At 38.2% G+C, this 115,343-nt stretch carries 97 protein-coding genes and 2 riboswitches (2 of these 99 running past the window's edge); of the genes, 74 read left to right on the top strand and 23 right to left on the bottom strand.

The genetic code is table 11. The features are described 5' to 3' along the window. Positions 1–29 carry the 3' end of a HesA/MoeB/ThiF family protein gene (locus ACSBPO_RS20000; RefSeq protein WP_442596419.1) on the top strand. 985 nt of this gene lie to the left of the window's left edge, so only the last 29 of its 1,014 coding nucleotides appear in the window; the start codon falls outside the window, past its left edge; its stop codon occupies positions 27–29. Between the two features lie 423 nt (positions 30–452). Next, positions 453–2,843: an immune inhibitor A domain-containing protein gene (locus ACSBPO_RS19995; protein WP_442596417.1), complete on the top strand. Its 2,391-nt coding sequence runs from the start codon at positions 453–455 to the stop codon at positions 2,841–2,843. Between the two features lie 105 nt (positions 2,844–2,948). Here the strand turns inward: ACSBPO_RS19995 and htpX are convergent, their stop codons facing one another. Then, positions 2,949–3,827, bottom strand: a complete 879-nt coding sequence (htpX, locus tag ACSBPO_RS19990) for a protease HtpX (RefSeq protein ID WP_442596415.1) — start codon at positions 3,825–3,827, stop codon at positions 2,949–2,951. Between the two features lie 192 nt (positions 3,828–4,019). Here htpX and ACSBPO_RS19985 point away from each other — a divergent pair, with 192 nt between their 5' ends. The 3 genes from ACSBPO_RS19985 (at position 4,020) to ACSBPO_RS19975 (ending at position 6,967) form a co-directional block, all read left to right on the top strand. After that, the gene (locus ACSBPO_RS19985; RefSeq protein WP_442596413.1) at positions 4,020–4,784 is read left to right on the top strand and encodes a DUF1836 domain-containing protein; all 765 of its coding nucleotides are present in this window, start codon (positions 4,020–4,022) and stop codon (positions 4,782–4,784) included. A 387-nt stretch (positions 4,785–5,171) separates the two neighbouring features. Further along, positions 5,172–5,786, top strand: coding sequence for a 5-bromo-4-chloroindolyl phosphate hydrolysis family protein (locus ACSBPO_RS19980; protein ID WP_442596411.1), 615 nt, complete (start codon positions 5,172–5,174; stop codon positions 5,784–5,786). Between the two features lie 20 nt (positions 5,787–5,806). Beyond that, on the top strand, positions 5,807–6,967 hold the full coding sequence (locus ACSBPO_RS19975) for a toxic anion resistance protein (protein ID WP_442596409.1): 1,161 nt from the start codon (positions 5,807–5,809) through the stop codon (positions 6,965–6,967). Positions 6,968–7,073: 106 nt separating this feature from the next. Here the strand turns inward: ACSBPO_RS19975 and ACSBPO_RS19970 are convergent, their stop codons facing one another. Further along, the gene (locus ACSBPO_RS19970; RefSeq protein ID WP_442596407.1) at positions 7,074–7,205 is read right to left on the bottom strand and encodes a hypothetical protein; all 132 of its coding nucleotides are present in this window, start codon (positions 7,203–7,205) and stop codon (positions 7,074–7,076) included. Between the two features lie 281 nt (positions 7,206–7,486). On the opposite strand from ACSBPO_RS19970, the gene ACSBPO_RS19965 reads away from it, so the two are divergent. Next, on the top strand, positions 7,487–10,045 hold the full coding sequence (locus tag ACSBPO_RS19965; protein WP_442596406.1) for a bifunctional 2',3'-cyclic-nucleotide 2'-phosphodiesterase/3'-nucleotidase: 2,559 nt from the start codon (positions 7,487–7,489) through the stop codon (positions 10,043–10,045). Between the two features lie 124 nt (positions 10,046–10,169). Then, a riboswitch (cyclic di-GMP riboswitch) is annotated at positions 10,170–10,256 on the top strand. 44 nt (positions 10,257–10,300) lie between these two features. Then, positions 10,301–10,465, top strand: coding sequence for a hypothetical protein (locus tag ACSBPO_RS19960; protein ID WP_442596404.1), 165 nt, complete (start codon positions 10,301–10,303; stop codon positions 10,463–10,465). Between the two features lie 87 nt (positions 10,466–10,552). On the opposite strand, the gene ACSBPO_RS19955 is transcribed toward ACSBPO_RS19960, so the two are convergent. Beyond that, positions 10,553–11,296 (bottom strand): hypothetical protein, encoded by a 744-nt coding sequence (locus ACSBPO_RS19955; protein ID WP_442596402.1) that lies wholly within the window; start codon positions 11,294–11,296, stop codon positions 10,553–10,555. Between the two features lie 276 nt (positions 11,297–11,572). On the opposite strand from ACSBPO_RS19955, the gene ACSBPO_RS19950 reads away from it, so the two are divergent. After that, positions 11,573–13,879: an S-layer homology domain-containing protein gene (locus ACSBPO_RS19950; protein WP_442596400.1), complete on the top strand. Its 2,307-nt coding sequence runs from the start codon at positions 11,573–11,575 to the stop codon at positions 13,877–13,879. A gap of 336 nt (positions 13,880–14,215) precedes the next feature. Here ACSBPO_RS19950 and ACSBPO_RS19945 read toward each other — a convergent pair whose 3' ends face one another. Then, complete coding sequence (locus tag ACSBPO_RS19945; protein ID WP_442596398.1) at positions 14,216–15,529, bottom strand: S-layer homology domain-containing protein; 1,314 nt, start codon at positions 15,527–15,529, stop codon at positions 14,216–14,218. Positions 15,530–15,588: 59 nt separating this feature from the next. Then, the gene (locus ACSBPO_RS19940; RefSeq protein ID WP_442596396.1) at positions 15,589–17,220 is read right to left on the bottom strand and encodes a C39 family peptidase; all 1,632 of its coding nucleotides are present in this window, start codon (positions 17,218–17,220) and stop codon (positions 15,589–15,591) included. A 211-nt stretch (positions 17,221–17,431) separates the two neighbouring features. On the opposite strand from ACSBPO_RS19940, the gene ACSBPO_RS19935 reads away from it, so the two are divergent. Then, on the top strand, positions 17,432–17,962 hold the full coding sequence (locus ACSBPO_RS19935) for a L,D-transpeptidase (protein ID WP_442596394.1): 531 nt from the start codon (positions 17,432–17,434) through the stop codon (positions 17,960–17,962). Positions 17,963–18,035: 73 nt separating this feature from the next. Here ACSBPO_RS19935 and ACSBPO_RS19930 read toward each other — a convergent pair whose 3' ends face one another. Further along, positions 18,036–20,330: a S8 family peptidase gene (locus ACSBPO_RS19930; RefSeq protein ID WP_442596392.1), complete on the bottom strand. Its 2,295-nt coding sequence runs from the start codon at positions 20,328–20,330 to the stop codon at positions 18,036–18,038. Positions 20,331–20,603: 273 nt separating this feature from the next. Here ACSBPO_RS19930 and ACSBPO_RS19925 point away from each other — a divergent pair, with 273 nt between their 5' ends. The 7 genes from ACSBPO_RS19925 to ACSBPO_RS19895 all read left to right on the top strand — a co-directional run bounded on the left by ACSBPO_RS19925 (position 20,604) and on the right by ACSBPO_RS19895 (position 32,346). Beyond that, positions 20,604–22,037 carry an O-antigen ligase family protein gene (locus ACSBPO_RS19925; RefSeq protein ID WP_442596390.1) on the top strand — a complete coding sequence of 478 codons (1,434 nt, stop codon included), beginning with the start codon at positions 20,604–20,606 and terminating at the stop codon, positions 22,035–22,037. A 542-nt stretch (positions 22,038–22,579) separates the two neighbouring features. Continuing rightward, entirely contained in the window at positions 22,580–25,336 is a 2,757-nt protein-coding gene (locus tag ACSBPO_RS19920; RefSeq protein WP_442596388.1) for an S-layer homology domain-containing protein, read from the top strand. Positions 25,337–25,511: 175 nt separating this feature from the next. Continuing rightward, positions 25,512–27,227, top strand: coding sequence for an N-acetylmuramoyl-L-alanine amidase (locus ACSBPO_RS19915; protein ID WP_442596386.1), 1,716 nt, complete (start codon positions 25,512–25,514; stop codon positions 27,225–27,227). 172 nt (positions 27,228–27,399) lie between these two features. After that, the gene (locus ACSBPO_RS19910) at positions 27,400–28,551 is read left to right on the top strand and encodes a polysaccharide pyruvyl transferase family protein (RefSeq protein WP_442596384.1); all 1,152 of its coding nucleotides are present in this window, start codon (positions 27,400–27,402) and stop codon (positions 28,549–28,551) included. Between the two features lies 1 nt (position 28,552). After that, a complete protein-coding gene (locus tag ACSBPO_RS19905) occupies positions 28,553–29,629 on the top strand; it encodes a glycosyltransferase (protein ID WP_442596382.1) in 1,077 nt (358 codons plus the stop codon). Positions 29,630–29,969: 340 nt separating this feature from the next. After that, the gene (gene murJ, locus ACSBPO_RS19900; protein WP_442596380.1) at positions 29,970–31,475 is read left to right on the top strand and encodes a murein biosynthesis integral membrane protein MurJ; all 1,506 of its coding nucleotides are present in this window, start codon (positions 29,970–29,972) and stop codon (positions 31,473–31,475) included. 118 nt (positions 31,476–31,593) lie between these two features. Continuing rightward, a complete protein-coding gene (locus ACSBPO_RS19895; protein WP_442596378.1) occupies positions 31,594–32,346 on the top strand; it encodes an S-layer homology domain-containing protein in 753 nt (250 codons plus the stop codon). 462 nt (positions 32,347–32,808) lie between these two features. Here the strand turns inward: ACSBPO_RS19895 and ACSBPO_RS19890 are convergent, their stop codons facing one another. The 3 genes from ACSBPO_RS19890 to ACSBPO_RS19880 all read right to left on the bottom strand — a co-directional run bounded on the left by ACSBPO_RS19890 (position 32,809) and on the right by ACSBPO_RS19880 (position 37,334). After that, entirely contained in the window at positions 32,809–35,562 is a 2,754-nt protein-coding gene (locus ACSBPO_RS19890; RefSeq protein ID WP_442596376.1) for an S-layer homology domain-containing protein, read from the bottom strand. Positions 35,563–35,694: 132 nt separating this feature from the next. Continuing rightward, positions 35,695–37,092 (bottom strand): SpoIID/LytB domain-containing protein, encoded by a 1,398-nt coding sequence (locus ACSBPO_RS19885; RefSeq protein ID WP_442596374.1) that lies wholly within the window; start codon positions 37,090–37,092, stop codon positions 35,695–35,697. 14 nt (positions 37,093–37,106) lie between these two features. Then, on the bottom strand, positions 37,107–37,334 hold the full coding sequence (locus ACSBPO_RS19880; protein ID WP_442596372.1) for a hypothetical protein: 228 nt from the start codon (positions 37,332–37,334) through the stop codon (positions 37,107–37,109). A 366-nt stretch (positions 37,335–37,700) separates the two neighbouring features. Between ACSBPO_RS19880 and ACSBPO_RS19875 the strand changes: the two genes are divergently transcribed. Beyond that, positions 37,701–38,762 (top strand): glycosyltransferase family 4 protein, encoded by a 1,062-nt coding sequence (locus ACSBPO_RS19875; protein ID WP_442596370.1) that lies wholly within the window; start codon positions 37,701–37,703, stop codon positions 38,760–38,762. 83 nt (positions 38,763–38,845) lie between these two features. Here ACSBPO_RS19875 and ACSBPO_RS19870 read toward each other — a convergent pair whose 3' ends face one another. Continuing rightward, on the bottom strand, positions 38,846–39,715 hold the full coding sequence (locus tag ACSBPO_RS19870; protein WP_442596368.1) for a helix-turn-helix domain-containing protein: 870 nt from the start codon (positions 39,713–39,715) through the stop codon (positions 38,846–38,848). 180 nt (positions 39,716–39,895) lie between these two features. On the opposite strand from ACSBPO_RS19870, the gene ACSBPO_RS19865 reads away from it, so the two are divergent. Continuing rightward, positions 39,896–40,573 (top strand): hypothetical protein, encoded by a 678-nt coding sequence (locus ACSBPO_RS19865; RefSeq protein WP_442596366.1) that lies wholly within the window; start codon positions 39,896–39,898, stop codon positions 40,571–40,573. Positions 40,574–41,063: 490 nt separating this feature from the next. Further along, positions 41,064–41,363, top strand: coding sequence for a hypothetical protein (locus tag ACSBPO_RS19860; protein ID WP_442596364.1), 300 nt, complete (start codon positions 41,064–41,066; stop codon positions 41,361–41,363). 24 nt (positions 41,364–41,387) lie between these two features. Here the strand turns inward: ACSBPO_RS19860 and ACSBPO_RS19855 are convergent, their stop codons facing one another. Both ACSBPO_RS19855 and ACSBPO_RS19850 read right to left on the bottom strand, forming a co-directional pair. Continuing rightward, positions 41,388–42,434 (bottom strand): LCP family protein, encoded by a 1,047-nt coding sequence (locus tag ACSBPO_RS19855; RefSeq protein WP_442596362.1) that lies wholly within the window; start codon positions 42,432–42,434, stop codon positions 41,388–41,390. 137 nt (positions 42,435–42,571) lie between these two features. Further along, positions 42,572–43,213: a YigZ family protein gene (locus tag ACSBPO_RS19850; protein ID WP_442596360.1), complete on the bottom strand. Its 642-nt coding sequence runs from the start codon at positions 43,211–43,213 to the stop codon at positions 42,572–42,574. Positions 43,214–43,563: 350 nt separating this feature from the next. Here ACSBPO_RS19850 and ACSBPO_RS19845 point away from each other — a divergent pair, with 350 nt between their 5' ends. The 16 genes from ACSBPO_RS19845 to ACSBPO_RS19770 all read left to right on the top strand — a co-directional run bounded on the left by ACSBPO_RS19845 (position 43,564) and on the right by ACSBPO_RS19770 (position 59,129). After that, positions 43,564–44,724 carry a sensor histidine kinase gene (locus tag ACSBPO_RS19845; protein ID WP_442596358.1) on the top strand — a complete coding sequence of 387 codons (1,161 nt, stop codon included), beginning with the start codon at positions 43,564–43,566 and terminating at the stop codon, positions 44,722–44,724. A gap of 55 nt (positions 44,725–44,779) precedes the next feature. After that, the gene (locus tag ACSBPO_RS19840) at positions 44,780–45,469 is read left to right on the top strand and encodes a response regulator (protein ID WP_442596356.1); all 690 of its coding nucleotides are present in this window, start codon (positions 44,780–44,782) and stop codon (positions 45,467–45,469) included. Positions 45,470–45,805: 336 nt separating this feature from the next. Beyond that, complete coding sequence (locus ACSBPO_RS19835) at positions 45,806–47,788, top strand: methyl-accepting chemotaxis protein (RefSeq protein WP_442596354.1); 1,983 nt, start codon at positions 45,806–45,808, stop codon at positions 47,786–47,788. Between the two features lie 599 nt (positions 47,789–48,387). Continuing rightward, the gene (locus ACSBPO_RS19830; RefSeq protein ID WP_442596352.1) at positions 48,388–48,549 is read left to right on the top strand and encodes a hypothetical protein; all 162 of its coding nucleotides are present in this window, start codon (positions 48,388–48,390) and stop codon (positions 48,547–48,549) included. 110 nt (positions 48,550–48,659) lie between these two features. Then, entirely contained in the window at positions 48,660–49,499 is an 840-nt protein-coding gene (locus ACSBPO_RS19825) for a DegV family protein (RefSeq protein ID WP_442596350.1), read from the top strand. Between the two features lie 225 nt (positions 49,500–49,724). Then, positions 49,725–51,128 (top strand): DEAD/DEAH box helicase, encoded by a 1,404-nt coding sequence (locus ACSBPO_RS19820; RefSeq protein WP_442596348.1) that lies wholly within the window; start codon positions 49,725–49,727, stop codon positions 51,126–51,128. 85 nt (positions 51,129–51,213) lie between these two features. Next, on the top strand, positions 51,214–51,930 hold the full coding sequence (locus ACSBPO_RS19815) for a ComF family protein (protein WP_442596346.1): 717 nt from the start codon (positions 51,214–51,216) through the stop codon (positions 51,928–51,930). A 78-nt stretch (positions 51,931–52,008) separates the two neighbouring features. Beyond that, positions 52,009–52,422 (top strand): TIGR03826 family flagellar region protein, encoded by a 414-nt coding sequence (locus ACSBPO_RS19810; RefSeq protein WP_442596344.1) that lies wholly within the window; start codon positions 52,009–52,011, stop codon positions 52,420–52,422. A 98-nt stretch (positions 52,423–52,520) separates the two neighbouring features. Then, on the top strand, positions 52,521–52,787 hold the full coding sequence (gene flgM / locus ACSBPO_RS19805; RefSeq protein ID WP_442596342.1) for a flagellar biosynthesis anti-sigma factor FlgM: 267 nt from the start codon (positions 52,521–52,523) through the stop codon (positions 52,785–52,787). 16 nt (positions 52,788–52,803) lie between these two features. Continuing rightward, entirely contained in the window at positions 52,804–53,289 is a 486-nt protein-coding gene (locus ACSBPO_RS19800; protein WP_442596340.1) for a flagellar protein FlgN, read from the top strand. Positions 53,290–53,314: 25 nt separating this feature from the next. Next, positions 53,315–54,859 (top strand): flagellar hook-associated protein FlgK, encoded by a 1,545-nt coding sequence (flgK, locus tag ACSBPO_RS19795; RefSeq protein ID WP_442596338.1) that lies wholly within the window; start codon positions 53,315–53,317, stop codon positions 54,857–54,859. A gap of 15 nt (positions 54,860–54,874) precedes the next feature. After that, entirely contained in the window at positions 54,875–55,750 is an 876-nt protein-coding gene (flgL, locus tag ACSBPO_RS19790; protein ID WP_442596336.1) for a flagellar hook-associated protein FlgL, read from the top strand. Between the two features lie 45 nt (positions 55,751–55,795). Further along, a complete protein-coding gene (locus tag ACSBPO_RS19785; protein ID WP_442596334.1) occupies positions 55,796–56,386 on the top strand; it encodes a DUF6470 family protein in 591 nt (196 codons plus the stop codon). 14 nt (positions 56,387–56,400) lie between these two features. Then, positions 56,401–56,838, top strand: coding sequence for a flagellar assembly protein FliW (fliW, locus tag ACSBPO_RS19780; RefSeq protein ID WP_442596332.1), 438 nt, complete (start codon positions 56,401–56,403; stop codon positions 56,836–56,838). 6 nt (positions 56,839–56,844) lie between these two features. Continuing rightward, positions 56,845–57,069 carry a carbon storage regulator CsrA gene (gene csrA / locus ACSBPO_RS19775; RefSeq protein ID WP_442596330.1) on the top strand — a complete coding sequence of 75 codons (225 nt, stop codon included), beginning with the start codon at positions 56,845–56,847 and terminating at the stop codon, positions 57,067–57,069. A gap of 146 nt (positions 57,070–57,215) precedes the next feature. After that, positions 57,216–59,129, top strand: coding sequence for a flagellin N-terminal helical domain-containing protein (locus ACSBPO_RS19770; RefSeq protein WP_442596328.1), 1,914 nt, complete (start codon positions 57,216–57,218; stop codon positions 59,127–59,129). 399 nt (positions 59,130–59,528) lie between these two features. On the opposite strand, the gene ACSBPO_RS19765 is transcribed toward ACSBPO_RS19770, so the two are convergent. Together ACSBPO_RS19765 and ACSBPO_RS19760 are read right to left on the bottom strand one after the other, a co-directional pair. Further along, the gene (locus tag ACSBPO_RS19765) at positions 59,529–60,113 is read right to left on the bottom strand and encodes a hypothetical protein (RefSeq protein ID WP_442600441.1); all 585 of its coding nucleotides are present in this window, start codon (positions 60,111–60,113) and stop codon (positions 59,529–59,531) included. Then, entirely contained in the window at positions 60,037–60,387 is a 351-nt protein-coding gene (locus tag ACSBPO_RS19760; RefSeq protein WP_442596326.1) for a hypothetical protein, read from the bottom strand. The genes ACSBPO_RS19765 and ACSBPO_RS19760 overlap by 77 nt, the downstream gene beginning before the upstream one ends. Positions 60,388–60,547: 160 nt before the next feature. On the opposite strand from ACSBPO_RS19760, the gene flaG reads away from it, so the two are divergent. From flaG to prfB, 19 genes are all read left to right on the top strand, one after another. Continuing rightward, complete coding sequence (flaG, locus tag ACSBPO_RS19755; protein ID WP_442596324.1) at positions 60,548–60,916, top strand: flagellar protein FlaG; 369 nt, start codon at positions 60,548–60,550, stop codon at positions 60,914–60,916. A gap of 13 nt (positions 60,917–60,929) precedes the next feature. Continuing rightward, on the top strand, positions 60,930–62,465 hold the full coding sequence (locus ACSBPO_RS19750; protein WP_442596322.1) for a flagellar hook-associated protein 2: 1,536 nt from the start codon (positions 60,930–60,932) through the stop codon (positions 62,463–62,465). Positions 62,466–62,515: 50 nt separating this feature from the next. Next, a complete protein-coding gene (gene fliS / locus ACSBPO_RS19745; RefSeq protein ID WP_442596320.1) occupies positions 62,516–62,917 on the top strand; it encodes a flagellar export chaperone FliS in 402 nt (133 codons plus the stop codon). Positions 62,918–62,922: 5 nt separating this feature from the next. After that, positions 62,923–63,258 (top strand): flagellar protein FliT, encoded by a 336-nt coding sequence (locus ACSBPO_RS19740; protein WP_442600416.1) that lies wholly within the window; start codon positions 62,923–62,925, stop codon positions 63,256–63,258. An 8-nt stretch (positions 63,259–63,266) separates the two neighbouring features. Continuing rightward, entirely contained in the window at positions 63,267–63,635 is a 369-nt protein-coding gene (locus ACSBPO_RS19735) for a hypothetical protein (RefSeq protein ID WP_442596318.1), read from the top strand. A gap of 266 nt (positions 63,636–63,901) precedes the next feature. Next, on the top strand, positions 63,902–64,450 hold the full coding sequence (gene hpf / locus ACSBPO_RS19730) for a ribosome hibernation-promoting factor, HPF/YfiA family (RefSeq protein WP_442596316.1): 549 nt from the start codon (positions 63,902–63,904) through the stop codon (positions 64,448–64,450). A gap of 647 nt (positions 64,451–65,097) precedes the next feature. Next, the gene (locus ACSBPO_RS19725; RefSeq protein ID WP_442596314.1) at positions 65,098–66,348 is read left to right on the top strand and encodes an S-layer homology domain-containing protein; all 1,251 of its coding nucleotides are present in this window, start codon (positions 65,098–65,100) and stop codon (positions 66,346–66,348) included. A gap of 33 nt (positions 66,349–66,381) precedes the next feature. Then, entirely contained in the window at positions 66,382–68,013 is a 1,632-nt protein-coding gene (locus tag ACSBPO_RS19720; protein WP_442596312.1) for an ABC transporter substrate-binding protein, read from the top strand. A 198-nt stretch (positions 68,014–68,211) separates the two neighbouring features. Further along, positions 68,212–69,174 (top strand): ABC transporter permease, encoded by a 963-nt coding sequence (locus ACSBPO_RS19715; protein ID WP_442596310.1) that lies wholly within the window; start codon positions 68,212–68,214, stop codon positions 69,172–69,174. Positions 69,175–69,189: 15 nt separating this feature from the next. Next, on the top strand, positions 69,190–70,113 hold the full coding sequence (gene opp4C, locus ACSBPO_RS19710) for an oligopeptide ABC transporter permease (protein ID WP_442596308.1): 924 nt from the start codon (positions 69,190–69,192) through the stop codon (positions 70,111–70,113). A gap of 11 nt (positions 70,114–70,124) precedes the next feature. Continuing rightward, positions 70,125–71,126: an ABC transporter ATP-binding protein gene (locus ACSBPO_RS19705; protein ID WP_442596306.1), complete on the top strand. Its 1,002-nt coding sequence runs from the start codon at positions 70,125–70,127 to the stop codon at positions 71,124–71,126. An 89-nt stretch (positions 71,127–71,215) separates the two neighbouring features. Continuing rightward, positions 71,216–72,154, top strand: coding sequence for an ABC transporter ATP-binding protein (locus tag ACSBPO_RS19700; RefSeq protein WP_442600415.1), 939 nt, complete (start codon positions 71,216–71,218; stop codon positions 72,152–72,154). Between the two features lie 126 nt (positions 72,155–72,280). Next, entirely contained in the window at positions 72,281–73,003 is a 723-nt protein-coding gene (locus tag ACSBPO_RS19695) for a response regulator transcription factor (RefSeq protein WP_442596304.1), read from the top strand. A 136-nt stretch (positions 73,004–73,139) separates the two neighbouring features. Further along, a complete protein-coding gene (locus ACSBPO_RS19690) occupies positions 73,140–73,973 on the top strand; it encodes a DUF1028 domain-containing protein (protein ID WP_442596302.1) in 834 nt (277 codons plus the stop codon). 226 nt (positions 73,974–74,199) lie between these two features. Beyond that, entirely contained in the window at positions 74,200–74,370 is a 171-nt protein-coding gene (gene sda, locus ACSBPO_RS19685) for a sporulation histidine kinase inhibitor Sda (protein WP_442596300.1), read from the top strand. Between the two features lie 22 nt (positions 74,371–74,392). Further along, a complete protein-coding gene (locus ACSBPO_RS19680) occupies positions 74,393–75,370 on the top strand; it encodes a methyl-accepting chemotaxis protein (RefSeq protein ID WP_442596298.1) in 978 nt (325 codons plus the stop codon). Positions 75,371–75,796: 426 nt separating this feature from the next. Then, on the top strand, positions 75,797–77,803 hold the full coding sequence (locus ACSBPO_RS19675) for an SEC-C metal-binding domain-containing protein (RefSeq protein WP_442596296.1): 2,007 nt from the start codon (positions 75,797–75,799) through the stop codon (positions 77,801–77,803). A 615-nt stretch (positions 77,804–78,418) separates the two neighbouring features. Further along, the gene (gene secA, locus ACSBPO_RS19670; protein ID WP_442596293.1) at positions 78,419–80,935 is read left to right on the top strand and encodes a preprotein translocase subunit SecA; all 2,517 of its coding nucleotides are present in this window, start codon (positions 78,419–78,421) and stop codon (positions 80,933–80,935) included. Positions 80,936–81,207: 272 nt separating this feature from the next. Next, positions 81,208–82,309, top strand: a protein-coding gene (gene prfB / locus ACSBPO_RS19665) for a peptide chain release factor 2 (RefSeq protein ID WP_442596291.1) whose coding sequence is annotated in 2 segments (ribosomal slippage) — positions 81,208–81,279 and positions 81,281–82,309 — 1,101 coding nt in all. Because the reading frame shifts where the segments join, the coding sequence is not laid out codon by codon here. A gap of 92 nt (positions 82,310–82,401) precedes the next feature. On the opposite strand, the gene ACSBPO_RS19660 is transcribed toward prfB, so the two are convergent. Continuing rightward, positions 82,402–82,977: a tropomyosin gene (locus tag ACSBPO_RS19660; RefSeq protein ID WP_442596289.1), complete on the bottom strand. Its 576-nt coding sequence runs from the start codon at positions 82,975–82,977 to the stop codon at positions 82,402–82,404. Positions 82,978–83,276: 299 nt separating this feature from the next. On the opposite strand from ACSBPO_RS19660, the gene ACSBPO_RS19655 reads away from it, so the two are divergent. The 5 genes from ACSBPO_RS19655 to ACSBPO_RS19635 all read left to right on the top strand — a co-directional run bounded on the left by ACSBPO_RS19655 (position 83,277) and on the right by ACSBPO_RS19635 (position 87,926). Then, complete coding sequence (locus ACSBPO_RS19655) at positions 83,277–84,149, top strand: YitT family protein (RefSeq protein ID WP_442596287.1); 873 nt, start codon at positions 83,277–83,279, stop codon at positions 84,147–84,149. A gap of 55 nt (positions 84,150–84,204) precedes the next feature. Further along, a complete protein-coding gene (locus ACSBPO_RS19650; protein ID WP_442596285.1) occupies positions 84,205–84,528 on the top strand; it encodes a c-type cytochrome in 324 nt (107 codons plus the stop codon). Between the two features lie 426 nt (positions 84,529–84,954). Next, entirely contained in the window at positions 84,955–85,641 is a 687-nt protein-coding gene (gene ftsE / locus ACSBPO_RS19645) for a cell division ATP-binding protein FtsE (RefSeq protein ID WP_442596282.1), read from the top strand. Further along, complete coding sequence (gene ftsX / locus ACSBPO_RS19640) at positions 85,631–86,524, top strand: permease-like cell division protein FtsX (protein WP_442596280.1); 894 nt, start codon at positions 85,631–85,633, stop codon at positions 86,522–86,524. Before ftsE ends, ftsX begins: the two co-directional genes overlap by 11 nt. A gap of 154 nt (positions 86,525–86,678) precedes the next feature. Continuing rightward, positions 86,679–87,926: a PcsB-like coiled-coil domain-containing protein gene (locus ACSBPO_RS19635; RefSeq protein ID WP_442596278.1), complete on the top strand. Its 1,248-nt coding sequence runs from the start codon at positions 86,679–86,681 to the stop codon at positions 87,924–87,926. Between the two features lie 241 nt (positions 87,927–88,167). On the opposite strand, the gene ACSBPO_RS19630 is transcribed toward ACSBPO_RS19635, so the two are convergent. The 3 genes from ACSBPO_RS19630 to ACSBPO_RS19620 form a co-directional block, all read right to left on the bottom strand. Then, a complete protein-coding gene (locus ACSBPO_RS19630) occupies positions 88,168–89,025 on the bottom strand; it encodes a DUF421 domain-containing protein (RefSeq protein ID WP_442596276.1) in 858 nt (285 codons plus the stop codon). A 21-nt stretch (positions 89,026–89,046) separates the two neighbouring features. Beyond that, positions 89,047–89,253, bottom strand: coding sequence for a DUF1657 domain-containing protein (locus tag ACSBPO_RS19625; RefSeq protein ID WP_442596274.1), 207 nt, complete (start codon positions 89,251–89,253; stop codon positions 89,047–89,049). Between the two features lie 66 nt (positions 89,254–89,319). After that, positions 89,320–89,523, bottom strand: a complete 204-nt coding sequence (locus ACSBPO_RS19620; protein ID WP_442596272.1) for a DUF1657 domain-containing protein — start codon at positions 89,521–89,523, stop codon at positions 89,320–89,322. Positions 89,524–89,805: 282 nt separating this feature from the next. Between ACSBPO_RS19620 and ACSBPO_RS19615 the strand changes: the two genes are divergently transcribed. Together ACSBPO_RS19615 and ACSBPO_RS19610 are read left to right on the top strand one after the other, a co-directional pair. Then, the gene (locus ACSBPO_RS19615; protein WP_442596270.1) at positions 89,806–91,263 is read left to right on the top strand and encodes a S41 family peptidase; all 1,458 of its coding nucleotides are present in this window, start codon (positions 89,806–89,808) and stop codon (positions 91,261–91,263) included. Positions 91,264–91,584: 321 nt separating this feature from the next. Continuing rightward, positions 91,585–92,778, top strand: a complete 1,194-nt coding sequence (locus tag ACSBPO_RS19610) for a PDZ domain-containing protein (RefSeq protein WP_442596268.1) — start codon at positions 91,585–91,587, stop codon at positions 92,776–92,778. A gap of 79 nt (positions 92,779–92,857) precedes the next feature. Here ACSBPO_RS19610 and ACSBPO_RS19605 read toward each other — a convergent pair whose 3' ends face one another. The 3 genes from ACSBPO_RS19605 to ACSBPO_RS19595 form a co-directional block, all read right to left on the bottom strand. Further along, complete coding sequence (locus ACSBPO_RS19605) at positions 92,858–94,681, bottom strand: bifunctional diguanylate cyclase/phosphohydrolase (protein ID WP_442596266.1); 1,824 nt, start codon at positions 94,679–94,681, stop codon at positions 92,858–92,860. A 9-nt stretch (positions 94,682–94,690) separates the two neighbouring features. Next, positions 94,691–95,221: a DUF5317 domain-containing protein gene (locus ACSBPO_RS19600; protein ID WP_442596264.1), complete on the bottom strand. Its 531-nt coding sequence runs from the start codon at positions 95,219–95,221 to the stop codon at positions 94,691–94,693. A gap of 326 nt (positions 95,222–95,547) precedes the next feature. Beyond that, a riboswitch (cyclic di-GMP riboswitch) is annotated at positions 95,548–95,639 on the bottom strand. Between the two features lie 245 nt (positions 95,640–95,884). Then, positions 95,885–96,868, bottom strand: a complete 984-nt coding sequence (locus ACSBPO_RS19595; protein WP_442596262.1) for an ABC transporter permease — start codon at positions 96,866–96,868, stop codon at positions 95,885–95,887. Between the two features lie 370 nt (positions 96,869–97,238). Between ACSBPO_RS19595 and ACSBPO_RS19590 the strand changes: the two genes are divergently transcribed. Next, positions 97,239–98,885: an EAL domain-containing protein gene (locus ACSBPO_RS19590; RefSeq protein ID WP_442596260.1), complete on the top strand. Its 1,647-nt coding sequence runs from the start codon at positions 97,239–97,241 to the stop codon at positions 98,883–98,885. Between the two features lie 120 nt (positions 98,886–99,005). Here ACSBPO_RS19590 and ACSBPO_RS19585 read toward each other — a convergent pair whose 3' ends face one another. Then, positions 99,006–100,580, bottom strand: coding sequence for an ATP-binding protein (locus ACSBPO_RS19585; protein ID WP_442596258.1), 1,575 nt, complete (start codon positions 100,578–100,580; stop codon positions 99,006–99,008). Positions 100,581–100,753: 173 nt separating this feature from the next. Between ACSBPO_RS19585 and ACSBPO_RS19580 the strand changes: the two genes are divergently transcribed. From ACSBPO_RS19580 to ACSBPO_RS19535, 10 genes are all read left to right on the top strand, one after another. Then, positions 100,754–101,125, top strand: a complete 372-nt coding sequence (locus ACSBPO_RS19580) for an ArsR/SmtB family transcription factor (RefSeq protein ID WP_442596256.1) — start codon at positions 100,754–100,756, stop codon at positions 101,123–101,125. Then, a complete protein-coding gene (locus ACSBPO_RS19575; protein WP_442596254.1) occupies positions 101,118–103,304 on the top strand; it encodes a heavy metal translocating P-type ATPase in 2,187 nt (728 codons plus the stop codon). The genes ACSBPO_RS19580 and ACSBPO_RS19575 overlap by 8 nt, the downstream gene beginning before the upstream one ends. Positions 103,305–103,420: 116 nt before the next feature. Beyond that, on the top strand, positions 103,421–104,050 hold the full coding sequence (locus ACSBPO_RS19570) for a class I SAM-dependent methyltransferase (RefSeq protein WP_442596252.1): 630 nt from the start codon (positions 103,421–103,423) through the stop codon (positions 104,048–104,050). 28 nt (positions 104,051–104,078) lie between these two features. Continuing rightward, positions 104,079–105,047, top strand: coding sequence for a cation diffusion facilitator family transporter (locus ACSBPO_RS19565; protein ID WP_442596250.1), 969 nt, complete (start codon positions 104,079–104,081; stop codon positions 105,045–105,047). A 66-nt stretch (positions 105,048–105,113) separates the two neighbouring features. Beyond that, positions 105,114–105,356, top strand: coding sequence for a DUF2198 family protein (locus tag ACSBPO_RS19560; RefSeq protein ID WP_442596248.1), 243 nt, complete (start codon positions 105,114–105,116; stop codon positions 105,354–105,356). A gap of 721 nt (positions 105,357–106,077) precedes the next feature. After that, complete coding sequence (gene uvrB, locus ACSBPO_RS19555; RefSeq protein WP_442596246.1) at positions 106,078–108,054, top strand: excinuclease ABC subunit UvrB; 1,977 nt, start codon at positions 106,078–106,080, stop codon at positions 108,052–108,054. A 35-nt stretch (positions 108,055–108,089) separates the two neighbouring features. Then, positions 108,090–110,969 carry an excinuclease ABC subunit UvrA gene (gene uvrA / locus ACSBPO_RS19550; protein ID WP_442596244.1) on the top strand — a complete coding sequence of 960 codons (2,880 nt, stop codon included), beginning with the start codon at positions 108,090–108,092 and terminating at the stop codon, positions 110,967–110,969. 108 nt (positions 110,970–111,077) lie between these two features. After that, positions 111,078–111,395 (top strand): DUF4870 domain-containing protein, encoded by a 318-nt coding sequence (locus tag ACSBPO_RS19545; RefSeq protein WP_442596242.1) that lies wholly within the window; start codon positions 111,078–111,080, stop codon positions 111,393–111,395. Positions 111,396–111,434: 39 nt separating this feature from the next. Then, positions 111,435–112,541 (top strand): DUF4097 family beta strand repeat-containing protein, encoded by a 1,107-nt coding sequence (locus tag ACSBPO_RS19540; RefSeq protein WP_442596240.1) that lies wholly within the window; start codon positions 111,435–111,437, stop codon positions 112,539–112,541. Positions 112,542–112,580: 39 nt separating this feature from the next. Further along, positions 112,581–112,940: a phage holin family protein gene (locus ACSBPO_RS19535; RefSeq protein WP_442596238.1), complete on the top strand. Its 360-nt coding sequence runs from the start codon at positions 112,581–112,583 to the stop codon at positions 112,938–112,940. Between the two features lie 110 nt (positions 112,941–113,050). Here ACSBPO_RS19535 and ACSBPO_RS19530 read toward each other — a convergent pair whose 3' ends face one another. Continuing rightward, the gene (locus ACSBPO_RS19530) at positions 113,051–113,782 is read right to left on the bottom strand and encodes an N-acetylmuramoyl-L-alanine amidase (RefSeq protein WP_442596236.1); all 732 of its coding nucleotides are present in this window, start codon (positions 113,780–113,782) and stop codon (positions 113,051–113,053) included. A gap of 211 nt (positions 113,783–113,993) precedes the next feature. On the opposite strand from ACSBPO_RS19530, the gene nagA reads away from it, so the two are divergent. Together nagA and nagB are read left to right on the top strand one after the other, a co-directional pair. Then, entirely contained in the window at positions 113,994–115,190 is a 1,197-nt protein-coding gene (gene nagA / locus ACSBPO_RS19525; RefSeq protein ID WP_442596234.1) for an N-acetylglucosamine-6-phosphate deacetylase, read from the top strand. Next, on the top strand, positions 115,187–115,343 hold the 5' portion of the coding sequence (gene nagB / locus ACSBPO_RS19520) for a glucosamine-6-phosphate deaminase (RefSeq protein ID WP_442596232.1). 599 nt of this gene lie beyond the right edge of the window; the window shows 157 of its 756 coding nt (coding positions 1–157); its start codon is at positions 115,187–115,189; its stop codon lies off the right edge, out of view. The genes nagA and nagB overlap by 4 nt, the downstream gene beginning before the upstream one ends.

Here is a 115,343-nt window from a genome sequence, read left to right as displayed (position 1 = left end):
TCGCCAATATTCGAAAGGCTGTGGATTGACATGGCCCATCCCAATATCAAAAGAGTCAGAAACCAGATCCAGCAAGAAAAAATCAAAGGGCAAAAAGCTAGACAGCGCAAAACGAGATTAAAAGTGATCCTACTCATGACAGCTATGTTTCTTTTTTATCTATTCATCCTCAACCAAGACATCATTTTTACCCCTACCAAACACATCTTAGAAAACCTACTAAATCAAAGATTCTAACAATAAACGAGTAATAACTATTATCTATTCTATTAGAATAATGATTATGATTTTTATCCTATTACCTTAGTGCTAATTCTCTTACACTATCTACTAAAATATCCTATTATTCGCATGAGATTGTCAGTAATTGAGGAACGAAACTGCTTGTTTGGGCCTAATATTCGGAATATTATGTAAGTGCGGCCGCAATAACCCATAAAGGAGATTTGCATTTGAATAAGTTTATTAAAACTAGTCTATCATCTGTTATGATTGCAGGTACTTTATTTGCCGGATTCCCAGGCTCTTATACTTCTTATAAAGACGGTGATTTATTACATAAACCGGAATCTGTTGCAAAAGCAACTCATTCAAATAGTTCACTAGATTTGGCAATCGTGAACGATGAAAAGTTAATAGAATCCTTCATTAAACGTGGTCTTCTTTCTGCGGATGCTTCAGATGCAGAAAAGCAAACCTTCCTTAAAAATTATCTTGCAGTTAAGGGACAACAGACAAAGGCAACAGAGTCTGATCCATTAGCGGCTAAGGTGAAGGCTGCTGAGGCGAAGAAACAGAAGAAATTTAAAGACTTTAATAATGGTCTTTTAAATGGTAAAGGTGAGAAGAATGGGCATTTGAAGGGTAATCCGGATCCTGTAAAGGAAGGAACTTCACCTGGGGTTCAGAAAGAGGGTAAACTACTGACTCTAATGGTTGAATACTCTGATTTTGTTCACAATCAGTTAACACCTGAGGACACAGATAATTATTATCCGGATTATACTCCTGAACACTTTGAGGATATGATTTTCGGTGATAAAGGTGAATTTAAAGGGCCTAATGGTGAAGATTTAGTTTCTCAAAAGCAATTCTATGAAGAACAATCAGGTGGTACTTACACCATTGATGGAAAAGCATATGGATGGCTAAAAGTACCTGGAACAGCGAAATTCTACGGAGCGGATAGTTCAAATGGTCATGATAATGTTGCACCAGGTGGATCCAAACAATTAGTTAAAGATGCTTTAGTTGCTGCAAAGGCTGCTGGGGTTCCTTTACAAGATTATGATTTGGAAGATCCGCATGATTTAAATGGTAATGGAAACTTTTGGGAGCCAGATGGTTTAGTTGACCATCTGCAAATTATCCACTCTGGAATGGGTCAAGAAGCAGGTGGTGGAACACTAGGAGACGATGCTATTTGGTCTCATCGTTCTGCTGTTTTCTATGATCCAGATGGATTAGGAAAAGGCCTTCCAGGATTCTATGACTATACAGTAATGCCTGAAGATGGGGCTACTGGAGTATTCGCTCATGAATATGGTCATGATTTAGGTTTACCTGATGAGTATGATACACAGTATTCTGGAACAGGTGAAGCAATCGGTTACTGGTCTATCATGGCAAGTGGTTCATGGGCTGGTAAAATTCCTGGTGCTGAACCAACAGGCTTTTCACCATTTGCTAAACAGTATTTCCAATCTACACTTGGTGGAAAATGGACAGCTCCAACAGTTGTAAACTGGGAAGATATTTCAACAAAAGGGACACAATTTTTATTAGACCAAGCGAATTCACCACTTGGTAAAAACAATCAAGCGATTAGAGTAAACCTTCCGCAAAAGAAAAAGCCATTACTTGCTCCACTTACAGGAAATTACTCCTTCTGGGGAGGAACAGGCGATGAATCTGATCATAGCATGGTAACAAGCGTTGACCTGACAGGTAAAACTTCAGCCACTCTTGATTTTGATGCATGGTATAAAATTGAAGAACAGTGGGATTTTGCGTTCGTTCAAGTATCTGAAGATAATGGTGCGACTTGGAAGTCATTAGCTAACGATAATACTAGATCAGATACAGTGAGTGGTGTTTACCCAACTATTCCTGCAAACCTACCTGGTTTCACTGGTGATTCAAACGGATGGACTAAGCAATCCTTTGATTTATCTGCCTATGCTGGTAAGAAGGTCCAATTAAAATTCCGTTATATAACGGACTGGGGTTACAATGATGACGGATTTTTTGTTGATAATGTAAAGGTTACTGCTGATGGAGCGACTGTTCTAGAAGAAGGTGGAGAAGGTGAAACAACAGTGTTTACACATAACGGATTTAATAAATTCGATGGTAATGTTTATGCTGATCACTATTACCTACTAGAATGGCGTAGTCACAATGGTGTGGACCAAGGTCTTGCACACATTGCCCGTGGTAATTCTTTAATGAGTTATGATGGTGGTTTAGTCGTTTGGTACGTAGATGATAGCTATACAGATAACTGGACTGGTATCCACCCTGGGGATGGATTCTTGGGAGTTGTCGATGCACATGTTGGAACTAACTTAATGTGGAGTACTGGTGCTAATGCGAGCACGCGCTACCACATCGCTGACGCTGCATTTGGGTTAGACCCTACATCTGGTTTAGCGTTAGATTACGGGTACATGCAATTGAATTTAGATTCTCAAGAAAGAGTTTCTTTATTCGATGACAGCAACTCATTTATGAACACATTCATGCCAGACGCTGGACGTAATTTAGGCAACTACGGACTAAAAGTTCGCGTAAACGGCCAATCAACAGACAAATCTGTAGGTTCAATCGTAATCTACAAATAATAATCCTTTACCACACTAACGCACTGGGGGTCTGACCCCCGATGCTTTAAAGTGTAAAAGCAGGAGTCCCCCCGGTCTCCTGCTTTTTTTATACAACTTATTTAATTACGCTTGGTTTAGACGTTTGATACGTTCGTCTAGGTCAGGGTGTGTGGAGAAAAGTGACTTTCCACGTTTACCACTGATTTTTAAGGTTGAGATGGCTGTGTTGTCGCCACCTTGAATACGTTGTGAATAAGCTTTTAACGATTGTAAGGCATGTGTCATTTTGTCTCTGCCTGCTAAGTCCGCGCCACCGCGGTCAGCATGGAATTCACGATGTCTTGAATACGCAAATACAACTAAGCTTCCTAAAATAGAAAACGCAATTTGGAATACGATAATCGCAATGAAATGAACGATTGGTGCTAAATCTTCTTTTACAAAACGAGAAGCCACCCAAGCAGCAATACGAGCAAGGAACACCACAAATGTGTTTACTACCCCTTGTAATAATGTCATGGTTACCATATCACCGTTCGCAATGTGTGCAACCTCATGAGCAATAACTCCCTCAATCGCATCATCATCCATTTCACTCAATAAGCCAGTGGAAACAGCCACTAATGAACGCTTTTTAGAAGGACCCGTAGCAAAGGCGTTTACTTCAGGTGAGTTATAAATACCCACTTCAGGCATATGAGTTAAACCAGCCGCTCTAGAAAGGCGGTAAACTTTTTCTAATACGTCTCTTTCATGAATGCTTTGTGGTGCATCAGGATTAATGACCTTTACACCCATCATCATTTTCGCCATCCAACGTGACATCGCCAATGAAATGAACGATCCAGTGAAACCAACTACAGCACTAAATACTAATAGTGCAACTAAATCTATGCCATTAGCCGTGATGTACCCTCCACCACCAAGTAGGGATAGAACAATACTAATCGTGACTAATACTAAAACATTTGTCAGTAAAAAATAGAAAATACGTTTTCCCATCTTCTCACCCTTTTAATTGAAATTTCAAGTTCATATGAACTTAAATAATATGATATGATTATACTATGTCTCGGAGAGCTTGGCAATATATTAAACTTGTAAACCTACAGACACAGACGCCAATTGACTATATAATAGGAAAGATTTAGGATGAAGAAAGATTAAGAACAAATGCTAAAAAGGGTGATTCTGTTGGAAAGATTCCAGCTTTCAAGAAAGAACATGGCTGACTTTTTATTGTCTTTAAAGGGAGAAGGGGACAAGAGACCTTTAACCATCATACAAAATGCGTGGATAAAGAATAAACAAGAGACAGAACAAGGTTCACTTCTTTCTTTTATCCAAACAGAAATGCCACCTATCTTTGAAAAAATAATTAAAGCGGATGGACGACAAACGATCGGCTTTTCAATCAACGATATTGTTTCCTTAGGGAACCAAATAGAATTTACTAACCTTTCATCGACAACGATACAAAATTGGGTAAAGCGAGATTTAAAAGGTCTCATCGGTTCCCCGAGGCTTGGAAAAAAGTACACGGTCGAACAAGCAGCCACGCTGTTTATCGTAGAGGATTTAAAGACGTCCCTAGACTTTGTGTCGATTCGCAACGTACTCGAACTCATTTTTAATAACCCAGATGACCAATCAGATGATATTGTCGATCCCATTCGTTTTTATATGGCCTATGCCTCCGTTTTTGAAAAAATACATTATCTAAGGTCCATGACGCAAACTTCAACTGTATCTTTAAACCAACAACTGGAACAAATGATTTATAACGAGACACTTGTTGAATTAGAAACTTTTTATGAATTAGATGTAGAACATAAGGAAACCGTATTTAAAGTATTAGTCGTGGCTTCCCTAACGGTTCTATCAGCGTACTACCAAACACGATCGAAAAAGCAATTATCGCATTTGTTTATGTTAAAAGAAGGGTTCAACAGGGAGTAAGCTTATTAATCAAACGTTTGATTAAAAGTGCTGGACCCAGTATTACTAGAGGTTTTTTTGGAAAAGTAGCTCACCTATAGATTTAATTTTATAAAATATGGAAAAACTGAATCCTATCTATCATAAACTTGAACATAACGCAAAAGGTCAGATGAAACCAACATCTGGCCTTTGATTTTGACTGAAAAATACGTCTCAAGACCTAGAAACATTTACAGTCGCAGTCTAATAGCTTGCAGGAGAAACTTTGTGTATTCTTGAAATAAGAGGAAGTCTAGATCTTAATAAAAATTTTCCTCTTAGCTGCGAAACATTCGTTCCACTAAATCGTAATAAGATGTAAGTGGAAATATATTATTTCCTAATCAAGTCAGGAGTAGATGGAATATGAATTCTTTTCTTTCATTTATTATTCGAACATCGATAGCAGCCCCCACAGCTGTCATTGTTTGGCCAATAAGCTTTTTTGGTTTCGGCCAGACGTTTTTACTATCATCAGCAATCTCAATAGGCGGTGGACTAGTAGCTTACTGGACTACTTCCGTCATTACGAATTCTCGTTTCTTAAAAAAACATCAGTTATCCAGAAAAGAATATCTATATATAAAGAAAAATTTAGAAGAAGCGAAGCCAAAAATTAATCGCTTAAACAAGGCACTTTTTAAAATCCGTCATGTCCCTTCCTTAAAGGAAAGGGTGGATGTACTGCGTATAACAAGAAAAATATACAGATTAACCAAGCTTGAGCCGAAGCGATTTTACAAAGCGGAGCCGTTTTATTTTTCCCATTTGGATTCACTAGTGGAATTAACAGAGAAATACGCGTTTTTATCGTCACAGCCTAAAAAGAACCTTGAGCTTGACCGATCTTTGTATGAAACGCGTCAAACCTTATCAGAATTGGCGCAGCTTTTAGAAGAAGATTTATATAAAGTGATTTCAGATGATATTGACCATTTAAATTTTGAAATTGATGTCGCGAAAAAATCGATTAAAAAGTAAATGTCCAGGAGGTTTCTATAATGAGTGAAAATCATGCAGCCAACTCAGGTAATTTATTAGATGATATATTGGCCAATCCGTTTGGGGATAATAATGAGTTAACTATTCCACAGACAATAGAGGAGAAGCCTGTTAAATTAATTGATGTGATTCCAGAGGAAAACCGCCAAAAGGCGTATCAGATTGCTCAACAAATCGACCCTAAAAATCATCAGTCGATGATTCTATATGGTACACAAGCCCAAAGTAAATTATTGTCGTTTTCCCATTCCATGCTTGAACACGTTCAGAAAAAGGATGTAGGTGAAGTAGGGGAAATCATTAGTGACTTAATGAAGCATTTAAACGAGGTCAGCCCCGATGAACTAACGACAGAGAAGCGATCTTTGATTGGCCGTATGTTTGGAAAAATTTCAGGGTCCGTGCAAGAAGTGCTATCTAAGTATCAAAAAACAGGAGCTCAAATTGACCGAATTACAGTGAAACTAGAGCGTAACAAAAACTCGCTCATGTCCGACGTGATGATGCTAGAGAAGCTATATGAGACGAATAAAGAATACTTCCATGCTTTAAACGTCTATATCGCAGCGGGTGAATTGAAGCTTGAGGAATTGAATGAAAAGACAATCCCAGCACTGAAACAAGAAGCAGCCACAACCAATGACCAAATGAAGTTCCAAGAAGTCAATGATATGATCCAGTTTGCCGATCGGTTAGATAAACGTCTCCATGATTTAAAGCTAAGCCGTGAAATGACAATCCAAAGTGCACCGCAGATTCGCTTAATTCAAAATACAAACCAAGTATTAGTCGAAAAAATCCAATCATCCATCGTAACAGCGATTCCGTTATGGAAAAACCAAGTAGCGATAGCCTTAACTTTACTAAGGCAGCGCCATGCAGTGGAAGCTCAAAAGCAAGTATCCAAAACAACGAATGAGCTGTTGCTTAAAAACGCAGAATTACTTAAAACAAACACAATCGAAACGGCTAGAGAAAATGAACGCGGGCTCGTCGATATCGAAACATTAAAGAAAACACAGGAAAGCCTAGTTTCAACGCTTGAAGAAACATTAAGAATCCAAGAAGAAGGCCGCAACAAACGCCGCCAAGCCGAACACGAACTATCCATGATGGAAAACCAGCTAAGAGTAAAACTTCTCGAAATCAAAGGAGAATAAAAAGAATGGCCTTGGTTACCAAGGTCATCCTTTTACACTTTAAAGCGCCGGGGGTCAGACCCCCGGCGCTTTAAAGTGGTAAAATATGTTTACTGTTACATGAATATTATGAAGTAAAAATTCTTCTGCGAGGTTTATTTCCATATTTAATGTAGATAAAGCCATCGGAGTCTTTAAAGTATTTGATTCCCAATAGTCTTAAAGGAGTAAAGATTTCTTTCATATGTATTAATGGCATCGATAAAACCTCCAACAAGATTTCATAGTTTTATCATACCTTAATAGAGAACGATATAACATAAAGTGTTCTCGATAAATAACGACAATATTCTTAATAATAGATGAATGGTATAAAACACATGAATATTGACCTAAAAAACAACAAAATATTAACAGGGATTTACATATTATTTACAAAATACTATTAAATTTTACAATATTCCCAAATAAAATTATTTTACTTAAATTCATAGTATGCTACTATTGTAATGTACTAAATTTCCGATAGGGGGAACAAAGTTGAAAAAAATCTCTAATAAAAAGAAAGCGGTTGCAAGTGCGGCGTTAGCGTTTGGTTTAATTATTCCACAGGCTATTCCAGCAATTACTCATGTAGAAGCGGCAGATAATGATGTAGTGAAATTACGTATCATGGAAACTAGTGATGTCCATACTAATTTAATAAGCTACGACTATTATAAAGGCTCCGCATCTGACAAGTTTGGGTTAGCAAAAACATATCAATTAGTGAAACAAGCACGTGCAGAACAGAAAAATAATGTTTTAATCGATAATGGTGACACGATTCAAGGAACTCCATTAGCTACTTTTATGGCAAAAATTGATCCTTTACAAGCTAATCAAGTTCACCCAGTTATTAAAATGATGAATGCTATGGGTTATGACATGGCTAACCTTGGTAACCACGAGTTTAACTATGGATTAGATTTCCTAAATGAAACATATAATGATGCCAAATTTGGCTTTGTTAATGCAAACGTTTATGTTGATGATAAGGATAACAATCCTGACAATGATGTAAATAATTTTACTCCATACGAAATTGTTGAAAAAATAGTTGTGGATGAAAATGGTGCAGAGCAAAAAGTGAAAATTGGTTATTTAGGTTTAGTTCCTCCGCAAATTATGGATTGGGATAGACAAAACTTAGATGGAAAAGTCATTGCAAAAGACATGGTTGAAACAGCGAAAAAATTCGTACCTAAGATGAAGGCAGAAGGTGCAGATGTTGTCATTATTATGGCTCACTCTGGATATGACCCTAATGCTGAAGGTAGCGACCTTCCAGAAAACGCAATCGTTCCATTAAGTAAAATACCAGATGTTGACGTTGTAACAATGGCACATACTCATAAAATTTTCCCTGCTGATAGTGAAAAAGCACTAGATCCTTTATTTAAGGATAAAGATGGTAATGTACAACCAGATGTAAACAATGCTAAGGGAACAATCAATGGAGTAGCATCCATCCAATCAGGATTTGGTGGAGAAAGACTAGGGGTTATTGACTTAACTCTTACTAAAGATGCTAATGGAAAATGGCAAGTAACTGATTCGTTATCTTCTACTAGAGCGATCTATGATGCTGTAGCGAAAAAACCTCTTGTTGATGCAGATCAAGAATTAGTTGACCTAGTAAAAGAAGATACAGATGCTACGGTTGAATATACAATGGGTAAATTAGGTACTACAACTGCACCTATTCACAGCTATTTCGGTTTAGTTCAAGATGACCCATCTGTCCAAGTCGTAACGAATGCACAAAAATGGTATGTAGAAAAATATATCAAAGCAAATCTTCCAGAATATAAAGACACACCGATTCTATCTGTAGGTGCTCCTTTCAAGGCTGGGCGTAATGGTGTAGACGAGTACACTGAAATTGAAAAAGGTGACTTAACAATCCGTTCAGCTGGTGACTTATACCTATATGACAATACTTTAAAGGCGATTCTTGTCAAAGGTTCTGTTGTAAAAGAATGGATGGAAATGTCTGCAGGTAAGTTTAATCAAATTAATCCTAGAAGTAGTAAAGAACAAGCATTATTAAATCCTGCATTTGCTGTTTATAATTTTGATATTATTGATGGAGTAACATTCCAAATTGATGTTACAAAGCCTGCAAAATATAAGACAGATGGAACAATTAATAATGCATTATCAAGTCGTGTTGTAAACATCCAATTCAACGGTAAGCCTTTAGATATGAATCAAGACTTTATCGTTGTTACTAATAACTACCGTGCTAGCGGTGGCGGTAACTTCCCAGGAGTGAAGGGAAGCAAATATATCATTGATTCTCCAGATGAAAACCGTGCAATTTTAATGGATTATATTACTGAAACAGGTGAAGTTAATCCAACTGTAGATAACAACTGGTCTATCGCACCAATCAAAGGGAATCCAAATGTGACATTCATTTCGAACCCTATTGCAGATAAATATGCGAAGTTAACAGATAACATCTCTTATACTGGTAAGACAGATCAAAATAACTTTGGTATCTTCAAGATGGAATTAGGCGACGGTACAGCAACTACAGTACCAACACCTGAATTTACAGATGTAACAGAAAATCATTGGGCTAAGACTTTCATCAATTCATTAGCTGATTTAGGTCTTGTAAATGGTAAATCTGAAACAACTTTTGCTCCAAGTGAAAAATTAACTCGTGGTCAATTCGTTGCTATGGTCGTTCGTGCACTTGGATTAAGCGATGGTACTCAAGGTCTTGATAAAGAAGTAGCAATTGCTTACGAATATGGAATCACAACTCTTTCTCCTGATAAATTTGAAGGGGATAAAGAAATCACTCGTGAGCAAATGGCTGCAATGGTCGTTCGTGCTTATGGCAAGAAAAAAGGTAAAGACTACACTGCAACTACAACTGCAACATTCAAAGATGCAGACAAAGTTGGTAAAGTGTTCAAAGATGTAGTAAATGCTGCAAATGAGTTAGGCTTTATGACAGGAAATGAAGATGGAAACTTCACTCCGTTAAATACTGCAACTCGTGCCCAAGCAGCAAAAGTTATCTACAACTTCTTAAATAAGTAATCATCATATAAAATGACTCTCCTTCAAGGAGAGTCATTTTTTTAATATTCGCGTTAAATATAGGACCAAGGTCTCTTTAATAAGTAGGTAAACTTTTCATATAATTGAAGAAATACACATAAATCGTACGAATCGGCAAAATCATTGAAAAATGATGACGCAAAACTACAGGGGCTAAAGTTTATATAAGCCAAGCCAGCCAGTTCCCGAATACGAGAACTCCACGATTTATGTAAATTAGATGGAGGGTTAATCGTGTTGAAGAACTTAATGAAACTAAAATATTACTGGCATTCCTTTCGTTACCGGTATCATGGTCTATTATTAGATGGATGTTTATGTCATGATCTTCGGTCACAAATAAAACGTAAAGTTGATTATCATGAACGTAAGGCAGTGTCTTTATTAGTGAAGATGTAGATGTGTAATCCCTTTATCATTGGATAAGGGGATTTTTAATTGTAAAAAAATAGCCTGACAGTAGCTGTCAGACTGATAGGATAAGCTCTATAGTGCCTCTTTGGCTTTATTAAGTAAGGCGGTTTCCCTAGCCTTTTTAGCTGCTTGGTATTGCTCCATAAAATCTTTTGCGTGTGTAGGGCTGAATCCGTTCTTTTTAAGGTCATCTTCTAATGCCTTATAAACGTATTGGAAAACCTCATCAGTTTTGCCTTCAAGCTCTTTTCCGGCTGAAGAATACTTTTGATAAAAATAGGAAAATGAGATAGATTCTCCGTTCGCTTTCTTTTCTTTATACTCACCAAATGCTCTTGAAACAAGCGAGTCAATTTTTCCGTTCGCCTGTGATTCCAAAGATTCAAAAACTGGTCGGTATTTATCTTTAATCGATGCAACCGTTACTTCATTTACTTCAGTTGTTTTAGTAGAAGTGGATTTAGTGTTTGTTTGATTTTGGTTAGAACTTTTTGACTGATTATTGTCAGCTGAACTAGAATTTTCTGTAGTATTATTGCTAGTTTCAGTATTAGAATCAGAATCGGTCGAATCAGAACTTTCTGTAGTAGTTTCTTCGTTAGTATCCTCAGATACTTTATCTTCACTATTAGTTTCAGTCGTAACTTCAGCTGTTTCTCCAGGAAGTGCAATCTTGTATTCTGTATTGATAATTTCTTTTATTTCCTCATCGGCTGTTTCGTACGTTTTAATATTTAAAAAATAATATATAGTACCTACTGAACCAAGAATGATCACTAGTAAAATGGAGAGAATATATTTCCATATCTTTTTCATTTTTTGAAAAAATCCCCTTTCGACAATTAACTATTAAATTCTATCATAAAACAAAATATTGGGAATCGATTTTTGTAAATTATATTAAAATTCTATTAAAATATGACATATAACTAGTTACTATTGGAATAATTGTATAAATTTTCCCATATTTTATTGAACAAATTGTCGAAATAAAGTAAGATAGACCTATTGATATTATGAATCTAGCTATAAAAGTAACAAACTTACATAATACTAACAAAATCTAATAAAATCTTAAGAGGTGAATGGAAATTGACGAAATATCCTTTTAGCAAAAAAGCGTTAAAAGCCATGTTGGCTGCAACGATTGCATTGAGTCCTGTTGTAACAACTGGTGTGGTTTTTCAGCCTAGTAAGGTAGAGGCTTCTCTTAATGTTGATCAAGAGATTGATACACTAGCAGAAAGATTTTTTGTATTTTATCAATATGCTGGTACTTATGGTTTCACAGGTGCTCCAGAAACTATAGATAGCCTTGACTTTGGTAATATTTCAGCTACTGCTGAGGCAAATCATATTTCTTTAAATGTCCCTTCAGAAAAGCAGACTCAGTTTGCTCAATTGATGCAAAACACGGCAACATTGATTTATACAAAATACAACTCTGCTTCTGACCTTGCTTCAGCAATTAAATTATTCAAGGCTAATAACACAACTATTTTTAACTCTTTATTTGAAGAAAATGGTGATTTAGCAGCTGATCAGTTCATTTATTTTGTAATGGACCTTGAAGGTAAACTTGAAATGGCGATAGCTGATGTTGCACTGTCAGGTAATCCTACATATGCAAATGTTATAAAAACTGCAGTAAATAACACTATGGCGACTGGGGAAAACAAAGATCAGTACCAAAACCTAGATGGCAAATTATCAAATATTGGTTTGTCAGTAGAAAGCTTCTTTTTATTACAAGATAAATTAAATAACGGTATAGTTGATACTACTAAATCTATCAGATCTGCTATGATGCAAAGTGCGTTCCAAGCAAAAGGTGCAGATATATCTCGAGATGATAATACTTTATATTTAAATGTTCCAGTTAGTTTCTTAAATGGAACTAGAATTCAACTTGGTAGCAGTGTAACTTGGGAATCAAGTAATTCTAGTGTTGCAACTATTTCTGGAAATACACTGACACCTGTATCTACCGGACAAGTTACAGTATATGCCAAATTAGATGGCATTAAGTTAGCTTCGAAAAGTATAAGTGTTACAGTTGATGGATCAACACCACCACCGGTAGTAACACCACCGGTAATAACTCCACCGCCAGTGGTAACACCACCAGTACAAGGTGACAACGTGATTTCTCTACCAGAAGGTGCAGCTGAAGTGGTGAAGGTGAAAAATCCTTCAGGCAAGGTTGAAGTTGTGACAAAGGTAAATAAAGAAAAGGTAGCTGACATCGTTAACCTACTAGACGAAAAGAAAAATATCGTTTCAGTTGTATTGGAAAAGTTAACTGAAGATGAAGCTGCAAAGGCACAAGTTCCGTCAACATTATTTACAGAAGCTCTAAAGAAAAATGCAAAGGCGATTGTAGCGGTACAAACGGACGGTGCAAGCTACCAACTTCCAGCATCTCAATTAGATTTTGCTAAATTATCTAAAGATCTTGGAGGCAATGTTGATGATCTCCAAGTCAATGTTTCCGTAAACGTTGTGGATTCGGCAGACCTAGAGTCCAAATTAATCAAAACTAAATCAAAACTCGCTTCAAAAGTAATAGATTTTACAGTTAATGTTTCTTCTGGTGAGAGCAATGTAGATATTACAAGGTTTTCCACATATGTGAATCGTAATTTTTATCTAAATGAAAATATTAACTTTAATAAATCTGTAGGTGTTATCGTCAATGCGGATGGAACCCTTTCTCCGGTACCTACTGAATTCGTTACAGTTGAAGGTAAGAAAATTGCTGTCCTTAAGTCTTTAAGAAACTCTAAATATACCATTGTTGAAAATGATGTAACATTCGCCGATGTTGATAATAAGAACTGGGCTCAAGATTACATCGAAACACTTGCTTCAAAGTTCATTATTAAAGGTAAAGAAGATGGCAAATTTGCTCCAAGTGAACAGATGACTCGTGCTCAATTTACTGTTCTTTTAGTAAGAGCTTTAGGATTACCATCTGAGTCATATACTGGAATCTTTAGTGATGTTAAAGAAAATGATTGGTATAATGCAAACGGTGAGTTAGCCGCTGCTCTAAAGAGTGGGATCATTCAAGGAAAACCAGATGGCAGCTTTGCCCCTAACGAAAAAATCACTCGTACTCAAGCTGCTATTATGATCAGCCGTGCAATGAATCTTGATTTTATCAATTTCGATCAAACACAACTAGATACAACGAAAAAAGTGACTGATTTCTCTGATTCTAGCAAGATTGCTGACTACGCTAAGAGTGCTATTGAAGCTGTTTATCAAGCAGGAATCATGTCTGGTAAAGAAGATGCTACTTTCGATCCAAAAGGATCTACAAAACGTGACCAAATGTCAAAAATTCTAGCAGAATTCTTAATATCTGCGAAGTTAATGAATGATATTAAAGAATAATGTATGAAAAAGGGGTGCTAGTTTAAAACTAGTGCCCCTTTTTTTATTAGATAGACTGAAAAAAGCACTGTAAAATGTTCAACGATTAGTTCATCCACCTTTTTATTCAATGAGAAGTGCTATAGATTGAATTTATCAGACACATTTTTAAGTTTAAAGGACACTTAATGAGCATTTATTGCAGACACTTATTTTCTTTTATCGGACACTTATTAACACTTAATGGACAATCCAAATATTTATCCACCTTTCAATTGAAAGAACGAACCACATCAAACGTTGAATACCAAACAAAAAAAGGAAACTCACCAGTTTGATGAGTTTCCAGATTCCTACCTACTTATTTAACCCAGCTGCTCTTACTAAGAACACGGCAAAATGGGCTCTCGATGTTTCAAGGTTTGGTTTAAATGTGTTATCTGGATAACCTGTGGTTACTTTTGCAGAAAGCATTGCATCCACATAGGTTTTTGCCCAACTAGAGCCTGTAACATCCGTAAAAGTAGACGATTGTATTGCTTTTAATTTAAAAGCAAGGGTGAAAATTTTAGCCATTTGTGCTCTCGTTAATGAAGCATCTGGGTTGAATTTTTCTGCTTTTGTGAATACACCGGCTGCTGTTAGCTTTGCGATAGCCATGTAAGCAGGGTGAGATGTTGGAACATCTGTGAATCCAGGGTCTTCTGGAATGGATTTGTCAAACGGTAAAATATTGAATAGTGCCTGTGCTGCATCCGCGCGCGTAATGGCTTGGCCTGGGCCAAAGGCTTTTTCCGAAAGGCTTGTCATGACTTTCTGTTGGACTAATAATTGAATTTCTTTATAAGCAAAGTGGTTTTCGGAAACATCATCAAATTCAACGGTTTTTGGTTGGCTATTGAAAGCCGTGATAAAGGATTGTGCCATCACATTATATCCTAGTATGGATGGGTGAATATCTAATGGATTTGGTAAAAATGCTTTTGGATCGGTATCAAATATTCCTATCATTGGAACAAAAATGGCGTTATTGTTCTCAGCAGATGTTTTAATCCCGCTATTTAACATGCCAATCAACTTCAATATTTGTGTTTCTTGCTCTTCATCTAAGTAAGGAAATGCGTTGTAATAGCCTGAAACATATACTTCTGCTTTTGGGTTCAGTGTTTGAATTGCTTTTATCGTGTTCACTAAATTTAATTGTAATTTTAGAACGGTTTTTAAAGCTACTTGAGGCTCAATGGTAATCGTACCTTTTTCGACGTTAATATCTGCTTCGTGTAAAAGATCATTTGCCCCAGCGGTAATTGTCACGATGTCAGCTGTCTTTAATGCATCTTGAATTTTTTGTCCTTCGACCTCTTTGTTAGCCTGGATGTCGAGTAAAACATTTTCGGTTGTATATCCAGATTTAGCGAACTTGTTTGTGTAGCTTCCAAGTAAACCTTGCTCCTCGAGATATTCGGAAAATATCCCACTATAACCTTTATCGAAGGTTGCTTTTCCATCTTCCGTTTTGAACGGCAATTGACCAGCCGCTAGAGAATCGCCAAGGGCCACATAACTAATTTTGGCAGCTGCTGCCTGGCTTTGAAGAGGGGTGAAAATCCCTAATAGGAAAACAAAGGCTACTAAACCACGGATGAAACTACTTTTCTTAAAAAAATTCAATGAGTGCATCTCCTTTTTAATTAATATTTTACTTATTTATTAGATTCTATCATAACCCATTATATTCCTGTTTTGCTATCAATCTTGTCTCTTGCGATTAATAGTTTTGCTAAAAGAGATGCAAATTGAGCTCTCGTCACGGGTTTTTCAGGATTAAATTGACTTCCGGCTGAAATCATTCGAGTGCCACTTAATGCTTGTATGTAATCATAAAATTCGGATGAAGGAGAGACATCTTCAAAAGTTTGTGGTGTTTCTGGACTGTTTAATTGGAAGCTGGTTGCAAGCAGCTGGGCCATTTCTTTTTTCATTAATGGTTTAGTTGGTTCCGTGGCTGTGTTCTCATTCCAATATCCAAGTTGAACCATCTTAGTAATGGATGAGGCGCTCCCATCCGATTTTTTAGCATTCGTTGAATCTAACTGTAAAGCACGGTCTAAAATAACCGCTGCTTGAGCTCTTGTGATGGGTTCATTGGGTCCAAACGTTGTTGGAGAGTTTCCTTTCACAATTCCGTTGCGCTTAAGGTAAGATATCTCATCTCGGGCCCAGTGGTTTAACGTATCTTCGTACCAAAACATGTTGATGGCTTTCGTTAAAATCGAAGCTAATTCTCCCTTTGTAACAGGTCGATTTGGTTTAAAGGAACCATCTTGGTTAATAGGAATGATTTTTGAATCGGAAACAGCTTGAATATAAGGGAAGTCCTTATGATTATTAGGTACATCCGTAATGGATGGCTCGGACGTTGATGACTCTATATCTAAATCAAACGTTTCAACTTGTAATCTACTTAAATCAGATTTCGTGAGGTTTCCTTTATCGGAAAAAGCAGCTCCTGATTTATTTGATTGAGATCCTTCGTCCGAAATCTTAGAAAACAGTTTTTTTGTTTCCAGCCGACTTATGATTTTATCCGGTTGGTAAAAACCGTTTTCTAATGAGCTTTCAAACCCTAATTTGCTTAATTGTTGGATTTCCTTCGTGTAAGGATGTTTGAATGTATCAATATACCAGTTTGTATTTTTGGGATAGTAGCTAATGGCTTGCTTGCCCATCTGATTCCATGAATCAATAAAGTCTTGTTTTTTCACGGCACGATTGGCTTTCGGGTATAACGGGTCATTAATATAGATATATTTGCTATCGTATCCCGTCACAAGAACGCTATGCTCGCGATAAGTGATTCTTAAAGGCCCTGTGCTCGTTTGCCAAGTGATAAATTGAGAAGAGGGAAGTCTTTTAAACCATGAGTTTGTAATTACCCATACTGGTTGTCCTTGATCTAACATTTGGTAAACATAAGAAAAATCATGTCCTGTTAAATTAACCACCCGATTCTGCAGATACTTTTCAGCTAAATCCTGAATAGGACCGTGGTAGACTCCAAGACCAGGGGCATTGAACGTATACATATTTCCGATAAACCCATCATAAGGGTTCCCGTATAAACCATTCTTTTTATAAGGAACCTTTTGCACCTCTTTGGCTAACTGCATTTTATTCACTTTTATCCCTCCGTGCTCAAGCATCATGGCTAAGCTTGTGACCTCACAGCCTCTTGGTAATTCAGGCATTTGTTTAATATGAGGTGCTTTAATGGGAGATATCGCATAGCTATGGTTGGAAAAAATACTTAGGAAAAAAACTAGGAAAATAGGTAAGATGCTTATTCTTAGAATCTTTGACATGAAAACCTCCAAAACTACAAAAATATTTCTACGATTATACAAAAAATGCACAAATAGTATTATACAATATATAATTGTGGTGTATAGAAGAAATATCCAATTTTATACGTAAATGGTAATGGGTATTGGAGACTATGGAGCTAAAAATGGAATCTGTACCTAAAAGGGTGCTGTCCATCACATTTTTTTAGAAATATTTAGAGGTGAATACATGTTAAAACGAATCGTTATTTTTTTAATCATCTTTAGTTTTGGAGTTTTAAATGCTCCTGTACCTTCAGAAGGAGCTGTTGTTAAGGACCAGCTTATTATTATTAACAAAAAAACCAATCAGCTTGCTTTTTTTGAAAATGGGAAGTTGATCAAAACATACTCTGTTGCGACGGGTAAAACATCAAAACTTACTCCGGAAGGTAGCTTTTATATTCGGGAGAAAATAAAGAATCGTCCCTATTATAAATTGGGTATAAAAGGGGGAGACCCTAAAAATCCGCTAGGCGATCGTTGGCTAGGATTGAGCGTGAAGGAAAAAGGCGCTTATCCGTATGCAATCCATGGAAATAATAATGAGAACTCAATTGGTAAATATGTCTCAGCTGGGTGTATTCGTATGCACAATAAGGATGTTCGGAATCTTTATGAAAAAATTCAAACGAAAACAAAAGTAGTTATTACTTCATCAAAAGAATCGTTTGCCGTATTAGCTCAACCTCATTTGAAAAAGGTAGTAGCAAAAAAGTAACCCTTTAACACATTAACGCACCGGGGGTCAGTCCCCCACCGCTTTAAAGCGGTGGGGGACTGACCCCCTTTTTTCATTTATTCATAAATTCCATCGTTCTTGTTAACATTGCCGCAAATTGTGCTCTTGTGATGAGAGCGTTAGGATGAAAGTATTCCTGCTTTGAGATGATTCCTTTTGCTGCTAACTGTTGTACAGCTTGTTCGTATTCAGCATCTTTTGGAATGTCTTTAAAAGGATACCTATTCGTTACACTACCTTCATCAATTCCTAGAGCTCTTGCCAATATTAACGCAACTTGGCTCCGCGTAATTTTTTTCTCCGGGTTAAAATGGCCATTGGTCCCTTTAATCATGCCATTTTCACTTCCGATTAGAATCGGCAATATTCCAGGAGTTGTGAATGAAACATCTTGGAATGGGATATTCATGGACACTGGAAGCTTTTCTGGAAATAAACGACTTAACATCATCATCGTATGACGTCTCCCGATATTTTCAGATGGCTTAAAGGTTCCATCGGAATATCCATTAATGAGCTTTTCTTGATAGGCTTTTGTGATTTCTTTATAAGCCCAAAAATCGTTCGGAATATCGGTGAAAGCGCCTGTTTTGATCACGCTTTTTGTATTTACAACGGATAGGCTAGACATATCCAATATTTGATTTTTATCATTTACAACAACGGCGGTTAAAGGCGTATCGTGCTGAGTGAAAAGTTCCGGATTGATATAAATCGTTTCGATCATCTTTTCGACTTTTTTGGTTAAAAGGAACTTTTCATCTTTAAAAACTAAAAGAGTAGAGCCTAATAACGTTTCTGAAAAACCTATTACGATTTGCTGTTTATCATCGATTGGCTGTCCATCTTTTAAATTTAACCAATCCATCTGTTCCTTTTCTTCCATAGAATTAGATAGTTGAAGTAATCCTGCACCAGTATAAATGTCATACCCCTTTGCGCCTATGTCCAGAGCGGAATTCGCCAACATTCTTCTGATTTGAATAAAATCAAGATCAGGGTGTAAGCTTTTATAATAGGCAACAGCACTTGTTACGTACGGTGCCGCCATCGAAGTCCCTGTTAACTCCTTGTAGGAAGGTGACAGGTACGTGCTTAAAATATTGATGCCGGGTGCGCTGATATCCACTTCCCAACCGAAATTCGACCTTTTGACTTTACCGTTGTTCTGGTCAATTCCCGCAACGGTAATCACTCCTGGAAATTTGGCGGGGTAGACATCAGAAGTATCTTCATTACCATTACCGGCAGCGGCTACAACGGCTATGCCTTTTTGTAAAGCTTCCATGACCGTATCTTCAAAAAATTCCGTCGTTCCTTTTCCAGCAATGCTTAGGTTAATGACATCGACATCATAATCAATGGCTTCCTGGACGGCTCTACTTAAGGTATAGTCATCCGTTAATCCATCCTTATTCAGTGCTTTTAAGGGAATGACATCTACTAATGCGCCTCCAATAGCACCACTTATGCCAATGCCATTTTGACTGCAAGCAGCAATGATCCCAGTCACATGGGTACCATGGCCGTTTGTATCTATCGGTTGACTCATTCCTTCGCGAAAATCCTTCCCTAAACTATAAAGGATATTATCGCAAAAATCCTCATGTTCAATGACTCCGGAATCAATCACTGCCACGATTGCCGAATAAACACCTGTAAGCTTTTTGATGATGGGATTCTCGCTCCAGCCCTCTGTCTTTATTAAAGAAATAGATAATGACGTATCAGGTAGATTTTTTGGCAATAGTAAATCGATTTTTTTATAAAGGGAAGTGTTTTGAGTAATTAATTGGTTTTGTTTATCTCTAACTTCTACTTTCCAGTTCCCCTGTGGATTTGCTAATTCAACGGATAGTCGTCTTATGTGCTCAGATTCTAAATTGATTATGAAATGGGTACCTGAAAAAGGCTTCTCTTCGTATAAAAACGAATCATTTCCCATTGTGATGGTTTTTCCGATTAATTGATTTAGTGAAGATTGATTGGCTAGTCCAGAACCATCATAAGCAATTTTCTTTAATGCCCACTGCTCTGGATAATAAGGATCATCTTTACCGATATAGCCGGTTAACGCTTTTTGAAGATTTTCTTCTACTTTTACTATTTCGGGATGAGTATGCAGGATTTCATCTAGCTTTTTTTCAGTAAAAGTTGCCTCTATAACCGATTCGGATCGAGATAGGACTTGCTCGTTGAAATCATGTTGAAATTGAGATGCTTTATGTATGGTGTTAAAATATAATATCCATTCTTTGCTGATAAGATTTTTTTCTTGTGCATGAATGGAAGAGGCTGGAATCACAAGGAGAATACATAATAACAGGGTCCCTATGCGCTTTAACATCGTTGCTACTCCCTTTCTTTTGTCGAAATCATTCTTTATTTTTATTTCGACAAACGGAAGGAAAAGTTAAGGGGAAAGTACCAATGACTCATAACCTTTTCTTTTTAATGGAATACTAATGGGAACATTTTACTTCATTTTAATGATAAAACTTTTTTTCCACCTTAATTAGACATCTGCCAGTAAATTGCTTTTGACGAATGAGGAAAAACTAAGGTATATTTGAAAAGGATATGTCAATTTATAAGAGCAAACATTGGAGAGAATAAAACGATGGAATTGAATTTACGATCGTATAGTTTTTTATTTGCAAGTTTTTTCCTATTATTAATAGGGATGTTTTTACCAAAGATGATTTCACTTGTATTGGTTACAGGAGCCTTTGCTGCATTTTCCTTTTTTAAACCAAAGCAAGCCGTACTGCTTCTCTTTTTATATGTACCAATTCGCCCCATCTTAATCGAGATGAATTCGGGATTAAAGCTGATAGGGGATGTCGTAACGTTTATTGTTTTATTAAAAGTTTTATACGACACTCGAAAAGATTGGAAATCGTGGTTTTGTTTTCAACCTTTTGAATGGGGATTCTTTGTTTTCTTACTGATTGGTTCCTTTGTGGGATTAATGATGGGAGTTTCTCCTGGAGCTGTTATCTTTCAATTACGAACTTTCCTGATCATGTATTTGTTATATTTCATTGTTTCGAGAATGAACATTGAGAAAAAAGATTATATCGATTTCGCTTGGGTGACCATTTTTGGCGGTGTCATCGTAAGTATTCATGGCATCATCGAAAAGCTTACTTTAAGACAATGGTTATTACCAGAAGCATGGAGCCAAAAGGTATTATCCGCTACAAATATCGTCCGAATTTACGGGATGCCAGGGAATCCGAATTCCTTAGCGATTTTTATAGGATTTGCCATTGTTTCTGTACTTTATCTGATGTATGAAGCAAAAGTGGGAAAAAGAAAGTTACTATACTTCCTGCTTGTTCTTTTTACTGGGATATTACTTCTATCTTATTCTCGCGGTACTTGGATCGCCTTAGTAGTAGGTCTTGTCTTCTATCTTCTTTTATCAAAGAAATGGGCTCTCATTAAACCGATTGTCATATCAGGAATATTAGGATTCATCCTTGTCTTTTTACCAGTCAATTATGGAGTTCAACTAATTCAAACCTATGGCCTACAAGGACCTGGTGGTGGAGCAGGTGGAATTTCAGACCGTTTAAAAGGGACGTTTGATGAAGATAATTTAGACTTGATGGTTGAAAGTGGCCGCATTTATTATATTAAAAAAGGCTTTGAGGTTTTTAAGGATTACCCTGTATTAGGGTCAGGTTTTGCGACCTTTGGTGACTCAGCGACCTTATCTTATGGGTCTCCGATTTACCCGCATTATGGAATACGTTCCGATATCTATGGAGGTAAGTACTTCTACTCTGATAACCAATATATTCAAGTTATCGCAGAAACAGGAGTATTCGGGGTCATCGCATTTGCTGTCTTCCTACTAGGATTACTATTCTTATTCTGGAAGCGACGCAAAGACGACGATCACTTCTCAGATTTCATGATTGCCCTATGGTTCTCAACCGGCATAATGGGAATGTATTACAATATTTGGGAATTGAAACTGTTTACCCTTTACTACTTTGTGATTCTAGGTGCATATGCATTTAGACATAAACTTTATAAAAAATAACATTTAGACTCCTGCCCAACATGGGTAGGGGTCTTTTTGTTCTTTATTTTTAGCTGGTATAAAAAACGTTTAATAGAAAAGGACACACGTTCCGCTATTTCATGAAAATGTCTGTTTTTAGAGGATTATCGGACTATGGTTCCGTTATTACCCCAAAAGTAAGCTTTTTTCTATTGAAATATAGTGAATAACGGAACCAGTGTCCGCAAACCTATGAAAATACGTTTATTTTACGTGAATAGCGGATTCAGTGTCCGATAATAAAACAAAAATATCACCACTATCGTTTTGCGTATTCAATTGAGTGAAAAAGCAATTTACAAAGCAAACTTTTTTGTAACCATCTCCCAACAAATTTCGTCAAAATAGTGGATTAACTAGTATCTATGTCTATAAAACTTAGGAAAAAAAGTCGTATTTTGCCAGATTAGGAGAAAGGTTTGATAGAGTTTTACGACAATTTTTGCTAAGATGGGTAAGGTATAGAATTATTTTTCCAAATAATTAACAAATAGATAAGAAACACCTTAGGGGGAGTAGAAGTGAAAAAATTATTGCAGATGGCTGTTATTGCTGCTTTAATGATCAGTTTTGTCCCTGGAAAGTCAACACAAGCAGCAAGTACGCTTCCAGGAACAATAAAGGAGCAATTCCAAGTGTCATCAGGTGTCACGTATTCTAATGCGGCCTATCAAAACGCTGGTGGCAATCAATCTATTAATATATTAGATATTAATACGACTGATCCATATACGAAACTTGAAGTCGGGATACCAAACCCGATTAATAAGCTCATGACGACAACATCAAGAGCTAATTTACCAAGAACAGATGGAAATCGTGTTGTTGGTGCAGTCAATGGTTCTTTTTTTGAAAATCGGGTGCCTATGTATCTCATCGCAAAAGATAATGCCCTTTATAATGCGGGGATTGTATCAGACGGTACGGATAAGTATGTCAATGAACCGATTACCTTTGGGGTGTTAGCGGATGGAACACCAGAAATAGATTATTATAATTTAAATATGAGAGTTCAATATAAAGATAAAAACTATCCATTATCAGGGATGAATCGTATCCGAAATAATGATGAGTTAATTCTTTATACCCCTTCAAATGATGATGGTTATACCAATACCAATTCAACCGGTACCGAATTCGTTATTGTAACGGATCAGGAAAAATTAAATGAACCGCTTAAATTCGGTGATCAATTAACAGGGAAAATCCAACAGATACGTCCATATGGAGATACCACAAATACAAAAATTCCAGCTAACGGCTTCGTGCTTTCTTTTAAAGGGAAGATGTGGAATGACCGTTTACAAAGCTTAACTATCGGAGATCAAATTTCCGTTTCCTTAGCCATTGATTCCAAATGGATGAATGCTCAATACATGCTAGCAAGTGGTCCGATGTTAGTAAAGGATGGCAGTGTGTTTATTACCATGGACGAAAACAGCTCTCGTGCAAGAGAACGTGCACCTCGTACCGCAGTTGCTATTGACCAGTCTAAAAAACGAGTGTTCCTTGTAACCGTAGATGGCCGTAATCCAGGGATTAGCTCAGGTATGACAATTAGAGAGTTTGCGGAATACCTCGTGAAACTTGGAGCAGACCGCGCGATTAATTTAGACGGTGGTGGGTCTACAACCCTTTCTGCTCGTCAATATGGACAAAATCAAGTTAGCTTAATGAATCGCCCTTCTGATGGATTCGAAAGAGGAATTGCGACCGTCCTTCAAGCAGTGAGTACGTCTCCGATTGGTGAGCCGACTCAACTAAAAGCGGTTAAAAAACAAGAAGGAAAGCTTTTAGTAGGCTCAAGTCTTGATATCGGAGTCGATTATGTCCTAGATCAATATTTTAATAGCTTACCTTTTACTACATCTGATGTAAAAATTTCATTAACCTCTGATATGGCAACAGTATCTGGAATGAAGATCACTGGTGCGAAAAAAGGCGATGGGAAAATCATTGTACAAGTTGGCAATGCCACTCAAGAGCTTTCCTTGTCAGTAGTCGATTCAATTGATCGTTTCACATTAAATGAAGTAAATTCAGTGTTGACGATTGGACAAGCCCATAAATTTACCGCATCCGCATTGGATGCATCTGGGCAACCGCTTATTTATGATCAAAAACTAGTTGAATGGTCTGTTTCAAACGATATTGGAACGATTACAAAAGATGGAGTATTTACAGCGACGAAAAAAGGCTCTGCTGTAGTGACAGCGAAATATGGTAATTCGATTGTGTCAGCGAATGTTAACGTAACCGATGAGCCGATTGTGTTAGATGATTTTGAGGATGTTTCAAACTGGACAACTTCCGTGGCAAGAGCAAGTGCTACAATCAATACGGTTCAAAGTCCAGAACCAGTTAAAAATGGTCTATCCTCTTTGAAGCTTGATTATGATTTTTCTACTGGCGAAGCAGGGACAGCGGCTGCCTATGTGATTCCAAAAAATAAATTGTCTGTGGATGGACTTCCAGTAAAACTTGGATTATGGGTGTACGGTGATGGCAAAAATCACTGGCTGCGCGGAAAAATTCAAGATAATGCAGGTCAGTCATACACCATTAACTTCACAGATGAAGGTAAATTGAATTGGAAGGGTTGGAAGTATGTTGAAGCAGCAGTTCCGACGAATGTAACGACTCCAATCTCTATTCAACAAATATATCTCGCGGAAGCATTAGCAGAAAAACAAGGAAGTGGCACGATTTATTTTGATAAGCTACAAGCTGTCTATCTTCCAGATTATAAAGAACCTATGTTCAATGATGTAAAAGCAAACTATTGGGCTAAGACAGAAATTGAATATTTAGCATCAACGGAGATTATCAGTGGTTATCCTAACGGAAACTTCCAACCAGAGGCTAAGCTTTCACGTGCACATGCAGCTGTTTTATTAGCAAGAGCTTTAAAGCTTGATTTGAAAAATGTAGCAACTCTTCCTTTCAGTGATGTACCTACCACACATCCGTATTACAAAGAAATTGCAGCCGTCGTAAATAGTAAAGTGATGGGTGGAAAAGGAAACAACATTTTTGACCCGGAAGGTAATCTAACAAGAGCACAAATGGCAGCTATTTTAGTCAATGCCTACAAATTAAGTGGAACTTATGATCAAGGATTTACAGATGTATCAGATACCTATTGGGCGAAAAATCAAATTCATGCTTTAGCAGCCAACAATGTGACCACTGGTTACCCAGACGGAACCTTCAAGCCAGGAAACACTGTTACCAGAGCACAATACAGTGCCTTCTTATACCGAATTTTAACGAAGTAAATTTACGAAGAAAAATTACCTAGTATTTTTCAACAGAAAAATTACCGAGTATTTTTCAACAGAAAAATTACCAAGTATTTTACGAAAGTAAAATTACCAATATTCATCTATTTAACTGATATCAAGCATTTGATATGCTACATGCATGTTGAAATTGTACAAGGAGTGACGAGATATGCAGAGAAAGGTTCGACTATTGTTTGCTTCATTGTGTTTCTTGCTTATCTTTTCACCAATAACACAACAATGGGTTCAAGCAGAAGAAACTGGAACACCAGTAGACGACACCGTTGAATTTGAAGGCACTGTTTTAGGGCCAGTAGAAACCTCTCCCGAGAATGCCGATGCTCAAGTAGATAACAGTACCATCCAAGCAACGTCAGATTCTGAACAAGTGACGGAAGAAACAGCTACCCAAACCCAAACAGATTGTCCGGCTGAGGAAAACGTGGATAGCTCACAGGTAGATTCAACGGTTTGTCCACCTGAGGAAATGGCGGAGGAATCATCCGATACCGTACAATCAACGGCTGATACAATTACTAGTGAACCGATTCCATTTGTGGATGTCCCTACTACGTATTGGGCCTATCAAAATATTCAGCATCTATCATCCTTAAAGGTCATTAACGGTTATGATAATGGGGATGGAACGTTTTCGTTTCACCCTGATGATAAGGTGACAAGAGCTCAGGCGGCAAAAATGATTATTGAAGCCATTGGGGAAAAGGAAGCTCCTGTAACTACGCAAATTTTCACAGATGTACCTGTCAACAACTGGGCGGCAGGATATATTCAGAGAGCTTACGAACTTGGTATTTTTAAAGGTTATAATGATGGTAGATTTGGAGCAGCTGATACGTTGAAACGTTCGCAAATGGCAAAAGTCATTGTAGAAGCTTATCATTTCGATTACAACGGATACACGCCTACTACCTCTGTGTTTTTTGATATTCGTCCTACCTATTGGGCTTACGATTACATTCAAAGATTACATTACAATGGAATCTCCAATGGAAGTAACTATCAATTTATGCCAGAGGATTTGATTTCAAGAGCGCAATTTTCCGCCTTTTTATCTAGGGCAAGTGACACTGGATTTAGACTGAAAGTAACTGGTCCGGTTTTGACACAAGGGAAAGTGACTTCAAAAACACCCCTAAATATTCGTGAATCCGCTTCAGGTACTGCAACCATTTTAGGAAGTTTGCCAACAGGTACGATGGTAAATATCATGGAAATGGACGGATTTTGGGCAATGGTTAACTATAATGGAATCACTGGATATGTATATAAATCGTATTTGAAGCTTTATTCACCTGATCCAAGCACCCCATTATTAGGGCGGATTATTGTCGTGGATGCCGGTCATGGTTACCAGGACCCTGGTACGAATCATAATGGCATTTATGAAAAAAATATTGTCCTAAGTGTCGCAAAGAAAGTGGCAGAAAAATTACGTGCTGCTGGAGCAAATGTTGTAATGACTCGTGATACGGATTCGTTCTTGTCGCTTCAAGAGCGGGTTGACGTAGCGGAAGAATCATACGCTGAGATTTTTGTCAGCATCCATGTCAACTCTGTGGAAAGTGCACCAACGGCAAAAGGAACAGAAACGTATTACAATACTTCAAACAATGAAAATGGGGCGGAAAGCCAATCGCTTGCTTATGAAATTCAAAAGCAAATTGTTTCTGAAGTAGACATGAACGATAGAGGAACGAAAGATAGCGGATTTTATGTGATTAAATATAACCAAATTCCTGCGGTGTTAGTGGAACTTGGTTTCCTTTCCAACACAGATGATCGCAATAAATTGACTTCTGAAGTTTTTCAAAGTATGTATGCCGATGCGATCTACAAAGGAATCGAAAATTATTACTCAAAATAAGAATGATGTAAAAGAGAGAGAATTCATCGCGATTCTCTCTTTTATTCTGGTTTAGAGCTCATTAAATCTTCAATGGCTTTTCCTTTTAGATTGTTTTTTCGTCTTTTCGACATAATATGTTATAATTACCATTGCATTTGCAGTATGAACATTAAGTAAAGGAAGTTATCTAATGAAAATTGGAATTGTCGGTAACTATGGAAATAATAATAATGGCGATGAAGCTATTTTATTGGGAATCATTACACAATTAACCACTCATTTTGAGGTTCAATCTAGTGATATAACCGTTTTTAGTAATAATCCAGATCAAACTAAAGAACGTTATGGGGTAGATTCTTACCCTCTATATTATAAAAAAGGATCAGCTGCTAAAACGTTTTTAGAAACGGTAAGGCAAAGCCGAAAGATCCTAAAGAATCTTGATTTGGTTATCGTCGGTGGCGGCGGCATCCTAATGGACTTATATAAACGTGAAGCACCACTGTATGGTACTTATGGAATTTTAGGAAAAATGCTCGGAGCCAAAGTAGTCGTTTATGGTTGTGGGGCAGGTCCGTTAACCTCTTCGATTGGAAAGTTTTTCATCAAAAGATTGGCTACTGCGGCTGATTCCATTTCCGTACGTGACCCTGAATCTAAAGCATTATTAGAATCGGTTGGTGTAACGAAGGATGTTCAAATTATTGGAGATCCGGCCTTCACCCTTACGACTGAAAAGAAACATCAAATGTCATCAAAAATTGAAAAGATTGGGGTAACGGCCGTTCCTTACTTCAATATTAAATATTGGCCAGAAGCAGACGAGGAAAAGTATCAAGCCTATGTCCAAGGGATGGCCAAAAATCTAGATGAATTAATCGAAAAGAAAAATGTGGAGGTAACATTCTTCTCTACGAAATACCCGCAAGATGTTTGGGTGACAAAAGATATTTATGAAGCTATGAAGCAGAAAGATCGTGCTGTGGTCAATGAAGAACATCTTTCACCCGCACAATTGATTGATTTCTGCGGTCAAATGGACGTGGTTATCGGTACGCGTCTTCATTCGATTATCTTATCGTTAGATGCTGAAACACCAGTCATCGGAGTAGGTTACCATCATAAAGTTGAACATTTCATGCAAATGGTTGGAAAAGCCGATCAATGTTTATCGATGTCGGATATTTCCGTATCTAATCAACAATTCCTATCTGTTATTGAAAAAATGGACAGCAACTGGGAAGAGACGCAAAAGGAAGCAACCCGTATTTCTGCCGGTTTAAAGGAAAAGGCGGCAAAAGGCTTACAACAATTTTCCATGCTGCCTAAAAAGGGTCGTTAATATGAAAATTCTTGTGCTCAGTAATATGTATCCATCCCCTGCACATAAAACATTTGGGATCTTTGTCAAAAACCAAGTGGAAGCTTTGAAAGAAGCTGGCCATGAAGTAGAAGTAATTGGAATTACCAATCCACTTACTGGAAAGAAAAATGTCATAAGTAAATACTTACGTTGGATAACCGAAACGAAAATGAAACTGATTTTTTCAGGAAGAAAATATGATGTCATCCATGCGCACTATGTGTTTCCGACAGGCTTACTGGCATTACTTTTTAAAAAAATTACCGGGAAGCCGTTTGTAGTAACTGCACACGGTGGTGATATTGACCGTATGGCAAAAAAGAATCCTAAAATCCGCCAATGGACGGAAAAGATTCTTCAAGAGGCTAGCCATGTTGTAGCGGTTGGAGAAGCGTTGTACCAGGAAATTAATGAGGATTATCAAATAAGTAAAGACAAGCTTTCGATTATTAATATGGGTGTGAACCGAGACGTTTTTAAAGCCTATCCGAAGAAAAAAATTCGCCGAGAGCTTCAGATTCCGGATGGAGTGGAGCCGGTTGTTTTTGTCGGAAACATCATTCGTGAAAAGGGACTTTCTGAATTAGTAGAGGCTTTTAAAACGGTAAAAGAGAAGCGTCCACAAGTGGAACTTTATTTAATCGGGGCAAGCAGGAACCAAGCTTATCGAGAAGAATTAAACCAACTAATGGGCACGGGAGTTCATTTTATTGAACCGTTACCGCAAAAAGAGTTGGCTAAGTGGATGTCAGCCGCCGAGGTATTTGTGCTGCCTTCTCATATCGAGGGGTTTGGCCTTGTCGCGGTGGAGGCAATGTCCTGTCATACACCTGTGATTGGTACAGAGGTAGGGGGACTGCGATATTTACTGCGTGATGGCAGTGGAGTATTAGTTCCTGCTCAACAATCAGCCCGATTAGCAGAAGCCATCATAACAGTCCTTGAAAATGATGACCTCAAGCAACAGTTAATCGAAAAAGGGGAGCAAAAAGCTTCTGAAAATGACGAAAAAAAGATGATTGCCAAGCTAGAGAGAATTTATCAACAAATAAGTTAACATAGGAGTTGACTAAGTCAGCTCTTTTTCAATTTGGCTCTGTTAAAGAGCAGTGTTGATTTTTAACAAAGTTGATTGGAGCGGAAGGTACGAGACTCCTGCGGGAGCAGCGGGACAGGTGAGACCTAGGTAAAATGATCCTCCATGAGGGATCATTTCTACCCCGCAGGAGCGATAGCGACGAGGAGGCTCACCGTACGCCCCAAGGAAGAATTTGGTTTTTGAAAAAGCCGGCAGTAGGGCTTTTTCATAATTCTTCCCGCGGAAAGCGAGTGCCTGCAGCGGAAATCAACATTCTTGTTTAACAGAGCTTTCAATTTAAAAAAGAGGATGGAACTCGATGAAGGGTAAAATGATCAAATTAATTGGTGCCATTGCGGTGATTAATATTTTATCACGCCTCCTAGGTTTTGTAAGAGAAATGGTGATTGGCTATCAATATGGTACTTCCTTATTAGCAGACAGTATTATTACTGCCTATACAATCCCAAATTTCATTTATATAGTCATTGGTGGGGCGATAACAACGGCCTTTATTTCTGTTTATAGTAAGCTAGCAGATGGGGAAGAGAAGCAGAAGTTTCTTTCATCCACTTTTTCGTATATTTTATTAATCGTTGGAGTATTGACGATCCTCCTAGTTGTATTTGCAGAACCAATTCTTAAGTTATCCTTCAGCGGGTTATCTGGTGAAGAATTAGAGATTACGAAGCGTTTATTTTATTGGATGGCACCCTCGACGTTCTTCTTGGTTTTCTCGATGTGGCAAAGTGGGATCTTAAATGTTCATCAACGATTCCAGCTTTCAACGTTTGCGACTTTCGTGTATAACCTTGCCTTCCTCGTGTTGGCTGTTATCTTTACTCCATTATTAAAAGTAGATTCATACGGTCTTGGTGCCCTTTTAGGTGCAGCTATTATGGTTTTGATGCTTTTTTACGGATTGAAAAAAGATTTTACTCCGCACTTCCGTTTTCATTTTAAACATACGAATGAATTAAAACGACTATGGATGATCGCCCTACCGATTATGTTGGGTGGAGCTTCCTTACAGTTTTATTTCTTTATTCAACGAGCATTTGCGTCCAATCTTTCCGACGGCTATATCGCCGCGTTAAATTACGCTTCCAAACTGACTCAGTTTCCACAGGCAGTGTTAATGACCGCGGTAACAACGGTTATTTATCCGTTGTTGGCTAAAAAAGTCGGGGCGAAGGAAACAGAGGGTGTATCTGAACTATATCAAAGAGGGATGAATCTTTTAGGATTGTTATTAATCCCGATTACCTTTTTTGTGTTTTTCTACTCAAAGGAAATCGTTACGATCATTTTTGAATATGGAAACTTTAACGCCGATTCCACCCGTATGACGACGCCGCTTTTACAAATATTCTCGTTATCGATGTTTGCATTAGCTGGAAATGTGTATATCTCTCGATTCTTTTATGCGATGGAAAAATCGTATTTGACAGTGTTGATTAGTTTACTTTGTGTGTTTGGTGTAAATGTACTTGTAACCTTACTCATGATTGATCAATACGGTGCGGTGGCGATTGCTTGGGGAACCTCGATTAGCTCAATTGTTAATTTAATCCTGTTGATGCTATTAGCTAAATATATGTTAAAATTAACGGTGAAGTCGAATTTACAACAAACTGGGAAATCAATTATTCTGTACGGTTTTTTAATTGTCTTATTATACATGTCCTCTAGCTACATACACACAGGCTGGATTATAGGGGACCTTTTAATAGGTGGAGTTATTTTCTTAATCGTTTTATTAGGTGGAATGAAAGTACTTCGATTCAAAGAGCTTCAATTTTTCCTTCGAAAAAGAGGAGTATAGTATGGATATGGACAAGCTAAATTTCCAAATTTAGGGCTTTTTATACTTTTTTCGACAAAAAGACTGTGTTACGATAAATAAAATAGAGAGAGCTAGCAAACAGGGGGAAATAGAATCAATGAAAAAAAAGTTCTTACTTCTTATTGTAGCTTTATTGGCTATAGCAACCACGGCATGTTCGAAAAAGGAAGTAGAAGCTGGCATTGTCACAGAAGCGGCCGGTGTTGATTGGACTCAAGGGGAAATTAACAAGGTAGATTCAAGAGTGGAGAGTATCGATTCGAGAATGGATCGATTACAGGATGAAATCAATGAGTTGCTCAATGGGGAAACGCCTATTTATCTACAGGTATTCAATGACGTAACAACGGATTATTGGGCTTTTAAAGAAATTATGACTTTATATAATAAGCAATTAATCTCTGGATATACCGCTGAAAAATTATTTAAGCCAGAACAATCGATAACACGTGCACAAGCTGCAACGATGTTAGTTAAAGCCTTAAAATTACCTTTAAGTGACTCACCTTCGACCTTTACAGATATTAAAGACGATATGTGGGCACGTAAGGCGATCATGACGGTAGCAGAAAGAGGATATTTTAAAGGAAGTAATGGAAAGTTTATGCCAAATGACCCGATGAAGCGGAAGCATATGGCTGTAGTTTTACAAAGAGCTTACCAGCTTCAGCCTATCTCTGGACCATTCCAAGATTATAAAGATGTTCCGGCAACAGATGATGGGTACATTGCCATCAAAGCCGTCACCCAAAACGAAATTGCCACAGGCAGCAATGGGAACTTCATGCCATATGAATCAACAAAGCGTTCCCAGTTTTCTGTATTTCTATATAGAGCGATGTTGAAATAGTAGTGATTAAAGCTGATTACCTTTTGGTGTTGGCTTTTTTATATTGGCTCTGTTAAAACTGAGTGTTGATTTAAATGTGTTGGAAAAATAAACGGAGAAATTCCGTTTATTTTGGGAAATAACCATATTTCCTTAAAAATAAGGGTGGTTTTTCCGGTTATCCCAACCAAACCTTTGGGTTTCTGTCGTATTTAGAGCCGTTAATCGGAAATTCTCCGCTTATATCTATTTCTTTAGCTTCCTCTACATACATTAGCCGGAATTTCTCCGCCTATTAATTCTCATACCTACAAGGAAATTAAAAATGAATAATAACAGAGCTTTTAAGTTACGGATGAAGAACAAAACGCAGGGAGAAAGCCCGAAAAAAGTATTTCATTAACCCTGTGAAAAAGCCAAGAATGAAAAGTCCCAAGTGTTTTAAACGTCACTTGGGACTTGAATATAACTAAATTAAAAACCTTATGGTGCAGGTGTTACAGGAGCAGCCGGTGTATCTGCAACTGTCCAAGTACCTGCGGTTGCATCTAAAGTAGCTGTGTAGTCCTTACTGTTACCTAATGAATCTGTCACAGTAAAGGATACGGTAGGTGTTTCTGCAGGAACAGTTAATGTTGCTGTCTTTTTACCAGCCACATCTTGTGTTCCTGTTACCGTGTCAGGAGTAGCGGTCAATGTTTTTACATTTTCATTAAAGTTTAACTTCAATGATGTTGCCGTACTAGCTGTATCCACCACAGCTACTGGTGCTGCTTTATCCACCACTAAATCAAATACTTTGGTAGATCCGCCAAGTGCCACGACTAAGCTTGCTTTTGCCCCATTATCCCCTGTAACAGTTAAAGATCCATCCTCATTAATAGTAAAGACTTTTTCATCTGTAGAATACATCTTCACATCTTGTGCTGATAAATCATAAGGATTGCCGTACTGGTCGATAGCTGTAAAGTAACCAAGGCGTACTAAGTCAGCAAAGGTATGTGTACCGTTCACTTTTACCGCAGAAACTCCCTCAGCTAGGTTATAGGATACCAGTTCAGAAGGGGCTGGTGTTGTATTTTTAACCGTAATGGTTTGAGTAGCACGAGTAATATTACCTTCTTTAACCGTTAGAGTGACATCTTTTCCTGCAGCTGTCGCTTTATCTGTAGCCGTAACGGTTACTTTCCCACCCTCAAATCCAAGTGTAGCCTCTGGATTAGTCGCATCGACACCTGTAAGTGTAACCGTATATGTCTTTCCATTCGCTGTAATTGTTTTAGCGGTACCGTCAGACGCTGATGAAACTTCTGCCACCAGGCCTTTGTCATCTAAACCAACGAATTCGTAGCTTGCAGAATTGTCTACTGCACGATTATTCGTTCCATCCATGTAGTAATCAAGAACATTGTCGGCTGCAGTTGTTCTTAACACATAAGAAGTCGCTGCACCTGCTTGTTGATAATTAACAGTTACTGTACCGATCGTTTTGTCGCCAGATTTAATGTTATAAGTTGCTTGAGTATCCTTCGTTACAAGGCTTGTATTTGCTGTAACTGTAATCGTGCCTTTATCGTCATCACTCATGGTGATGCCTGCTACCGGTGCTGCAGCGTCTGTGGGTTCAATCGTAATCGCGTTGCTGAAATTAGCACCATGTTGATCCTTAACCTGGTACGTAAAGGTTCTAGTGTTATCAGCTGTGGTTAAGTCAAATGTTGTTCCGCCGTTGATATCAATTGAGTTAACTACCGGAGCTGCTTTCACTTCTACAGGATAAGTGTAGGTTTTATCATTCCACTTAACAAGAATATTGGCCGTTCCTTCTTTAATGGTGGTAATCGTTCCGTCATCGGTCACAACCATAACCGTTGGATCGGAAGAAGATAAGTCTGCGCCAGTAAACGTACCTAAACCGATTGTTTCTCCTTCTTCATCACCAATGACATCATTGTTGTACTTAATCGCTTTTGTAATATCAAAGGCAAAGCTTGAGCCGAGTGTTGCATATTGAACGGTTGTACCAGCAGTATTTTTTACCACACCATCTAGGATTGTACTATAAGCATTACCGTCAACTACATCAACCGTAAATTCACCCATTTTAGCATTGGTTTCACTGTTTGTAATTTGGATGGTTACTTTGCCGGTAGTTGTTAATCCATTATCTTTATAAGCCGCAGCCAACGAACCATCATCATTAAAGAAGCCTCGATTATCATACACTTTATATTTAGAGTAGTCCGTTGTATCGACAACATTGCCATCTTTATCTAAGAAATTCACCACATCAAATGCTTTAATGTTTTTATTAGCTGTAGCAAAGAATGCATTTGGTGCTGCATTTACACTTGCCACTTCAACAGCTGCAGGTACTTCAGGAGTTGGAGGTGTCTCAACTTCACCACCTGCTTTTGATTCAATCGTTCTTTGTAAAAGCATCGCAAACTGTTCGCGTTTTACATTATCATTTGGAGCAAAGGTAGTAGCCGTTGTCCCCTTTGTTAAGCCTAAATTATACATAACACCGATGGCATCATCGTGTCCGCTTCCGGTTTGATCTGTAAATGGAGTTGTTTTATCTCCATCTAAATCGTAGGCACGTACAATAACAGAAGCTGATTGGCCTCTTGTAAAGTTAGCGGTTGGATTAAAACTCTCGCCTTTTTGGAATAACCCAGCTGCTGTTGCAGCCGCAATTTCACGATAGTACTGGTGTGTTTTTGGAACATCCTTAAATCCAGGATCTGTTACATTTTCTAAGTCTAATTTTAGTGCTCTTGCAAACATAACCGCTGCATGTTGGCGAGTGATTTCAGCTCGAGGCTTAAATGTTCCATCTGGATAACCAGTAATAACGCCTGCATCAACTAATGCATTAATAGCAGTGGCGCTTTCACGGTCAGCTGCTACATCAGTAAATCTTTGTTGTTGTGCTTGATCAAGCTCGGCCGCATAGGCACGGTGTTCCTTTCCTTTAAACATTCCTGCCACTGCAGGAGTGAAGGCAAATGAAGTTACTAACATGGAACCAACCATGATTTTAACCGTTGCTTGCTTCAGGTTAGGTATTTTATTTTGAATATAGCTATTCACACTTGTATTTAAATCAGCATTTTTTTCCTTATCTACATGACCTAATTCCTTTGCGAACTCCGTTAGGCTAGGGTCAAGATATAATGTTAGGATCGTTTCATTTCCTTGTGTTTTCAATTCATGGCGTAAGATTTTAACCAAATTGAATCCATCCTCTCTGAATAAAATGATTCTCTTAAAGAATGTCCAAATGAAAAGATAATATTTATGTTTTATAAAAAAATGTAGGAATACAAAAAAAGAACCAAACATTATTGTTTGGCTCTTCATTCGTTATAATTCCATTTTTTTAATTTCAATCCCCGTATAATAATGCTTCAGGATTTGGTCATAGGTCATTCCTGCTTCCGCCATACCGCGGGCTCCCCATTGGCTCATTCCTAAAAGATGGCCCCACCCATCGCCGACAAACGAGAATGTTGAAGGTGCGGTCTTTACTGATGTAGAAGCATCTAAAGTTCTTACAGGCAAATTAATATCTTCTATATAAGAAGTGTTTCCATCCGCTGTTTTCATTTGATAACCCACTAGATGATCTGATTTCATTTCCGATCCGTTGGCTAATTTAATTTTAACAGTGCTATCTGCAGAAACATTAAATTTAATACTTTTTAAAGAAATTCCAAAGAATGAACGTAAGCTATCTGGTGATGATACATATTTTGGAAGAATGGCCAGATCTGTTTTTTCTTTTGTAGTTTTATCATAAATCGTCGCATTGATTTGCTGAGCGGCACCGCTTGGCCCACGTTCGACCACTTTTACTCCAGCTAATACTTGATTGGATGAAAGTTTTAATTTTTGGGATAATACAGATGCTTGGCTAATCGATTCCCACCCATAATGATAATTACCAGGATGTTTATCATATGGGTCTTCAACTGCTTTTAAATAAGGAACTTCACTCGTCCAAACGTTTTCACTATTTTCCGTATATCCACCGGAACTTGAATGGAAAAAGGCATGGATGGGTTTGTTATCATATACAGCATACAAAGAATCAGTTGCCTTCACGGCTTGATTTCCAGACGCAGTTTCTTTTGTTTTACCGCCATATACTTGGCTGGCAACCGTCATTTCAAGATAGCCGCCGTTCGCTTTACTATACAAAATCTGTGTGTAGGCATAACTTCTTGCGGCAATGGCTTGTGCCTTTAAAGCTTCGGTATGCCAGCTTGATGGCATTTCACTAGTGACAACGCCTTTTAAGTAATTTTCAATCCCTAATCGGTTGAATAATAAAGGGCCATTTGCACTTGGTAAAATTTCAAAGGATCCGCGGTAACGAACATCATTTACACCATAAGCGGTTAATATTTTTGAAATCGTCACTTCATTCGTTTCCGTATCGGTCACTTCATTAATTTTGAAACCTTTAGCTGAAGTTGTTAACGTACCATTAGAATCTACGATGACTTTTCCATTGGCAGTGGAGAACTTAACAGATGAACTGAAAGGTATTAATGTATTATCGTCGATATTCACAATTTCGTAGGTACCATTTAAGGTGGCTGTAAAACTGCTTGAAGCTGGTAACAATTTAACCTTTATTTCCGTCTTATAAGTGATTGGTTGTGAAGGAGTACTTCCTCCAGAGGCAAAACCGTTTGTTGTACATACTAATAAGGAAAAAAGAATGATTATAGTAAGGAATGCAGGTGTTTTTTTCATTTTTAAACTCCTCACTATTTATTTAATTGTTCTTTTAGTTGTTGTACTTGTGCTTCCAGTTCCGTCACTCTTTGCTCAAGATTATCTACTTTTTTACTAAGTGGATTAATAACAGACAGCACCCAGTCTACACTGGCGATTACGGTCTCAGAATTGGCAGCTAAAGCTGTCGTTCCAACGCTAAAGAATAAGGCAGAACCTAAAATGACAGGTAAGGCTTTTCTTTTCATGTAATTTTTCAATTGATTTACCCCCATTAATTCTATTACTCTTTCGTAATGTTATTATAGCAGAGATTACAAAAATTGCAGTTTACTAATTTAGGAAATTAACGAATTTAGTTATTTTGTAGGAGAAAAAGTCGAAAAATATCGGTTGTTTCAATCATGTAAAATCTATTCCCAACTCTAGAAGTCTATGATATAATTCGTTGTGGTCATGTAATCAGTAGCTAAGATTTTATGAGATTACACGATACGGATGGTAGATAGTGGAAAAAGTAATTCTTGAAAAAACTGTCGTAAATTGAAATTTCTTTCTTAAACTTTTGAAAAAAACTAGTGTTGAGAACATTTATATTGGGTAAGATAATTTTAAGGAGGGTCTACATGTTCTATTTGACCTTGGTTATTTGCTTATTAGCATCAATTGTGATCACTCCGATTGTAAAGAAGCTTGCATTTAAAATCGGTGCAACAGATAAACCAAATCAACGAAAAGTCCATCAAAAAATTATGCCACGTCTTGGCGGTTTAGCGATATATTTAAGTTTTATCATCGGATTCTTGATTTTAAGACCAGAAGATCCGTATGCATTACCGATTATTCTTGGAAGTGTCATCATTATCATTACTGGAATTCTGGATGATATGATTGAATTATCTGCTAAGATTAAACTGTTTGGTCAAATTGCAGCAGCTTTAGTTGTTGTGGTTTGGGGCGGAGTTCATGTTGAATTCATCAACCTTCCTTTCGGTGGTCAAGTTGAATTCGGGTATTTAAGTATTCCGTTAACTATCATTTGGATTGTAGGTGTAACAAACGCAATCAACCTAATTGACGGTTTAGATGGTTTAGCAGCAGGTGTTTCATCCATTGCTTTAATCACCATCGCTGGTATGGCCGTGATTATGGGAGATGGATTTGTTGTTGCCGTTGCGTCGATTGTATTAGCATCTACATTAGGTTTCTTAATATACAACTTCCACCCGGCAAAAATCTTTATGGGTGATACAGGAGCATTATTCCTTGGTTACATCATTTCCGTTTTATCCTTACTTGGATTTAAAAATGTAACCCTCATATCATTCATTGTTCCTGTCATTATCCTTGGTGTTCCGATTTCTGATACATTCTTTGCGATTATCCGAAGAATTGTCAATAAGAAGCCATTATCGGCTCCAGATAAATCACATTTACACCATTGCTTATTACGTTTAGGGTATACACACCGACAAACGGTATTAATTATTTATGCAATGGCAGCGTTCTTTGGTTTAACAGCGGTGATTTTCTCTCAAGCAAAAATTTGGGGATCATTTGTGGTAATAGCTGTATTATTGCTCATGATTGAAGTCTTTGCTGAAAAAATTGGTTTAATGGGACACAACCATCGACCGTTACTAAAATTCTTTAGAGACATTCGTTTTTCAACGATAAAAGACAGATAATAAAAAACGGATCTTCCTTTTATAGGAGGATCCGTTTTTTTTATTAATTTTTTGTATTGCATGCTACATTAAATTGCCACTATTTATGCTAAGGACTTTAGTTTACTTTCGATAAACACAAAGTATTTTTTATCATTCTGGAGGTCAAAGACGGTTAAGGCTTTCTCCATATATTTTATCGCTAACTGATTATTTTTTATTAATTCATAGTTATAACCAATATGATAGTGGAGTTCACCAAGGATAAATAAATTATCTTTTTCGATACACCAATGGATTGCCTCTTTGCAAATGGCAATGGATTGTTCATATTGCTCTAAACGAGTCAAAGTTCTTGCTGTATTATAATACAATCGGCTTATAATGGTTTCATCTTGAAGGTGAGGGAGCAGCCTTAAATGTTCTTTGGCTGGATTATAAATCGACAGTGCTTCCTCTAATCGACCTTCTTCAAAAAGAATAACTCCTTTACTTAAAAGAATCTCGATTTCCCGTTCGGTAAAATGTTTGGAATGGGTAAGAGTAATCGCTTCATCTAATAAGCAAAAAGCTTTTTCGATATTATGATTTAGTTCATATTCATATATTCCTTTGTGCCATAATAGCAATTGTAGATTTTTTCGATTTTGTGTGAACAATGGATTTTGTTCTTCATTTTCGACCAATTGCTTCATTTCTTCATAATTAAAATTCCGTCTAGTTATATTGAGTTGGCGGCCAACTTCCTTTACATAATCTAATCTTGGTGTCGAACCAATATCAAAGAAATAATTAACATCTACTCCCAAACGTTGAGAAATTTGATATAATGTAGAACCATAAGGATCAACATCTCCATTTTCAATCTTACTAATTTGCGCCTGGGTGCAAATCCCTGCTGCGACATCTTTTTGGGTTAAGCCCAACAACTTTCGAAGCTCTCTAATCTTTTCTCCAATTGCCAAAAGATCCATCTAATCTCACATCCTCATAATATTCCTATAATTATATTTTTTGATACTAGACTAAGTAAATGATAGATTTTGTTAGAAAATAGGCTGAAAATCGCTGATTTCGCCAAAATAATTCAAATGACATTTGTGATTTAATAGAAATATGACATTTGAATTATAAAATTAGCGGAGGGAAGAAAAATGAAAAAATTCTTTTCTATATTAGCAATCGCAACGATATTAACAACTTCTAGTTTTGCTGCAACTCTTGATAACAAGAAAGTTGATGTTGCAGAACTACCATCTATTTATTCGACAAACTCATCTGTGAATGTTGCAGAGCTACCGTCCATTTATTCGCCAAAGCAATCAACATTATTAGCGGAATTACCGTCTATCTATTCACCAAAGCAATCAACATTATTAGCGGAATTACCGTCTATCTATTCACCAAAGCAATCAACATTCGTAGCGGAACTGCCATCTATCTATTCGCCAAAACAGTCAACATCACTAGCGGAATTACCGTCTATTTATTCAACAAATAAGTCAACGTTCGTAGCAGAGCTACCGTCTATCTATTCACCAAAGCAATCAACATTACTAGCAGAATTACCATCTATTTATTCAACAAATAAGTCAACATTCGTAGCAGAGCTACCGTCTATCTATTCACCAAAACAATCAACATTCGTAGCGGAATTACCGTCTATTTATTCAACAAATAAGTCAACATTCGTAGCGGAATTACCGTCTATCTATTCACCAAAGCAATCAACATTCGTAGCAGAGTTGCCATCTATCTATTCACCAAAACAATCAACTCTAGTTGTAGAACTGCCATCCATTTATTCACTAGGTCTACCAACTGTCATTTAATATCTTAACTACTGAAATCACTCCTAAAGACTAGGGGTGATTTTTTTATGTTAATCTTGACTGTTCAAAAGACAACATTCTTCTTGAGCGTGAGTGTGGATCTATTGGATAGGACACACGTTCCGTTATTTAACGAAAAACGATTGTTTTTGAGTTTTTGCGGACACTGGTTCCGTTATTACACCAATCATATGCCTATTTTCAAAGTAACATGGTGAATAGCGGAATCTAAGTCCGATAAACTTGAAAAATACATCTATTTTATCGAAATAGCGGAACGGGGGTCCGATAGCGCTCAAACATAGTCGTGCGCTAAACGGCTGCTAAACACTTTTTTGTTGAAATATTCCTATAATTATATTTTAGTGGAGAAAAGCGATAAAAGGAAGCGAAAAGGCGTGAAACTTCAAAAAAACGGCGTAAAATGGCGAAAACATCAATTTAGGGCTTTTGATATAGTAGAATCAAAAGGATAAAGAGGTGGAATCATATGAAGAAAGAATTTGAAATGAAGGTTTTACCTTCTTTCCAAGAAGATGAAATTATTTTTTCTTTTCGTTTTATGAAAGAAAAAAATAATATTGGGGAAGCCGTTATCCATACTTATGCGAGTGATATTTTTCAAAAGCAGGAGTCTTTGCATACAATCGCTTTTTGTAAGGAATTCTTTATTTTGGAAGAATACCGAAATGTATCTCTGAAAAAAATAATGGACTTTTTAAAAATGATTGGAATCAGACGGTTTAATTTTGAAAGTAATGGAAGGATAGAAGAGAAATTCATTGTATGAAAATAGACCTAAAAAAAAGCTGACCTATTGGCCAGCTACTTTTGTCGTACTTGAATTTTCTTCTTTATCTGATTGAGAACTACTATTATCATTTGAACCAATATTCAATTGGGTTTTCAAAGTGGATTTGATCACTTCAAGCTCAGGTTTATCTAGCTGATAGTAATAAATACCATTTATTCTAGAGTCTGATCCTTTTAACGTTAAGGTTTCAACATCTAGTTGCTTTCCTGCTGTTGCGTAATCAATAAAGGATTTCATTTCATCAAAGGATAAGTCAGTTTCCATATTATCACCAACGGCTTCGATCACCGTACCGTATTTGGAAACGGATTTAGCAGAAGCAGCTTTTGAAATAATTGCTTTTAAAATTTCTTGCTGACGTTGTCCGCGGTAAATATCGCTATCATAGTGTCTCGTTCTTGCTAAAGCAAGTGCTTCTTCACCATCAAGTTCCTGGAGGCCTTTTTGAAGGTGAATGGCGTTATGTCTATCTTTAGAGTCTTTTTCAAAAAGCTCATAAGGGACTTCTACCTTAATTCCTCCTAAAGCATCAACAACGTCAATAAAAGCATCAAAATTCATTTTGACATAATAATCAACCGGAATATCTAAAAGTTCTTCAATGGTTTCGATGGTTGATGTAATGCCACCCTTACCGTATGCGTGATTAATCTTATCTTCATATCCTTTACTTGGGATGTAAACATAAGAGTCACGTGGGATGCTAAGCAACTTCACTGATTTTTGCTTTTCGTTAAATGTGGCTAACATTAAAGCATCGGTTCTAGAGGCAGTACTAAAATTACGCGTTTCACTATCATCTATTCCTGCGAAAAGGACAGTAATGTTATCCAATTCAGGGTGAACTTCTTTTACACGTTTGGTGGAAGTTCTCTCCAGTGGTTTATATGATTTAGAAACAACTGCTTCAGCTTTATTATATAGATAGGAGCCATATGCTGCTCCGCCAAGGACAATAATTAATAGAGGAGTTAACACCCAAAATAACCATTTTTTACGGCGCTTTTTCTTTTTTTGTAATTTTAATGCTCTTCTTTCATTAAACATATATATTTTTCCCCTTTAATAGCTAATGTTAATAAGCAATTTTTTTAAAAAATTGAAATGAATGAGCCAAACTTCATTTTACAATTTTTTTCAACTTTCGTAAAATGAAATTTTTTGGAGAAAAGTGTCGAATTTCATTAATTAACAGGGATTTCCTCTTCCAGATAAAGAATATCGCCTTTTTTTATTTTAGCTTGACCATTCGTCAGTTCTATCATCCAATCCAAAAATTTTCGTATGTCACTTTCTTTTACGAATGTATCAAAGACAACATGATCGAGGTAGTGGATTTCCTTTAGACGATAGATGGAGTTTCTGATTTCATTTTCCAGTTTTCCAAGCCAGGTATAATCAACTTGAGTATGGATGACTTGCATTAATTGACGTTCCACCACACCTGTTGCTTTAATTCCTTCAGAGGTGGCTTTGCCATATGCACGAATCAGTCCCCCTGCTCCTAATTTTATTCCACCGAAGTAGCGGGTTATGACAACAACTGTGTCTTTTAAATTCTTTTTTTTCAGTACTTCCAAAATCGGGACACCAGCTGTACCGCTTGGTTCGCCGTCATCGTTTGCTTTTTGGATGTGATTGTTTTCTCCTATTATATAGGCGGAACAATTATGGGTCGCATCCCAATGTTTTTTCTTAATCGATTGAATAAATTCCTGTGCTTGTTCTTCTGTTTCGGCACGACTCACATGAGCAATAAAACGTGACTTTTCAATCACGATTTCGTTTTCACCAAATTCTTTTACCGTATAATATTGAGATAGCATGTGACTTTCTCCTTTCTTTTTACGCTTTTTAATGGAGAATTAACATGAATTTGTAATACTCCTTTAATATGAGTGAATTATTATCGTGTTATAATAACAGATATTTATTGTTAAAAATAAATTAAGATAGGGTTTCACACCAATCATTTCTGGGTATATTTTATTGATTTAAAATCGATTATGGTATAATTTTTCAAAAATATAGTCAAAAAGTTATAAGATGACGGACGGAAACTGTTACTTTCTACCGAATTCTATCATAACGGCCAATAATTTATATGTAAAAAGATGCTACATATTTTATTTCACGATAAAATATCAATAAAGTCAAAGGGCATAAGAGGGAAAATATGTCGAAAAAAAAGTTTGATTCGAAACTGCTTGACCAAATATTAAATAATATGATTGATACCGTTGGAAACAGTAAGGATGAAATTTTTCAAATTGGGGAACAATGCCGTAAAGATTTTGAAAGTATCTCGGAAGAACTAAAGGAAGTCAAAATTTTAGTTCTTAAAATTATTGATGATGGGGATAAGCTTGATGCTCAAGTTCGATTAGCCCGGAAACGATTATCAGAGGTCAGCCAAAATTTCCAAAAATTTAGTGAGGCTGAAGTCCGAGACGCTTACGAAAAAGCGCATCAGTTACAAATGGAACTTTCGATGAATCGCCAACAGGAAAAATTATTACGGAACCGCCGTGATGATTTAGAACGAAGGCTTATTGGAGTACAGGAAACGATTGATCGCGCGGATCTATTGATTTCACAAGTCTCTGTTGTAATGACGTACTTAACGAGTGACTTAAAAGAAATGGGACAGGCCTTAGAAGATGCCCAATTAAAACAAGACTTTGGATTGAAAATCATAGAGGCTCAAGAAGAAGAGCGGAAAAGATTATCTCGTGAAATTCATGATGGCCCAGCTCAAATGTTGGCTAATGTCATGATGAGATCGGATTTAATTGAAAGAGTCTATAATGAAAGAGGCGCACAAGAAGCCTGGGAGGAAATAAAGAGCTTTAAAAAAATGGTTCGCTCAGCGCTCTATGAGGTTCGTCGAATCATTTATGACTTACGACCGATGGCACTTGATGACTTAGGACTCATTCCGACCCTCAGAAAATACCTACAGACAACCGAAGAATATCATAAGAGTACGAAAATTTCGTTTATTAACTTAGGGCAGGATTGCCGATTGCCATCTAAGTATGAGGTATCGTTATTCCGACTCATTCAAGAATCTGTTCAAAATGCCTTAAAGCACGCGAATGCAAGTGAGATTCAGGTCAAGGTTGAAATCAAAGATGAGCGCGTAACGGCAGTCGTCAAAGACAACGGTAAAGGCTTCGATGTAAATGAAGTGAAAAGTCAATCTTTTGGAATACTAGGAATGAAGGAACGAATCGAATTATTGCACGGGGTTATCTCCATTGACTCTAAACCAGGAGCTGGAGCGGGTATTTTGATTCAGATCCCATTAGTCTCATTAGAAAAAGCAAACAAATAAATTTCAAATAAATAAAAAAATGATGAGTGAACTGAACAGGGAGGCGGAGAAAAAGATGACAAAAACAAAAATCGTAATTATAGATGATCATCAATTGTTTCGCGAAGGGGTAAAACGTATTTTAGATTTCGAACCAAGCTTTGAGGTAGTAGCAGAAGGGGATGACGGAACCGAAGCTGTTGCTTTAGTGGAAGAATATAAGCCTGATGTGATTATTATGGATATTAATATGCCAAAGCTTAATGGCGTAGAAGCGACACGTGAATTAATTGAAAGCTACCCAGAATCAAAAGTCATCATCTTATCCATCCATGATGATGAAAACTACGTATCTCATGCGTTGAAGACAGGTGCTACTGGCTATCTTTTAAAAGAAATGGACGCAGATGCACTTGTTGAGGCAGTTAAAGTAGTAGCGGATGGCGGTTCTTATTTACATCCTAAAGTAACTCATAACTTAGTGAAGGAATATCGCCGTTTAGCAGTAGGTGGAAGCAGTGATGGAGAAGCGCCATTCCAGCAAGTTGAAATCCGTCGCCCATTACACTTACTAACTCGCCGCGAATGTGAAGTGCTGCAAATGCTAGCAGATGGAAAAAGCAACCGCGGTATTGGGGAAGCGTTGTTTATTAGCGAAAAAACTGTTAAGAACCATGTAAGTAATATTTTGCAAAAAATGAATGTTAATGACCGTACACAAGCTGTGGTGGAAGCGATTAAAAACGGCTGGGTTGTTGTGAGATAAGGAATATGGGAAAGAGTGAGTGCTGACTTGGGTTGGTGCTGGCTCTTTTTTTGTTTGATTTGGGTGGTTGCTTGTGTGGTAGTTTTGTGGCTGGAAGTTGATAAATTTGAAATTCGGTTGTTAAATGTCTGCGAGCAGTTGATAAAAGTTGAATTCCGGTTGATAAATCTTCAAAACCGGTTGAAAAAAGTTCGAGAGGACAAAAAATCATCCGTTTTTTTATCAAATGCGACCTTCAATATTGCCAATTTCGGCCAATTTTGAAAATGAGTTAAACTCTTCTGTTTCGTCCCGATATATCCCATATACATACTAAGAGTAAAGAAGGGATACAACATGAAAAAACAGAAGAAAACGAAATTCCGCATGACGATTAGTAAAAAATTAATAGCCTCCTTTTTATTTATTTTACTAGTGCCTACCATTTTGATTGGCCTCATTTCTTTTCAAAATGCTGAGAAAGAGATCACTAAAAAAATCGACTTAGGTGCTCAAGAAAATGTCAAACTCCTTGATTCTTACATAAATGATTTTATGGAATCCAATATGAACGATATTTCATTTTTCGCAGAAAAGCTAAACCAACAGTCAGCTTCAGAAACTGAAATGGAGCTAACTAGAAACTCGCTTGCCCAATATATGAAACTTCATAAAGATGCGGTTGCGATTTATTTAGGTACCGAATCAGGTAAATTAATCATCCAGCCGGATGCCGATTTACCAGCTGATTTTGATGCAAGAACCCGTCCGTGGTACAAGGATGCAAAAGCAAATGGTGGAAAGGCAATCATTACGGAACCATATGTAGATGCTGTTTCAGGGGATGTGTTAATTACTTTTGCTCAAGAGTTAAAGGATGGTTCTGGGGTCGTTGGGATTGACCTAAGTTTATCCTCTATGGAAAAAATTGCAAAAGGGATTAAAATCGGAGAAAAAGGTTACCCATTCATTTTAAGTGCAAAAGGAAATTATCTCGTGCATCCAAGTGAAAAAATAGGGTCAGAAGCAAAAGAAGAATGGACCAAAAAGGTTATTCAAGAACAAGAAGGGCGTGCTTCCTATCGTTACAAGGGTGAGAAAAAATCACTGTTTTTCACTACTAATAAGCTTTCTGGGTTAAAAATAGCTGGAACAATGAGCTTGAGTGAAGGGACTGAAGCTTCACAGCCGATTTTAATTTCATCGCTGATCGTTATTTCTATTTTTATCGTATTAGGGGTAGCTCTTTCTGTGCTTATTACATTATCGATTACTCGTCCGTTAAACAGATTGGTAAAAGTAACGGAACAAGTAAGTGAGGGAGACTTGACTTCCGATGTTCAAGTGAAATCGAATGATGAACTGGGGCAGTTGGGTATTGCTTTTAACAATATGGTTAGTTCTTTAAGAGATTTAATTCACCATGTAGGAGATAAAGCCGATCAACTTGCATCATCATCTGAGGAATTAATGGCTAGCTCAGAACAAAATAACAGTGCGACCGAACAGGTGGCCAATTCGATCCAGGAAGTTGCATCAGGTACTGAAGTTCAAACCAGCAAATTAAGAGCAAGCAATCAAATCGTTAGAGAAATGGCAGAAGAAATTCAACAGATTACCATGAACACGAAACAAGTAGCAAGCACTTCTTCAGAAGCTTCAAGTGTGGTAGCAGACGGGGAACAAGCTATTCAATCATCGATTGAGCAAATGAATCATATTAACGATACCGTGAAGCAAATCGGTCAAGTCGTTCAATCTCTTGGAGAACGTTCCAAGGAAATTAGCCAAATCGCGGATGTGATATCAGATATTGCAGGACAAACCAACCTTTTAGCCTTAAATGCAGCGATTGAAGCCGCAAGAGCGGGGGAACAAGGTAAAGGCTTCGCGGTTGTAGCCGATGAGGTTCGTAAATTAGCCGAGCAATCCTCTCGCTCAACTGAAAGTATTCGTCAATTAATCACATCTATTCAATCAGAAACCCAAATTGCCGTAGAATCAATGGGTAAAGGAACGAAGGAAGTAGAAAAGGGAATCGAAGTCGTACACAACGCAGGTTCCTCCTTTAAACAAATCAATAAATTCGTGGTAATGGTTAGCGACCAAATAAAAGAAATCACAAGCTCCATTCAGCAAATCTCGCAAGGAACCGAAAAAATGGTGGAAACGGCAAGTGAAATTGAAGAAATTGCAGAAGAAACCTCGGCACAAAGCCAGGACGTATCCGCTGCAACCGAACAACAACTAGCCTCCATGCAAGAAATTGCCGCTTCATCCTCTGCCCTGGCCAATATGGCAGAAGAACTGCAGGATTCGATTAAGAAGTTTAAACTATAACGCATTAAAGCGGTGGGGGTCTGACCCCCACTGCTTTAATGTGTTAAAGGTTAGTTTTGTTATTTGTGGTTTTTCAACCGATATTTAAAGTTTATCAACCGCAATTGGGTATTTATCAACCGTTTTTCAAATTTATCAACCGCTTTGGCGAACTTATCAACCATTTGTGATCTGGATACAAGATTTTACAGTTGGCCGTTCCCCCAACATCACAAAATGGTTATTTGACCTGTGAGTTTTTCATCACATAGACAAGCAATAGGGAATAGGATGTTATCAAGAAAATAATAACTGAATACTTCTTCAACATAGTTTTTCAGGTTCAAATTCTATAAGAAGTTAGATTTAGACAAAAGGCTTTAAAAGAATAGAGGACAACCCTGGTTATATACGTATATTTGGTATTTATATAGAATATATTTCCAGTAGTAGGAAAAAGGTTGTATAATAGTAAAGGTATAAATTGGAAGTTTTGTTTTTTTGCTCTTTGGGAAAAGGTTTAGAAATTATTCACATTTAAACAATGACATCCCGTTTACACTGCCCTTTATTTGCCCTATAGTTAAAGCAGTGTCTACGTAATGGAAGGGATTTTGCCTATGTCTAATGAACAACAGGAGCTATTTATGTCCATTATTATGGATGCTTATCAAAAAGGAATTACTAGTAGAGATCTATCAGTAGAAAGTTTTTTCAATGAAATCAAACAAAAATTAGTGAAAGTCATAGATACAGAGATTACCAACCAGAAGGAAGCTTGATACATTCATGCTTCCTTTTTTACTTCCAAATAAGTGCAATTTTTCTCGCAATCATATAAAATAGAGCAAGTACATATAGTAGAGAAAAAACGAAGGATGGTAACTCTTTTATGAAAACGGCAGTTGTCACGGATAGTACAGCATACATCCCAAAGGAATTGCGAGAACAACTTAATATACATATGATTCCGCTAAGTGTCATCTTTGGGCAGGAAACCTATCAAGAAGAAGTAGAGATCAGTGCAGCTGAGTTTTATGAGGAAGTCAAAGTGAGGGACCTTCCAACAACTTCACAACCACCAATTGGCCAGTTCGTCCAACTTTTTGAAAAATTAGCCAAGGACTATGATGCGGTTATTAGCATTCATTTATCTAGCGGCATAAGCGGGACCTATCAAGGTGCCATTACAGCTGGCACGATGGTTGAGGACATTAAAGTATACGCCTTTGACTCTGAAATCAGCTGTATGGTTCAAGGTTTTTATGCGTTAGAAGCAGCAGATTGGGCCAAGCAAGGGAAGTCACCGGAAGAAATCATGGTTCGACTAGCGGAAATGAAGGAAACAGTCGATGCCTATTTCATGGTTGATGATTTGTCTCATCTACAAAGAGGTGGTCGCTTATCAAGTGCCCAAGCATTTATCGGAAGTTTATTACAAGTTAAGCCTTTATTACGTTTTGAAGATAAAAAAATTGTCCCATTTGAAAAAATTCGCACCCGCAAAAAAGCAATGAAACGTATTGAGGATTTGTTGGGACAAGCAGTTGCTAGCGGTGAGCCGTTTCGTGCAGTTATCATTCATGCAAATCGCGAAGAGGAAGCTCATGAATGGAAAACTGAACTCGAGGAACAGTTCCCAAATGTGGAATTCATGATTAGTTATTTTGGAGCCGTAATCGGAACACATCTTGGCGAAGGCTCCATGGGGCTTGGTTGGGTTAAGAAATAATACAGAGATAGAAATACTTCTAAGATAAACGTCATTCTGAGATTTTTTCGGAGGGGCGTTTTTATTTCTACTCGAATACTTTATTGGACAAAACATCCTCTGATGAAGCAAATATAGTCAAATACAAGGGCTCTATTGGACAAAACCCTCTCAGATAAGTCAAGGATAGTCCAATAGAGTAAGTGTATGTAATACTTTAATATCCAAAAGAAAGCAGGTGTTCAATTGCAAGTTCCTCCTAATAATTCATCCTTCAAATTTAACCCTCAACTCCAATCCTTCCTAACTGGCAAACAACTCCTCTTAGAAGACATTCCTTTTCCAAAAGAAGAAATCCAGCAGCACCTCGAAAATGACTATATTCAATATCGACCTGGTTTGATAGAAGTAAAAAAGCGGTTAACATGTAACCGATGTGGAAATCAAGATCCTAGTTTGTTTGCTGTATTTCCAAGTGCAAGGTGTGGAGAATCTAGTCACTATTGTCGCAAATGCATTATGATGGGGCGGGTAAGTTCATGTACCTTCTTGGTTGGTTGGAGTGGACCTCCTGCTAAAATTCAGCCCCTATTAAATCCTCTTAAATGGGAAGGTCAACTATCGGAAGGACAAAGGCCTGCTTCTAATAGAGTAGTGGAAGCGGTAGAACACAACCAAGATCTACTCGTATGGGCAGTATGTGGAGCAGGGAAAACGGAGGTTCTGTTTGCTGGTATTGAAAAGGCACTTCAACAAGGGAAAAGAGTTTGCCTAGCTTCCCCAAGAACGGATGTGGTCCTAGAATTAACTCCACGTCTTCAAAAAGTCTTTCCTGAGATTCTGGTCGCATCATTGTATGGAGGAAGTGAAGACCGCCACATATTTGCCCCATTCACGATTTCTACTACCCATCAATTACTAAGATTTTATAGAGCTTTTGACATGATGATTATAGACGAGGTGGATGCCTTTCCTTATACAGCTGACGAATCCTTACGATATGCTGTACAACAAGCAAGAAAGGAAAAATCCTCACTCGTTTTCCTCACCGCCACCCCAAGTGAAAAATGGCAACGAGAATGCAAACTAGGAAAAAGAAACTTCATCACAATCCCCGCCAGATTTCATCGTCATCCATTACCATTGCCTAAATTTGTCTGGTGTGGAAATTGGAAAAAGAAGCTTGCGAAACATAGAATACCAGCAAATATCCTTCAATGGACAAAGGAACGTCTCCAACAACAAAAGCAAGCACTCATGTTCTTTCCTAACATAAGCCTAATGGAAAAAGCACTCCCAATCCTTCAGAAATTAGACCCACGGATAGAAGCAGTCCATGCAGAAGATCCACTCCGGAAAGAAAAAGTTCAAGCCATGCGAAACAAGGATACTCCCATTCTATTAACCACAACGATTCTTGAAAGGGGAGTAACCTTCCCGAACCTTGATGTCGCGGTAGTAGGAGCAGAAGAAAAGATCTTCACTGAAAGTGCCCTCGTCCAAATTGCTGGCCGTGTCGGCCGCAGTGCCCAACACCCAAACGGAAACATCACCTTTTTCCACTACGGCAAAACCGAAGCCATGATAAAAGCCTATAAACAAATCCACCAAATGAACCAACAAGCTAAAAGACAAGGATTAATTGACTAAAGAACAGATATGTTTTAACACTTTAAAGCACCGGGGGTCAGACCCCCGGTGGGTTAATGCGTTACTATGTGAAAGGATGAGGGGAATGATGAGAAGTATATTTACGAAAGATCGGTGTTTGGTTTGCCATGAGGAGATTGATAGTCCAATGGGATGGGGGGATTTAATCCTGCCTGATAAAAAAGTATATTTATCTAAAGAGTGTAAAGGCAAGTTACAGCCAATTGAGGGAGAGACATGCAAGATTTGTGGTCGACCTTTCAACCAATTAGACCCACAATTTCGTAACGGAAATTTATGCAAGGATTGTACTCGTTGGGAAGCAGCCTCTTTTTATAAAGGAGTCCTTACTCAAAACCACTCCATCTATATCTACAATGACTTCCTAAAAGAAATCATAGCTAAGTTTAAATATCGAGGAGATTATGTTTTAGCAAAACTATTTGCAGAAGATATCAAAGCTAAGATAAGAGATATTAAACCTGATGCTATTGTTCCTATTCCACTAAGCCAAGAACGCCTTTATGAAAGAGGTTTTAATCAATCCGAAGCTCTAATCACCGAATCTGGATTCATACCCACCCACCTCCTAACAAGAATACATACCGAAAAACAATCCAAAAAGTCCCGAACGGAACGGATTCATCTTTCTCAAGTCTTTCAAACTACACAATCGATAAAAGGAAAGATCCTCATTATCGATGATATCTACACAACTGGTTCCACTCTAAGACATGCCGCCAAACTCCTGAAATCAGCTGGAGCCACATCTATACACTCCATCACAATCGCCAGAGGATAATAATTCCGATTCCCAACTTTCCAAAGAGAAGTTATAATATTAAAAAATATACATATTTCGACATGGAGGCTAAATCCTGTGAGTGAATTATCAAATTGCCCAAATTGTGGATCAGTTTTTGTGAGAACTGAATTTCGTACAGTATGTCAAGAATGCTTTAAAGAAGAAGAAAAGGCATATGAACTGGTCTATGAATATATGAGAAAACGTGAGAATCGTACAGCTACTATAAAACAAGTGGTAGAAGCGACAGGTGTAACAGAAGAACTTATCTATAAATTTATTAAAGCGGGCCGTTTAAGACCGACACAATTCCCGAACCTAGGATATCCTTGTGATCGATGTGGTCGTATTATCCAAAACGGTAAGATTTGTGATCCTTGCCAAGAAGACATAAAAAAAGAACTTAAACAAATCCAATCTGATGAAGAGCGTAAAAAGGATATGCTTCGCCGAGAGAGAAATGCGACTTATTTCTCAGAAAGAAAATAAGGCTATTTGCCTTATTTTTTTATAATCACTAAAAAATGATAGAATTATTCCGATACTATTTGTAAAGGATGTACTGTTTTGAAAGTGAGGAATACAAAATGAAAATAAATAATTTAGGTCCATCTGGATTAAATCCCTATAAACGTCAACAAAACAAGCTAGATAATATGAGTGGCAACGCTAGACGCACTGAGGATAAAGTAGAAATTTCTTCTGCGGCTAAAGAAATGCAACAAGGAAACCAATTGCAAATCGACCGTCAAGCAAAAGTGGACCAACTTAAGCTAGATGTCCAAACAGGCAACTATAAGGTGGACCCACAAAAAGTAGCGAAGAGCATCTTAGACTTTTACTCTAAGAAATAAGTAAAGGAGGGTTAATATGTCAACCTCTGCTTTAATATTATCCATGGAAAAACTGCTAAAGCTTCATAAAAGCTTGAACGAACTTGCAGTCAGAAAGACCGATATTTTAAAGAAGGGTGACATCGAAGCCCTTAATCAATTAATAAAAGAAGAGCAAAAACATATAGCGGCAATCGGACAAATCGAAGAGGAACGAATGGTACTAGCGAGACAAATTGTCCCTCAATTAGAGAATCCAACTGTTAATGATTGCTTGAACCTCATTTCAGGCCATGAGCATGAAAGTCTTAAGCAATTACGAGATGACTTACTTCAAGAAGTTTTTAACATTCAGGAAAATAACACCTTAAATCAACAGCTTCTGCATCAATCCATGCAATTTATTCATTTTTCAATGAGTCTTGTGGCTCCGCAGCCTCAGAACTATAACTATGGGCCACCGTCAAATAAACAAAAAACACCTGGAACAACTTCGACTGGAATGTTTAATTCGAAGGCCTAAACTTTAAAATTGGAGGAACGACATTATGCGTTCAACCTTTATGGGATTGGAAACAGCGCGCCGTGGTATGTACACGCAGCAAGGCGCTTTATATACAACAGGACATAATATTTCAAATGCTAATACACCAGGCTTCACACGCCAACGCGTAAATTTTGAACAAACGGAACCATATCCAGCTGTCGGAATGAACCGTCCGGAAATGCCTGGACAAATGGGCACAGGCGTAAAAGCTGGATCAGTTCAACGAGTTCGAGAAAGCTTTCTTGATGTTCAATACCGTGGTGAAAATAATAAACTAGGTTACTGGGAATCTCGTGCAGAATCATACGGTAAATTAGAAGAAATCATGAATGAACCATCTGAGTCAGGTCTTTCCAAAACAATGGATATGTTTTGGCAATCACTTCAGGATTTAGCAGTGAATCCAACAAACCCTGGTGCACGTTCCGTTGTCCGTCAGCGCGGGATTGCCGTAGCAGAAACGTTCAATTATTTACACAACTCTCTTTCTTCTGTAAAGAGTGATTTAAAAAATGAAATCGATGTAACCAATAAAGAAATTAACTCTTTAACCTATCAAATTAGTAAAATCAATGAACAGATTCGTGATGTTGAACCCCACGGCTATTTGCCAAATGATTTGTACGATGAGCGAGATCGGTTGGTTGACCAATTATCTTCTTTAGCCAATATTAGAGTAGATTACGTTTCTTCTGGCGGAAACGCCCTAGCGATTGCCGAGGGAAGTGCCGTTATTAAAATGGTGAATGAGACAGGCTCTGAACTTGGTATTCTAGTAAGTCAGGTTGGGTATAACGAAGTAAAAGTAAACTTTGACGGGGCAGATGGATCCGTTAAGACCATTTCGATTGGTAATACAAGTCGTGACTTTATTGATATGAAATCGAGCGGAAAATTAAAAGCAGTCATTGAATCTTATGGGTATGATGATAAAGGCAAAGCTACTGGTGTTTATACTGATATGTTAAATGAGTTAGATAACCTTGCCTTTACTTTTGCGAATGAATTTAATAATCAACATATAAAAGGGATTAGCCCTAACGAACTTGATAATAAGCCACCTACGGATAAGTCGTTTTTCTCAGATAATGCAATTGGCGATAGAAAAGGATATGCTGGTCGAATCAAGATCTCCAAAGCTATTGAAGATAGTTTAGATAATATTGCTACTTCAAAAGGCCCTTTGTCAGATGCTACTAAAGGGGATGCGACAAACGCTTTAGCCCTTGCAAACATTCTTAATAAGGATTTCGATTATAAAAATGGCGGTACACAAGAATTATCAAACTTCAAAAGTCACTATGAAAGTGTAATCGGAGGAATGGCAGTTCTTTCTCAAGAAGCTGTCCGTTTAACCAACAACAGCACTTCCTTAAGACAAGCGGTGGATGAAAAACGCCAAGCAACAAGCTCAGTTTCTCTTGATGAAGAAATGACTAATATGATCCAATTTCAGCAAGCATACAATGCTTCAGCTCGAATGATTTCAATAACAGATGAACTTTTAGATAAAATAATTAACGGTATGGGTACCGGAGGAAGATAGGTAGGTGAATAAAACATGCGCGTCACGCAATCAATGCTGGCAGGGAACTCACTTCGTAATATTAGTGAAAGCTATAGAAGAATGGGGCAATATCAAGACCAGCTTTCTACAGGTAAAAAAATAACCAAGCCATCAGATGATCCGGTGGTTGCAATGAAAGGTATGTTCTATCGTTCGAATCTTACAGAAGTGGAACAGTATAAACGTAATCTTTCTGAGCTATACTTATGGATGGAAAATTCGGAAGCTGGTATCGAACAAGCAAATAGTGGACTACAGCGTGTACGTGAACTAGTCATTCAAGGGAAAAATGGGACGTTAAGCCCATCAGATAAACAAGCAGTTGCCCGTGAAATTGAACAAATAAAAAGTGATTTAGTTCAGGTTGCCAACACTCAGGTTTCCGGAAGATATATTTATAATGGAACTGATGTTACCAATGCACCTATAAAAGATGGCAATCCACCTACAGTTGAAGCTAATTTAGAACCTTATATGGTAGAAGTTTCTCGTGGAGTATCTTTAAGAGCTAACATCAATTCTTCGAATGTTTTTAGCCAAGATCTTTTTGATACCATTCATAAAATTCAAACAGGGTTGGACGGAACTACAACTGAGGATTTTGATACTCTTTTGGAAGATTTAGATAATGTAATGGACAATATGTCAGGTGAACGTTCAGAACTAGGTGCACGTTATAACCGTTTAGAAATGATTGATGATCGTATCGCTCAACAAGAAGTCATGGCTAATCGAGTTCTTTCTGATAATGAAGATGCAGATATAGAACGAGTGATTACAGACTTGAAAACGCAAGAAAGTGTCCATCGTGCTGCCCTAAGTGTGAGTGCAAGAATTATTCAACCGACCTTAATGGACTTTTTAAGATAGAAAGCTATTCGTATGAATAGCTTTTTTTACTAGGAGTTGAGATACATGAATCTACCACAGATAAGATTGGAATCTAATTATGCAAAAATTAAAATGAATACGCAACAGCCTATTCAAGAAATTGAACAACCTAAAGCAGAATTAGACATTCAACAACCAGCAGCCGATTTGGAAATTAATCGTACTCCCTCTAAACTCACGATTAATCAAACAAAAGCACGTGAGGATATTGATTTAAAAAGTATTTTCAAAAGAATGGATGAGGCAGCTCAATTAGGTTATGAAGGTTGGTTAGAAGGGATTGCCAGACGCTCCCAAGAGGGAGATGAGCTAATGAAGATTGAAAATGGTGGAAATATAATTGCTGAACAGGCTGCGAGAAATGCTTATTCGCCTATGCTGGAATTCAATATTGGCTGGCTTCCACATCAAGGTAGTGTAGAAATAGGATATGATCCAGGAAAAGTAGAAATCAATGTGACTCCTAATAAACCAATTATTAAAAGTAGAATTAACAAGCCAAATATCCAATACACACCTGGTAAAGTTAACATTTCGCTTAAACAGTACAACTCTTTAAAAATAGATTTTGAAAACCTTAAATATGTTGGTATCAATTATGAGCAATCTATATAAAGGACGGAGAATCAATGAATATCAACTCAAAATATCATGGTGAAATTGAAGTGAATGAAGAAAAAATTTTATTTTTTGAAAAAGGTATCCCTGGTTTCCAAGAAGAAAAAAAGTTTATTATTCTACCTCTTTCAGATGACCAAGTTTTTTCAGTACTACAATCAGTTGAATCCCACTACCTAGCATTTGTCATTACAAATCCGTTTGTTTTTAACAAAGAATATGACTTTGAGTTAGATACTTCTGTTATAGAAGAATTAGATATTGCATCTGAACAAGATGTACAGGTCTATTCCATTCTAACGGTACAGGATCCATTTGAAAAAACAACGGCAAACCTTCAAGCACCGATAATCCTAAATGTGAAAAATAAAAAAGGCAAGCAAGTTATCCTAAACAATAGTCAGTACACAACAAAACAGCCAATCTTTCAGTTAGTGAAAAAGGGGTGAAATTAGATGTTGGTGTTAACGCGAAGAAATGGAGAATCTATAAAAATTGGTGATGACATCGAAATTACCATTATTCAATCGAAGAATGACCAAGTGAAAATCGGCATCAAAGCTCCCAATAATATTGAAATATTACGAAAAGAATTATTTGAAGAAACAAGAAATGAGAATGCCCAAGCCTCAAAAAATATAGGAGAACTCCTAAAATTCTTTACAAAAAAACAAAATTAAACAAAAAATTATAAAAAACTATTAAACAAAAAATAAAGCTGTCGATAAAAGTAGTAAGAGAGAATAAGGGCGGCCGACCTTATCGACTCGAACTATCTAAAGAGTTCACAAGGATGTGAACTAATTATTCAAGGAGGAAAATAAACATGCGTATTAATCACAATATTGCAGCACTTAACACTTATCGTCAGTTGAACAGTGCTTCAACTGCACAATCTAAGTCAATGGAAAAATTATCTTCAGGTCTTCGTATCAACCGAGCTGGAGATGACGCAGCTGGTCTTGCTATCTCTGAAAAAATGCGTGGACAAATCCGTGGTTTAGATATGGCTTCTAAAAACGCACAAGATGGTATTTCTTTAATCCAGACTGCTGAAGGTGCATTAAACGAAACTCATGACATTCTTCAACGTATGCGTGAATTATCAGTACAATCTTCAAACGATACTTCTACTGATGCTGACCGTAAAGAAATTCAAAAAGAGGTTGCTCAGTTAAAAGAAGAAATTAATCGTATTTCTTCAACAACTGAATTTAACACTAAGAAACTTTTAAATGGTGACCTTGCTGGTGGAAAAGTTGCACAAGGTACAAAATTAGAATCAGCTGAGTTATCTGTTGGAGGAACAGTATTAGGAAGCAACGCTACAGGTTACGATGCTTTTACAATTGATTCAACAAATAATTCAATTGTTCTTAAGGGAGCATCAAATACAAATAGAACAATTACAATCGAAAGTGGTACTTGGAGTGAATCTGAGCTTGCTACAAAAATAAATGATGCATTAGCTGCATCTCAATCAAGTGATGGAGCTCTTGATTCCGCTGATTTGTCAAAGGTTACAGCTTCATTTAATGCAAGCCATGAATTAGTTCTTACTCCTGCAACACCTGGTGCGGCTTTAACAGTGACAAGTGCAGGGACTGCAAGTTCATTATTAAATATTCCAACTGCAGGTTTAGCAGTTACTAACACAACAACTGCTGTAACAAATACAGGAAAAGCTGCTGTAGGAAATGCCTTAACAATAACTGAAGGATCTAATGACAAACTTCAAATTACTTTAGGCGATGGAACTGCACAGACAATTGATCTAACAGCAACAACAAATGAGTATTCTAAACAAGAAGTAGTTGATATGATAAATGATGCAATTGAAGCTAATACCGAGCTTAAAGGAAAAGTTTCTGCGTCTTTAGATAACACTGGTAAATTTGTACTTGCTGCAAAAGGTGAAGAATTAACTGTAACTAATACAGCTTTAAGTGATGATCTTGGATTAACTTCAGCTGCAGCAGTTACTGCAAATTCAAGCACTACTCTACTTACAAATCTACAAGATTCAGAAGGAAATGATTTTGGCTTACAAGTTGGAGATCAAATTAAGATTAATGGTAAAATTAGTGGATCAGCTATTACCGAACAAACTCTAACTATTGCTGCTGACACTGATATTTCAGACCTAACAGCGCAAATTGAAACAGCATTTGGATTAGATGCTGGAAGTGTAAGCTTAAATAGTGATGGAGAAGTGGTTGTAGCTGGTAAAGATGGTACAGCAAATGCAATTTCTGACTTGAAACTAAGTGTTGATAATAGAGCATTATTCAATAACAAACTAAGTAGCTTCAGAGAAACACAAGAAGCTCAAGATACAAAAACAGACTCTTCATTATCATTCCAAATTGGATCTAATGAAGGTCAAACAATGAAAGTGGACATTAATGCGATGAGTGTTCAATCATTAGCACTTTCTTCTGTAGATGTTTCAACACAACAAGGTGCTCAAACATCTATCTCTGTTATTAATTCTGCAATTGAAGAAGTTTCTACAGAGCGTTCTAAGCTTGGTGCTTTCCAAAACCGTTTAGAGCATACAATTAACAACCTAGGTACTTCTTCTGAAAACTTAACAGCTGCTGAGTCTCGTGTACGTGACGTCGATATGGCAAAAGAGATGATGACTCAAACTAAGAATTCAATTCTTTCTCAAGCAGCACAAGCAATGTTGGCTCAATCGAATCAGATGCCTCAAGGAGTTTTACAACTCTTGAGATAATGATTAGAAGGGCGTCCAGTTTGGTAACGAGCTGGAGTATAACTGGGTGAATTGCTGGAACTTCCTAAAGCTTCATCAACCACAACGTAACTGGAAACGGTCAGCGTGAAGGTCTGAAAATGATGGAGATGAAACAATGGATAATCAGCAGCCAAGCTCCTCTGAGGAAACTCTGGAGAAGGTTCAACGACTAGAGAATACGGTCTAAGGCGAAACGGCTATGACTATGAATCTCGTAGGGCAGTGAAATACTGTTCGAAGTGCCCAGCTCCATGGAAATCATGGATGAAGATATAGTCTATTCTGTAACTGAAAAGTGCAGTCGCAAAGCAAGCGAACCAACAACCACAAGGAGTTCTTCAACTTCTTCGTTAATCTTGACTTAAGAAGATGGTCATCTTATAGATGGCCATCTTTTCTTATTTCTTTTATCTTGTATACGATTGACCAATAAGTTCTATTTAAAGTTTTGGCAATCTCTTGATCACTAAAGCCAGCTTTCTTCATCTGGATAATTGTTTTTACCTCCTCGTTTGAATAGTTTTTGTTTCTATTTGAGTCTGAAGTTAGAATGGTGTAATTAGATAAATGTTCAAATTTCTTTTTTTCTTGTTCGAAACGCGCCTTCCAATCAAACTTATAATTCATGTCTTGACAATTCGATGCTACATTTTTTACTAACTCTAAAAACTTCATATTTTCTTCAATCTTATTTAGTTTTAAAACATAACCATATCCATCTGGACGTTTTGTTAATTTAAAATTGAAACCGAATATTTTTTGAATATGTAGTTGTAATACTTGAAGTTCATCTACTTGATAGTTTTGTAGATACAAATAAATATGCGGAGTTAAGTAGACCAATTTTTTATTATGATTAATTCTTTTGGAAATGCTTAAAGATCCATCATCTAGATAGAGTACAGCAAGAAATTGGGGGAGTGTACAGAAGCCGTAGTTCAACTGGTATTCGTTTTTGTCCATTTTGTTTATAAAAGTAGGGATATAATTCTGTAAATATGGTTGAAGACTTAGAAACTAGGTAGCTATGATTGGTTCGAAAATATAACAATTCTTTAAGAAAGTGTGCTTTCCATCTTCTATAGTTCAATTGTTCTAAACTAAAATGCTCCCTATAGCTATTATTTTTCCTTCTACTTTTAGGATATAGTTTTGTAATCTCTCCATCTGCAATGATACTAGCAAATAATATATTTTTTTGAACAGATGAAAATTCATTCCAACTCAAATTTATCACCTCTAAACAAAAAACAGAATGTATGTTCCTATAATTTTATTATACCATTTGTAGAAATCAATTTATACTATAATTAATTAGAATTAATTATCTATCTAGTTAAATTTCTGAGATTTAAACCGATAAAATAAGTAAAGACCTATACACAGGGGGAACCAAGATGATTGAACGTCTATCGTCTTCCAATCTTTCCTCAACGATGAATGCTAACGTGACGGAAGAAGTCAAATCAAATCAAAATAGTGACTCTACTTTAGTAGAAGCAGAGAAACAAAAAACAATAGAACAAGAGACTTTAAAATTTCCAAAAGAAAGAGTAAAAGAGATTGTGCAGGGGATGAATGACTTTTTAGAGCCTACTCACACTTCTCTAAAATTTCAATACCACGAAAAGTTAAATGAATATTATGTTACCATTGTAGATGATGCAACTAAGGAAGTAGTTAGAGAAATCCCTTCAAAAAAGCTGCTAGATACATATGCAGCAATGACCGAATTTTTGGGGTTACTTGTTGATAAAAAGATTTAAATGAGGTGTTTATATGGCTAGTAATATGCGAATTGGCGGACTTGCCAGTGGCATGGATATCGATCAAATGGTATCTGATTTAATGAAGGCTGAAAGAGTGCCTCTCGATAAATTGACTCAAAAGAAACAATATATGGAATGGCGACGTGATGATTACCGCGATATGAATAAGTCACTATTAGAACTTGATCAATTAACTTTTGATGGAGTTATGAAACAAGGGTCTTATGTAAAAAAGTCCATTACAATCTCAGATTCTGAAGCAATATCTATAAAAAATATCAATTCAACAATTGATTTTTCAGGATCTATTGAAGTTGTAAACTTAGCTAAAGCAGCAACGATGTATTCTAAATCATCATCAGGTATAACAAATCCATCAGCCATACTAGGCACTTCGATAGCTGCACAAAAGATAACTATTAAAGCGATAGATAAAAATGGTGTATTAGAAACTAGAGGGACCGAAATAACCATTGATCCAACAAAAGATACTTTGGATAGTATAATTGAAAAAATAAATGCTAACTCAGGTGTGTCTGCTTTTTATGATAAACAGACTGGGAAATTGTCTCTAATTGCCAAAAACTCTGGTGAGACAACTGCAGGAACTGAAATAGAGTTATCAAGTGATCTTGCATCAGGTACAGCGGGACATTTTTGGGAGACTTTAAAGCTAGATGCTACTAATACAATTGCTGCTCAAGGAGTTCCACCTTCAGGTTCAGACGGATTAAATGCAACAATTAAATATAATGGAATGGAGATTAAACGTTCCTCTAATAACTTTAATATTAATGGCGTAGAATTTACAGCCAAAAAGGCAACAACTTCACCAGTTACTTTCTCATCCACACCAGATGTGGATGCAATTCTTGAAACAATAGTTAAATTTGTTGATAAATACAATACAACCATTGAAAAAATTCAAGATAAATTGGATGAAAAACGGTATCGTGATTACCAACCATTAACAAAAGAACAAAGAGAAGCAATGGACGATAAAACCATTGAGTTGTGGGAAGAAAAAGCTAAAAGTGGTACTTTAAGAGGAGATTCCATTCTTTCAAGTGCCTTAACAAAAATGCGTACAAGCTTATATTCATCTGTTACAAGTATTATCTCTAAAAATCAACTTTCTAAAATTGGGATTACTACTTCAGGTAATTATCTTGAGGGAGGAAAGTTGATAGTTGACCCGGATAAATTGAAAGCAGCTATTTCTGAGGATCCTAATGCTGTTTATGAACTCTTTGCAAAAGATGGGGATACAACAGGTGAAAAAGGTCTTGCCCGTCGCTTACGTGATGACATTAAAGCCACTATGGGAGATATTGAACAAAAAGCGGGTAAGGCATCAAGTGTGAATTATACTTTTGTTCTAGGAAGAAATCTAGACAGCCTTGACAATCAAATATCCCGATTTGAAGACCGCCTAACCCAAGTAGAAGACCGCTACTGGCGCCAATTTACCGCGATGGAAAAAGCCATTTCGAAATCCAATAACCAAGCCACCTATCTTATGCAACAATTCGGCGGCGGTAATTAGAATAGGTCACCATAGATTAAACATACTTTACAAAAAGGAGTGTTTTACCCATGGCAGTTAACAATCCATACCAATCGTACCAACAGAATTCCGTTAACACGGCCTCCCCAGGCGAGTTAACATTAATGTTATATAACGGATGTCTAAAATTCATCCACATGGCGAAAAAAGCGATTGAAGATAAGGATATTCAAGCAAAAAACACCAACATCCAAAAAGCACAAAACATCGTTCAAGAGCTTATGGTTACTCTCAACATGGACCAAGAAATCTCTCAAAACTTGATGTCTCTTTACGATTTTATGAATCGTAGATTAATAGATGCGAATATTAAAAATGAACTTGCTGCTCTAAACGAAGTAGAAGAGCTTGTAACGGAGTTCCGTGATACGTGGAAGCAGGTTATTCAGTTGAACCGCCAAAAGCAATATGCTCAAGGTGGACAAGTGTAGTGAGTATGGTCAAGCAGGCTTACGACTGTACGCTGGAACTGCTGCAAAAATTGCAATCCAACATAGACCGTGATGAAAAAATAGTTCAAGTAGAAGCTGCTCTAGAAACTCGTGAGCAGCTTCTCCAGCAACTATCAGCACCCTACACGGATGAGGAAAAACAACTGGGCCAGCAACTCATCCAGCTTAATCAAAGGCTATCTCAGTTACTTTCCCGAGAAAAAATGCTTATCCAAAAAGACATCAAAGACTTAACTATCAAGAAAGAATCAAACACAAAATACGTGAATCCTTATCAAAGTCTGTCCACGGATGGAATGTTTTATGATAAGAGAAAATAGGTGCCTCGATGACAACTTTAACAGAAGAGCAATACAGCTTAGTTAAACAATATAGTGAGCTTCTTACTACCGTTGAAGAAGCCTTCCAATATATTATAGAAAGCTTCAATAATTACGAACGTACCGAAGGGGATCAAGTGCTTGCGGACGTCTTCTTAGCATTTGCCCAAATTGCGGATGCCAACAGCCAACTTGCAACAACATTCCCAAATGAAGTAAACCAGTTCAACGAAGTCATAAAAGCAGCTCAACTTCTTGAACCCGTATTCACCAACCAAACTCAAAAGCAACAACTCATCCAAGAAAAATTATACCCAGCATTTCATACCTGGAGCCAAACCATCCAAGAAAAACTTAAACCACTTTACACTGTCTAAGCTTTCCGCCCCAAGCGGAAAGCTTTTTTCCTACAAATCTAGAATAAAATTACTCTTTTACCCATATTCATATAAGACTAAACCATCAAAGTCCAAACATACTATTTCCACTATATTTATATTGTCAAGCCACTCCGATAATAATTCCAGAATTATTCCACAATTATCGACAAAAAGGTGACATTTATTTTTTCTTCTGTTTTAGCAGGAGTTTGGTAGGGTAAAATAGAAATGTAATACATAGTCTTTTTAAGGAGGAGTCACTTATGAACTATGCAATCCGTGGTGAAAACATTGAGGTAACACCAGCTATTCGAGAATATGTAGAGAAGAAAATCTCGAAGTTGGATCGCTATTTTACTGAAACACCTGAAGCAAATGTCCATGTGAATTTAAAAGTTTATCAAGATAAAAAGGCTAAAGTTGAAGTAACGATTCCTCTTCCACATTTAGTACTTCGTGCAGAAGAATCCAACGATGATATGTATGCGGGCATCGATTTAATTTCTGATAAATTAGAGCGTCAAATTCGCAAACATAAAACAAAAGTGAACCGTAAGTTCCGTGAAAAAGGAAACATTCCAGCTTACTTCGCGGTGAATGAAGCTTCTGAAGCACCACAGGTGGAAGAAGATGATTTAGAGCTTGTTCGTACGAAGAGCTTTGATCTAAAGCCGATGGACAGCGAAGAAGCGATTCTTCAAATGAACATGTTAGGCCATAACTTCTATGTATTTACAAACTCAGAATCTAATCAAACAAACGTTGTTTACAAGCGTAAAGACGGGCGTTACGGATTAATTGAAGCTCAATAAATGTATAAGGACTTACCCCAAAAGGGTAGGTCCTTTTCTATTTTATTTTTCCACAAAAATGAGATGAACCACTTTTGTCACTTCTTCCACATTCCCTTAAGTAAATTCACTAAACTCTATTCCTCTAAAATTTTTAAAAATAAAATTCTTCTCCAAACTTGAGAAATTTCTAAAATAATCAATTCGCTCCTCATAAAAGTATTTCCTATCAATTATAGAATTTTCTGAAAATATTACTTTTTCACCCTGTAGATTTTTGTCGAAAAGCTAGTTTTTTATTCGTAAGAAAACTAATTTTTATGTCCCAAAATTAACCAACGTTAGAATTTTGTTAGAATTTAGTTACTCTTTTGTTTGTAAACGGTAGTGTACAAATGTAAAGTTATGTCTGAATTGCGCGAAAATTCACTTAAAATAACCAGAAAATGCCTTTTTTCTTTCGGAAACAGAAACATCGGACATCCTAAAAGTTGTACAATTTGTTATTTTTATGTTGACTTTTTGAGGATTTATTCCTATGACATTTGTGCTATAAATGTTGTTAGACATATCTTAATTTTCTAACAACTCTTATATACCCAGTAAAAAGGAGGGAAGCTTTTCTACTGATCCAGTTTTATTTTCAAAAATTCCTAAGGGGGCAAATTATGTTAAATTGGCGGAAATTTATCGTTACAGGTGCTCTAGCAACAACACTTACATTTACTAGTATTTCTGCGTTAGCGGTAAGTTTTGATGATGTAAGTGGTTCAGCAAGTGAAGCTTCAATTAGTAAATTAGTTTCTTTGGGTATTGTTGTAAACAACGGTACATACTTTAATCCAGAAAAAGGCTTATCTCGTCAAGAGTTTGCTGAAATCTCTAGCAAAATTATGGATTTAAGTGCAGCAAAGTCTGTAAAAGTGTCAGATGTTAAAAACAATGCGGCAGTGGCAAAAGCAGTCGGTGCAGGCGTTTTAACCATTAATAAAAAGAGCCAGTTTAAGCCGAAAAATGCGATCACTTACTCTGATTTAGCAAGAGGACTAGCATATGGCCTTGGCTTCAAGAAAACGTGGTCTAATCGTCCAATCGATCATCTTTATTTCTTAGAGCGCAAAGGTGTTCTTAGCATCGATACAGATTTAGATGCTGTTGTGACAAGAGAAGATGCGGCAGTGGCGATTGATAAATACATGGAAGTAAAAGATGGTTATAAGACAGGTTCAGGAATCGTGGATCGCGTTAATGGCAACATTTTAATCGTGAAAACCGATACAGGATCCCAATCTTATAAAGTGGCATCTAACGTTTCTATTTTCTTAGATGATCAAGCTGGTGATCTTGGAAACTTAGCTAAAGGAACTGACGTTAACTTAGTTTTAAATAAAAAAGGTGAAGTTGCTTATGCAACAGGTGCAGGGCTAGAAGTATTTGATGGTAAACTAGCTTATTCTGGTGGAAATTTAACTTACAATGGCGCAGTTAAGAACTATAAATTAAACGCTGTTGTAGTGGCTCTACCAAATGATCCTAAAACACCATTTACGTTCACTGAATTCAGTAACTATTCTGCTAAAGCAGGTGTGAGCTTCGGAGGTACTTTATACTCTAATACGGCTACTGATGAAATCACAATGCTAGAAGCTTATATTTCTAAGGTTGAGGATAGAGCGTTCACTGTATCTAAAGATAAAGTGACTTTTGATTTCTCTGACTTAGGATATAAGAGCCAGTCCTTCACATTAAGCGGTGAGGCGAAAGTAACGCTTGTAGAAGGAGAAACAAAAACAGAAGTGTCTGTAGCAGACCTTGCTGCTCAGGTAAAAGCTTTACAAACTGCTGGTAAAACATTAACTGGAACTCTTGTTGCAGGTGCTGACGGTGCAGGTGCAGAGCTAACAGTAACAGTGAAATAAATAAACATAGACGAATAGGAGGAAACAAATAAGATGCAAAATATCAAACAGAAATTTCTCGTTACTTCTTTAGCTTCAACCATTGCACTTAGCGGAATGGCTTTCTTTACTGGTGACGATGCAGCAGCTCGTACAGTAGATAAGAGCAAAGTCGGTGGTAAGGTAGTCTTAACATCTTTCTCAGATGCTGTAAGATTAATCCCTTACACAACATCGGATTCTGCTTCTGGTCGTATCCAATCGATGATTTATGATGGAATGATTAATATTGATCAAAAGGGTAATCCTGTTCCATCATTAGCAACGAAGTGGTCTTATAATAAAGCGACTATGACTTGGACGTTTGAACTTCGTAAAGGTGTAAAGTGGCATGATGGTAAACCATTTACAGCTGACGACGTTGTGTTCTCTTACGATATGTATCGTAATCCAAAGTCAATCAATAGCTATATCTCTGACTTTGAATCGATTAAATCTGTTAAGAAAATCAATGCCTATAAAGTGGAATTTAAATTAGCTAAAAAGGATGCATTAATCCTAACTAACGTATTCCCGGCAGCGATTATTCCAAAACATCAATTCCCTAAGGGTGTTGAGGACTTTAACAAAAACAACTACATCCACCGTCATCCAATCGGAACAGGTGCATTTAAGTTTAAAGAGTGGAAAACAGATGAGCGTATCGTAGTAGTAGCAAATACTAACTACTGGGATGGCCGTCCATATTTAAATGAAGTCGTTACACGTATCCTTCCAGATGCGAACGTGGAAGCAATCAACCTATTAAAAGGTGACGTTGACTGGGTAGAATCTTTAACTCCAGCTACGATTTCTCAGGTAGCAAAAGATAAAGATCTTAAGATTACGAAGTGGGATTACGGTCAATTCGACTTTATCGGCTTCAACGAAGCTGTTGCACCATTTAATGATGTAAAGGTTCGTCAAGCATTAACATATGGTTTAGATCGTCAATCGATCGTAAGCAAAATCTATTTAGGTAAAGCTTACATTGCAAGCGGTCCATTCCATCCAAAGATTCCACAAAACAACCCGGCAGTAAAAGCATTACCATTTGATCAAAAGAAAGCCGCTAAGTTATTAGATGAGGCTGGTTGGAAATTGAAAGATGGCGTTCGTCAAAAGAACGGCAAGAAAATGGAATTTGATTTCTATTTCAACAACGGAAACAAGAGTCGTGAAAAAATTGGTCTAGTTGCTCAACAAAACTGGGCTAAATTAGGCGTTAAGATTAACGTACGTGGTTTAGAATGGTCTATCTTCCTTGATCGTTATGCAAAGGGTGAATTAGACACATTTGCACTTGGATGGGGCGGTTACGACGGAAACGTTGAACACAAAGGCTTCTTCCACAGCAGTAACATCCCAACTGCAACAGCTCCAGGTAACAACCGTAACCGTATCAAGGATGCAAAAATCGATAAGTGGTTAGATTCTTATTTACAAGAAGAAGACCGCAACAAGCGTATCAAGATTTACCAAGACATGCACAAGTACATGGCAGAAAATGCAACTCTTATCTGGACAGTACACCCAATGAAGAACATGGGTCATGACAAAGACCTAAAAGGTATTAAAACATCTTTAGCTAACCCATTATACAACCTACAAGATTGGTACTGGGGAACAGCTAAGAAAAGAAAATAAGAAGTAGAATTACTGGCGGCCGTTAGCGACAGGAGTTGCTGCGGCTGTCTTTTTAAAAGAAATTAGTATTGTAATATATAAAACTATTACTTATCCTTGTCGTTTTTCTAAACTTACCTTGAAAGTAAGTCTTCTATTTACATATAGGAGCTAGATTCATACATTTTAATACTAAGCTAATAGAAAGTAGTGAGACCTTTGACTAAATATATTATTCGAAGAACACTTCAAGCCTTACCTCTACTGTTTATCATCTCAATTATTTCTTTCTTATTAATGACACTGGCACCTGGGGATCCAACTGCTATGTATGAGAACCCTGAGGCTGGTGGAGAGCAGGACCTTTCCGCCATTAAAGAGCAATTAGGTGTGGATCAACCTATTTATATCCAATATGCCAAATGGTTAAAGCTTTTAGTTTTAGAAGGAAACCTAGGATACTCCTTCCAGGATGGTCAGCCTGTTATGCAAAAAATAGTGGAAAGAATTCCTGCAACCTTATTACTAATGGGAACAGCAATTATTATTTCACTAATCCTAGCGATTCCAATCGGGGTTTACTCCGCCGTTAAAAAATATTCGCTTTTTGATTATTTCTTTACGTTCTATTCGTTTTTAGGAATTGCCGTACCATCGTTTTTTATCGCTTTAATGGTTATTTTATTTTTCTCATTAAAATTATCTTGGTTCCCAGTATCAGGTATGAGAGAAAACTTTGATTCCTTTGATTTATGGGACCGTGTTCACCATTTAATTTTACCTTCCTTAACATTGGCATTTGGATTAATTGCCTCAAAATCGCGCTACATGCGTTCTAGTATGCTTGAGGTAATCAAGCAAGACTATGTTAGAACAGCTAGAGCAAAAGGTTTATCGGAAGGAAAGGTTATTTTTAAACATGCATTACGTAATGCCTTAATTCCTATTATTACAATTCTAGCATTACAGCTTCCAGCATTATTCGGTGGTGCCCTATTTATCGAACAGCTTTTTGCGTGGCCTGGTATGGGAAGATTAACCGTTAATGCAATTTTCATCCGCGATTATCAGGTTATCATGGGTACAACGATGATTGCTGGTGTCATGGTTGTCTTTTCAAACTTAATCGCAGATATCTTCTATGCCGTTGTGGATCCGCGTATCCAATTAGGCAAGAACTAGAGAGGAGCAAGAATAATGGGGGTTCCGAATCCATCAGTTAATAATCCTATTCAATTAAAAACTCCAAAGACCAATGTGAAGGAATTGAAATTAGAAAGTAAAGCAGCCGTCATTTGGAGACGTTATCGAAAAAATAAATTAGCGGTTGTTGGCTTAGTTGTATTTTCGATTATGTGTTTCTTAGCAATTTTTGCACCGCTATTAACGCCCTATACGCCTGATGTATATGACATTTTAGATTCCTTTTTACCGCCAAGTAAAAAGCATATCATGGGTACTGATTCCATGGGTGGGGATGTATGGACACGTATTTTATTTGGAGCCCGTATCTCCTTAAGTGTTGCCTTATTGGCGATGGTTTGTACAGTTTCGATCGGTATTGTGTATGGTGCAGTATCTGGTTACTTCGGTGGCTGGGTTGACAATATCATGATGCGTATCGTTGACGCGATTCAATCGATTCCAACTTTCTTCTTATTATTAATTGTTGCAGCGATTATTACTCCATCTTTATGGTCAACGGTTTTAGTATTAAGTGCTTTTGGTTGGACAGGGATGGCGCGTATCGTTCGCGGTGAAATCTTATCGATTAAGAAACGTGATTATGTAGAAGCGGCCAGAGCAACAGGAGAAAAGAAAGCAAGTACGATTTTCTACCATGTACTGCCAAATGCAATTGCACCGATCACAGTTATCGCGACATTAGATATCGCAGCAAATATTTTAGCAGAATCTTCTCTAAGCTTTTTAGGTTTAGGGATTCAACCTCCAACTCCGAGCTGGGGGAACATGTTAACATCTGCTCAAGAATTAACGACCGTTATGGATTATATTTGGATCGTACTTTTCCCAGGTGCCTTCATTGTACTAACGGTATTAGCGGTTAACTTTATTGGTGACGGTCTTCGTGACGCACTTGATCCAAGAATGAAAGAATAGGAGGAACTTACATGTCTACTACTACAGTCAAAACAGATACAGTCGTATCCGTTGAAAATTTAAAAACTTATTTTTATACAGAAGATGGTACGGTTCCTGCTATTGATGGAGTAAGCTTTGAGGTGAAAAAGGGCGAAACTCTTGCCATTGTTGGAGAATCAGGGAGCGGAAAAAGTGTTACCTCTTTATCGATTATGAGATTAATTCCATCACCTCCAGGTAAAATCCTAGAAGGCGATATCAAGTTCCATGGCGAAAGCTTGCTCGAAAAGTCGGACAAAGAAATGCGTTCGATCCGTGGAAATAAAATTTCAATGATTTTCCAGGAACCAATGACATCGTTAAACCCAGTTTATAAGGTCGGCGATCAAATTGCTGAAACAATCATGCTTCATCAAAAGAAGTCAAAAAAAGATGCCTATGCAGAAGCTGTTAATCTATTAAAATTGGTTGGAATTCCTGAACCGGAACGCCGGATTAATCAATACCCTCACGAACTGAGCGGAGGGATGAGACAGCGTGTCATGATCGCGATTGCCTTAGCGTGTAATCCAGAGCTGTTGATTGCCGATGAGCCAACGACTGCACTGGACGTAACCATTCAAAATCAGATTCTTCAGCTGATGAAAAAGCTAAAAGAACAAACGAATATGTCGATCATGTTGATTACACATGACCTTGGAGTCGTAGCAGAAATGGCTGATCGAGTGGTCGTTATGTATTCAGGTCAAATTGTGGAGCAAGGTGATATTTATACGATTTTTGAAAATCCTAAGCATCCCTATACAGAAGGCCTGTTAAAATCGATGCCAAGTGCAGAAAAACGAGTAGGAAAGTTGTATGCGATTGATGGAGTGGTTCCCAATCCATTAAATCTACCTGCTGGTTGCCGTTTTGCAGACCGTTGTGAATATGCAACATCCCTTTGTCATCAAGAGATGCCGCAAATTCAAACCTTAGGTGAAGGCGAAGTTGTACGCTGCTGGAAATACACGGACCGTTGGGAGGCATAGACATGAATGGAGTAGTTGAATCAGTTCAAACAAACGATAAAGTAGCAGGAAAAGATAAAGACGTTCTATTAAGTGTGAATGATATTAAAATGCATTTCCCTATCAAGGGCGGATTATTTGGCCGCACGGTTGGTCATGTTAAAGCGGTTGATGGTGTTAGCTTTGATATTTTAAGAGGGGAAACGTTAGGACTTGTTGGCGAAAGTGGTTGTGGTAAGTCGACGACTGGTCGTGTGCTATTACGCCTTTTGGAAGCGACAAGCGGCTCCGTGCAATTTGATGGAAAAGATATTTTTTCCTTAAATGACCATGAATTACGTGAAGCAAGACGTGATATGCAGCTGATTTTCCAAGATCCATTCTCTTCGTTGAACCCTAGATTAAGTGTAGGAGAAACGATTTCTCGTGTGTTGAAGATTCATGGAATGTCAAATGCACAAGAACGTGAAGATCGCGTGAAAGAGCTTCTTGAATTAGTTGGTCTTAGTGCATTTCATATGAGACGTTATCCGCATGAATTTAGCGGTGGGCAAAGACAGCGTATTGGGATTGCCCGTGCCTTGGCGTTAAATCCAAAGCTCATCGTCCTAGACGAGCCGGTATCTGCGCTTGACGTATCGATCCAATCACAGGTGGTTAACTTACTTGAGGACCTGCAGGATCGTTTAGGGTTAACGTATCTATTTGTTTCACATGGATTAAATATCGTTCGTCATATCAGTGATCGAGTTGGGGTTATGTACCTAGGGAAAATGGTGGAGTTAACAGATTCCGATTCCTTGTTTGAAAAACCAAAACATCCGTACACACAAGCCTTAATCTCAGCCAATCCTATTCCGAATCCTAGATTAAGAGATAAACCAAAGATTATTTTAGAAGGAGATGTACCGAGCCCGATTAATCCTCCTTCAGGGTGCTATTTCCATACACGTTGTCCATATGCACAGCCAAAATGCCGTCAGGAAGCGCCAGCATTTGTGAAAACGGATGATAACCACTATGTGGCTTGTCATTATCCGTTGTCGTAAAATATTTTTAAAATTTTCCAAAAAAACATGTCATATTCCGTCAACTACTGTTTTCTATCAGAAAGGATTGTGATATGATAAAACGAAGGCATAACTGTGTCTTTAGTACTGTATGGGGGAGTACTAATGGAAAAAAAATTAGTGATAATTGAAGAAGATAACCAATCGAGTAATAAATTATCCCAATTTTTCGAACATTACTACGAGGTTCAAACATTTAATAATGGTTTACTAGGACTAATTACCGCGATTGAATCGAAACCGAACATCGTGATCATTAATCATAGTCTATTAAATGTAAACAGCCTCGAGCTATGCCGACAAATGAGGCAAAAATTAAATTCTATTATAATTGTATTAGGAAAACCCCTATCAGAGGAAGCGACCATCAAGTATTTCGAAGCAGGGGCGGATGACGTTATTACATATCCGACTACATTTCCAGTATTACTATGTAAAATTAGGGTTTTACTCGATCACATAGCCGCTAAGAAAACTGCAGAAGAAGATAAGATACAATTCGGGTTATTAACAATGAACAAAGTTACCTTTAAAGTTCATTACGATAAAAAAGTCCTTAATTTTACAAAGAAAGAATTCTCGATTCTTTGGACACTCGTTAAAAAGCAGGATGCTGTTGTCACACGTGAAGAGTTACTTCGTGTCGTTTGGAGTTACGAACATCTTGACGATGACCGCATGATTGATACGCATTTAAACCGTATCCGTAAGAAATTGAAGCAAAATAGTATCAATCTCAATATCAAAACGGTTTGGGGAATCGGCTACAAGCTTCATGTGGAAGAAAATGAAGAAGAAAATGAGCCGAAATTGATAGTAGAAATATAGAACTAGTCAAATGCCCTGCCTATGTGCAGGGTTTTTTATGTGGATATATTTACCTATATAAAGTTTTTGAAATTAGAAGGATTTCTTCTTTCGATTGTCGAAACATTATCTATTAAAAGTGGGAGGTAGAATCTTAATGACATTCTCCATCGTAGGTTATGATCCGATAGAAAAAGAGTGGGGTATTGCAGTTCAATCGAAATTTCTTGGAGTCGGGGCCGTTGTTCCGTTTGCCAAGGCAGGTGTTGGGGCAGTAGCCACCCAATCGTATGCAAATACCACTTATGGACCTAGAGCTTTAGAACTGTTTGCAGAAGGGAAAACAGCTGAAGAAGCTTTGGCAATTTTAATAGGGGATGATTCTGATCAGCATCTTCGTCAAGTTGGGCTAATCGATGCTCAAGGTAACCCAGCCACTTTTACTGGTGAAGGCTGTTATAGCTGGGCTGGCGGAGTAATGGGGCCAAACTTTGCGGCACAGGGTAATATTTTAGTAGATGAAAGCACCGTTCAGGCGATGGCGGATGTGTTTACGACGAAAGAAGGTAGCTTGGCGGAACGTTTATTAGCAGCATTAGCTGCTGGACAAGAAGCGGGTGGCGACAGCCGTGGTCAACAATCTGCCGCGCTATTGGTTGTAAAGGATAAGGGTGGCTATGCTGGCTTTAATGACCGCTATATTGATTTGCGTGTTGATGACCATCCAGAGCCGATTAAGGAGTTAATCCGAATCTATCATTTACAGCAGTTGTATTTTGCGCCTACAAAGGAAGAGAATGTAGCGGTCGTTGAGGGTGCTGTGGAGGAAGAGTTAACAGCAAACCTTACTCGATTAGGCTATTTACGTGAAGGTGTAGAGTTATTAGGTGCATTGAAAACTTATATCCATACAGAAAACTTCGAAAATCGTGAGCAAGCACAAGGGAAGATTGATTTAGAAATTTTGGAATATATGAAGAAACAAGGGTAATAGGGTAAGGCGGTCTCCGTGAGGGGGGCTGCTTTTTTGTGTTTTAAAACAGGCTGAATTTTCAGAATTATCACCAGTGTCCGATAAACAGGAAAGACCTGTCCAATAAACTTAAATAGCTGTCCAATAAAATCGATTTTGTGTCTGATAAAATTTATTTATTACTCTCTATATAGTGATAACGGTCACATTTCGTAACTTTAATAATTGGTAAAATCAAATCAAGATGGAAAATCACTCTAATGGAACTGGGGTTCGACCAATAATGAGTTCATTTCTTGTATTAGATAACGAAAGTTTATTACATACTTATTATTCAGCTATAAAATATCAACTGGAATCGGATTTTATCATGATTTTAGAATCGGAAATAAAAAGTAGGAACATTGCTTTTTAAAAAATGAGCTGTGGAGGCCCTTATGTTTAACACTAAAAAACGCTTAACCCTTATAGAAGAAGAGAAAAAGGAATGGCAACACAAGTTTGATGAGATATTTTTAGAATGCCGCGAAAAGGAAGCTTTTTTCGAGGTGTTTCTAGAACGTTTCAATCAGGAATTATCCCGAACCGTTGAGCAGCATGAAATTGTAAACAGCCAGCATCATGTTATGGGGCAATTAGTTGGCAAAATTAAAGACCGCTTTGACAAGGTCAATGAATTAAGTCAGCTTTCCTTTGACAACTCGGATGAGCTTTTTCAAAAAGGGGACAACCTCATCCAGTCAGCGAAAGATATGGTGACCAAATCTGATGAAGGCAAAGAGCATGTAACCAAAGTAGAAGAGTTAATCACTCAACTTGGTGAACAACTCGAGGAAACCTCTAAAAAAATGAATCAATTAAATGAGCGTTCGAGAGAGATTGAAATGATTGTTAAGGTGATCAAAGACATTGCCGATCAAACCAATCTATTAGCACTTAATGCATCGATTGAAGCGGCTCGAGCTGGTGATCATGGCAAAGGTTTTGCGGTGGTAGCGGAAGAGGTTCGCAAGCTTGCCGAAAATACAGCCATCAGCACCAATAACATCAGCCAGCTAACGCAAAATATCCAAAAAGATATTCAAGATACACTCAAATCCACCACGAGCAGTACAGGCCTTGTAAAGGAAGGTATTGAGCTAAGCAAGGACACATCCAATAAAATTGGCTATATCATATCGGTTATCCATCACGTTGAAACTGAAGTCAGCGAAGTGAATGGAAAAATTGAGGAACAAAAAGAATATTCAGAACAAGTGATGAGTGAAATTTCCGATACAAAACACATTTTTGATGAAGTAAATGAAATGATTCTTCAGCATATTGAAGATGCTAGTGTAGTAGACGTTAAATTAGAGGAAGTTATGAAGCAGGTGCAAAATAAGAAAGCTGGAACAATTTTAAATGAAGAATAAAAATGTGATTCCCTTTCCACAAAAATCGGAAAGGGAGGAATTCCTATTACTCAATCATCATCATTGGATATGGATAGCTTTATTTTGGGGCATGCTTGTAGTCCTTTCTATTATTTATTTGGTTTATATAGCTGATTAATAGACATCAATCCTAACAAAGGGGATTGGTGTTTTTTCATGTATATATTTCTACCAATCTGCCGAAAATGATAATATAAAACATAACGTAGGAGATTATAAAGTGAATTTACTAGACTAAATAATAATATAAAGCATTAAACAGACCGAAACCTTTCCGAAATTTTAAAGATGCATTATATGAAACTGACCTCTGGGATGAGTGGAATCGATTTCAATACGATTTTGCTAAACAAGAATTGGAAGACTGGCTAAAGGAAATTTTAATAGAAGAAGGGGGACCAACAGATGACTGAGAAAACCGGACGTAATGATCCATGTCCATGCGGAAGTGGCAAAAAGTTCAAAAAGTGTTGTGAGAGTAAGGGAGAAGTCATTTCAATCAAACGTTTGATTGATTCTGATTTAGCCGATTTGCAAAGGGAATTACTAGATTTTGCGGATGCTCGTTATAGAGAAGACTTAGAAGATGACTTTGCGGATCTTTGTGACATTTTAGAACTGCATGACCCAAAAGAGATAGAATACTATGCTTTTACTCATACGATATGGTTTATTCTTTTTTCTCCGTTAGACGATGAACAAACCATTTTACAAAAATTCATTCACTATAAATCTGGGAAACTGAAGCGCCCGACCTTAAAGCTGGCTCTCCAATCTTGGGCAAATGCCTTTGTGGCTGCAGGTGTAGTTGAAGAGATTGAAGGTAATCATCTTCTTTTATCGGATACTCTTCGTAAAAAGAAATTTAAAATTCATAGCCATTTTGAGCTTTCTGAATTGAATAAAGGTACCTATGTTCTAGGGATGGTTCTTCCTTTCCAAGACAACTTCTCCTTTTTTCCAGGACCATATCCATTTGGTAGACTCGAAGCAAGTGATTGTATGAACTATGTGAAGGATCAATTTGAATACTCGAGCCAGGCTTATGAAACCGTTGATGAATTTTTAGCTGAAGAATTTTTAGAATTACTTGATATGATGCCGCACTTAGGTGGTGACGGGATAACAGAGTCCTTCGACTGGCCGTTACCGATCCATCAAGATGTAGCGGACCTTTTTATAGAAAAAATGGAAGAAATGAATCAAATGCCTAAATTGGTGGCAATTGGACTTGCTCTTTGGCATAGATATTGTCAACTAGATCCGAAAAATTTGAAAAAGCCTAACCTATATGCGGCAGCCGTACAATACTTTGTTGGTGCCATCATGGCCGATGAAGCACTTTTTACACAGAAACAGCTGGCTGGGGAATTCGAAGTTGCCGTCGGCAGCATCTCAGCCAAATTTAACGAAATGTACAATGTCTTAGAACCAGAATTGGATGCAGTAGTCATGCCATTTTTTGAAAAAGCGGCCATTGAGCCAAGCGTGCCGAACATCGGCTTCACCAAAAACGTTCCAGCCTCTGTCTCGCATGTAACAGAGCAGGCTTTACAGGATGTCATGTCACAAATCCAGGGCAAAGAATTTGAATCTATGGAAGAAGCAAATGAATTCTTGCAAACGTTCTTACAGCAACCTGAAAAGACGAAATCAAGTAAACCCAAATCAAAAAAGGGACAAGCGCAGGATCTTATCTATCAGGCATTTGAAGCAAGCGGGAAAAAGCGCTTCGACTTAGCCCGTCAAGCACTGGAACTCGACCCTAACATGGCTGATGCCTATAATATTTTAGCGGAAGAAGTGGAACAGCCCATTTTAAGACTCGATTTTTATGAAAAAGCGATGAAAATCGCCGAAAAAGAGCTAGGTGACAAAAAGTTTTTTAAAGAAAACAAAGGCTACTTCTGGGGACTTCTTGAAACAAGACCGTACATGCGAGCCAAAGCCAACTATGCTCTTACCGTTCAATCCCAAGGATACGATATGATCGCCATCAAACATTTTAAAGAAATGTTAGATTTAAACCCAATGGATAACCAAGGAGTAAGATATCCGTTATTTATTTCTTACTTGAAGGAGAAGATTTTTGGAAAAGCTCGGGAGCTGCTGAAAAGATATCCGGAGGAAACAACAGAAGGATTGTATAATGAGCTGTTATTGGAGTTGCTGGAGAATGGATTTACTCCTAAAGCATCAAACCTTTTGAAGGAAGCTTTAAAGACAAATCGCTTTGTAATCGATTATGTAACCGGCGAAAAGAAATTACCTGCTGCTACCATCCAAGAATACTATTCTTTTGGAAGTAAGGAAGAGGCTGTTGGTTACGCGGAGAACTATCTTGAGCTTTGGAAAGAGGTTAGTGGGTTGAAGGAATGGGTGAAGGTAGGAAGTAAGAAAAGTAAAAGATAAAAGAAAACAACCAACCGCTTTTATGGCTGTTGGTTGTTGTTTTTTTCGGGGAGTGGCATGCTTCGATAAATGATACACGGCGTACTTTTTCGAAAAAACTTCCAAAAATTCACTCAATAAAAAGAGAGCTATTACGGGATAAATATGGTAATAATAACACAATGGTTGTAGGCTGATTTTGATAAAAAGTTGTTTTCTTATAGAATGTTGTTTTGGTAAAAATCCCAAAAGCCGGATTTTTACAGCTTTTCTTAATAAGTGAGCAGCTCTTTTCTTGATTTTCATACGAGTTTTATCATCCTATACTGAGAAATCGCTTTATTTAAGTTACAAAAGAAACAAAGTTTCAGAAAAGAGCCTTATAAAAAAAGGACATATTCGCCCAAACTCTCCCCCAATCTGTACATTTGTTGTCACTCTTTGGCGGAAGTGGTAATATGGATAGGGAATAAATCGAATGATTTTAAGAGGATTCTCCTATAAGGAAAGCGAATGTACTTACATTGGATTTTTTTTATGGATCGTTCTGGTGCAAAAGCCACCTGCTAAAAACATACAGAGGTACTTGAACTTTCTAGTGATCTTCTTATCTCAATATATAAAGGAGCGTTTATCATGCTTGGGATTTTAAATAAAGTGTTTGATCAAAATAAACGCGAGTTAAAAAAGTTAACGAAAATAGCTGATCAAGTAGAGGCATTAGCTTCTGAAACGGAAAAATTAACAGATGACCAGCTTCGTGAAAAAACAGAGGAGTTCAAAAAGCGCTACCAGAATGGTGAAACACTTGATGACTTATTAGTAGAAGCGTTCGCTGTTGTGCGTGAAGGGGCTCGCCGTGTATTAGGCTTGTATCCATATCCTGTTCAGATTATGGGTGGTGCGTCTTTACACGACGGAAATATTTCTGAGATGAAAACAGGGGAAGGTAAAACCTTAACCGCAACGATGCCTGTTTATTTGAATGCTCTTTCTGGGAAAGGTGTTCACGTTATCACGGTAAACGAATACTTAGCAAGCCGTGACGCGAGAGAAATGGGTCAGCTATATGAGTTTCTTGGCTTAACCGTTGGTCTTAACTTAAACAGTATGACTAAGGAAGAAAAGCAAGAGGCTTATGCGGCCGATATTACGTACGGAACCAACAATGAATTTGGTTTCGATTATCTACGTGATAATATGATTCTTTATAAAAATCAAAAGGTACAACGCGGATTATATTTTTGCGTTATTGACGAGGTTGACTCGATTTTAATCGACGAGGCGCGTACTCCTTTGATCATTTCTGGTACTGCACAAAAATCAACATCCCTATACATTCAGGCGAATGCGTTTGTTCGAATGTTAAAAAGGGATACGGACTATACGTATGATGAAAAAACAAAGGGTGTTCAATTAACAGAGGAAGGTATCAATAAAAGTGAACGTGCCTTCGGAATTGATAACCTATTTGATATTTCACACGTAACCTTAAACCATCACATTAACCAAGCGTTAAAAGCACATGCAAGTATGCATCTTGATGTAGACTATGTCGTGCAGGATGGCGAAATCGTCATCGTTGACCAATTTACGGGTCGTTTAATGAAGGGACGTCGCTATAGTGAAGGCTTACACCAAGCGATTGAAGCGAAGGAAGGCCTAGAGGTTCAAAACGAAAGTATGACCATGGCAACGATTACGTTCCAGAACTACTTCCGTATGTATGAAAAGCTGTCTGGTATGACAGGTACAGCGAAAACGGAAGAAGAAGAATTCCGTAATATCTATAATATGAACGTTATCGTGATTCCAACGAATAAACCAGTTATTCGTGATGACCGTCCAGATTTAATTTTTGCGTCAATGGACGGGAAATTCCGTGCGGTTTGTGAGGACATTGCGGAGCGTAATAAAAAAGGTCAGCCTGTCCTAGTTGGTACGGTTGCCATCGAAACATCAGAATTAATTTCTAACTACTTAACGAAAAAAGGCATTCGTCATAATGTCTTGAATGCGAAAAACCATGAACGTGAAGCAGAAATTATCGCAGAAGCGGGCCACCGCGGTGCGGTAACAATTGCGACGAACATGGCAGGTCGTGGTACGGATATTAAGCTAGGTGAAGGCGTTTTAGAGCTTGGCGGTTTAGCGGTTGTAGGTACAGAGCGCCATGAATCTCGTCGTATTGATAACCAGCTTCGTGGACGTTCAGGACGTCAAGGGGATCCAGGGGTAACGCAATTCTATCTATCTATGGAAGATGAATTAATGCGTCGCTTTGGTTCTGACAATATGAAGGCGATGATGCAGCGTTTAGGTATGGATGATACCCAGCCTATTCAAAGTAAAATGGTATCAAAAGCCGTTGAATCTGCGCAAAAACGAGTAGAGGGTAATAACTTCGATGCTCGTAAGCAGCTATTATCCTATGATGATGTTTTACGCCAACAGCGTGAAATTATCTATAAACAACGTAATGATGTCATCGATGCTGAAAATCTTCGTGAAATTGTCGAAGCGATGATTTTAGCTTCTATTGAGCGCAATGTGGAAGCTCATACGCCAAAAGATGAAGATTCTGAAGACTGGAATTTACAAGGTGTTGTGGATTATGTAAATGGTAATCTTCTACATGAAGGCGACATTACCTTAAATGACCTTAATGGTAAAGACCCAGAGGATATGGTGGAAACGATTTTTGCCAAGGTGAAGGAGCGCTATAACGAGAAAGAAGAATTGCTAACTGAAGAGCAAATGCGTGAATTCGAAAAGGTTATCGTTCTTCGTTCTGTAGATTCTAAGTGGATTGATCATATTGATGCGATGGATCAGTTGCGTCAAGGTATCCACCTTCGTGCGTATGGACAAATTGACCCTCTTCGTGAATACCAGTCTGAAGGCTTTGCGATGTTTGAAAACATGATTGCTTCTATTGAAGAAGATGCTGCTAAATACGTGATGAAAGCGGAAATCCGTAACAACTTGCAGCGCCAAGAGGTTGCGAAAGGTCATGCAGTAGATCCGAAAGAAGGCGAAGGCGGCAAGGTGAAGAAAAAGCCTGTCACTAAGTCTATTGACGTTGGCCGTAACGACCCATGTATCTGCGGAAGCGGCGAAAAATACAAAAACTGCTGCGGAAAAGGGAAATAAAAGTAACTAGAGTGGAGCGCGCTTTACCACTTTAAAGCCCCGGGGGTCAGACCCCCACCACAGTAGTGCGATAAAGCGTTATCGTGCCGGGGGTCTGACCCCCGTTGCGTTAGTGCGTTAAAGAGGGAGCCAGCAAAGCTTTTTCAGCTCTTGCCGACTCTCTTTTTATGCGTTTTAGAGTGAAGTTCAAAAAACGCAAATACATTCAATGTATGACCAATTGATTTCTGGTCGATATAATAAATATGAAAAAGTTTCCCGAGGTGACTGGTATGGAATTAGCAGAAATTCGTAATGAACTAGAAAAAACAGCTAAAAAATTAGCAGACTTTAGGGGGTCTCTTTGACCTTGAAAATAAAGAGGCTCGTATTGCTGAGTTAGATGACATCATGCTTCAGCCTGATTTCTGGAATGATCAGCAAAAGGCCCAAACGTATATCAATGAGTCAAACGCATTAAAAGACCAAGTGCATGAATATCATTCTTTAAGTGAATCTCAGGAGAACCTTGAGCTTACCTTTGAGTTGGTGAAAGAAGAGCAAGATGCGGAGCTTCAGGAGGACCTAGAAGCTGAATTAAAAGAGCTTGTAGAGCGTCTCAATGAATATGAACTGCAAATGCTTTTAAGCGAGCCTTATGATAAAAATAATGCCATTCTGGAGTTGCATCCAGGTGCAGGTGGTACAGAGTCTCAGGACTGGGGTTCGATGCTTCTGCGCATGTATACACGATGGGCAGAAAAACGTGGTTTTAAGGTCGAGACACTCGATTATTTACCAGGTGACGAGGCAGGAATCAAGAGTGTAACACTTTTAATTAAAGGTCATAATGCCTACGGTTATTTAAAAGCGGAAAAAGGAGTTCACCGACTTGTACGTATCTCACCATTCGATGCGTCTGGCCGTCGCCACACATCATTCGTTTCCTGTGAGATTATGCCTGAGTTCAACGACGAAATCGAAATCGACATTCGCACCGAGGATTTGAAAATTGACACGTATCGTGCAAGTGGTGCCGGTGGACAGCATATCAACACGACAGACTCCGCCGTTCGAATTACCCATACTCCAACTGGTGTTGTGGTTACATGTCAAACAGAACGTTCGCAAATTAAAAATCGTGAACAAGCGATGAAAATGTTAAAAGCGAAGCTATATCAACGAGAAATTGAAGAAAAAGAAAAGCAATTACTCGAAATCCGTGGTGAGCAGAAAGAAATCGGTTGGGGAAGTCAAATCCGCTCCTATGTTTTCCATCCCTACTCCATGGTCAAAGACCATCGTACCAACACGGAAAGTGGAAACGTTCAAGCAGTAATGGACGGGGATTTGGATAACTTTATTAATGCTTATTTAAGATCTCGATTAGCGTAAAAAATAAGAGCCTTTGCCATCATAGAAATTTGGCAAAGGCTGTTATTATTTGGGATTTATTCATTTACTTTGCCTAGAGGTAAAATCAGGGGCTAGTGAAGTTTTAATTTGTTGGCGACGATGTCAAAATTGGATTGATGAATATCAAGTTTATCTTCAATGTATTTAAAATGACTGCGGAACTCGGTAGTGTTATCGTCAACCTTTTGTTCTAATCGAACAATGCTCATATCTAGTTTATCTACCTTGCCTTCTAACTTGTCCACTTTTTGATCCAGCCCATCAAAACGAACTTCGAGTCCGTCCACTTTTTGATCCAGCCCATCAAAACGAACTTCAAGGTTGTCCACTTTTTGATCAAGTCCGTTAAAACGAACTTCAAGCTTGTCCACTTTTTGATCCAGCCCATCAAAACAAACTTCAAGCTTGTCCACTTTTTGATCCAGCCCGTCAAAACGAACTTCAAGGTTGTCCACTTTTTGATCAAGTCCGTCAAAACGAACTTCAAGGTTGTCCACTTTTTGATCCAGCCCATCAAAACGAACTTCGAGCTTGTCCACTTTTTGTTCCAGCCCATCCATACGGACTTCAAGCTTATCAAATCTTTTATCTATCTTTGAAAAACCATTATTCATTTGCTCCATTAACTCTTGCAATAATTTCTCCATTTCCTCACCTCCTTTTTCAAAAATTATAGCATAAATGTTTGGGTTGTTATGACTTAAAATACTCTCTCTCTGAAATAAGGATAAAACGCCTTTCCCTATCACACCCTAAGCCAAAGAAACCCAGAATTATTTAACCCTTTAATACGTTAGTCTAATGTTATTTACACACAACAAGCCCCGTGCTATACTCACTCTCGGTGAAAAATGAATACATAGAGGATTTTTTGAAAAAATACTACTAATTTTTACCAAAAGAGAACCAAAAATAGGCTATTCAAGTACATAAGGGGATGTCATATATGAAACGAAAACGAGGCTTTTTTCAACTTCAGCTTCATCCAAAGATAGAATGGATATCTGAATATTTATACATATTAGCTGGCTCGGCCGTGATTGGTATTGCTTTTAATGTGTTTTTGTTGCCAAATCGGATTGCTTCTGGAGGGGTTAGCGGGATTAGTACCATTTTAGATTCGGTAGTAGGCTGGGAACCTGCCTATGTGCAATGGGCATTTAATATTCCACTTTTTATAGCGGGAGTACTTTTACTTGGGAAACATTTTGGAATTAAAACATTGGTTGGAACCATTTTTCTTCCATTTATCGTTTTATCGACAAAAAATCTAGAGCCGTGGACCATGGAGCCTCTTTTAGGAGCTCTTTTTGGAGGCATTGGAGTTGGGTTAGGACTTGGATTAGTTTTTCGCGGAAAAGCCTCAACAGGCGGTACAGACCTTGCCGCGCAAATTATTAATAAGTATACAGGCTTAACACTAGGGACATGTGTCGCTATCATCGATGGTCTTATTGTGTTATCGGCGGCCATTGTATTTGATATCGAACGTGGTCTTTACGCTCTCATTGCTTTATATGTTACGACAAAAACCATTGACCTTGTTCAGGTTGGATTAGGGCGATCCAAGATGACGATGATTATTTCGAACCAGCAAGCAGAAATTCAAGAAGGAATTTTGAATAAAATAGACCGTGGTGTGACAAAACTATCAGCATATGGTGGTTATACGGACCATGAGAGACCTATTCTGATGTGTGTGGTCGATCAAACGGAGTTCACAAAATTGAAACAATTAGTGAAAAGCATTGACCCGACTGCGTTTATCGTCGTTATGGACGCCTCAGAGGTGCTAGGTGAGGGTTTCAAACGTCCGTAACATTGATATAATATTTAGGTAGTTATACCATATTTTAACTCTAAGGGGGATCCTTGTGAAAAAGAAGCTTCTAGGATTAGTAATGGGAACTGGTTTAGTGTTAGCTTTAGCTGCTTGTGGGGGCGGCGGCGGAGATGACCAAGCTGCTGGCGGAGATACAGTTGATGCCGAAAAAATTACCGCACAAAAATGTTCAACTTGCCATGGTGAAGGCTTAAATGGCGGTGGGGCAGCACCAAAAATTAGTGATGTAGGCTCTCGTTTATCAAAAGAAGAAATTGAAAACACGATTTTAAATGGTCGTGGCGGTATGCCTGGTGGACTATTAAAAGGTGAAGAAGCTTCAGCTGTTGCTGAATGGTTAGCTTCAAAGAAATAATATCTTTAACGCTCTGTTTAGTACAGGGCGTTTTTTTTATTTTTTAAAACTGTCGATCTCATTTTATCGGACACAGTATGAAATTTATCGGACACTTTATGGGAACTTATCGGACAACTATTTTCATTTATCGGACTACTTTTTCAATTTATCAGACACTTTAGACTGGCATCGCGCGTTTATCGAAATAAAAATTTCTAGAGAAAAAAGTCCCGATTTCCCCTTATATCATTGGTAGGAGAGGGTTTCATTTCCACTTTTCGACAATATTGAAAAGAAACTGTAATATTTTTGGCGGTTATTTTGTCAGATTATGATGTTATAATGGTTTTGTGCGCTAAAAAGGTGCAGGCTATTGTCATTTTATTTTTCCTGATGCAAAAAATGTCGAAACAAAAATACTTAATACCCATAAGGTGATTATAAATGATAGAAATGCAAGATGTTTATAAACAGTACCCAAACGGCGTAAGAGCGGTTAATGGGATTGATGTTCATATTAAGCAAGGTGAATTTGTTTATGTGGTTGGCCCAAGTGGTGCTGGTAAATCAACGTTTATTAAAATGATGTACCGCGAAGAAATTCCAACATCTGGAAATATCATTATCAATGGTGTTAACCTTTCCAAGCTTAGACCGAAAAAGGTACCATTATTACGCCGAAATATTGGTGTGGTATTCCAAGATTTTAAGCTGTTGCCAAAGCTAACAGTCTATGAAAATGTAGCGTTTACGCTAGAAGTAATTGAAGAAAACCCTAAGTACATTAAAAAAGCAGTTATGGAAACACTTGAGCTTGTTAATTTAAAGCATAAAGCACGCGTCTTCCCAACAGAGTTATCAGGTGGAGAACAGCAACGGATTTCCATTGCACGTTCGATTGTAAACTCTCCAAAGGTAGTAATTGCCGATGAGCCAACTGGTAACTTGGACCCAGAGACTTCATGGGAAATTATGAATATTTTTGAAGAAATCAATACCAGAGGTACAACCGTTGTGATGGCCACCCACAACAGAGAAATCGTCAACACAATCAAACACCGCGTTATTGCCATCGAGGGTGGAAAAATTGTTCGTGACCAACAAAGAGGTGATTACGGCTATGAAAATTAGAACTCTTGGCCGTCATACGAGAGAAAGTTTAAAAAGCTTGGCTCGTAATGGTTGGATGACCTTTGCTTCCGTTAGTGCCGTAACAGTGACACTAATCCTAGTTGGAGTCTTTTTCGTGATTATGATGAACTTAAATCAAGTAGCGAAAAACATTGAAGAGGATGTTGTGATTCGCGTTCATATTGATGTGGCCGCAAACGATAAGGATCAGCAGGCATTAAAGCAGAAAATTGACCAAATCCCTGAGGTGAAATCGATTCTCTATTCTTCAAAAGAGAAGGAATTAGATAATTTGATAAACAGTCTTGGTGAGGAAGGAAAAGCTTTTAAACTGTTTGAACAGGATAATCCTTTGAATGATGTTTTCATTGTTAAAACGAAAAAGCCTACTGACACGATGAAAGTAGCCAAGCAAATTGAAAAATTAGATTATGCGGCAAAAGTAAAATATGGACAAGGTCAAGTGGAAAAGTTGTTTAAATTTATTGGTGCCAGCCGAAATGTCGGCCTAGCCCTCATTATTGGATTACTTTTTACAGCCATGTTCCTTATTTCTAATACGATTAAAATTACGATAGTTGCACGTCGAAGAGAAATACAGATTATGAGATTAGTAGGAGCAACAAACTCTTTTATCCGCTGGCCCTTTTTCCTTGAAGGCTTATGGTTAGGTATTCTAGGTGCGGTTGTTCCGATTTTAGTTGTATCCTCAGCTTATTATTATTTATACGATTATCTTGAACCTAAACTACAGGGCAACTTTATGCAACTGATCCCATTCGACCCATTCATTTATCAAGTTTCATTTGTACTCGTTGCACTAGGAGCTTTAATTGGAGTTTGGGGAAGTTTAATGTCCGTGAGAAAGTTTTTAAAAATATAACATGACTTAGAGAAAGGATGTTTTCCAAATGTCCTTTCTCTACATATGTGTAAAAATTGGACAAGCCTAGGGTTGAAATAACCATCCTAAATAAAAAAAACAAACATCCACGATTTACCTGTACAACTGTTGAAGTGGAAAGGAGAAATCGGAAATGAAACGAACTTTATCGATGGTCATAGTTGCCGCAATGATTGGTGCTAGTGGTTTAATAGCAGGGGCTCCAACTGACGCACTAGCTAGTAAACTATCAAACTTAAATAGTCAAAAAAATAAAGTATCTAATGAACGTAATAGTGTAGAATCTGAAATAAAAAAGGCAAATGATGAAATTGACCGTATACAGGGTGAACAATCAAAGGTACGAGCAGAAATGAAACGTATCGATATGGCCACTACGGATACGGAAAATAAAATTCAGGAAAAAAACCAACAAATTGATGCTACAAACAAAGAAATTGAACAATTAAAAGTAGAAATTAAAGAATTAGAAGAGCGAATTGCCAAGCGCAATGAACTTTTGAAAGATAGAGCCCGTAACTTCCAAGAAACGGGTGGGATGGTAAGCTACATAGACGTATTAATGGGTGCTCATTCATTTAGTGATTTTATTGATCGGATGAGCGCTGTTGCCACGATTATGGAGGCAGACCAAGATATTTTAAAGAAACACCAAGAAGATAAAGAACTGCTTGAAACAAAGAAAACTGAAGTGCAAGAAAAACTCTCGAATCTTGAAAACATGAAAAAAGATTTAGAACAAATGAGAGTGAAGCTAATTGCTCAAAAAGCTGAAAAAGATAAGTTAATGGCTTCATTAAAGGAACAGGAAAAAGAAGTAGAAGAGTATCTGTTAGAGTCTAAAGAGAAAGAAGAGCTCTTAGCTGCTCAAGCAAGAGCGATTCAAAAGGCAATTCAATTAGAGAAAGCACGTATTGCTGAAATTGAAAGACAAAAACGAGAAGCGGCGAAAAAAGGACAAACCTATACTCCACCTGTTTCTAATGGGAAATTTATTAGACCAGCAAACGGGGTGTATACTTCTGGGTTTGGTGCACGCTGGGGAACCGTTCATTATGGATCTGATATTGCCAATCGCGCGGATGTTCCAATCTGGGCTGCAGCAGATGGGGTCGTTATTCGATCTTATTATTCAAGCAGTTATGGGAATTGTGTATTTATTTCCCACTCCATTGATGGTCAAATCTATACAACCGTCTATGCCCATATGAGTACTCGTATGGTTGGAGAGGGTGCCGTTGTTAGACAAGGTCAGCAAATCGGTATAATGGGTAATACAGGTGATTCTACAGGTCAACATTTACACTTCGAAATCCATAAGGGACCTTGGAATGACGCAAAATCAAATGCTGTAAATCCAGCTAATTATATTCCGTTGTAAAAACACATTTAAACACAACATATTCAAATCGTTAAAAACGAATGGATATGTTGTGTTTTTTTTGGCTCTTTTCTGAAACTTGGTTGCTTTTTGTGACTAATAAAATAGGTATTTCAGCATATAGGGTGATGAACTCATATGAATAATAAGAAAAGAGCTGAGCACTTATTAAGAGAGCCTGTAAAAATCCGGCTTTAGGGATTTTTACGAAAACGAAAAACTATACGAAAACAGCTTTTTTTTAATTTAAAAACGGCTCTAGCTTTTGAATGGCTTCCTGGACTCGTTTTGCATTTTTGGTGTACATTTTTTTAGCACTTTCGGAATTGGTTTCTAATGAAAAAAGTTCAAGGTCAGCCTGACATTTTTTTAACATCGCATTTAATAGTGGACGCTGTTGTGGCGAAGGAACCTGAATCTGATCATCATATAAATCTACGGTTAGTTCGCCGTAGGAGTCAATTTGCCCAAAGAATACATTTTCAACAGTGACATTTAATTTAGCTAATTCTGTATTCAGCCATTCACGGGTTTTTCCTGCCTGTGCCATCGCATCATTATTGATTTGTCCATCCATAATAATCGTTTGCGGTTCTTTTTCAGGAGCCACTACTAATTGAAGGTCTTTTGGTGTTAAGGGTCTGTTTTCCTTTTTTAATAAAACACTAATATCACCTGTTGGCTCTAATACAGCAAATTCAACATCTGCCGCTTTAAACACATTTTGACGACGAAGTAAGGAAGCAAGCTCATCGGTTGAAAATCGCTCTCTTTTTAAATTTTCTTCTTGGATTTTTCCACCTTTAATTAAAACCGTTCCCGAGCCTTCAATGAGATCCCTAAATTTTTTACTCTTAAGAGAGGTAATATCAACAAAGACCGTTACAAATCCAAAAATAAGTATGGAGATGATGCCGTACATAATATGCCTTTCAAGTCCCATAATCACTTCACCGGCAATGCTACCGATTGTAATTCCTGAAACATATTCGAAAAAGGAGATTTCAGAAATTTGTTTTTTTCCAACTATTTTTGTGATTAAAATGAGAAATGCTATAAAAACAAATGTCCGAATTATGATATGGACCGGTTCCGCCACCTATGTCACCTACTTTCATGATTACGAATTTTTATATTGTGGTTCCTCTAATTCCATTTGGGTTACTCTTGCTTGTAGTTCATTTCGAACTTTCTCCATTTCTACCATTACCTCATGGAAAGCTCGCTTGGCACTTTCTTCTTCCGAATTTAAGGCAAGGATGGAGAGTTGTGCTTCAATTCCTTTTAGAGTTGCTACACACTGATTCACATTAGAGGCAATTGTCATAAACATCATCTTCCTTAGAAAAAATATAAATGAAAACAGGGTTGGCAAAATAGCCAACCGAAAGCATTATTGTTTGTATTGTGGTTCTTCTGCTTCAATTTCCTGTAAACGTGGCTCAAGGCTATCGATAATCGCTTGAGTTTGTTTTGCAGCTGTTTGGTATAGTTGTTTTGCTGTTTGGTTGTCAGTTCCTAATGAGAACGTTTCTAAACTAGCTTGGGCACTTTTTAAACCAGCCAGTGTTGTTTTAATTTGAGTTCCAACTGTCATTCTTGATTCCTTCTTTCACTAATTTCTGAAATGCGGTATTACAAAAAGTAGTATTTGCGGTTTTTCCATGTTTATGTTGTAGAAACTTCTGGTACTTTCTAGGTGATTCACAAGGATATGCTATAAACCAAGCATAACTCGTCCTCTTATTTCATATATCTTAATAACCAAGACTATCTCGTATCTTAGATTTAATCCTGCTTTTTACAAGGAAAAAAGAGAAGTTGTGACGAATAGGGAAAGAACAGCTTATGAGATACATGTGGATGAGGAGGACAAGGAATGAACCGTAAGTGGATAGCGATTCTTATGACAGGCTCTTTGATAACAGGAGCTGGCGGTACTTATGCTGGCATGAAATGGTTAGGTAGTGATACGGCTTCAGGTTTTGATAATCAGTCAGGAGAAACACCGTTGATCTCAACAGATGGTAATCAACCAGCAAATTTAGAAAAAGTGGAACAAGCCTATGAATTAATTCTTCAACGTTATGTCGAAAAAGTGGATCAATCTCAATTGGTTGAAGGAGCTATTCAAGGAATGCTTTCGACATTAGATGATCCTTATTCTGTTTATATGAATAAAGAAACAGCTGCTCAATTTAGCCAAGCACTGGACTCATCTTTCGAAGGCATTGGTGCAGAAGTAAGTGAATCAGATGGGAAAATCATTATTGTTTCTCCTTTTAAAAATTCCCCAGCTGAAAAGGCGGGAATTAAACCAAAGGATCAAATTTTAAAAGTAGATGGAACGTCAGTGGAAGGACTCGATTTATACGAAGCCACTTTGAAAATTAAAGGGAAAAAAGGGACAATCGTAAAATTAGAAATTTTACGAGAAGGATTAAAAGATCCAATAACAGTGAATATTAAGCGTGATGAAATTCCACTAGAAACGGTACATTCAGATGTGAAAAATGAAAGTGGAGAGAAGATTGGTTATATTGAAATCACTTCTTTCTCAGAAAATACGGCAAGTGATTTTAAGAAGCAGCTGAAGGATTTAGAAAAAGAGGATATTGAAGGTTTAGTCATCGATGTTAGAGGTAATCCAGGTGGCTTATTATCCAGTGTCGAGGAAATTTTAAAGGAGTTCGTCACAAATGATAAGCCTTATGTGCAAATTGAAACACGAAGCGGCGAGAAGAAGCGTTATTTCTCTTCTTTAAAGAAGGAGAAGGATTATCCAGTTGCTGTCTTAGTGGATAAAGGAAGTGCCTCAGCTTCGGAGATTTTAGCAGGTGCTTTAAAGGAAGCGGAAGGTTATCCATTGATTGGTGAGAACACATTCGGAAAAGGGACTGTTCAGCAAGCCGTTCCGATGGGTGATGGAAGTAACATTAAGCTGACTTTATTTAAGTGGCTCACACCAAATGGAAATTGGATTCATAAACAAGGTATAAAACCAGATATTGAAGTCAAGCAGACAGAAATTTATCATGCCCACCCACTGCAAGTCGAAAAGCCGCTAGAACTGGATATGAACAATGAGAAGGTCAAGAATGCACAATTGATATTGAAGGGATTAGGTTATGCACCAGGCCGTACTGATGGCTATTATAACAACCGAACCGAACTTTCCGTTAAAGCATTCCAACAACAAACTGGCTTAGATGTCACAGGAAAGATCGATAAGAAAACAGCAGCAGCCCTAGAAGCTGAGGTTGTAAAGGAAGTTCGTAACGAAGAAAATGACCTCCAGCTCCAAACTGCTCTAAAATACGTCGCAGCAAAACGGTAAAGCATTACATGGAGAAATGAAGTTTATCCTTCAAAAGCGCCGGGTACAAAACCCTCGGCGCTTTTCCACTTTAAAGCACCGGGGGTCAGACCCCCGGTGCGGTGGTGCGTTAAAGTGCAAACGCCCGCCGATCCCCGTTCATTCCAAACAACCCACCAAAATTCTGCTAAATATCTAGAGTCTATTTTGTAATCTATGATTTCAGGTGATGCCTATCTGCTATTTATTTGGTAAAATAGGTTTAATAGTCTACTAAAGTTAAAAACATACGTTTTTTAGAAAATAGAGTTGATCATTTATAGGAGAGTAGGTGGGTTGATTTTGGTACAGGAGTGGCTATGGGAATTGTTAAGAGCGACAGGAAAAATGTTTTGGAATCCGCTTTTTTATTATTTATTCTTTCTGGCAGCCGTGCTCGGTGTTCTTCGCGTGAAACGAGAGAGACGAAATTTTCACGTTCGGGTACAGGATGCTTATTTTGAGCTGCGGCAGCTTTGGCCATTAGGTATTTGGCTTGGGTTAGGTGCGTCCTTACTTATGCTGGCAGGTGGTATCGTCGTTCCATTAGGAGCAGTGATCCTAGTTGCGCTTTTTACATTTTTATGGAGTCTGACAGGCAGAATGCGCCTCATTTCACCTGTTTATATCGTAGGAACGGCCTTTTTCGCCCTCATTTTTGCGGCTGGAAGAACCTTGCCTATTCCGATTTTCTCCCATACATTTACAGACCTTGATGAAAAAATATATCCATCGTTAGGGATTTTAGTTGCCATCCTTGTTGTGATAGAGGGGATTTTGATCCTGCGTAATGGTTCGGTTGCCACTTCACCAAAGCTCATAAAGAGTAAACGCGGACAATCTGTTGGGATTCATGAGGTGAAGCGCCTTTGGGCCGTGCCGATGTTTCTTCTCCTACCAGGCGATGCAATTACCTTACCTTTCGATTGGTGGCCGGTGTTCAGCATTGGCGGGCATGAGTACTCGCTATTACTTGTCCCATTTGCTGTTGGTTTCCATCAGCAAGTCCAAGCACAGCTACCGAAAGAAGCCATTCAACTGCTTGGAAAACGTATCATCACCTTAGGGGTTCTTACCTTATTACTTGCTTCTATTGGTTATTGGATCCCTCTTGCGACCATTGCGGTGATCGCTTTGGCAATGATCGGAAGAGAAACGTTAACTCTAAGACAAAGACTGTCTGAGGAGAATATGCCATTTTATTTTTCAAAACGAAATCATGGTGTCATGATTCTTGGAATCCTGCCGCAATCTCCCGCGGAAAAAATGGCTCTGCAGGTTGGAGAATTAATTACAAAGGTGAACGGAACTTCAGTTTATAATGAACAAGCCTTTTACGAAGCTCTGCAGCGAAATCGTGCTCATTGTAAACTAGAAGTAATTGATACGAATGGGCAAATTCGTTTTGTCCAACGGGCATTATTTGAAGGGGAGCATCATGAACTCGGTGTGTTATTCGTTGTCGATGAAAAAAAGCGAGGGAATGAAGCGGTATAATAAAAAAACAGCCAATCAAATGGCTGTTTTTTTCTGTTTTAAGAACATCGCTTACCAAGGCGCTTGCGCTTTTCGTATTTTACATCGCCTTCGTTAAAGGCGCTTGATAAAATTGCTCTGGGTGGGTTTCCGAAATTACTTTAATGAATGGATCAACGATATCGGGGTCAAACTGTGTTCCTTTGCATTTGACTAACTCTTCACAGGCATCTTTAAAGCTTTTCACCTTTTGGTATGGACGATTGGTCGTCATCGCATCAAAGCTATCGACAACAGTCAAAATTCTTGCAAGTAATGGGATATTATCACCTTTTAAGTTATCAGGGTAACCTCTACCATCATATCGTTCGTGGTGGTGTCTGATAATCGGCAGACATTGAGACAGTTCTTTGATGGGCTTCACCATCTCTTCTCCCCAAATGACATGCATTTTAATCGTTTCCCATTCTTCATTCGTCAGTTTGGATTGTTTATTCAAGACATCTGTTGGGACTTCTACTTTCCCGATATCATGTAATAAAGCGGCATAACGGACCGTCTTGACTTCATCTTCAGGAAGCCCCAAATTCTTGGCTAACTTTTCTGCATATTCCATAATTCGTTCGGTGTGGGCGTAAGTATACCGATCCTTTGAGTTAATAATCGTTAAGAAGGTTTTGATCGTTTGTAACACATCTTCCTCTTTATTTTCAAAAGTAAAGCTTGTTTTTAATTCATCAATAACAGAGGAGTAAAGATGAACCTTATTTCGACTTGTATATTTTATTTTATAAAGAGCTTGGTCGGCGTGCATGATCAAGCTATCTTTGTGTTCAGCTGTATGCGGGTAGGTGGATACCCCAATGGAAACGGTGACTGTTTTTCCAGGCATATGTTCTTTTCCGCTAAATGGATGATTGGATACTCTTGTTCTAATCTTTTCCGCAATTTCAATGGCTTCGTTTGAATCAATATTAGGAAGGATAATGGCAAATTCTTCGCCGCCATATCGGCAAATCGTACCGATTTTCGGGCAATCTAATGATAATAACATGGCGATTTCTTTTAATAATTGATCTCCTTTTGGATGACCAAATAAATCATTATACGTCTTAAAATAATCTAAATCTAATAGTAGCAATGAAACAAGTTCTTTCGTCTCAACTTGTTCCTTTAAGCTTTCTTGGAAATAGCGATGATTATAAAGACCGGTCAGTTCATCCTTTGTCGATAAATCTCTGAAATGATCAAACATCTTATAATAATTGCGATAGGAAACGCCTAATGCCCACATGATCAAGCTCATGAGCATTAAACCAGTCAGACCTTGCTGCTGGTAGACAGTGACCATCAGTAATCCGAATGACATAATCGTAAAATAGGTTAAAACATTCTTTTTCTCCACAAACACCTGCAATAATTCCTTCGTTGTCCCTCTGCCTGCTATCACTAAATAGGTGACGAGTAGAATAACGTTTAAACAGAAATAAACAACGCTATAGCCTAAAAAAGGGAGGCTTGTGCTTAAATCGAGACCCCCAGTTTCTCCGCCAAGTGCTAAATAAACCTTCAATCCGCATAAGCTTGCAATCGAGTATTGTACCGAGTTAAAGATATGGGATTTGGACTTCTTCGGAATGGAAATACACAGGATGGTACACATAAAGGCTGCGACAGCCAGCATGGCGAATTCTCCGTAAATGGTACTTACTGTGAAAAATAACGGCATCACTAACGCCATGTTTTCCCCAGAAGGGAGGACGATTGGGTTAGTGTCAAAAAAGGCAGCAAGAAAAGCAAAGGTCGTGATAACCACCCAAAGGTGGAGACTGATATCATATGAAAAATGAAAAAATAAGAATAAATAGCCTAGAATACAAGAAACAAAATATATATTTAATGGTATTGCGCTTTTCTTGTCCATCGTACCACCCTAATTAATATGTTTTTTAACCATTGTTTTTTGGATAAAAAGGAACACGCCGATACTAATCACAATATCTCCGAGACTAATAATAATCGGATGTGGATAGGGCGCTTGGAGGTAAAAGATATCTCCTAAAAAGTTAAACAACGTGTGGTCTGAAATCGCAATATGTTTTCCGTATTCACCGGCAAGAAGGGCAGGTAAATCTTCAGGTGCAAGCAAGCCTGCCGCATGCGGATCCACTGGCATTCTTCCGCCATTAGCTACCATCACGATTAAATTCAAAGCCATTCCAATCGCAATATAAATTAACCCTGTAAGGTGACGATTAAAGATGGAAAATATAAATAAGATCAAATAACTGAGTGTGACAGCAAAGAGAAGTGCTTTGGAATAAAAATAGATAACGAGAAATTGCGTTAAAAAGGCAAATATGATTAAATAAGCATTTTTTACTCTCATATCTAAAAATGATTTAAAGTTTCCCCCACGGATCTTCCCAACAACCAACCCAACTAATAAACTATCGATAAACATAAATACCCCCCTTTGAAGAAAAGCCGGGAGAGTATCCCGGCCCAACCCTAAATCTCATACGCTTAACGATTAATCTAATTTATATCCAGAAACAGCAGTCAAAACGAACATGGTAGCAAATAATAAGAACATTATTACTTTATATTTCATTTTTATGAATCTCCCTTTAAATTAAATTTTTAAATATAATAGATGCTTGTCCAAATATTAAAAATCTAGTTTCCAAGTGTGCATGATTGATAATTTCTTTAATTTAAAGAGTAAGGTTTTTAACATAAGCGGCGGCCCCCTTTCGTTATTATTTTTATAATAAGTTCCGGGCGCCTATTGGCAGCTGGCTGGCATTGTATGAATGAATAATACTTAAGCCCCTATAGCTTTGCGTCCTACCTTTTCAGATAGTTTGCCCTTAACTTAATTAATAAGATGAAGTAATCTATAAAACTTCAAAACCCTACCTGGTTTTACGAAAAGACCTAATAAGTTACATAATAGTTCTTTTTATCTAGGACAAAAGTCGCTATAAAATGATAGTAATATTTGTATATGAAAAATATTGTAAAATTTTGTAGGTGAATTACCTAAATTTTTCGACAAATATTGTCATTAAAAAAGACCATTCATGAGAGGGTGCTCCCTCTGGTATGAATGGTCTTCGCTTTATTACATTTCCCGCTTCTGAAACCGAATCCTCGGGTCTATAACGGCATACATAATATCCGCGAACAAGTTACATATGATCACGGCTACCGCCACTAGCATAGTCGTTCCCATAATAAGAGGATAATCCCTCATGAATACAGCGGTTATGGCTAGACGCCCTAGGCCTGGCCATCCAAAAATTTGCTCAATAATAAAGGCTCCGCCCACAATGATTGGCAATTGCATCGCAACAATGGTGATAATCGGTAGCAAAGCATTTCGAAGCGAATGTTTAAAAATAACCTTGAACTCTGAAACTCCTTTTGCACGTGCGGTACGGATATAATCTTGATTAATCACTTCTAACATACTAGAACGGATAAAGCGGGTATTTCCTGCAACCATGCCAAATGAAAGGACTGTGGCAGGCAGGATAAGATGCTTGATTCGATCGACTAAACTAAAATGGTCATACACTTCACGCATTCCGCTGACAGGAACCCAACCTAATTTTAAGCTGAAAAAGAGAATCCCGATTAGAGCAACGAAGAACGCAGGTGAAGAAATTCCAAGATAAGAGTAAAAGGAAAATAGTAAATCAACAAATGAGTTTCGTTTTACAGCCGAATAGACGCCAATAGGAATGGCAATGATTAAGGAAATAACTAAAGCCGTACCGGTAAGCCAAAGGGTAGCTGGAATTCTTTCGACAATCTTATGGAAAACAGGCTGGCCATCTAAAAAGGAATAGCCAAAATTAGCATCCAACAATATCCCTTTGATCCAATTAAAATATTGCATATGGATAGGAACATCTAAACCTAGCCTCTCGAGAACTCGTTCCCGTTGCAGCATAGTTGCTGCATGTGTAGCACCGGGGTCTTCAAATAACGCTAACACGTCCCCGGGGGCTAAGGCCATTAATAAATAAGAAAGAACGGAAATAATAAACAATAGTGGAATAGCTTGAAAAATTCGCCTCACAATATAATTCCTAAGCGCCATTAAAATCCTCCTAAGTCCCAATGAATGATTAAATATTTATTCTCTATTCAGGACTTTATTCCTGCTGGAGTCTGACTTTTCAAAAAATATAAATTTTCCTCTTATCCACAGGATAAATGAAATGAAATTGAAATTTTTAAAAACTTATCAACTATTGTGAATAGTTATCTACAACTAAATCGTGGATAACCTTTGGCTTTATAGTGTTATCCACATCTATCCGCGATTATTTTTCTTGAAAAGTATTATAAGACCAAACTCCTATTGTATTGGTAATATTAACCACTGTTTTGTTTTCATAAATAAGTATTTTGAAAAAGTTAATTATGATATAATTTTGTAAAAATTGGCCAACAAATAGGTGAGATAAATGACTCTGGAAAAGCAGGAAAAGCTAGATGGTTTGCTTGTGGGTGAACTCGCAGAAAAGGCAGTGAGTTTTTACCACTCTTTATTTTATAGCAACTTATTTGCGGCAGCTTCTTTTAACAAGGATTTAAAAATGGTACAAGTAAATGAAGCTTTTACTTTAGCATTAGGATATTCACCATCTAATGGGCATGAATGGCTAGAAATACAGGAGAATTTGAAAAAAGCTCTGCAAAGGAAGGAACTTCGAAATGGAATTTCGATACAGCAGGAGTTAACGCTTAACCATGTTTTAGGGCATAGTGTATTTATGCGGATTACCTTAATTCCTTCCGTTGTCGAGGGAGAATTAAAGGGTGTCATTTTACTAGGAAGCGATATTTCTCATAAGGTAAGGGTGGAGAGCATTCACAAGCAATTAGCCTTTTATGATGATATGACAGGTTTGCCAAACCGTCGAAATTTCTTTTCTACTTTAGGTCAATATTTACGGGAAAAATCAGATAGCATTTCTACTTTATATGTAGTCATTCTTAGTCTAGATAATTTAAAAGAATTAAATAGCTATGGCTTTCACATAGGTGATCTTGCTCTCAAACATATCGGCAGTCTGTTAACGAAAACGTACGGAAATGATGTATTTATTGCAAGAATCAATGGAAATGAGTTTGGTATCATTGTAGAAAATCCTCCATTTGACATATTCATCAGTCAGATTGAAGGTCTCCTTTATACACTGAATCATATTCCGCAGCTTTTTTATGGAATGGAAACCGTCCTAGAATGCAGTCTAGGCATATCCCAATGGCCAGACCATGGTCATACAGCGGAAAGGCTCATTCATTCTGCGGAGAAGGCAATGTTTACGGCAAAAGGAACACGGTCTAAATATTGTTTATTTACCGAGAATATGAATCCACTTTATCCATTAAATCTCGAGCATAAAATTAAAAAAGCTTTGCAAAAAAATGAATTTTATTTAGTCTTTCAACCGATTGTCGAAATCGCGACAAAAAAGGTTATCGGCTATGAGGCTTTGGTAAGGTGGCTGGATCCAGAAAAAGGGGTTATTCCCCCGAATCAATTTATCCCATTTGCTGAACAATCTGGAATTATTATTGAAATTGAAAAAACGGTGTTAATGCTTGCTTGTCAAAAATTAAAAGAGTTAGATGAAACACATCCAGGTATCCATTTATCTGTTAATATTTCAGGTTTGCATTTTCATCAAAATATCGTCGACCATATCCAAGCGGCTGTACAAAAAGCCAAAGTTAATCCTACACAGTTAAAAATCGAAATCACCGAGACTTGCTCAATGAAGGACCCAGGCAATACTATTGTCAAACTTCACCAATTAAAAAAGTTAGGCATCAAGGTGTCTATCGATGATTTTGGTTCTGGCTATAGTTCCTTGCAGTATTTAGGTAATTTTCCGGCCGATGAAGTGAAACTAGATTTATCGTTTATTAACCCGATTACCCCACAAAAAACAACCATTATTAATGCGGTTTTATCCATTGCAAATGATTATAAGATTGAAGTGGTCGCAGAAGGAATAGAATCAGAAGAGCAGCTACAATTTCTTGCCAAACTAGGCTGCAAATATGGACAAGGTTACTTGTTAGGAAAACCAATCAAAATGTAAAGAAAAGGCCCCATACATGATGGTGGCCTTTTTGTGTTCTAAAAGAATTTTAAAATTTTAAACTTGTGGATAACTTTAGACGAAATTTTTCGTATTCCAGCTCAAGCGCTTTTTGTTCTTCTAAGATATTTTCCTTTCTACATTTTCCACTCTATTTGTGGAAATAGGCAGTATGATCTCGAAGGTGGTTCCTTTATTGACCTCACTATATACCTTCATTTGTCCTTGATGATTTTCAATTATGTTATAACAAACCATTAAGCCTAAGCCGGTTCCTTGTTCCTTTGTCGTGTAGAAAGGTTCCCCGAGCTTGGCAATCATTTCTTCGGGTATTCCATATCCTTCATCGATTACTTTAATAAAAATCATATCCTCATCGTACAGCCCTGTTTGTACATGTATCGTACCGCCATCTGGCATCGCTTCAATCGCATTTTTAATTAAATTAATAATCACTTGCTTAAGCTGATTTTCCTCGCAAGAAACCATTGGCAGGTTTTTCGTCAATTTATAATCCATATCAATGTTATTGATAATCGCCTGTGTTCCAATTAAGGTGACAACATGGCGAATTATGTGATTGATATTCTTATTACTAAATTTAATCATTTGAGGTTTAGCCAAAATTAAAAACTCGCCAACAATTAAATTGATTCGATCCAGTTCTGACAACATAATGTCACAGTATTCTTTATTTTCCTCCGTTTTGTACTGCAGTAACTGAATAAATCCTCTTAGGGAGGTTAACGGATTTCGAATTTCATGGGCAATCCCTGCTGCAAGCTGTCCAACGAGTGAAAGCTTGTCCGATTTTTGAATTAACTCTTCGGTTTGATTCTTTTGTGATGTAATATCTCTGATCCTCGATAAAAGGGCAGGCTTACCATTATAGTTAATCATCGATGTCATCGTTTCAATATCGATTAGTTCATCATTTAAAGTGGATATTTTAATATCTACTTGTGGAATCAGTTCGGGATTAGTCAGGATAGACTCAATATTACTCATTACGACTTCGTGATGAGAAGATTGTATAAAGTTAAAAATTGTTTTTCCAACCACCTCATTTTGGGTCTTAGCCCGCAATAACTTTAATCCTTCTTGATTAACAAAAACGATTTCACCATTTTGGTGAATAACAAGCGGGTCGGGAAGCAAGCTTAGTAATAACTGATTACTGCGTTCACTCTCTTGTAAATCGATTTTCTTTTTAAATAAATATTTGATTAAAAAAGCGAAAAGGGAATAAACAACCGTATTAACAGCCACAGAGACAATATTTCCTTTAATCAGATAGATTGAATTACTATCTTGGTAGGTTAAAAGCAAACTGATGAAAACAGTTCCAACCAATAAATTGATGAAAGGGTTTGGAATTAAAAAGGCACTGATAAATAGAAAATTGTACGCTAATGACAATAGGGTGAAAAGGTCAATGCTAGAGAAAATAGTAATGAGGGTAAAGGTTAAGAGGGAAATAACAAATAAAGGATAGAAGAGAGGGGCTTGTTTTCTGAATACCGATGATAGGACAAAAGTCACAGAGAAAATGGTGGCTAGTAGTTGATGCTTCAAATCCGTCATTTCAAAAAGGACTCGGACACCGACAATGGCACTTAACAAGTGTAAAATAAGCGGACCTCTTTTTTCCATTAAATCATTCATAAACAGTAGAATTCTCGATTTTTCCGTCAATTTGTTCCACTCCTAAACAAAAAATGACAATTTACAATTTTTTCAATAATTATACTCTATTCAAAACAATATTTCCAATATAGAGATAATTCCATTGACATTCAAATGAGTATTTGAATATCATATATTCAAACGAACATTTGAATGTAGTGAAATGATATAGAGGTGAAGATATGAAAGAGCATGATGTGTGTGAAGTAACTTGTACTGTTGATGATAAGGTAGATCGTGTTCAAAGTGAGCTTCCATTAGATCAGATTCTTGATGTTGCCAACTTGTTCAAAGCTTTATCTGATGATACGCGATTGAAAATAGCCTATGCCCTTACGTTAGAAGAGGAGCTTTGTGTGTGTGATGTTGCAAATATTGTGGGAGCCACTACAGCTACGGCTTCCCATCATTTACGCCATTTAAAAAATTTGGGCCTTGCGAAATTTCATAAGGAAGGCAAGCTTGTGTATTACTCTTTGGACGATGAACATGTTCGTCAATTAATACACATTGCCTTTGCCCATCATCAGGAGGTGAAGAGCCGTCATGAGTAATGCGGAAGGTCAAATCCTCCACGCCGAAAAACAGGTGTACCGTGTTCAAGGCTTTTCCTGAGCAGGCTGCGCCGCTACGTTCGAAAAGAACGTCAAACACCTGGATGGTGTGGTCGATGCAAATGTGAACTTTGGAGCTTCCAAGCTAACCGTTTATGGAAAAGCGTCTATAGAAGCCATTGAAAAGGCAGGAGCCTTTGAAAATATTAAAATTGTCCGTGAAAAAGAGGAAGTTGTTCAGGAACCATTTTTCAAAAAGTATTCCGGACTTATCATCTCTTTCTTCCTCATGGTTTTAGGCTATCTAGCCGTAGCGATGAACGGGGAAGGGCATATGACTTCGATTCTCGCGTTTGCCGCTGCGATGATCGTGGGCGGAGCTCGGCTTTTTAAAGCCGGCCTTCAAAATTTAACTCGCTTCATCTTTGACATGAAAACGTTAATGAAGATTGCGATTATCGGCGCGGCAATCATTGGGGAATGGAGTGAAGGGGCGGTTGTCGTCATTCTTTTTGCTATCAGCGAAGCGCTCGAAAAGTATTCCATGGATAAAGCGCGAAAATCAATTCAATCGTTAATGGAAATTGCCCCGAAAGAGGCTGTTGTTCGTCGGAATGGTCAAGAGGTCACGATTCCAGTGGATGAAATCGAAATTGGCGATACGATGCTTGTCAAACCTGGTATGAAAATCGCCATGGATGGAGTCGTTCTTAGCGGTGCATCCTCCATCAATCAAGCCTATATCACAGGTGAATCGGTTCCGGTTGAAAAGGGTATCGATGATGAGGTGTTTGCAGGCACCTTAAATGGTGAAGGATTTCTTGAAGTTAAGGTAACAAAGCGCGCTGAAGATACGACGATTGCGAAAATCATTCATCTTGTCGAAGAGGCTCAAGGGGAACGTGCCCCTTCACAAGCCTTCGTTGACCGCTTCGCCAAATACTATACACCTGTCATTATCGTGGTTGCGGCTCTAGTTGCCATCGTCCCGCCACTTTTATGGGGAGCAAACTGGAACACATGGATTTATCAAGGCTTAGCCGTATTAGTCGTTGGCTGTCCATGTGCGCTTGTTATTTCAACACCTGTCGCCATCGTGACCGCCATAGGCACAGCTGCTCGCAACGGAGTCCTCATTAAAGGCGGTATCTATTTAGAAGAAATGGGTGCCATCAAGGCCATCGCCTTTGACAAAACCGGAACATTAACAAAAGGAATTCCCACTGTAACAGATGTTTCCTTCTTTTTAGATGAAAATGGGCCAGTTGCGAAAGAGTTAGCGGATGGAGATGAGGCTGGATTCTCTTCCGAAGCCTCACGCGCTGAAGCATTCGCACCCATTGCTGCATTAGAAGCAAGATCCCAGCACCCATTAGCTGCTGCCATTATCGAAAAGGCACGGGAAATTGGCGCTACTTATGAAGAGCTGTCAGTTGAAGACTTTCAGTCGATTACTGGTAAAGGGTTAAAGGGGAAAGTGGATTCAACTTATTTTTATATAGGAAATGTCGGACTGTTTACGGATGTAGTCAAGGTAGAGGTTCGGGACCAAGTTTTAACGGAAATGACTCGCTTACAGGAACAAGGGAAAACCGTTATGCTCTTTGGCAACGAAGAAAAGCTGCTTGGCATGATTGCCGTGGCTGATGAAGTAAGGGCAAGCAGTCGAAGTGCGATTCAAAAAATCCACCATCTAGGCATTCGGAACACGCTGATGCTGACAGGGGATAATGAGAAAACAGCCCAAGCGATTGGACGAGAGTTAGGGGTAACCGATATTCAAGCCAATTTACTGCCAGAAGAGAAGCTTAAGTTTATCAAACGTATGGGCAAGGAATATGGCAAAGTGGCAATGGTCGGGGATGGCGTCAATGATGCACCTGCACTCGCATCAGCCACCGTCGGAATAGCGATGGGCGGTGCGGGAACCGATACGGCATTAGAAACAGCGGACATCGCGCTAATGGGGGATGATTTAGATAAGCTAGCATTTATGGTTAAATTAAGCCGCAGAGCGCTAGCCATTATCAAACAAAACATCACCTTCGCGATCGGAATCAAGCTGGTAGCCCTTCTATTAGTCGTGCCAGGCTGGCTGACACTCTGGATCGCCATCTTCGCCGACATGGGCGCCACCATCATCGTCACCCTAAACGGCCTGCGCCTACTCAAAAAATAAAACTTGGGGCAGTTTAGCACTTTAAAGCACTGGGGATCAGACCCCCGGTGCTTCACCGCGCTACCGCGCCGGGGGTCTGACCCCCAGTGCGTTAGTGCGTTAAAGGGGAGAGCGGATTGAATAATCATTGGAATCAGTTGATTTATAAAGTGTGGGCACCGATGTATGATATGTTTTTTAATCGGGGTTCCTTTCGAAAGGCACGGAAAAAGGTGTTTGCGAATCTTCCATTTAAACCAGGGGACCAAATATTGTTTGTTGGGGTTGGAACTGGAGCAGACTTTGAATACATTCCTCATCATGAATACAACATCACTGCGATTGACTACTCCGATGATATGCTAGCAAAAGCTAGGACAAAATATAAGCAATCATCCATTTCGTTTCAACAAATGGATGCCCAACATTTAACCCTTCCAACCGACAAATATGATTACGTTATTGGCAGTTTGATTCTTTCGGTTGTTCCGAATCCTCATCAAGCACTGAATGAAATGGTCAGGGTCACGAAGCCGGGAGGGCAGATAATCCTTTTTGATAAGTTTGCTCCGGAAGGTCAAAGCTTATCATATTCTAAAAAAATCCTTCGTCCCATCATTCAAGTATTGGGAACGGATATTGGTCTAACATTTGGGAACATTATGCCATCTGAAAATAAAGCACACATTCTATCTGATGAAGATATGATGTTTCAAGGTATGTATCGAAAAATTGTCCTCGAAAAAGAAATATCGCAGGCATCATAGAATCGTTAGAGATATAGGAGGAGAAAACATGGGTCATCATCATTCGCATGGTCATGGACACGATCACGGTCATGGTCACTCCCACGGCCACTCCCACGGCCACGGTCATGGACATCATCACCATCATTCCAGTAACAAAACGGCATTATTTTGGTCTTTCCTTATAATAGCCTCCTTTATGATTGTCGAAGTCATCGGCGGTATCGTAACGAATAGCTTGGCATTGTTATCGGATGCTGGACATATGTTAAGTGATGCCGTTGCACTAGGCTTAAGCCTTTTCGCTTTAAAAATGGGGGAAAAGCAAGGAACAAAAGAGAAGACATACGGCTTTAAGCGATTTGAGATCATTGCAGCTGCCTTAAATGGAATTACATTAATCTTAATTGCTATTTATATTTTTTATGAGGCATTTAAACGTTTCGCCGCACCGCCGGAGGTTCAAAGTGGTGGTATGCTGATCATTTCTACCATTGGTTTATTGGTCAATATCATTGCGGCATGGATCCTCATGAAGGGTGACAAGGAAAATCTGAATGTTCGTAGCGCCCTCCTCCATGTGATCGGCGATATGCTAGGTTCTTTCGGAGCCATCATTGCGGCCTTATTGATTTTATTTTTTGACTGGGGCTGGGCTGACCCATTAGCGAGCGTAATCGTAGCGGCACTCGTATTAGTAAGCGGCTGGAGAGTGACGAAGGAATCGTTTCATGTTTTAATGGAAGGTGCACCAGCACAACTGGATTTAGACAAGGTCAAAGGAGCTTTATTAAACATCCCAGCTGTTTGTGAGCTGCATGATTTGCATATTTGGACGATTACATCGGGATACCCCGTGCTAAGCTGTCATTTAACCATTTCAGAACAAGGCGATCATGACCATGTTTTAAAAATGGCTCAAAAACGGCTGCATGACGATTTTGGAATCGAACACAGCACTATTCAAGTCGAACGAGCAGAAAATGGCTGTCCGAATCCACATGGGGCATGTAATTAGTTGTTTTTTAGACTAAATCCCATTACTATTAAAATAATGAATTTTAAGAAAGAAGAGAAAGAGGTAATGGATTTGGGTATCATTCGTTTTTTTTCTGGCCTACTCCTACCGGGCTTACTTGTGTTGCTTTTTACCAGGGTTACGTACAATCGGGTCATCGGACTTGTTTTAACTGTCGCACTAATCGCTGCTTCTGCATATAAAGGTTATACCAATACGATTCCTATCATCGTCGTAGACGCCATCTCCTTAACAATTGGCTTTTGGCTTTCCGCTAAAATGAAACCGAAAAAACACCAAAGTGCCTAACCAATCCACGAACCTGCCCGCATTTGATAGCGGCAGGTTTGTTTTTTTAGGCTCTTTTCTAAAACTTTGTTGCTTTTCAAATTTATTAATAGGGATTTCTCAGTGTAAAATGATAATATTCGTATAAAAATCAAGAAAAGAGCTGCTCACTTTTTAAGAAAAGATGTAAAAATCCGGCTTTTGGGATTTTTACCAAAAACACAATTTTATACGAAAACAGCCTTTTTTAAGAAAGTTCGATTTTCTGCTCAAATGTGACAAAGTCGGAAACAAACGAGTTTTAGACGGATAAAACGCTAAAAAAGTCGGATAACTCAGTGACAAAGTCGGAAACACAGTAAAAAAAGTCGGATAACTTCTCCAGCAAATGGATAACTACTCTAGAAACTCGAATAAACTGCTTCAAAAAGTTGGATACCTACCTCTAAAAATCGTATAACGTGGACATCACCCGAAAATACACATCAAAAAACACATCTTTTCTATAAATTACACCTCATTCCCTTCAAAAACACAAAAAAAACGAATATCCGTTCGCATATTATTGGTTTGTTTTGGATGCTTTGTGGTAGAATGAAGATAGAAGATTAAATATGGAATTAATTAACCAAATGTATTCATTGCACTAATCATTATCATCAAGGAAAAACAACGACTTTAACTAGGAGGAAATACTCTATTTCCTCCCTATTCTCGGTTCACGAACAGGGGGATTTTTTCGTTGAAAGATCAGTTTGAACTTGTGTCAAAATATACGCCTCAAGGAGATCAGCCAGAGGCCATTAAACAAATCGTCGAAGGTCTTAACAACGGCAAGCGTCATCAAACCTTGCTTGGGGCAACGGGTACTGGTAAAACGTTTACCGTCTCCAATGTGATAAAAGAGGTAAACAAGCCAACCTTGATTATCGCTCACAATAAAACACTTGCTGGTCAATTATATAGCGAGTTTAAGGAATTTTTTCCGAATAATGCGGTGGAATATTTCGTCAGCTACTATGATTATTATCAACCTGAAGCTTATGTTCCACAGACGGATACCTTTATTGAAAAAGACTCCAGTGTAAATGATGAAATTGATAAGCTTCGCCACTCAGCAACTTCCTCGTTATTGGAACGAAAAGACGTTATCGTCATCGCTAGTGTTTCTTGTATATACGGTTTGGGGTCACCAGAGGAATACCGTGAGATGGTTCTTTCCCTCCGAGTAGGGATGGAAATTGAGCGAAATCAGCTTTTACGTAGACTGGTAGATATTCAATATGAACGAAATGATATCGATTTTAAACGTGGAACGTTTCGTGTACGCGGCGATGTGGTAGAAATTTTCCCAGTATCGCGTGACGAGCACTGCATTCGTGTGGAGTTCTTCGGAGACGAAATCGAACGTATCCGTGAAGTCGATGCGTTAACTGGTGAAATCATCGGCGAACGTGAACATGTTGCGATTTTCCCGGCATCCCACTTCGTTACCCGTGAAGAAAAGATGCGTAAAGCGATTGAAAATATTGAAAAAGAGCTTGAGGTACGACTAGCGGAGCTTCATGAAAAAGGTAAGCTTCTTGAAGCACAACGCCTAGAGCAGAGAACAAAATACGATCTGGAAATGATGCGGGAAATGGGCTTTTGTTCCGGGATTGAGAACTACTCACGTCACCTGACACTTCGTCCAGCAGGCTCAACACCGTACACATTAATCGACTTTTTCCCAAAGGATTTCTTAATTGTCGTTGATGAATCGCATGTTACCTTACCGCAAATCCGCGGAATGTTTAATGGTGACCAAGCCCGTAAATCGGTGCTTGTGGAGCATGGCTTCCGTTTGCCATCAGCCCTTGATAACCGTCCGTTAATGTTCAACGAGTTTGAGGACCATGTCAATCAAATTCTTTTTGTATCGGCAACTCCTGGACCTTATGAGCTGGAGCATACTCCGGAAATGATTCAGCAAATCATTCGTCCAACAGGATTGCTGGATCCGAATATAGATGTCCGTCCAATCCAAGGTCAAATTGATGACCTGATTGGTGAAATTCAAGACCGCATCGCTAAAAACGAACGTGTCCTTGTTACGACCCTTACGAAAAAGATGTCAGAAGACTTAACCGATTACCTTAAAGAAATCGGAATTAAGGTGCAGTACCTACATTCTGAAGTAAAAACGCTTGAGCGGATTGAAATTATCCGCGACCTAAGACTAGGAAAATATGATGTTCTCATCGGGATTAACTTACTTCGTGAAGGACTCGACATTCCAGAGGTTTCCCTTGTAGCGATACTTGATGCTGACAAAGAAGGCTTCTTACGCTCCGAACGGTCACTTATCCAGACAATTGGTCGTGCCGCTCGAAACGCCAACGGTCATGTCATCATGTATGCGGATAAAATGACCAACTCCATGCAAGTAGCTATCAGTGAAACGAAGCGTCGCCGTGAAATACAAGAAGAATACAACACAAAACATGGCATCACCCCACAAACCATCCAAAAAGGGATTCGTGATGTCATCAGAGCAACTCATGCAGCCGAAGAGCAAGAAGAATATACACCGGCAGCTTCACTCACAAAGATGACGAAGAAAGAACGAGAAAAAGTCATTGCCGATATGGAAAAGGAAATGAAAGAAGCAGCCAAAGCGCTTAACTTTGAACGTGCGGCTGAGCTTCGCGATCTCATCTTAGAATTAAAAGCAGAATGATAAATTTTTTGAAAGCGGAAGGATGACAAAAGAAAATGGCAATGGATAAATTAATTGTCAAAGGTGCCAGAGCACATAATTTAAAAAATATTGATGTCACCATTCCGAGAGATAAACTTGTTGTACTAACAGGGCTTTCCGGTTCAGGAAAGTCCTCGCTTGCCTTTGATACGATCTATGCGGAAGGACAAAGACGTTATGTTGAGTCGTTGTCGGCGTATGCCCGTCAATTCTTAGGTCAAATGGACAAGCCGGATGTCGATGCCATCGAAGGGCTGTCTCCAGCGATTTCGATTGACCAAAAAACAACAAGCCGTAATCCTCGGTCAACGGTGGGTACCGTGACAGAAATCTATGATTATTTACGACTATTATTTGCTCGTGTTGGACGTCCAACCTGTCCGAATCACGGGGTTGAAATTACTTCGCAAACGATTGAGCAAATGGTGGACCGAATTTTAGAATACCCAGAAAAAACGAAACTTCAAATTTTAGCACCGGTCGTTTCAGGTCGAAAAGGAACACATGTGAAAGTTCTTGAAGACATTAAAAAACAAGGTTATGTTCGTGTCCGTGTAAACGGCGAAATGATGGATCTAAGCGATGATATCGACCTTGAGAAAAATAAAAAGCATTCGATTGAGGTTGTCATAGACCGTGCTGTGGTCAAAGAAGGAATTGCTCCTCGTATCGCAGACTCCCTCGAAAGCGCGCTGAAACTAGGGGCAGGCAAGGTCATCATTGATGTCATGGGCGAAGAAGAGCTTCTTTTCAATGAAAATCATTCGTGCCCATACTGTGATTTTTCCATTGGTGAATTAGAGCCGCGGATGTTCTCCTTCAACAGTCCATTTGGTGCTTGTCCGAGCTGTGATGGTCTAGGCTCACGACTTGAAGTCGATCCAGAATTAGTCGTTCCGAATTGGGACTTAACCTTAAAGGAGCATGCGATTGCTCCTTGGGAGCCAACGAGCTCACAATATTATCCGCAGCTGCTTGAAGCCGTTTGTAACCACTACGGCATTGATATGGACATTCCTGTGAAGGATATTCCGAAAAATCTAATGGACCGTGTCCTTCATGGATCAGAAGGCGATAAAATCTTTTTCCGCTATGAAAATGATTTCGGTCAAATCCGTGAGGGCTATGTGGAGTTTGAAGGGGTACTAACCAATATCGAACGCCGTTATAAGGAAACAAGCTCCGATTATATTCGCGAGCAGATGGAAAAATACATGGCTCAGCATGCCTGCCCGAAATGTAAAGGCTATCGTCTTAAGGATGAGAGCTTGGCCGTGCTCATTTCAGGCCAGCATATCGGAAAAATAACATCCCTATCGATTGAAGAGGCGCATCAATTCTTTGAATCTCTCGAGCTTTCGGAAAAAGAAATGCAGATTGCTAAGCTGATTTTTAGAGAAATCAATGAACGTCTTGGTTTCTTAATCAATGTCGGTTTGGATTATTTAACGATGAGTCGTGCCGCTGGAACTCTATCAGGCGGAGAAGCACAGCGTATTCGTCTGGCGACCCAAATCGGCTCTCGACTGACAGGGGTTCTCTATATTTTAGACGAGCCTTCGATTGGTCTGCATCAACGCGATAATGACCGTCTGATTGATACCTTAAAGAACATGCGTGACATTGGGAATACGTTGATTGTTGTTGAACATGATGAAGATACGATGCTGGCAGCGGATTATTTAATCGATGTCGGACCTGGTGCAGGTGTTCATGGCGGTCAAATCATCTCCCAAGGGACACCAGAAGAAGTGATGAATGATCCGAATTCGTTAACCGGCCAATATTTATCTGGGAAAAAATATATTCCATTGCCAATCGAACGCCGAAAGCCAGATGGACGTCTAATCGAAATCAAAGGTGCAGTGGAAAACAACCTTCGTAAGGTCAATGTGAAAATTCCTTTAGGAATGTTTGTCGCGGTAACGGGTGTTTCTGGCTCCGGGAAAAGTACATTGGTCAATGAAGTTCTTCATAAAACACTTGCTCAGAAGCTGCACAATGCCAAAGCAAAACCTGGTGAGTACAAGGAAATGAAGGGAATTGACAATCTTGATAAAGTCATCGATATTGACCAATCTCCTATCGGACGGACTCCGCGTTCTAATCCTGCTACTTATACAGGCGTTTTTGATGATATTCGCGATGTGTTTGCAGCTACGAATGAGGCGAAAGTACGCGGCTATAAAAAAGGACGTTTTAGCTTTAACGTCAAAGGCGGACGCTGTGAAGCCTGCCGTGGAGATGGAATTATCAAGATTGAAATGCACTTCCTTCCTGATGTGTACGTTCCTTGTGAGGTTTGCCATGGGAAACGTTACAACCGCGAAACGCTAGACGTACGTTACAAAGGAAAGAACATTTCCGAAATCCTTGATATGACAGTGGAGGATGCTTTAGTCTTTTTCGAAAATATCCCAAAAATTGCTCGTAAAATGCAAACTCTTTATGATGTTGGGTTAGGTTATATCACATTAGGACAGCCGGCCACCACCCTTTCAGGTGGGGAAGCCCAGCGTGTGAAGCTTGCCTCCGAATTACACCGCCGTTCAACTGGAAAGACGATGTATATTTTGGATGAGCCGACAACCGGTCTTCATGTGGATGATATTTCTCGCTTATTAACGGTCCTACAACGTCTTGTGGAAAATGGAGATACCGTTTTAGTCATCGAACATAACTTAGATGTGATTAAAGCGAGTGACTACATTATCGATCTTGGTCCTGAAGGTGGAGACAAAGGCGGAACGATTGTTGCAACCGGAACGCCAGAGGAAGTGGCAGAGGTTCCACAATCGTACACCGGTAAATACCTAAAACCAATCCTCATCCGCGATCGTGCTAGAATGGAAAAAGAATTAGAACAACGGGAAAAAAGCCCAACCAATGTCTAAAACCAAAGAGCTAGCCATCTTACCAAAGGCTAGCTCTTTTTTTTACGTTCAACATGAAACTTTCTAAAAAATCACTCGTAAATATACGAAGAAGGAGTGATCAACCAGATGGAAACGAATAAAGTGTTATCGGCCTTAAGTTATTTTAGTGTTTTGTTTGCGGGCTTTCTTTTTCCGCTTGTTGTTTATTTTGTTACTGAAGATCAACGGGTCAAGTATCATGCGAAAAAGGCGTTACTCTCGCATTTAATTCCATTAATACCTGTACCATTTATTTTTATAGGAATATTTTTAGACATCAATAGTAGCGGAGAAATGGAATTTCCGGCTATTTCCTTTTTAGCTATGATCATAAGCATCATCTTAAGTTTGATCGTGTTAATTTGGAACATTATTAAAGGCGTAAAAGTTCTGAGAAACGAATAACATAGAATAGTAACCTATTCGGGAGTCAGGAGGATGGCTATGAATAAAGAGAGAGAACGAATTTTAAAACTAGTAGAGGAAGGGAAACTTTCTGTTCAAGAGGCACTTACATTATTGGAAGGTTTAGATAAGGAAAAGGTCACGGTCGAGCAGGAAAAACAAGATTCAGAGATTACCTCGAAAGCAAAAGTAGAAGATCATGAGAAGAAGGACGAAACGTATTATAAATTTCAATCGACGAAAGAAAAGATTTTTGATTTTGTCGACACGGCTTTTAAAAAATTAAAGGAAATCGATATCGACTTAAATATCGGTAAGTCGATTGAAATGGCTCATATTTTTCAACAGGCCAACGCCGAGTTTCGCGATGTCGATATTCATGTAGCGAACGGCTCCGTCCAACTGATTCCATGGGACCAATCTGATGTCCGTGTTGAATGTCAGGCAAAAATCTATCGTGTAGAATCTTTAGAGGAAGCGAGAACCACCTTCCTGCAGGGAGTTATTTTTAACATTGAAAATAATCGTTTAAACTTTCAAACCCATCATAAGTGGATGAAGGTAGATGCGAAGGTATACATTCCATTTGCCGATTATGATAAGGTTCGCGTACGCTTGTACAATGGCCCAATCTCAACGGAAGATATGAGAGTGAAAGACTTGAAGGTGGATACCGCAAATGGAAAGGTATCACTCGAAAATATCCAAAGCCAAAAGGTCAAAGCCGAAACGGCGAATGGAAAAATTAAAGTGAAGAAAAGCAATATCGAAGAGTTCGAGGCAGAAACGATTAATGGGGCGATTAAGTATGAAGGTGGCCTGTTAAGAGGGAATCTGCACACGTTTAACGGAAATATTTCTTGTACACTAACCAGTCCAGTCTGTGAGACATTAACGATGAAGGCGACCACTGGTCATATCGAGCTAGCTGTTCCAAGTGAGATGGCGGTGTCCGGTGAGTTGAAATCCAATCTGGGGAATTTTGATGTTAAGCTGGATGGGATCCAAGTGGTTGAGGAAAAAAATGAAGTAGTCCAAAAATGGCTTCGTTTTAAACCAGTTGCCGAGACTGACAGAGTGCTACACGTGCAATCTGATGCAAAAGCAGGTACGATTAGAATAAAACCATTAGAAACAGTGAAATAATTTTAATGTAGGAAAAAAATAAGGAGGTTTGTGAAGCTTATGCGGTGGCTGGTCAGTATATTAATCAATGCGATTTTGTTTATCGCGTTAGCAGGATTTTTTGATGAATCATTCCAAGTTTCGAGCTTTGGGGCCGCCGTGACCGCAAGCTTTATCTTATCCATCTTAAACATCCTTGTGAAACCATTATTAATTTTATTAACTCTTCCATTTACGATTTTAACATTAGGATTATTTCTATTCGTCATTAATGCCATGACACTGTTGCTGACAGACGGAATCATGGGAAGCGCCTTTGAAATCTCCGGATTTGGCATGGCGATATTTGTAGCCATCGTGATGGCCATCGCCAACACCATCATTCAAAAAACGGTATTAGACGATAAAAAGAAATCATAAAAAAGCGGGTGAGCCAGCATCTATGAAAAGATGCGGCTCATCCGCTTTTTTAATCCAGCTCCAGTAGGAAAAGATAATTTTCCCTGACCAAGAAACTTCCGCTTTTTACTTTACTTCCCCTCAAAATCGATAAATGCCGTATATCCATCTGATTCTAAGGCGCGGACCAATTCTTCCGCGTTATCCCTATTGGAAAAAGCACCGACTTGAACCTTGTATAGCCCCTTTGATGCGGATGGAGTTGGTGGTTTTGGTTTGGCTGGAGTATTCGTTGAGGTAGAGGATGTTTTTTCTTTTACTAGTTTAAATTGCTCCACAAGTCCTTTGACAATGGCACTCGCGCATTTACGGCGGTAATCCTCGGATCGAATCAATTTGATTTCCTCAGGGTTCGTATAAAAACCTAATTCGCAAAGAATGGCATCCATTTTCGTTTCCCGTAATACGTGAAAATCGGCTGTTTTCACACCACGGTTTTTTAAACCTGTAGTTAAAATTAAGTTTCGCTGCACTTTTTGAGCAAGAGCATAAGCAAGCGGTGGCTTGGTCACATAAACATAGGTTTCAATTCCACTTGCACTATTCCAAGTGGATCCGTAAGCATTTGCATGGATCGAAACAAAGATATCAGCATTAATCCTATTGGCATAATCAGTGCGGGCTTCAAGTGGGACATCTCGATCATCGGAGTGAGTAAAGTAGACGGTGACACCTTGATAGGTATTCAGTAAATCACGGGCGTAATTGGCAACAGCTCGAGTAAATTCATATTCTCGTAACCCATCTGGACTTCTTTTTCCAGGAGTATTATAACCATGACCAGCATCTAAGACAATTTTCATTTTCTCTCTCCTTTCTAGACATAGGTTATTGCCTCATTATTATCATATGTTCTAAGTTAAAAAAAGGACATGGACATTTCGTATGGAAAATAGTGGGTTAATGGTCTTAGAAAATATTCTTTTACATATTCATACTATATAGTGGTCTAGACAACTATACTTCTATTTTAATAAGATGGAAGTAAAAATGATGGTAAAAAGGGGAATCGATATGAATTCCAAAAAAAAATTAATCATGAATATCAATGTTTACGCTGAAACAGGGGTTATTCCGAATGGCTATGTCCTCTTTGATGAAAACAACATTGTTGAAGTGGGAGAAACTCCATCAGTCATTGAAATGGGTGAGGTAGAGGTCTTTTCCTTTCCAGAACAGTACGCTTTAGTTCCTGGGTTTATCGATCTTCATATTCACGGAGCAGGTGGAGCGGATACGATGGATGCCACACAGGAAGCTTTAAGTACAATGGCTGCCATTTTACCAAAAGAAGGAACAACAAGCTTTTTAGCGACGACCATGACAACCGCTGTAGACGATATTGAAAAAGCATTAGGAAACGTCGCCAATTATATAAGTAGCTCGAATCCACTAGGAAAAGCAGAGGTTCTTGGCATACATCTTGAAGGCCCATTTATCTCTCCTAAAAGAGTAGGGGCACAGCATCCTCAATATATATTAGAGCCAAACATCGACTTATTTAAAAAGTGGCAAGTTATCGCGAACCAACTAATTAAGTTGGTTACCTTGTCCCCTGAATGTCATGGGGGTATGGAGCTAACTTCATTTTTAAAAGAAACAGGTGTTGTCGCCTCGATTGGTCATTCGGATGCTACCTATTCAGAGGTGAAAGAAGCGATACAAGCGGGAGTTTCGCATGCCACACACTTATACAATCAAATGCGCGAGCTGCATCATCGCGAACCAGGGGTTATTGGTGCGGTTTTGATGAACGATGAAATAAAGAGTGAAATCATTGTCGATGGCGTCCACAGTCGGCCCGAGATGGTACGCTTTGCTTTTAAAAATAAAGGCAGTCAAGGTCTTATTTTAATAACGGATGCGATGCGAGCCAAATGTTTAGGTGAGGGAATCTATGATTTAGGCGGCCAAGAGGTCACCGTGACTTCCGAAAAAGCAACGCTTAAGGACGGAACCCTGGCTGGAAGTATTTTAAAATTAAAGGATGCCTGCCAGAACATGATGAAATTTACTGGTTGTACCCTACAGGAAATCGTTCAGATGGCAAGTGAAAATCCAGCAAAGCAGCTTGGGATTTTCGATCGAAAAGGAAGCATTAAACCGGAAAAAGATGCAGATTTAGTGGTGTTGGATGAAAAGGGAGAGGTTAAGCTAACCTTTTGCAGAGGTGTCCTGGCTTATCACAACCAAGAGGAGGAATCGAAATGAAACTTGTCGTGGTCAAAAATGATCAAGAAATGAGTCAAACAGCAGCAAGATTCATTATGGAGCAAGTGAAACGTCATCCGCATTCCGTTCTTGGATTAGCAACCGGAGGGACAGTGGTGGGAACGTATGCTCAATTAATCGATTTATGCAAAC

It is taken from the genome of Neobacillus sp. D3-1R (assembly GCF_052180215.1).
In the GTDB taxonomy this organism is placed as follows: domain Bacteria; phylum Bacillota; class Bacilli; order Bacillales; family Cytobacillaceae; genus Pseudoneobacillus.
This window is presented reverse-complemented; position numbering and strand designations above follow the sequence as displayed.

What these genes read in the sequence shown, in the direction of transcription:
- htpX (WP_442596415.1), bottom strand. Translation starts at nt 3,827, where the DNA reads ATGGGAAAACGTATTTTCTATTTTTTACTGACAAATGTTTTAGTATTA.
- ACSBPO_RS19980 (WP_442596411.1), top strand. Translation starts at nt 5,172, where the DNA reads ATGAATTCTTTTCTTTCATTTATTATTCGAACATCGATAGCAGCCCCC.
- ACSBPO_RS19975 (WP_442596409.1), top strand. Translation starts at nt 5,807, where the DNA reads ATGAGTGAAAATCATGCAGCCAACTCAGGTAATTTATTAGATGATATA.
- ACSBPO_RS19970 (WP_442596407.1), bottom strand. Translation starts at nt 7,205, where the DNA reads ATGCCATTAATACATATGAAAGAAATCTTTACTCCTTTAAGACTATTG.
- ACSBPO_RS19955 (WP_442596402.1), bottom strand. Translation starts at nt 11,296, where the DNA reads ATGAAAAAGATATGGAAATATATTCTCTCCATTTTACTAGTGATCATT.
- ACSBPO_RS19940 (WP_442596396.1), bottom strand. Translation starts at nt 17,220, where the DNA reads ATGTCAAAGATTCTAAGAATAAGCATCTTACCTATTTTCCTAGTTTTT.
- ACSBPO_RS19935 (WP_442596394.1), top strand. Translation starts at nt 17,432, where the DNA reads ATGTTAAAACGAATCGTTATTTTTTTAATCATCTTTAGTTTTGGAGTT.
- ACSBPO_RS19930 (WP_442596392.1), bottom strand. Translation starts at nt 20,330, where the DNA reads ATGTTAAAGCGCATAGGGACCCTGTTATTATGTATTCTCCTTGTGATT.
- ACSBPO_RS19925 (WP_442596390.1), top strand. Translation starts at nt 20,604, where the DNA reads ATGGAATTGAATTTACGATCGTATAGTTTTTTATTTGCAAGTTTTTTC.
- ACSBPO_RS19915 (WP_442596386.1), top strand. Translation starts at nt 25,512, where the DNA reads ATGCAGAGAAAGGTTCGACTATTGTTTGCTTCATTGTGTTTCTTGCTT.
- ACSBPO_RS19910 (WP_442596384.1), top strand. Translation starts at nt 27,400, where the DNA reads ATGAAAATTGGAATTGTCGGTAACTATGGAAATAATAATAATGGCGAT.
- ACSBPO_RS19905 (WP_442596382.1), top strand. Translation starts at nt 28,553, where the DNA reads ATGAAAATTCTTGTGCTCAGTAATATGTATCCATCCCCTGCACATAAA.
- murJ (WP_442596380.1), top strand. Translation starts at nt 29,970, where the DNA reads ATGAAGGGTAAAATGATCAAATTAATTGGTGCCATTGCGGTGATTAAT.
- ACSBPO_RS19895 (WP_442596378.1), top strand. Translation starts at nt 31,594, where the DNA reads ATGAAAAAAAAGTTCTTACTTCTTATTGTAGCTTTATTGGCTATAGCA.
- ACSBPO_RS19885 (WP_442596374.1), bottom strand. Translation starts at nt 37,092, where the DNA reads ATGAAAAAAACACCTGCATTCCTTACTATAATCATTCTTTTTTCCTTA.
- ACSBPO_RS19875 (WP_442596370.1), top strand. Translation starts at nt 37,701, where the DNA reads ATGTTCTATTTGACCTTGGTTATTTGCTTATTAGCATCAATTGTGATC.
- ACSBPO_RS19870 (WP_442596368.1), bottom strand. Translation starts at nt 39,715, where the DNA reads ATGGATCTTTTGGCAATTGGAGAAAAGATTAGAGAGCTTCGAAAGTTG.
- ACSBPO_RS19865 (WP_442596366.1), top strand. Translation starts at nt 39,896, where the DNA reads ATGAAAAAATTCTTTTCTATATTAGCAATCGCAACGATATTAACAACT.
- ACSBPO_RS19860 (WP_442596364.1), top strand. Translation starts at nt 41,064, where the DNA reads ATGAAGAAAGAATTTGAAATGAAGGTTTTACCTTCTTTCCAAGAAGAT.
- ACSBPO_RS19855 (WP_442596362.1), bottom strand. Translation starts at nt 42,434, where the DNA reads ATGTTTAATGAAAGAAGAGCATTAAAATTACAAAAAAAGAAAAAGCGC.
- ACSBPO_RS19850 (WP_442596360.1), bottom strand. Translation starts at nt 43,213, where the DNA reads ATGCTATCTCAATATTATACGGTAAAAGAATTTGGTGAAAACGAAATC.
- ACSBPO_RS19845 (WP_442596358.1), top strand. Translation starts at nt 43,564, where the DNA reads ATGTCGAAAAAAAAGTTTGATTCGAAACTGCTTGACCAAATATTAAAT.
- ACSBPO_RS19840 (WP_442596356.1), top strand. Translation starts at nt 44,780, where the DNA reads ATGACAAAAACAAAAATCGTAATTATAGATGATCATCAATTGTTTCGC.
- ACSBPO_RS19835 (WP_442596354.1), top strand. Translation starts at nt 45,806, where the DNA reads ATGAAAAAACAGAAGAAAACGAAATTCCGCATGACGATTAGTAAAAAA.
- ACSBPO_RS19830 (WP_442596352.1), top strand. Translation starts at nt 48,388, where the DNA reads ATGTCTAATGAACAACAGGAGCTATTTATGTCCATTATTATGGATGCT.
- ACSBPO_RS19825 (WP_442596350.1), top strand. Translation starts at nt 48,660, where the DNA reads ATGAAAACGGCAGTTGTCACGGATAGTACAGCATACATCCCAAAGGAA.
- ACSBPO_RS19815 (WP_442596346.1), top strand. Translation starts at nt 51,214, where the DNA reads ATGATGAGAAGTATATTTACGAAAGATCGGTGTTTGGTTTGCCATGAG.
- flgM (WP_442596342.1), top strand. Translation starts at nt 52,521, where the DNA reads ATGAAAATAAATAATTTAGGTCCATCTGGATTAAATCCCTATAAACGT.
- ACSBPO_RS19800 (WP_442596340.1), top strand. Translation starts at nt 52,804, where the DNA reads ATGTCAACCTCTGCTTTAATATTATCCATGGAAAAACTGCTAAAGCTT.
- flgK (WP_442596338.1), top strand. Translation starts at nt 53,315, where the DNA reads ATGCGTTCAACCTTTATGGGATTGGAAACAGCGCGCCGTGGTATGTAC.
- flgL (WP_442596336.1), top strand. Translation starts at nt 54,875, where the DNA reads ATGCGCGTCACGCAATCAATGCTGGCAGGGAACTCACTTCGTAATATT.
- ACSBPO_RS19785 (WP_442596334.1), top strand. Translation starts at nt 55,796, where the DNA reads ATGAATCTACCACAGATAAGATTGGAATCTAATTATGCAAAAATTAAA.
- fliW (WP_442596332.1), top strand. Translation starts at nt 56,401, where the DNA reads ATGAATATCAACTCAAAATATCATGGTGAAATTGAAGTGAATGAAGAA.
- csrA (WP_442596330.1), top strand. Translation starts at nt 56,845, where the DNA reads ATGTTGGTGTTAACGCGAAGAAATGGAGAATCTATAAAAATTGGTGAT.
- ACSBPO_RS19770 (WP_442596328.1), top strand. Translation starts at nt 57,216, where the DNA reads ATGCGTATTAATCACAATATTGCAGCACTTAACACTTATCGTCAGTTG.
- ACSBPO_RS19765 (WP_442600441.1), bottom strand. Translation starts at nt 60,113, where the DNA reads ATGGACAAAAACGAATACCAGTTGAACTACGGCTTCTGTACACTCCCC.
- flaG (WP_442596324.1), top strand. Translation starts at nt 60,548, where the DNA reads ATGATTGAACGTCTATCGTCTTCCAATCTTTCCTCAACGATGAATGCT.
- ACSBPO_RS19750 (WP_442596322.1), top strand. Translation starts at nt 60,930, where the DNA reads ATGGCTAGTAATATGCGAATTGGCGGACTTGCCAGTGGCATGGATATC.
- fliS (WP_442596320.1), top strand. Translation starts at nt 62,516, where the DNA reads ATGGCAGTTAACAATCCATACCAATCGTACCAACAGAATTCCGTTAAC.
- ACSBPO_RS19740 (WP_442600416.1), top strand. Translation starts at nt 62,923, where the DNA reads ATGGTCAAGCAGGCTTACGACTGTACGCTGGAACTGCTGCAAAAATTG.
- ACSBPO_RS19735 (WP_442596318.1), top strand. Translation starts at nt 63,267, where the DNA reads ATGACAACTTTAACAGAAGAGCAATACAGCTTAGTTAAACAATATAGT.
- hpf (WP_442596316.1), top strand. Translation starts at nt 63,902, where the DNA reads ATGAACTATGCAATCCGTGGTGAAAACATTGAGGTAACACCAGCTATT.
- ACSBPO_RS19725 (WP_442596314.1), top strand. Translation starts at nt 65,098, where the DNA reads ATGTTAAATTGGCGGAAATTTATCGTTACAGGTGCTCTAGCAACAACA.
- ACSBPO_RS19720 (WP_442596312.1), top strand. Translation starts at nt 66,382, where the DNA reads ATGCAAAATATCAAACAGAAATTTCTCGTTACTTCTTTAGCTTCAACC.
- opp4C (WP_442596308.1), top strand. Translation starts at nt 69,190, where the DNA reads ATGGGGGTTCCGAATCCATCAGTTAATAATCCTATTCAATTAAAAACT.
- ACSBPO_RS19705 (WP_442596306.1), top strand. Translation starts at nt 70,125, where the DNA reads ATGTCTACTACTACAGTCAAAACAGATACAGTCGTATCCGTTGAAAAT.
- ACSBPO_RS19700 (WP_442600415.1), top strand. Translation starts at nt 71,216, where the DNA reads ATGCATTTCCCTATCAAGGGCGGATTATTTGGCCGCACGGTTGGTCAT.
- ACSBPO_RS19695 (WP_442596304.1), top strand. Translation starts at nt 72,281, where the DNA reads ATGGAAAAAAAATTAGTGATAATTGAAGAAGATAACCAATCGAGTAAT.
- ACSBPO_RS19690 (WP_442596302.1), top strand. Translation starts at nt 73,140, where the DNA reads ATGACATTCTCCATCGTAGGTTATGATCCGATAGAAAAAGAGTGGGGT.
- sda (WP_442596300.1), top strand. Translation starts at nt 74,200, where the DNA reads ATGGAAAATCACTCTAATGGAACTGGGGTTCGACCAATAATGAGTTCA.
- ACSBPO_RS19680 (WP_442596298.1), top strand. Translation starts at nt 74,393, where the DNA reads ATGTTTAACACTAAAAAACGCTTAACCCTTATAGAAGAAGAGAAAAAG.
- ACSBPO_RS19675 (WP_442596296.1), top strand. Translation starts at nt 75,797, where the DNA reads ATGACTGAGAAAACCGGACGTAATGATCCATGTCCATGCGGAAGTGGC.
- secA (WP_442596293.1), top strand. Translation starts at nt 78,419, where the DNA reads ATGCTTGGGATTTTAAATAAAGTGTTTGATCAAAATAAACGCGAGTTA.
- ACSBPO_RS19660 (WP_442596289.1), bottom strand. Translation starts at nt 82,977, where the DNA reads ATGGAGAAATTATTGCAAGAGTTAATGGAGCAAATGAATAATGGTTTT.
- ACSBPO_RS19655 (WP_442596287.1), top strand. Translation starts at nt 83,277, where the DNA reads ATGAAACGAAAACGAGGCTTTTTTCAACTTCAGCTTCATCCAAAGATA.
- ftsE (WP_442596282.1), top strand. Translation starts at nt 84,955, where the DNA reads ATGATAGAAATGCAAGATGTTTATAAACAGTACCCAAACGGCGTAAGA.
- ftsX (WP_442596280.1), top strand. Translation starts at nt 85,631, where the DNA reads ATGAAAATTAGAACTCTTGGCCGTCATACGAGAGAAAGTTTAAAAAGC.
- ACSBPO_RS19635 (WP_442596278.1), top strand. Translation starts at nt 86,679, where the DNA reads ATGAAACGAACTTTATCGATGGTCATAGTTGCCGCAATGATTGGTGCT.
- ACSBPO_RS19625 (WP_442596274.1), bottom strand. Translation starts at nt 89,253, where the DNA reads ATGACAATTGCCTCTAATGTGAATCAGTGTGTAGCAACTCTAAAAGGA.
- ACSBPO_RS19620 (WP_442596272.1), bottom strand. Translation starts at nt 89,523, where the DNA reads ATGACAGTTGGAACTCAAATTAAAACAACACTGGCTGGTTTAAAAAGT.
- ACSBPO_RS19615 (WP_442596270.1), top strand. Translation starts at nt 89,806, where the DNA reads ATGAACCGTAAGTGGATAGCGATTCTTATGACAGGCTCTTTGATAACA.
- ACSBPO_RS19605 (WP_442596266.1), bottom strand. Translation starts at nt 94,681, where the DNA reads ATGGACAAGAAAAGCGCAATACCATTAAATATATATTTTGTTTCTTGT.
- ACSBPO_RS19600 (WP_442596264.1), bottom strand. Translation starts at nt 95,221, where the DNA reads ATGTTTATCGATAGTTTATTAGTTGGGTTGGTTGTTGGGAAGATCCGT.
- ACSBPO_RS19595 (WP_442596262.1), bottom strand. Translation starts at nt 96,868, where the DNA reads ATGGCGCTTAGGAATTATATTGTGAGGCGAATTTTTCAAGCTATTCCA.
- ACSBPO_RS19590 (WP_442596260.1), top strand. Translation starts at nt 97,239, where the DNA reads ATGACTCTGGAAAAGCAGGAAAAGCTAGATGGTTTGCTTGTGGGTGAA.
- ACSBPO_RS19580 (WP_442596256.1), top strand. Translation starts at nt 100,754, where the DNA reads ATGAAAGAGCATGATGTGTGTGAAGTAACTTGTACTGTTGATGATAAG.
- ACSBPO_RS19565 (WP_442596250.1), top strand. Translation starts at nt 104,079, where the DNA reads ATGGGTCATCATCATTCGCATGGTCATGGACACGATCACGGTCATGGT.
- ACSBPO_RS19560 (WP_442596248.1), top strand. Translation starts at nt 105,114, where the DNA reads ATGGATTTGGGTATCATTCGTTTTTTTTCTGGCCTACTCCTACCGGGC.
- uvrA (WP_442596244.1), top strand. Translation starts at nt 108,090, where the DNA reads ATGGCAATGGATAAATTAATTGTCAAAGGTGCCAGAGCACATAATTTA.
- ACSBPO_RS19545 (WP_442596242.1), top strand. Translation starts at nt 111,078, where the DNA reads ATGGAAACGAATAAAGTGTTATCGGCCTTAAGTTATTTTAGTGTTTTG.
- ACSBPO_RS19540 (WP_442596240.1), top strand. Translation starts at nt 111,435, where the DNA reads ATGAATAAAGAGAGAGAACGAATTTTAAAACTAGTAGAGGAAGGGAAA.
- ACSBPO_RS19535 (WP_442596238.1), top strand. Translation starts at nt 112,581, where the DNA reads ATGCGGTGGCTGGTCAGTATATTAATCAATGCGATTTTGTTTATCGCG.
- ACSBPO_RS19530 (WP_442596236.1), bottom strand. Translation starts at nt 113,782, where the DNA reads ATGAAAATTGTCTTAGATGCTGGTCATGGTTATAATACTCCTGGAAAA.
- nagA (WP_442596234.1), top strand. Translation starts at nt 113,994, where the DNA reads ATGAATTCCAAAAAAAAATTAATCATGAATATCAATGTTTACGCTGAA.